This is a genomic window from Siculibacillus lacustris, from assembly GCF_004328075.1.
Classification (GTDB): domain Bacteria; phylum Pseudomonadota; class Alphaproteobacteria; order Rhizobiales; family Ancalomicrobiaceae; genus Siculibacillus; species Siculibacillus lacustris.
In genome coordinates, this window is the sequence record NZ_SJFN01000001.1 from 112,490 (window position 1) to 224,818 (window position 112,329).

Annotated in this window: 108 protein-coding genes, 1 tRNA gene and 2 pseudogenes (2 of these 111 only partly in view); 47 read left to right on the plus strand and 64 right to left on the minus strand. The window is 69.8% G+C overall.

Going from position 1 to position 112,329, the window contains the following annotated elements:
- On the minus strand, positions 1-952 hold the 5' portion of the coding sequence (locus tag EYW49_RS00535; RefSeq protein WP_131304833.1) for an ActS/PrrB/RegB family redox-sensitive histidine kinase. It extends 404 nt beyond the left edge of the window; the window shows 952 of its 1,356 coding nt (coding positions 1-952); it begins with the start codon at positions 950-952; its stop codon lies off the left edge, out of view.
- A 154-nt stretch (positions 953-1,106) separates the two neighbouring features.
- Here EYW49_RS00535 and EYW49_RS00540 point away from each other — a divergent pair, with 154 nt between their 5' ends.
- The 11 genes from EYW49_RS00540 (at position 1,107) to EYW49_RS00590 (ending at position 8,940) form a co-directional block, all read left to right on the plus strand.
- Positions 1,107-1,880 (plus strand): ABC transporter ATP-binding protein, encoded by a 774-nt coding sequence (locus tag EYW49_RS00540; protein WP_131304835.1) that lies wholly within the window; start codon positions 1,107-1,109, stop codon positions 1,878-1,880.
- A gap of 68 nt (positions 1,881-1,948) precedes the next feature.
- Complete coding sequence (locus tag EYW49_RS00545) at positions 1,949-2,716, plus strand: ABC transporter permease (protein ID WP_131305189.1); 768 nt, start codon at positions 1,949-1,951, stop codon at positions 2,714-2,716.
- Positions 2,717-2,864: 148 nt separating this feature from the next.
- A complete protein-coding gene (locus EYW49_RS00550) occupies positions 2,865-4,112 on the plus strand; it encodes a polyhydroxyalkanoate depolymerase (RefSeq protein WP_131304837.1) in 1,248 nt (415 codons plus the stop codon).
- Between the two features lie 132 nt (positions 4,113-4,244).
- On the plus strand, positions 4,245-4,667 hold the full coding sequence (locus EYW49_RS00555) for a DUF2852 domain-containing protein (RefSeq protein WP_131304839.1): 423 nt from the start codon (positions 4,245-4,247) through the stop codon (positions 4,665-4,667).
- A 7-nt stretch (positions 4,668-4,674) separates the two neighbouring features.
- Positions 4,675-5,478, plus strand: coding sequence for a M48 family metallopeptidase (locus EYW49_RS00560; protein ID WP_131304841.1), 804 nt, complete (start codon positions 4,675-4,677; stop codon positions 5,476-5,478).
- Positions 5,479-5,511: 33 nt separating this feature from the next.
- A complete protein-coding gene (gene hisB / locus EYW49_RS00565; protein WP_131304843.1) occupies positions 5,512-6,105 on the plus strand; it encodes an imidazoleglycerol-phosphate dehydratase HisB in 594 nt (197 codons plus the stop codon).
- A 4-nt stretch (positions 6,106-6,109) separates the two neighbouring features.
- Positions 6,110-6,604, plus strand: coding sequence for a DUF2628 domain-containing protein (locus tag EYW49_RS00570; protein WP_165498077.1), 495 nt, complete (start codon positions 6,110-6,112; stop codon positions 6,602-6,604).
- Positions 6,601-7,251 (plus strand): imidazole glycerol phosphate synthase subunit HisH, encoded by a 651-nt coding sequence (gene hisH, locus EYW49_RS00575; protein WP_131304847.1) that lies wholly within the window; start codon positions 6,601-6,603, stop codon positions 7,249-7,251. The genes EYW49_RS00570 and hisH overlap by 4 nt, the downstream gene beginning before the upstream one ends.
- Positions 7,252-7,300: 49 nt before the next feature.
- Positions 7,301-8,068: a 1-(5-phosphoribosyl)-5-[(5-phosphoribosylamino)methylideneamino]imidazole-4-carboxamide isomerase gene (gene hisA, locus EYW49_RS00580; protein WP_131304849.1), complete on the plus strand. Its 768-nt coding sequence runs from the start codon at positions 7,301-7,303 to the stop codon at positions 8,066-8,068.
- Between the two features lie 112 nt (positions 8,069-8,180).
- The gene (locus EYW49_RS00585) at positions 8,181-8,612 is read left to right on the plus strand and encodes an Hsp20 family protein (RefSeq protein ID WP_131304851.1); all 432 of its coding nucleotides are present in this window, start codon (positions 8,181-8,183) and stop codon (positions 8,610-8,612) included.
- A 73-nt stretch (positions 8,613-8,685) separates the two neighbouring features.
- The gene (locus EYW49_RS00590; RefSeq protein WP_131304853.1) at positions 8,686-8,940 is read left to right on the plus strand and encodes a BQ00720 family protein; all 255 of its coding nucleotides are present in this window, start codon (positions 8,686-8,688) and stop codon (positions 8,938-8,940) included.
- 126 nt (positions 8,941-9,066) lie between these two features.
- Here EYW49_RS00590 and EYW49_RS00595 read toward each other — a convergent pair whose 3' ends face one another.
- From EYW49_RS00595 to EYW49_RS00640, 10 genes are all read right to left on the minus strand, one after another.
- Positions 9,067-9,534, minus strand: a complete 468-nt coding sequence (locus EYW49_RS00595; RefSeq protein WP_131304855.1) for a PTS sugar transporter subunit IIA — start codon at positions 9,532-9,534, stop codon at positions 9,067-9,069.
- Positions 9,535-9,604: 70 nt separating this feature from the next.
- A complete protein-coding gene (gene hpf / locus EYW49_RS00600; protein ID WP_131304857.1) occupies positions 9,605-10,186 on the minus strand; it encodes a ribosome hibernation-promoting factor, HPF/YfiA family in 582 nt (193 codons plus the stop codon).
- Positions 10,187-10,381: 195 nt separating this feature from the next.
- Entirely contained in the window at positions 10,382-11,971 is a 1,590-nt protein-coding gene (rpoN, locus tag EYW49_RS00605; protein ID WP_131304859.1) for an RNA polymerase factor sigma-54, read from the minus strand.
- Positions 11,972-12,106: 135 nt separating this feature from the next.
- Complete coding sequence (lptB, locus tag EYW49_RS00610; protein ID WP_131305191.1) at positions 12,107-12,820, minus strand: LPS export ABC transporter ATP-binding protein; 714 nt, start codon at positions 12,818-12,820, stop codon at positions 12,107-12,109.
- 118 nt (positions 12,821-12,938) lie between these two features.
- Positions 12,939-13,511: an LptA/OstA family protein gene (locus tag EYW49_RS00615; RefSeq protein ID WP_206365337.1), complete on the minus strand. Its 573-nt coding sequence runs from the start codon at positions 13,509-13,511 to the stop codon at positions 12,939-12,941.
- An 11-nt stretch (positions 13,512-13,522) separates the two neighbouring features.
- The gene (gene lptC, locus EYW49_RS00620; RefSeq protein WP_131304861.1) at positions 13,523-14,245 is read right to left on the minus strand and encodes an LPS export ABC transporter periplasmic protein LptC; all 723 of its coding nucleotides are present in this window, start codon (positions 14,243-14,245) and stop codon (positions 13,523-13,525) included.
- Between the two features lie 45 nt (positions 14,246-14,290).
- Positions 14,291-14,905: a ribonuclease D gene (locus tag EYW49_RS00625; RefSeq protein ID WP_131304864.1), complete on the minus strand. Its 615-nt coding sequence runs from the start codon at positions 14,903-14,905 to the stop codon at positions 14,291-14,293.
- Between the two features lie 155 nt (positions 14,906-15,060).
- Positions 15,061-16,413 carry a sodium-dependent transporter gene (locus EYW49_RS00630; RefSeq protein ID WP_131304866.1) on the minus strand — a complete coding sequence of 451 codons (1,353 nt, stop codon included), beginning with the start codon at positions 16,411-16,413 and terminating at the stop codon, positions 15,061-15,063.
- Positions 16,414-16,564: 151 nt separating this feature from the next.
- Positions 16,565-16,966 carry a DUF1398 domain-containing protein gene (locus tag EYW49_RS00635; RefSeq protein ID WP_131304868.1) on the minus strand — a complete coding sequence of 134 codons (402 nt, stop codon included), beginning with the start codon at positions 16,964-16,966 and terminating at the stop codon, positions 16,565-16,567.
- Positions 16,967-17,008: 42 nt separating this feature from the next.
- A complete protein-coding gene (locus EYW49_RS00640; protein WP_228259355.1) occupies positions 17,009-17,464 on the minus strand; it encodes a MarR family winged helix-turn-helix transcriptional regulator in 456 nt (151 codons plus the stop codon).
- A gap of 261 nt (positions 17,465-17,725) precedes the next feature.
- On the opposite strand from EYW49_RS00640, the gene EYW49_RS00645 reads away from it, so the two are divergent.
- From EYW49_RS00645 to EYW49_RS00670, 6 genes and pseudogenes are all read left to right on the plus strand, one after another.
- Positions 17,726-18,040, plus strand: a complete 315-nt coding sequence (locus EYW49_RS00645; protein ID WP_131304870.1) for an MTH1187 family thiamine-binding protein — start codon at positions 17,726-17,728, stop codon at positions 18,038-18,040.
- A 197-nt stretch (positions 18,041-18,237) separates the two neighbouring features.
- On the plus strand, positions 18,238-19,014 hold the full coding sequence (hisF, locus tag EYW49_RS00650) for an imidazole glycerol phosphate synthase subunit HisF (protein WP_131304872.1): 777 nt from the start codon (positions 18,238-18,240) through the stop codon (positions 19,012-19,014).
- Positions 19,015-19,074: 60 nt separating this feature from the next.
- On the plus strand, positions 19,075-19,413 hold the full coding sequence (locus tag EYW49_RS00655; RefSeq protein ID WP_131304874.1) for a phosphoribosyl-ATP diphosphatase: 339 nt from the start codon (positions 19,075-19,077) through the stop codon (positions 19,411-19,413).
- A 98-nt stretch (positions 19,414-19,511) separates the two neighbouring features.
- Positions 19,512-20,483, plus strand: coding sequence for a type I pantothenate kinase (gene coaA, locus EYW49_RS00660; RefSeq protein ID WP_131305198.1), 972 nt, complete (start codon positions 19,512-19,514; stop codon positions 20,481-20,483).
- A 124-nt stretch (positions 20,484-20,607) separates the two neighbouring features.
- Positions 20,608-20,697: transfer RNA gene (locus tag EYW49_RS00665), tRNA-Ser, on the plus strand.
- A gap of 271 nt (positions 20,698-20,968) precedes the next feature.
- Positions 20,969-21,454: pseudogene (locus EYW49_RS00670) on the plus strand (IS630 family transposase); the annotation flags it as partial.
- On the opposite strand, the gene EYW49_RS23650 reads toward EYW49_RS00670, so the two are convergent.
- Positions 21,453-23,555, minus strand: coding sequence for a methyl-accepting chemotaxis protein (locus EYW49_RS23650; protein WP_131304878.1), 2,103 nt, complete (start codon positions 23,553-23,555; stop codon positions 21,453-21,455). The pseudogene EYW49_RS00670 and the gene EYW49_RS23650 overlap by 2 nt on opposite strands.
- Before the next feature lie 57 nt (positions 23,556-23,612).
- Between EYW49_RS23650 and EYW49_RS00680 the strand changes: the two genes are divergently transcribed.
- From EYW49_RS00680 to EYW49_RS00695, 4 genes are all read left to right on the plus strand, one after another.
- Positions 23,613-24,026 carry a hypothetical protein gene (locus tag EYW49_RS00680; protein ID WP_131304880.1) on the plus strand — a complete coding sequence of 138 codons (414 nt, stop codon included), beginning with the start codon at positions 23,613-23,615 and terminating at the stop codon, positions 24,024-24,026.
- 137 nt (positions 24,027-24,163) lie between these two features.
- The gene (locus EYW49_RS00685; RefSeq protein WP_131304882.1) at positions 24,164-25,132 is read left to right on the plus strand and encodes a LysR family transcriptional regulator; all 969 of its coding nucleotides are present in this window, start codon (positions 24,164-24,166) and stop codon (positions 25,130-25,132) included.
- A 200-nt stretch (positions 25,133-25,332) separates the two neighbouring features.
- Positions 25,333-25,575: a hypothetical protein gene (locus EYW49_RS00690; RefSeq protein WP_131304884.1), complete on the plus strand. Its 243-nt coding sequence runs from the start codon at positions 25,333-25,335 to the stop codon at positions 25,573-25,575.
- A 110-nt stretch (positions 25,576-25,685) separates the two neighbouring features.
- Complete coding sequence (locus EYW49_RS00695; RefSeq protein ID WP_131304886.1) at positions 25,686-26,249, plus strand: NADPH-dependent FMN reductase; 564 nt, start codon at positions 25,686-25,688, stop codon at positions 26,247-26,249.
- Positions 26,250-26,304: 55 nt separating this feature from the next.
- On the opposite strand, the gene EYW49_RS00700 is transcribed toward EYW49_RS00695, so the two are convergent.
- Genes EYW49_RS00700 through EYW49_RS00755 form a run of 12 tightly spaced genes read right to left on the minus strand, consistent with a single transcriptional unit; the run spans position 26,305 to position 38,844 of the window.
- Complete coding sequence (locus EYW49_RS00700; protein ID WP_131304888.1) at positions 26,305-27,036, minus strand: amino acid ABC transporter permease; 732 nt, start codon at positions 27,034-27,036, stop codon at positions 26,305-26,307.
- Entirely contained in the window at positions 27,033-29,393 is a 2,361-nt protein-coding gene (locus EYW49_RS00705; RefSeq protein WP_131304890.1) for a molybdopterin-dependent oxidoreductase, read from the minus strand. Before EYW49_RS00705 ends, EYW49_RS00700 begins: the two co-directional genes overlap by 4 nt.
- 20 nt (positions 29,394-29,413) lie before the next feature.
- Positions 29,414-30,793 carry an FAD-binding oxidoreductase gene (locus tag EYW49_RS00710; protein ID WP_131304892.1) on the minus strand — a complete coding sequence of 460 codons (1,380 nt, stop codon included), beginning with the start codon at positions 30,791-30,793 and terminating at the stop codon, positions 29,414-29,416.
- A 46-nt stretch (positions 30,794-30,839) separates the two neighbouring features.
- Positions 30,840-31,499 (minus strand): 4-carboxy-4-hydroxy-2-oxoadipate aldolase/oxaloacetate decarboxylase, encoded by a 660-nt coding sequence (locus EYW49_RS00715; protein WP_131304894.1) that lies wholly within the window; start codon positions 31,497-31,499, stop codon positions 30,840-30,842.
- Positions 31,500-31,521: 22 nt separating this feature from the next.
- Positions 31,522-32,712, minus strand: a complete 1,191-nt coding sequence (locus EYW49_RS00720) for a mandelate racemase/muconate lactonizing enzyme family protein (RefSeq protein WP_131304896.1) — start codon at positions 32,710-32,712, stop codon at positions 31,522-31,524.
- A 36-nt stretch (positions 32,713-32,748) separates the two neighbouring features.
- On the minus strand, positions 32,749-33,414 hold the full coding sequence (locus EYW49_RS00725) for a 4-carboxy-4-hydroxy-2-oxoadipate aldolase/oxaloacetate decarboxylase (protein ID WP_131304898.1): 666 nt from the start codon (positions 33,412-33,414) through the stop codon (positions 32,749-32,751).
- Entirely contained in the window at positions 33,411-34,358 is a 948-nt protein-coding gene (locus EYW49_RS00730; RefSeq protein WP_165498078.1) for an NAD(P)-dependent oxidoreductase, read from the minus strand. Before EYW49_RS00730 ends, EYW49_RS00725 begins: the two co-directional genes overlap by 4 nt.
- Positions 34,358-35,137, minus strand: a complete 780-nt coding sequence (locus tag EYW49_RS00735; RefSeq protein ID WP_131304902.1) for an RraA family protein — start codon at positions 35,135-35,137, stop codon at positions 34,358-34,360. Before EYW49_RS00735 ends, EYW49_RS00730 begins: the two co-directional genes overlap by 1 nt.
- 37 nt (positions 35,138-35,174) lie before the next feature.
- Positions 35,175-36,068, minus strand: a complete 894-nt coding sequence (locus tag EYW49_RS00740; protein WP_228259373.1) for a LysR family transcriptional regulator — start codon at positions 36,066-36,068, stop codon at positions 35,175-35,177.
- A gap of 37 nt (positions 36,069-36,105) precedes the next feature.
- The gene (locus tag EYW49_RS00745; protein WP_131304906.1) at positions 36,106-37,002 is read right to left on the minus strand and encodes an ABC transporter permease; all 897 of its coding nucleotides are present in this window, start codon (positions 37,000-37,002) and stop codon (positions 36,106-36,108) included.
- On the minus strand, positions 36,995-37,804 hold the full coding sequence (locus tag EYW49_RS00750) for an ABC transporter ATP-binding protein (protein WP_206365338.1): 810 nt from the start codon (positions 37,802-37,804) through the stop codon (positions 36,995-36,997). Before EYW49_RS00750 ends, EYW49_RS00745 begins: the two co-directional genes overlap by 8 nt.
- Positions 37,805-37,836: 32 nt before the next feature.
- Complete coding sequence (locus EYW49_RS00755; RefSeq protein ID WP_165498079.1) at positions 37,837-38,844, minus strand: ABC transporter substrate-binding protein; 1,008 nt, start codon at positions 38,842-38,844, stop codon at positions 37,837-37,839.
- 536 nt (positions 38,845-39,380) lie between these two features.
- On the opposite strand from EYW49_RS00755, the gene EYW49_RS00760 reads away from it, so the two are divergent.
- The 6 genes from EYW49_RS00760 (at position 39,381) to EYW49_RS00785 (ending at position 46,015) form a co-directional block, all read left to right on the plus strand.
- Positions 39,381-40,406, plus strand: coding sequence for an ABC transporter substrate-binding protein (locus EYW49_RS00760; protein WP_165498080.1), 1,026 nt, complete (start codon positions 39,381-39,383; stop codon positions 40,404-40,406).
- A gap of 51 nt (positions 40,407-40,457) precedes the next feature.
- Positions 40,458-41,750, plus strand: coding sequence for an NAD(P)/FAD-dependent oxidoreductase (locus tag EYW49_RS00765; protein WP_165498081.1), 1,293 nt, complete (start codon positions 40,458-40,460; stop codon positions 41,748-41,750).
- Positions 41,747-43,609 carry a Rid family hydrolase gene (locus tag EYW49_RS00770; protein WP_131304914.1) on the plus strand — a complete coding sequence of 621 codons (1,863 nt, stop codon included), beginning with the start codon at positions 41,747-41,749 and terminating at the stop codon, positions 43,607-43,609. The genes EYW49_RS00765 and EYW49_RS00770 overlap by 4 nt, the downstream gene beginning before the upstream one ends.
- Before the next feature lie 197 nt (positions 43,610-43,806).
- A complete protein-coding gene (locus EYW49_RS00775; RefSeq protein WP_131304915.1) occupies positions 43,807-44,628 on the plus strand; it encodes a transporter substrate-binding domain-containing protein in 822 nt (273 codons plus the stop codon).
- 29 nt (positions 44,629-44,657) lie between these two features.
- The gene (locus EYW49_RS00780) at positions 44,658-45,332 is read left to right on the plus strand and encodes an amino acid ABC transporter ATP-binding protein (RefSeq protein WP_131304917.1); all 675 of its coding nucleotides are present in this window, start codon (positions 44,658-44,660) and stop codon (positions 45,330-45,332) included.
- Positions 45,329-46,015 (plus strand): amino acid ABC transporter permease, encoded by a 687-nt coding sequence (locus tag EYW49_RS00785; protein WP_131304919.1) that lies wholly within the window; start codon positions 45,329-45,331, stop codon positions 46,013-46,015. Before EYW49_RS00780 ends, EYW49_RS00785 begins: the two co-directional genes overlap by 4 nt.
- Positions 46,016-46,131: 116 nt before the next feature.
- On the opposite strand, the gene mtnC is transcribed toward EYW49_RS00785, so the two are convergent.
- Genes mtnC through mtnB form a run of 3 tightly spaced genes read right to left on the minus strand, consistent with a single transcriptional unit; the run spans position 46,132 to position 48,121 of the window.
- On the minus strand, positions 46,132-46,830 hold the full coding sequence (gene mtnC, locus EYW49_RS00790) for an acireductone synthase (protein ID WP_131304921.1): 699 nt from the start codon (positions 46,828-46,830) through the stop codon (positions 46,132-46,134).
- 42 nt (positions 46,831-46,872) lie between these two features.
- A complete protein-coding gene (locus EYW49_RS00795; protein ID WP_131304923.1) occupies positions 46,873-47,421 on the minus strand; it encodes a cupin domain-containing protein in 549 nt (182 codons plus the stop codon).
- Between the two features lie 34 nt (positions 47,422-47,455).
- Positions 47,456-48,121, minus strand: a complete 666-nt coding sequence (gene mtnB, locus EYW49_RS00800; protein WP_131304925.1) for a methylthioribulose 1-phosphate dehydratase — start codon at positions 48,119-48,121, stop codon at positions 47,456-47,458.
- Between the two features lie 1,221 nt (positions 48,122-49,342).
- Between mtnB and EYW49_RS00805 the strand changes: the two genes are divergently transcribed.
- Positions 49,343-50,653 carry an O-acetylhomoserine aminocarboxypropyltransferase/cysteine synthase family protein gene (locus EYW49_RS00805; protein WP_131304927.1) on the plus strand — a complete coding sequence of 437 codons (1,311 nt, stop codon included), beginning with the start codon at positions 49,343-49,345 and terminating at the stop codon, positions 50,651-50,653.
- Positions 50,654-50,698: 45 nt separating this feature from the next.
- Here the strand turns inward: EYW49_RS00805 and EYW49_RS00810 are convergent, their stop codons facing one another.
- The 23 genes from EYW49_RS00810 to EYW49_RS00915 all read right to left on the minus strand — a co-directional run bounded on the left by EYW49_RS00810 (position 50,699) and on the right by EYW49_RS00915 (position 73,961).
- Entirely contained in the window at positions 50,699-51,727 is a 1,029-nt protein-coding gene (locus tag EYW49_RS00810) for an isopenicillin N synthase family dioxygenase (RefSeq protein ID WP_131304929.1), read from the minus strand.
- Positions 51,728-52,148: 421 nt separating this feature from the next.
- Positions 52,149-52,745 (minus strand): nitroreductase family protein, encoded by a 597-nt coding sequence (locus EYW49_RS00815; protein ID WP_131304931.1) that lies wholly within the window; start codon positions 52,743-52,745, stop codon positions 52,149-52,151.
- Between the two features lie 310 nt (positions 52,746-53,055).
- The gene (locus EYW49_RS00820) at positions 53,056-53,895 is read right to left on the minus strand and encodes a serine O-acetyltransferase (RefSeq protein ID WP_228259359.1); all 840 of its coding nucleotides are present in this window, start codon (positions 53,893-53,895) and stop codon (positions 53,056-53,058) included.
- A gap of 196 nt (positions 53,896-54,091) precedes the next feature.
- The gene (locus EYW49_RS00825) at positions 54,092-54,871 is read right to left on the minus strand and encodes a VOC family protein (protein ID WP_131304933.1); all 780 of its coding nucleotides are present in this window, start codon (positions 54,869-54,871) and stop codon (positions 54,092-54,094) included.
- 27 nt (positions 54,872-54,898) lie between these two features.
- On the minus strand, positions 54,899-56,539 hold the full coding sequence (locus EYW49_RS00830; RefSeq protein ID WP_131304935.1) for an ABC transporter ATP-binding protein: 1,641 nt from the start codon (positions 56,537-56,539) through the stop codon (positions 54,899-54,901).
- Positions 56,536-57,369 carry an ABC transporter permease gene (locus EYW49_RS00835; protein WP_131304937.1) on the minus strand — a complete coding sequence of 278 codons (834 nt, stop codon included), beginning with the start codon at positions 57,367-57,369 and terminating at the stop codon, positions 56,536-56,538. The genes EYW49_RS00830 and EYW49_RS00835 overlap by 4 nt, the downstream gene beginning before the upstream one ends.
- An 8-nt stretch (positions 57,370-57,377) precedes the next feature.
- A complete protein-coding gene (locus EYW49_RS00840; protein ID WP_131304939.1) occupies positions 57,378-58,349 on the minus strand; it encodes an ABC transporter permease in 972 nt (323 codons plus the stop codon).
- A gap of 123 nt (positions 58,350-58,472) precedes the next feature.
- Positions 58,473-60,071, minus strand: coding sequence for an ABC transporter substrate-binding protein (locus EYW49_RS00845; protein ID WP_131304941.1), 1,599 nt, complete (start codon positions 60,069-60,071; stop codon positions 58,473-58,475).
- A gap of 495 nt (positions 60,072-60,566) precedes the next feature.
- Positions 60,567-61,031, minus strand: coding sequence for a hypothetical protein (locus EYW49_RS23225; RefSeq protein WP_206365339.1), 465 nt, complete (start codon positions 61,029-61,031; stop codon positions 60,567-60,569).
- Positions 61,032-61,064: 33 nt separating this feature from the next.
- Entirely contained in the window at positions 61,065-61,667 is a 603-nt protein-coding gene (locus EYW49_RS00855) for a helix-turn-helix domain-containing protein (protein ID WP_228259361.1), read from the minus strand.
- Entirely contained in the window at positions 61,664-61,831 is a 168-nt protein-coding gene (locus tag EYW49_RS23335) for a hypothetical protein (RefSeq protein WP_228259363.1), read from the minus strand. Before EYW49_RS23335 ends, EYW49_RS00855 begins: the two co-directional genes overlap by 4 nt.
- Before the next feature lie 33 nt (positions 61,832-61,864).
- Positions 61,865-62,101, minus strand: coding sequence for a hypothetical protein (locus EYW49_RS00860; RefSeq protein ID WP_131304947.1), 237 nt, complete (start codon positions 62,099-62,101; stop codon positions 61,865-61,867).
- Positions 62,102-62,816: 715 nt separating this feature from the next.
- Positions 62,817-62,969, minus strand: a complete 153-nt coding sequence (locus EYW49_RS00865; protein ID WP_131304949.1) for a transposase — start codon at positions 62,967-62,969, stop codon at positions 62,817-62,819.
- Between the two features lie 162 nt (positions 62,970-63,131).
- A complete protein-coding gene (locus tag EYW49_RS00870) occupies positions 63,132-63,938 on the minus strand; it encodes an IclR family transcriptional regulator (protein WP_131304951.1) in 807 nt (268 codons plus the stop codon).
- A gap of 4 nt (positions 63,939-63,942) precedes the next feature.
- The gene (locus EYW49_RS00875) at positions 63,943-65,139 is read right to left on the minus strand and encodes an aminotransferase class V-fold PLP-dependent enzyme (RefSeq protein ID WP_131304953.1); all 1,197 of its coding nucleotides are present in this window, start codon (positions 65,137-65,139) and stop codon (positions 63,943-63,945) included.
- Positions 65,140-65,159: 20 nt separating this feature from the next.
- Positions 65,160-65,639, minus strand: coding sequence for a RidA family protein (locus tag EYW49_RS00880; protein WP_131304956.1), 480 nt, complete (start codon positions 65,637-65,639; stop codon positions 65,160-65,162).
- The gene (locus tag EYW49_RS00885; protein ID WP_206365340.1) at positions 65,636-66,631 is read right to left on the minus strand and encodes an ABC transporter ATP-binding protein; all 996 of its coding nucleotides are present in this window, start codon (positions 66,629-66,631) and stop codon (positions 65,636-65,638) included. The genes EYW49_RS00880 and EYW49_RS00885 overlap by 4 nt, the downstream gene beginning before the upstream one ends.
- Entirely contained in the window at positions 66,628-67,689 is a 1,062-nt protein-coding gene (locus EYW49_RS00890; RefSeq protein WP_407695455.1) for an ABC transporter ATP-binding protein, read from the minus strand. The genes EYW49_RS00885 and EYW49_RS00890 overlap by 4 nt, the downstream gene beginning before the upstream one ends.
- Positions 67,686-68,912, minus strand: coding sequence for an amidohydrolase/deacetylase family metallohydrolase (locus EYW49_RS00895; protein ID WP_131304960.1), 1,227 nt, complete (start codon positions 68,910-68,912; stop codon positions 67,686-67,688). The genes EYW49_RS00890 and EYW49_RS00895 overlap by 4 nt, the downstream gene beginning before the upstream one ends.
- Positions 68,912-69,772, minus strand: a complete 861-nt coding sequence (locus EYW49_RS00900; protein WP_131304962.1) for an ABC transporter permease — start codon at positions 69,770-69,772, stop codon at positions 68,912-68,914. Before EYW49_RS00900 ends, EYW49_RS00895 begins: the two co-directional genes overlap by 1 nt.
- Positions 69,772-70,713 carry an ABC transporter permease gene (locus EYW49_RS00905; protein WP_131304964.1) on the minus strand — a complete coding sequence of 314 codons (942 nt, stop codon included), beginning with the start codon at positions 70,711-70,713 and terminating at the stop codon, positions 69,772-69,774. The genes EYW49_RS00900 and EYW49_RS00905 overlap by 1 nt, the downstream gene beginning before the upstream one ends.
- 4 nt (positions 70,714-70,717) lie before the next feature.
- Positions 70,718-72,253: an ABC transporter substrate-binding protein gene (locus EYW49_RS00910; protein ID WP_131304966.1), complete on the minus strand. Its 1,536-nt coding sequence runs from the start codon at positions 72,251-72,253 to the stop codon at positions 70,718-70,720.
- 577 nt (positions 72,254-72,830) lie between these two features.
- Positions 72,831-73,961 (minus strand): iron-containing alcohol dehydrogenase, encoded by a 1,131-nt coding sequence (locus tag EYW49_RS00915; RefSeq protein ID WP_165498082.1) that lies wholly within the window; start codon positions 73,959-73,961, stop codon positions 72,831-72,833.
- A 335-nt stretch (positions 73,962-74,296) separates the two neighbouring features.
- Here EYW49_RS00915 and EYW49_RS00920 point away from each other — a divergent pair, with 335 nt between their 5' ends.
- From EYW49_RS00920 to EYW49_RS00945, 6 genes are all read left to right on the plus strand, one after another.
- On the plus strand, positions 74,297-75,055 hold the full coding sequence (locus EYW49_RS00920) for a GntR family transcriptional regulator (protein ID WP_131304970.1): 759 nt from the start codon (positions 74,297-74,299) through the stop codon (positions 75,053-75,055).
- Positions 75,056-75,414: 359 nt separating this feature from the next.
- A complete protein-coding gene (locus tag EYW49_RS00925) occupies positions 75,415-75,807 on the plus strand; it encodes a cupin domain-containing protein (protein ID WP_131304972.1) in 393 nt (130 codons plus the stop codon).
- 103 nt (positions 75,808-75,910) lie between these two features.
- Complete coding sequence (locus EYW49_RS00930) at positions 75,911-77,782, plus strand: TRAP transporter large permease (RefSeq protein WP_131304974.1); 1,872 nt, start codon at positions 75,911-75,913, stop codon at positions 77,780-77,782.
- A 33-nt stretch (positions 77,783-77,815) separates the two neighbouring features.
- Positions 77,816-78,829, plus strand: a complete 1,014-nt coding sequence (locus EYW49_RS00935) for a TRAP transporter substrate-binding protein (protein ID WP_131304976.1) — start codon at positions 77,816-77,818, stop codon at positions 78,827-78,829.
- Positions 78,830-79,141: 312 nt separating this feature from the next.
- The gene (gene kduI, locus EYW49_RS00940) at positions 79,142-79,990 is read left to right on the plus strand and encodes a 5-dehydro-4-deoxy-D-glucuronate isomerase (RefSeq protein WP_206365349.1); all 849 of its coding nucleotides are present in this window, start codon (positions 79,142-79,144) and stop codon (positions 79,988-79,990) included.
- 64 nt (positions 79,991-80,054) lie between these two features.
- Positions 80,055-80,840, plus strand: a complete 786-nt coding sequence (locus EYW49_RS00945; protein WP_131304980.1) for a gluconate 5-dehydrogenase — start codon at positions 80,055-80,057, stop codon at positions 80,838-80,840.
- Positions 80,841-80,864: 24 nt separating this feature from the next.
- Here EYW49_RS00945 and EYW49_RS00950 read toward each other — a convergent pair.
- From EYW49_RS00950 to EYW49_RS00965, 4 genes and pseudogenes are all read right to left on the minus strand, one after another.
- Positions 80,865-81,115: pseudogene (locus EYW49_RS00950) on the minus strand (IS3 family transposase); the annotation flags it as partial.
- Between the two features lie 34 nt (positions 81,116-81,149).
- A complete protein-coding gene (locus tag EYW49_RS00955; RefSeq protein ID WP_131304984.1) occupies positions 81,150-81,623 on the minus strand; it encodes a peptidoglycan-binding domain-containing protein in 474 nt (157 codons plus the stop codon).
- A 336-nt stretch (positions 81,624-81,959) separates the two neighbouring features.
- Positions 81,960-82,286: a nuclear transport factor 2 family protein gene (locus EYW49_RS00960; protein WP_131304985.1), complete on the minus strand. Its 327-nt coding sequence runs from the start codon at positions 82,284-82,286 to the stop codon at positions 81,960-81,962.
- A 113-nt stretch (positions 82,287-82,399) separates the two neighbouring features.
- Positions 82,400-83,143 (minus strand): SDR family NAD(P)-dependent oxidoreductase, encoded by a 744-nt coding sequence (locus tag EYW49_RS00965; RefSeq protein ID WP_131304987.1) that lies wholly within the window; start codon positions 83,141-83,143, stop codon positions 82,400-82,402.
- Between the two features lie 136 nt (positions 83,144-83,279).
- On the opposite strand from EYW49_RS00965, the gene EYW49_RS00970 reads away from it, so the two are divergent.
- Positions 83,280-84,170 (plus strand): AraC family transcriptional regulator, encoded by an 891-nt coding sequence (locus EYW49_RS00970; protein ID WP_131304989.1) that lies wholly within the window; start codon positions 83,280-83,282, stop codon positions 84,168-84,170.
- A 31-nt stretch (positions 84,171-84,201) separates the two neighbouring features.
- Here EYW49_RS00970 and EYW49_RS00975 read toward each other — a convergent pair whose 3' ends face one another.
- Positions 84,202-85,047 carry a LysR family transcriptional regulator gene (locus EYW49_RS00975; protein ID WP_206365341.1) on the minus strand — a complete coding sequence of 282 codons (846 nt, stop codon included), beginning with the start codon at positions 85,045-85,047 and terminating at the stop codon, positions 84,202-84,204.
- Positions 85,048-85,151: 104 nt separating this feature from the next.
- Here EYW49_RS00975 and EYW49_RS00980 point away from each other — a divergent pair, with 104 nt between their 5' ends.
- A complete protein-coding gene (locus tag EYW49_RS00980) occupies positions 85,152-86,150 on the plus strand; it encodes a zinc-dependent alcohol dehydrogenase family protein (protein ID WP_228259364.1) in 999 nt (332 codons plus the stop codon).
- 33 nt (positions 86,151-86,183) lie between these two features.
- Here the strand turns inward: EYW49_RS00980 and EYW49_RS00985 are convergent, their stop codons facing one another.
- From EYW49_RS00985 to EYW49_RS00995, 3 genes are all read right to left on the minus strand, one after another.
- Positions 86,184-89,708 (minus strand): PAS domain S-box protein, encoded by a 3,525-nt coding sequence (locus EYW49_RS00985; RefSeq protein ID WP_165498083.1) that lies wholly within the window; start codon positions 89,706-89,708, stop codon positions 86,184-86,186.
- 196 nt (positions 89,709-89,904) lie between these two features.
- Positions 89,905-92,643 carry an EAL domain-containing protein gene (locus EYW49_RS00990; protein ID WP_131304995.1) on the minus strand — a complete coding sequence of 913 codons (2,739 nt, stop codon included), beginning with the start codon at positions 92,641-92,643 and terminating at the stop codon, positions 89,905-89,907.
- A 45-nt stretch (positions 92,644-92,688) separates the two neighbouring features.
- Positions 92,689-93,711: a FecR family protein gene (locus EYW49_RS00995; RefSeq protein WP_165498084.1), complete on the minus strand. Its 1,023-nt coding sequence runs from the start codon at positions 93,709-93,711 to the stop codon at positions 92,689-92,691.
- Positions 93,712-93,945: 234 nt separating this feature from the next.
- Between EYW49_RS00995 and EYW49_RS01000 the strand changes: the two genes are divergently transcribed.
- From EYW49_RS01000 to EYW49_RS01010, 3 genes are read left to right on the plus strand one after another with little or no spacing between them, the layout of a single operon-like run.
- Positions 93,946-94,776, plus strand: coding sequence for an IclR family transcriptional regulator (locus tag EYW49_RS01000; RefSeq protein ID WP_206365342.1), 831 nt, complete (start codon positions 93,946-93,948; stop codon positions 94,774-94,776).
- Complete coding sequence (locus tag EYW49_RS01005) at positions 94,773-95,801, plus strand: 2-dehydro-3-deoxygalactonokinase (RefSeq protein ID WP_206365343.1); 1,029 nt, start codon at positions 94,773-94,775, stop codon at positions 95,799-95,801. The genes EYW49_RS01000 and EYW49_RS01005 overlap by 4 nt, the downstream gene beginning before the upstream one ends.
- Entirely contained in the window at positions 95,785-96,432 is a 648-nt protein-coding gene (locus EYW49_RS01010; RefSeq protein WP_131305001.1) for a 2-dehydro-3-deoxy-6-phosphogalactonate aldolase, read from the plus strand. Before EYW49_RS01005 ends, EYW49_RS01010 begins: the two co-directional genes overlap by 17 nt.
- 69 nt (positions 96,433-96,501) lie before the next feature.
- Here the strand turns inward: EYW49_RS01010 and EYW49_RS01015 are convergent, their stop codons facing one another.
- Together EYW49_RS01015 and EYW49_RS01020 are read right to left on the minus strand one after the other, a co-directional pair.
- Complete coding sequence (locus EYW49_RS01015; RefSeq protein WP_131305003.1) at positions 96,502-98,046, minus strand: GMC family oxidoreductase; 1,545 nt, start codon at positions 98,044-98,046, stop codon at positions 96,502-96,504.
- Between the two features lie 107 nt (positions 98,047-98,153).
- Complete coding sequence (locus EYW49_RS01020; protein ID WP_165498085.1) at positions 98,154-98,888, minus strand: FadR/GntR family transcriptional regulator; 735 nt, start codon at positions 98,886-98,888, stop codon at positions 98,154-98,156.
- Between the two features lie 374 nt (positions 98,889-99,262).
- Here EYW49_RS01020 and ppaT point away from each other — a divergent pair, with 374 nt between their 5' ends.
- Positions 99,263-100,450 (plus strand): pyridoxamine--pyruvate transaminase, encoded by a 1,188-nt coding sequence (gene ppaT, locus EYW49_RS01025; protein WP_131305007.1) that lies wholly within the window; start codon positions 99,263-99,265, stop codon positions 100,448-100,450.
- 8 nt (positions 100,451-100,458) lie between these two features.
- Here the strand turns inward: ppaT and EYW49_RS01030 are convergent, their stop codons facing one another.
- The 4 genes from EYW49_RS01030 to EYW49_RS01045 all read right to left on the minus strand — a co-directional run bounded on the left by EYW49_RS01030 (position 100,459) and on the right by EYW49_RS01045 (position 105,177).
- Positions 100,459-101,394, minus strand: a complete 936-nt coding sequence (locus tag EYW49_RS01030) for a putative B6 ABC transporter permease subunit 1 (RefSeq protein ID WP_131305009.1) — start codon at positions 101,392-101,394, stop codon at positions 100,459-100,461.
- A 3-nt stretch (positions 101,395-101,397) separates the two neighbouring features.
- Positions 101,398-102,483 carry a putative B6 ABC transporter permease subunit 2 gene (locus EYW49_RS01035; protein ID WP_131305011.1) on the minus strand — a complete coding sequence of 362 codons (1,086 nt, stop codon included), beginning with the start codon at positions 102,481-102,483 and terminating at the stop codon, positions 101,398-101,400.
- On the minus strand, positions 102,480-104,048 hold the full coding sequence (locus EYW49_RS01040; protein ID WP_131305013.1) for a putative B6 ABC transporter ATP-binding protein: 1,569 nt from the start codon (positions 104,046-104,048) through the stop codon (positions 102,480-102,482). Before EYW49_RS01040 ends, EYW49_RS01035 begins: the two co-directional genes overlap by 4 nt.
- 97 nt (positions 104,049-104,145) lie before the next feature.
- Positions 104,146-105,177 (minus strand): putative B6 ABC transporter substrate-binding protein, encoded by a 1,032-nt coding sequence (locus tag EYW49_RS01045; protein ID WP_131305015.1) that lies wholly within the window; start codon positions 105,175-105,177, stop codon positions 104,146-104,148.
- 43 nt (positions 105,178-105,220) lie between these two features.
- Here EYW49_RS01045 and EYW49_RS01050 point away from each other — a divergent pair, with 43 nt between their 5' ends.
- The 7 genes from EYW49_RS01050 to EYW49_RS01080 form a co-directional block, all read left to right on the plus strand.
- Entirely contained in the window at positions 105,221-105,748 is a 528-nt protein-coding gene (locus tag EYW49_RS01050) for a hypothetical protein (protein ID WP_131305017.1), read from the plus strand.
- Positions 105,749-106,241: 493 nt separating this feature from the next.
- A complete protein-coding gene (locus EYW49_RS01055; RefSeq protein WP_131305019.1) occupies positions 106,242-107,729 on the plus strand; it encodes a 4-hydroxyphenylacetate 3-hydroxylase N-terminal domain-containing protein in 1,488 nt (495 codons plus the stop codon).
- 85 nt (positions 107,730-107,814) lie between these two features.
- The gene (locus tag EYW49_RS01060) at positions 107,815-108,225 is read left to right on the plus strand and encodes a nuclear transport factor 2 family protein (RefSeq protein ID WP_131305021.1); all 411 of its coding nucleotides are present in this window, start codon (positions 107,815-107,817) and stop codon (positions 108,223-108,225) included.
- Positions 108,222-109,715 (plus strand): amidase, encoded by a 1,494-nt coding sequence (locus EYW49_RS01065; RefSeq protein ID WP_131305023.1) that lies wholly within the window; start codon positions 108,222-108,224, stop codon positions 109,713-109,715. Before EYW49_RS01060 ends, EYW49_RS01065 begins: the two co-directional genes overlap by 4 nt.
- Positions 109,712-111,028 (plus strand): amidase, encoded by a 1,317-nt coding sequence (locus EYW49_RS01070; RefSeq protein WP_131305025.1) that lies wholly within the window; start codon positions 109,712-109,714, stop codon positions 111,026-111,028. Before EYW49_RS01065 ends, EYW49_RS01070 begins: the two co-directional genes overlap by 4 nt.
- Before the next feature lie 94 nt (positions 111,029-111,122).
- On the plus strand, positions 111,123-111,641 hold the full coding sequence (locus tag EYW49_RS01075; protein ID WP_165498086.1) for a flavin reductase family protein: 519 nt from the start codon (positions 111,123-111,125) through the stop codon (positions 111,639-111,641).
- Positions 111,642-111,681: 40 nt separating this feature from the next.
- Positions 111,682-112,329: the 5' portion of a M29 family metallopeptidase gene (locus EYW49_RS01080; protein WP_131305029.1), read on the plus strand. Its footprint extends 399 nt past the window's final position; 648 of the gene's 1,047 nt are visible here — the first part of the coding sequence; it begins with the start codon at positions 111,682-111,684; its stop codon lies off the right edge, out of view.

Sequence of the window (112,329 nt, forward strand, 5' to 3'; positions counted from 1 at the left end):
CCGGATTGCGCCGGCCGATCGGCTCCGGGCCGTCGCCGGAGCAGGCCACGACGATCTCCGGCCCGAGGTCGCGGAACGGGGTGATCACCTCGTCGACGAGCGCAGAGATCGACAGGCGCACGTAATAGGCGTCGGCATCGCTGCCCATCGACGAGAGTTTGCGCAGGATCTCGCGGCAGCGGTCGGACTGGGCGCGCAGCAGCGCCACGTCGTCGGCCAAGGGCGAGCCGGGCGGCAGTTCGCGCTCCATCTCGCGGGTGACCAGGGCGATGGTGCCGAGCGGCGTGCCGAGCTCGTGGGCGGCGGCGGCGGCGAGACCGTCGAGCGCGGTCAGATGCTGTTCGCGCTGCAGGACCAGTTCGGTGGCGGCGAGCGCATCGGCGAGGCGCCGCGATTCGTCGGCGACGCGGAAGGCGTAGAGCGCCGAGAAGGACAGGGTCAGCAGGATCGCCAGCCAGATGCCGACGACATAGAGCGGCGGCAGCAGCGGCGCCTCGACCGCGCCCCAGGGCAGCGGCTGATGCCACACCGCCAGCACGGTCACCAGCACCGCCACGAACACCCCGAGCAGCGCCGTCGAGCGCGGCGGCAGCGAGGCGGAGGAGACCAGGACGGGCGCGAGCAGCAGGAAGGCGAAGGGATTCTCCAGGCCGCCGGTCAGCCACAGGAGGCCGGCCAGTTCGAGCACGTCCCAGCCGAGCAGCAGCGTCGCATGGACGCCGTCGAGGCGGTGGATGGTCGAGAAGTTCCAGCGCAGGAGCAGGTTGAGGGCGACCGAGGCGCCGATCAGCGCGAAGCAGCCGACCTGCGACAGTGGAAACCCGAGGCCCCAGCGCACGAACACCACGGACGCGGCCTGGCCGAGGATCGCCAGCCAGCGCAGACGCACCAGCGTCTCGAGCCGCAAGGACCGCGCCGACGTATCGCCGAAATCGGCCAGAACCCCCAACATGGCGACGTCTCCCCCCGTCTCGCGTGCGGTTCGTCGGGACGGCGGTCCGAGGTCGAGGCCCCGCCGCCGTCTTCCGCACGGCTCGTCGAGAGCCTATACAACGCAGTCTCGGCGGGGACCATGGCCCGGCCGCATCTTCTCGCCCGAGGACCCGATGATCGAAATCGCCGCCCCCGCCATCGCCGTGCGCGACCTCGGCAAGTCCTTCGGGGCGGTGCGGGCGGTCGACGGCCTGACCTTCGAGGTCGGGGCCGGCCGGGTGCTCGGCCTGCTCGGCGGCAACGGCGCCGGCAAGACCACCACCATCGGCATGTTGATGGGCCTGATCCTGCCCGACTCCGGCACGGTGACGATCCTCGGGCGCGACATGCCCGGCGAGCGGGCGGCGCTGCTCGAGGCGATGAACTTCGAGAGCCCCTATGTCGACATGCCCCATCGGCTGACGGTGCGCCAGAACCTGACGGTGTTCGGCCGTCTCTACCGGGTGCCGGCGCTCACCGAGCGAATCGCCCGGCTCGCCGCCGACTTCGAGCTCGGGGCCTTCCTCGACCGCAAGGCGGGGCAATTGTCGGCCGGGCAGAAGACCCGGGTGGCGCTGGCCAAGGCCCTGCTCAACCAGCCCAAGGTGCTGCTCCTCGACGAACCGACCGCCTCGCTCGATCCCGACACCGCCGACTGGGTGCGGACCCGGCTCGAAGACTTCCGCGCCACCACCGGCGCCACCATCCTGCTCGCCTCGCACAACATGCCCGAGGTCGAGCGGCTGTGCGACGACGTGGTGATCCTCGCTGGCGGCCGCATCGAGGACCACGGCGCCCCCGACGACCTGATCCGCCGCTACGGCCGCGACACGCTCGAGGAGGTGTTCCTCGACGTTGCCCGCCGCCGCCGCGCCCTCGCCGCCGCCGATGCGGAGACCCTGCCGTGACCAACGCGCCCGAACCGATCCGCGGCGCCCGCGCCGCCACCGCCTTCTCGCCGACCCGCGTCGGGGCGATGGTGCTGCGCTACTGGTATCTCCTGTCCAATTCCTGGCCGCGGGCGATCGAGCTGGTCTATTGGCCGACGGTGCAGATGCTGACCTGGGGCTTCGTCCAGCTCTACGTGGCGCAGAACTCCAGCTTCTTCGCCAATGCCGCCGGGCTGTTCGTCGGCGGGCTGCTGCTGTGGGACGTGCTCCTGCGCTCGCAACAGGGCTTCGCCTTCGCGTTTCTCGAGGAGCTATGGTCGCGCAATCTCGGCAATCTGCTGATGAGCCCGCTGCGGCCGTCGGAATTCATCGTCGCGCTGATGGCGATCAGTATGATCCGGCTGGCGATCGGGGTGATCCCGGTGACGCTGCTGGCGATCCCGATGTTCGGTTACAACATCTGGGGCCTCGGTCTGCCGCTGATCGCCTTCTTCGTCAATCTGGTGATGACCGGCTGGGCGATCGGCCTCGTCATCATCGGCATCCTGCTGCGCCAGGGCATGGGCGCGGAGGCGCTGGCCTGGTCGCTGATGTTCCTGATGATGCCGATCACCTGCGTCTACTATCCCGTCGCGACCTTGCCGGCGATCCTCCAGCCGCTCGCCTGGGCGCTGCCGCCGACCCATGTCTTCGAAGGCATGCGGGCGATCGTCATCGACCACAGCTTCCGCCTCGACCTGATGGCCGGCGCCTTCGCGATGAACGTGCTGTGGATGATCGGCGCGGTGGTGGCCTTCTACAAGCTGCTCGCCGGTGCCCGCCGCGCCGGTTCGCTGTTGCAGCAAGGCGAATGAGCGGACCTGCCGCAGCGCACCCCGACCCCCGGCCTAAGACCAATTGTCGACGCAACCGCCTTGGACTTGGCGGCGTTTCAAGAGAATAATCGATTTAATCGGCCGCATCCGACGCACCCTTGCGAGCCGGCGACGGGACAGAAGCGCCATGTTCTACCAGATGTACGAATGGAATCATGCTGCACTGCGGCCCCTGCGGGCCTTCGCCGACCTCGGGCGGGCGGGCTTGCGCAATCCCCTCAACCACTTCGGCCAGACTGCGCTCGGTCGCTCGATGGCGGCGAGCTTCGAGGTGTTCGAACGCACCACCCGGCGCTACGGCAAGCCGGACTTCGATCTGCCGACCACCGTGGTCGACGGCGAATCGGTGGCGGTCACCGCAGAAGTGGTGTGGGAGAAGCCGTTCTGCCGGATGCTGCATTTCGCCCGCGCCCTGCCGGAGGGCCGGCCCGCCGATCCGCGGGTGCTGCTGGTGGCGCCGATGTCGGGCCACTATGCGACGCTGTTGCGAGGCACGGTCGAGGCGATGCTGCCGGCCCACGAGGTCTACATCACCGACTGGATCGACGCCCGCATGGTGCCGCTGACCTCGGGCGGCTTCGATCTCGACGACTACGTCGACTACATCGCCGAGATGCTGCGCCACCTCGGGCCGGGCGCCAACATCGTCGCGGTGTGCCAGCCGTCGGTGCCGGTGCTGGCGGCGGTGTCCCTGATGGAGGAGGACGGCGATCCCTGTTCGCCGGCGACCATGACGCTGATGGGCGGGCCGATCGACACCCGGATCTCGCCGACCGCGGTCAACAAGGTGGCCCACGGCAAGGGCATCGGCTGGTTCGAGCGCAACGTCATCATGAAGGTGCCGTTCCCGCATCCGGGCTTCCTGCGCGACGTCTATCCGGGCTTCCTGCAGCTCGGCGGCTTCATGTCGATGAACCTCGACCGCCACGTCACCGCCCACAAGGACTTCTACCAGCACCTGATCGAGGGCGACGGCGATTCCGCCGAGAAGCACCGCGACTTCTACGACGAGTATCTGGCGGTGATGGACCTGACCAAGGAGTTCTATCTCCAGACCATCGAGACGGTGTTCCTCGATCACAAACTGCCGGAAGGCACCATGACCCATCGCGGGCGGCCGGTGCGGCCGGCGGCGATCCGCAACTGCGCGCTGCTGACGGTGGAAGGCGAGCTCGACGACATCACCGGCATGGGCCAGACCCAGGCCGCGCACACGCTGTGCCGCAACCTCGCGCCGGAGAAGCAGATGGACTGGGTCCAGCCCGGCGTCGGGCACTACGGCGTGTTCAACGGCTCGAAGTTCCGCCGGGACATCCAGCCGCGGCTCGCCGCCTTCATCCGCACCCACGCCCGCGGTGCGGTCGGGACGGCGTGAGGCTCCCCGCGATCGACCCTTGAAAGGGGGGGCAGGCGGGGCCATCTCGACGGAGGTCGGGACCGCCGACGCGCCCGGGAGGCACGCTCCCGAGCCGCGGCCGGCCCCCCTGCCCTGCGAGGAGGGTTCTCCATGCGTTGCTCCGCCGTGGTCCGCCCCGGATTCCACCCGCTGTCCATCGCCCTGATGGTCGGCGGCTTCATGATCGCCTGGCCGATCGGCCTGGCGATGCTCGGCTACATGCTGTGGGGGGACCGGCTCGCCGGCTTCGCCGACGGCCTGCGTCAGGGCTTCACCGGCGCCGCCGCCCGCCACGGCTTCACGCCCGGCGCCGGCTTCGGCTACAGCGCCACCGGCAATGCCGCGTTCGACGCCTATCGGGCGAGCGAACTCGAGCGGCTCGAAGCCGAACGTCGCCGTCTCGACGAGGAACGGCGCGAGTTCGAAGCCTACATGACCCATCTGCGCCGCGCCCGCGACCAGGAAGAGTTCGACCGCTTCAAGGCCGAACGCACCGCCTGGAAGCAGCGCTCCGGCGATCCGACCAAGCCTTGAGGCGCGGGTGTTCGGCTTCCCGCGTCCCCGGCACCGGCCGTCGCCCCCCGACCGGGTGACCCTGGCGATCGAAGGTCGCGAGGTGACGGTCGCGGTCAAGGTGTCGGCGCGGGCGGTGCGCTTCACCCTGCGCCTCTCGACCGGCACCGGCGAACCGGTGCTGACCCTCCCGGCGAGGGCGTCGTTCGGCGACGCCCTCGCCTTTCTCGACCGCCATCGCGGTTGGCTCGGCGAACGGCTGGCGCGACGCCCGCGCAGCGTCGCCTTCCGCCCCGGCGCGGTCCTGCCGTTGCGCGGCCGCCCCCATCGCGTAGTCCATCGCCCAGAGCGGCGCGGCACGGTGTGGGTCGAAGAGGCCGGCGACGAAGCTCTGCTGGTGGTCGCCGGCGGCATCGACCATCTGCCCCGGCGGATCCGCGACCATCTGATCCGCGCGGCGCGCGGCGATCTGGCGGCGGCGGTGGCGCGCCACGCCGAACGGTTGGGCGTCAAGATCGGGCGCATCCGCATCAAGGACACCCGCTCGCGCTGGGGCTCGTGCACCGCGGCGGGCGATCTCTCCTTCTCCTGGCGGGTGATCCTGGCGCCGCCCGAGGTGCTCGACTATCTCGCCGCCCACGAGGTGGCGCACCTGCGCGAGATGAACCATTCGGTGCGCTTCTGGCGGCTGGTGCGGGCGACCTGCCCGACCATGGACCAGGGCCGGCGCTGGCTGAAGGTCCACGGCGCGGCGCTGCACGGCTACGGCGGTGCCGAAGAGGGCGCGGGACACGACGCTTCCGCCTTTGCCGGAGAGCCGTTCGCCTGCTAAAAGCGGCTCCGTCCGAACCGGAAAGGGCCCCCGATGCGCAGCGCCACCGTCAGCCGCACCACCAAGGAGACGGCGATCACGGTCACCGTCGACCTCGACGGGACCGGGACCTACGACGTCGCCACCGGCATCGGCTTCTTCGACCACATGCTCGAGCAGCTGTCGCGGCATTCGATGATCGACCTGACGGTGCGGGCGACCGGCGATCTCCACATCGACCAGCACCACACCGTCGAGGACGTCGGCATCGCGCTCGGCCAGGCCGTCAAGCGGGCGCTCGGCGAGATGAAGGGCATCACCCGTTACGCCGACGTCCATCTGCCGATGGACGAGACGCTGACGCGCTGCGCCATCGACGTCTCCGGCCGGCCGTTCCTGGTGTTCGAGATCCCCTTCTCCAAGGCCAAGATCGGCGAGTTCGACACCGAACTGTTCGAAGAGTGGTTCCGCGCCTTCGCCTTCAACGCCGGGGTGACGCTGCATCTCACCACCCTCTACGGCGTCAACAACCATCACATGATCGAATCCGCCTTCAAGGCGTTGGCGCGGGCGCTGCGCGCCGCGGTCGCGGTCGATCCGCGCGCCGCCAATGCGGTGCCTTCGACCAAGGGCCGATTGGGGGACTGAGGCGATGGCGATCTGGACGGTTCACGCCCCCGATGGCGACCTCGCCGCCGCGAACGCCGCCGATCGGCTGGTGTTCGTGCGCGAGGGCTTCTCGTGGTGGGCTCTCGCCGTGCCCTTCCTGTGGACGTTGCGCCATCGGCTGTGGGCGGTGTTCGTCGGCTGGGCGCTCGTCGCCCTGGCGATCGAAGTCGTCGACCGCTTCGGCGACCCCACGGTCGCGACGGTGATCGGCGCGGCCTTCGCGCTGTGGTTCGCGGTGTCGGCCAACGATCTGCGGCGCTGGACGCTGGAACGCCGCGGCCTGAGGCTCGTCGCGCTCGCCCAAGGGGCGAACCGCGACGAGGCGGAGCTGCGGTTCTTCGCCGGGACGGCAGGCGAGACCCACCCATTCCCCTCCGCGACGCCGCCGGCCGCCGCCGCGCCGTCGGCGCCGAGCGCTCCCCGTCGCGACCTGCCGCCGATCGTCGGCTTCGCCGGCCTGACCCGAGGCACGCCATGACCATTGCCCTGATCGACTACGGTGCCGGCAATCTGCGCTCGGCCGAGAAGGGCCTGGAGCGCGTCGCCCGCGAGGCCGGGCGCGGCCAGACGGTGACGCTGACCCGCGACCCCGACGTGGTGCGCCGCGCCGACCGTGTGGTACTGCCCGGCGACGGCGCCTTCCCGTTCTGTCGCCGCGGCGTCGCGGCGATCGAAGGCATGGAAGAGGCGCTCGACGAATTCGTCACTCAGCGCGGCCGGCCGTTCCTCGGCATCTGCGTCGGCATGCAACTGCTCGCCACCCGCGGCCTCGAACACGAGCCGACCGACGGCTTCGGCTGGATCGACGGCGAAGTGCGGGCGCTGCAGCCGTCCGATCCGCATCTGAAAGTGCCGCACATGGGCTGGAACACCATGGAGCTGGTCAATCCCCATCCGGTGCTCGCCGGGATCCCGCTCGGGGCGACGGGGCTCCACGCTTATTTCCTGCATTCCTTCGCCTTCTTCCCCGAGCGGCGGGCCGACATGGTGGCGGTCGCCGAGCACGGCGGCGAGGTGACGGCGATCGTCGCCCGCGACAACGTCGTCGGCACCCAGTTCCATCCGGAGAAGAGCCAGACACTGGGTCTGGCGCTGCTCGCCAACTTCCTCGCCTGGGCGCCCTGACCGCCCCTCCCCACCCCGCGCCGCACGCTCGGCCGACCACGGACCGCCGATGATCCTCTTTCCCGCCATCGACCTGAAGGACGGACACTGCGTCCGCCTGAAGCTCGGCGCCATGGACTCCGCCACCGTCTACAACGACGACCCGGCCGCCCAGGCGACGAGCTTCGCCGACCTCGGCTTCCCGTGGCTGCACGTGGTCGATCTCAACGGCGCCTTCGCCGGGCGCAGCGTCAACGGCGCGGCGGTCGAGGCGATCCTGGCGGCGGTCGGCGGGCGGATGCGGGTGCAGCTCGGCGGGGGCCTGCGCGATCTCGCCGGGATCGCGGCGTGGCTCGACCGCGGTGTCACCCGGGTGATCCTCGGTACGGTGGCGGTGCGCGACCCCGAGCTGGTGCGCGAGGCCTGCCGGCGCCATCCCGGCCGGATCGTCGTCGGCATCGACGCCCGCGGCGGCCGCGTCGCGGTCGAGGGCTGGGCGGAAGGGTCCGAATTGTCGGCGATCGATCTCGCCCGCAAGTTCGAGGACGCCGGCGTGGCGGCGATCGTCTACACCGACATCGACCGCGACGGCATCCTCGAGGGGCTGAATTTGCCGGCGACGCTGGAACTCGCCCGCGCCGTGTCGATCCCCGTGATCGCCTCCGGGGGGCTCGCGGCGATGGCCGACGTCGAGGCGATGCTCGCGCCCGACGCGGCGATCCTGGAAGGCGCGATCACCGGCCGGGCGCTCTACGACGGCCGCCTCGATCCCCGCGCCGCCCTGGCGCGGATCGCCGCGGCGCGAGGCCCCGCCGCCCGGTCGACGCCGGACGCTTGAACCGACGCCGGGATCTCCCCATATCGGCAGAGACGGCAACGCCGTCCGGCCGCAGCCGCCGATTCGTCGGGGCTGCGGACGATCAGGGTCGCTTCCGCGAAAGGGCCTGACCATGTCGCGATTCCCGGGCTTCTCGAGCCCGTTTCTGCTCGGCTTCGACGAAATCGAACGCGTTCTCGACCGCGTCTCCAAGGCCGCCAACGACGGCTATCCGCCCTACAACATCGAGCGGGTGGACGCCGACGGCGGCAGCCGCGAAGTGCTGCGCATCACCCTGGCGGTGGCCGGCTTCACCCGCGCCCAGCTCGACGTGACCATCGAGGACAGCCAATTGGTGATCCGCGGGCGCCAGACCGACGACGATCGCGGCCGCCAATATCTCCATCGCGGCATCGCGGCGCGCCAGTTCCAGCGGGTCTTCGTCCTCGCCGAGGGCATCGAGGTGATCGGTGCCGAACTCAAGGACGGCCTTCTCGCCATCGATCTCGCCCGGCCGGAACCGGAACGGGTGATCCGACGTATCGAGATAGCCGACGGCGAATGACCGCCGCCCCGTCCCGTCCCCGAAACGACCCGCTCTCCCTCATCGGACGCGGTCAGACCCGGAGATCGCCGCCATGAACCGCTCGACCCATCCGCCACTGCCGATCGAAGACTTCGCCCAACTCGGTGAAGGCGCCATCGCCTATGTCCGCGAATTCCGCTCCGAAGAGATCGGCCGCCTCTATCCCGGCGCGCCGCCGCTGCCGGCCGGCCTGCGGCTGTGGGCGCTGATCGGCGCCGGCGGCACGCCGATCCTGATCTCCGACGATCGCGACGCCATCCTCGACGGCGCCCGCGAACAGGAACTGACCCCGGTGATGCGGCACTGAGGGGTCCCTCGGCGTCGAAGGGCATGGGGGGGCGACCGCGCTCAGGCGACGTCATCGTCGCCTGCGGCACTCAGCAAGCGTGATCGTGCCTGCGGCACTAAGCAAGCGTGATCGTGCCTGCGGCACTCAGGCGGCGTCGGACGAGTTCTCGGCGTGGGCGAGCAGCGCCCAGAGGGCGGCCGGATCGGACGTGGCGCGCAGTTTGGCGGTCAGGCGGACGTCCTGGAGGGCGCGCGCGATCATCGCCAGCGCCTTGAGGTGGTCGGCGCCGTAGCCGATCGGCGTCAACAGCACGAAGATCAGATCGACCGTCTGGTCGTCGGTCGCCCCGAAGTCGATCGGCCGCTCCATGCGGGCGAAGACGCCGATCATCTGCGTCAGCCCCGGCACCTCGGCGTGGGGGATGGCGATGCCGTGGCCGACGCCGGTGGTGCCGAGGCGTTCGCGCTGGACCAGGGCGTCGAAGATCGCCCGATCGGAGAGGCCGGTGACCGACCCGGCCCGCGCCGCGAGTTCCAACAAGACCTGCTTCTTCGAATTGGCCCGCAGCGAGGGAACGATCGCCTCGAGCGGGAAGAAATCTCCGAGTTCCATGAAATGGCCGATCCGATGGGGCGAACGGAGCCCGGCGGAGCCGGGGCTCCGCCGGGTCGAAGTGTGCGCGTCAGGCACCCGGCAAGGTCGGGTCGACCCAGCCGATGTTGCCGTCGCGGCGACGATAGACGACGTTGAGGCCGCCGTGCTTGGCGTTGCGGAAGAGGACGAACTCCGAGCCGGAGAGATCGAGCTCCTGCACCGCGGCACCGACCGAGAGGGACTTCAACGGCGTGGTCGATTCGGCGATCACCACCGGGTTGAAGTCGAGCGGCACCTCCTCGTCGTCGTCGGGCACCTCGAGCACCCTGACGGTGCCCTCCCAGGTGTCGTCGACGCGGGGTTCCGCCGCGACCGCGGCGTGCTCGCGCAGCCGCCGCTTGTAACGACGCAACTGCTTCTCGATGCGGTCGATCGCCTGCTCGACGCTCTGATAGGGATCCATCGCCGTACCGACCGCCTGGACGGTGATGCCGCTGCCCAGATGCAGAGCGCATTCGGTCCGGAACCCGCTGCCTTCCTTCTCGACGGTGGCGTGGCCCTTGAAGGAGCCCGCATAGAGCTTGGCCAGCGTTTCAGCGACGCGGGACTGCGCATGGGTGCGCAGGCTCTCGCCAATGTCGACATTCTTGCCGGAAACCCTGAGGGTCATGGATGTTCGACCTCCCGGTCGGTCGCCGTCTCCGGGAGGAGGCGGCGGCGCCTTGGCTCATTGGTCCGCTCCCGGGATCTCGGGCCGGAGCCGGACCAGGTCCGGACGGCGTCGAGGCGGGGCGGCTCGCGGGACGGTCCGCGGCGACCTTCGGCGGGTCTCTGGGCGAGAGCGCCGGGGCGGCCGCCGACCGCTTCACACCAGTGCCTGCTTCTCGCGGCGGCGCTGGACGGAAGAGGGTATGTTCATCGCCTCACGGTACTTTGCGACCGTTCGGCGGGCGATGTCTATGCCGGCCTCGCGCAGCATCTTCACGATCGTGTCGTCCGACAGGACGTCGTCGGCGGGCTCGCGTTCGATCATCTCACGGATCCGGTGGCGCACCGATTCCGACGAATGGGCCTCGCCGCCCTCCGACGAGGCGATCGACGAGGTGAAGAAGTATTTCAATTCGAAGATGCCGCGGGTGGTCGCCATGTACTTGTTGGAGGTGACGCGGCTGACCGTCGATTCGTGCATTCCGACCGCGTCGGCGATCATCCTGAGGTTGAGCGGCTTCAGGTGCTGAATGCCGTGGGTCAGGAAGGCGTCCTGTTGACGGACGATCTCGGTCGCCACCTTGAGGATCGTCTTGGCGCGTTGATCGAGACTCTTGACCAGCCAATTGGCGGTCTGCATGCACTCGGAGAGATAGAGCTTGTCCTTGTCGCCCTTGGCGTTCTTGGCGACCCGGGCGAAATAGGTCTGGTTGACCAGCACCTTGGGCAGGGTCTCGCTGTTCAGCTCGACCAGCCAGCCGCCGTCGGGGCCGGGGCGGACCACCACGTCGGGGACCACCGGCTGCACCAGTGTGGTGCCGAAGGCGTTGCCGGGCTTGGGGTTCAGCGCCCGGATCTCGGCGATCATGTCGGCGAGATCCTCGTCGTCGACCCGGGTCAGGCGGCGCAGGGCGGCGAAGTCGCGCTTGGCGAGCAGCGCCAGATTGTCGACCAGCGCCCGCATCGCCGGATCGAAGCGGTCGCGCTCCTCGAGCTGCAGACGCAGGCATTCGGCGAGGTCGCGGGCGCAGACCCCGGGCGGATCGAAGCCCTGGAGCAGAGCCAGCACCGCCTCGACCATCTCGAGCGGCGCGCCGAGCTTCTCGGCGACGCTCGCGGTGTCGGTGCGCAGGTAGCCGGCCTCGTCGACGGCGTCGATCAGGTAGCGGCCGATCAGCCGGCGCATCGGGTCGGTCACCGCCAGCGCCAACTGTTCGGCGAGATGATCGGCGAGCGAGATCTCCGCGGCGACGTAGGATTCGAGATTGTAGTCCTCGTCGCCGCCGGAGCCGCCGCGGTTGGAGGTCTGCGACCAGGTCTCGCCGACCAGCCGGGTCGGGTCCATCGGCTCGGGGGCGCCGTCGTCCTGGAAGACGTTGGAGAAGTCGGCGTCGAGCCGGTCGCCGATCTCGGGCGAGGCGCTCTCGAAGGCGGTGTCGAGGCCGATCTCGGGGGCGTCGGGGGCGAAGTCGCCGGCGGCGTCGGGCTCGACGGTCAGGCCGCCGTCGAAATCGGAGGCGGGGCCGGGCGCCGCCTCGCGCTCGGCGGCGAGCGTCGCGCCGTCGACGGCGACCGGGCGATCCTCGCCCTCGTCGCGCTCCAACAGCGGGTTGCGTTCCAGTTCGGCTTCGACATAGGCGACGAGATCGAGATTGCCCAGTTGCAGCAGCTTGATGGCCTGCATCAGCTGCGGCGTCATCACCAAGGACTGGCTCTGTCTGAGTTCCAGCTTCGGGGACAGCGCCATCTGTGTCTCGTCCACCTCTCGTTTGCCCGGGCCCCGACATGGTCCGGATCTTGCCTCACGACGCCGAGTGTAAGCGCAGGCGCCGTCCGCGGCAAAGCGATTTTCTCCGCCCCGCCCGGGATGGGGAAAACCGGTTCACAAGCTGAACTGTTCGCCCAGGTAGAGCCGCCGCACGTCGGGGTGCTCGACGATCTCGCGCGGATTGCCCTCGGTCAGCAGGTGGCCGCCGGCGATGATGAAGGCGCGGTCGATCAGGCCGAGGGTCTCGCGGACGTTGTGGTCGGTGATCAGCACGCCGATGCCGCGGCTGGTCAGGTGGCGCACCAGGGTCTGGATGTCGCCGACGGCGATCGGGTCGATGCCGGCGAAGGGCTCGTCGAGCAGCATGAACGACGGGCGCGAGGCCAGCGCCCGGGCGATCTCGCAGCGCCGCCGTTCGCCGCCGGACAGGGCGATCGCCGGCGACTTGCGCAGGTGACCGATGTGGAACTCGCCGAGCAGGTTCTCGAGGTCCTCGCGGCGGCGGGCGCGGTCGGGCTCGACCACCTCCAGCACCGCCGAGATGTTCTCCTCGACGGTCAGACCGCGGAAGATCGAGGCCTCCTGCGGCAGATAGCCGATGCCGAGGCGGGCGCGGCGGTACATCGGCAGCCGGGTGATGTCGTAGCCGTCGAGGCGGATCTCGCCGGCGTCGGGACGGATCAGGCCGGTGATCATGTAGAACACCGTGGTCTTGCCGGCACCGTTGGGGCCGAGCAGACCGACCGCCTCGCCGCGATGGACGTCGAGGCTGACGCTCTCGACCACCCGGCGCTTGCGATAGGCCTTGGCGACGGCGTGGACCACCAGCCCTTCCTCGGGCTGCGCGCCGGCGCCGGCATCGGACGGCGGCGCAAAGGCGGCAAGGCCGGGGAAGAGCGGAACGGCACTCAAGGGCGAACTCCGGAAAACGGGGGCGCGGACCGGCTCAACGGGCCGGCGGGGCGGCGTCGGGGCTCTTGGGCTCGAGAATCATGATCACACGCGAGCCTTCGAGGGTGTACTGGCCGGTCTTCAGATTGATCTTCAGGTGCTCGCCCTTGGCGACGCTCTTGCCCTGGGTCAGGACGACGTTGGTGTCGATCTGGGCGGTCTGCTTCTGCATGTCGAACCACCCGGTCTCGCCGGTGACGGTCTGATCCTTCTGGGTGATCAGCACCCGGCCCTCGGCTTCGAAGCGGCGGATCTGCTGGCTGCCGCCACCGGCGCTGGCCTGGGCCAGACCCTCGGCGGCCTTGCCCTCGTAGAACACCCGCAGGCGCTGGGTCTTCAGCACCGTGTCCTTCTGGCGGACGTTGACGTTGCCGGTGAACACCGCGGTGCGGTCCTTGTCCTGGACCTCGAGGCCGTTGGCTTCGATCTGGATCGGCTCCTTGGTGTTGGAGCCGAAGCCTTTGAACGCGTCGGACATGCCGGATTCGCCGGCGGCGAAGGCCGGGGCGGCGGCGCCGGCCAGCACGGCGGCGAGCAGGATGCGGCGCAGGATCGGGGACGAGGGCATCGCGGCGTCTCTCATCGCGGCGCGGGCGCGGGCGGGCCGGGAGGCGCCTCCGCGTCGGCCTGGGGTTGCACGGTCATTCGGACGTTGCCGGTGAACACGAGGTGGCGCCCCTCTTCGGAGGCCTGGAGGGCGTCGGAGTCGATCTGGGCGGCGCGTCCGGTGATGCGCACGTCGCGCTCGGCGTCGATCTTGCCGCTGACCAGGTCGACATGGGCCACCGCCGTGGTCGCCCGCCAACCGGCGGAGGTGACGACCGTGACGTCGCCGTCGAGATCGAGGGTCTCGCGCGTGCCGTCGTAGCGGCCGGCGGTCGATTCGATCTTGGCCCAGGTACCGTCGGCCATCTCGAGGTGGCCGTCGACCCCCTCGAGGGCGATCACCTTGGGATTGCGCACGTCCTGGAAGGCCTTCGCGGCGGTCACGTCGTAGCGACGATCGCCGGCGCGGCCGGTCAGACGCGGCTCGACCATGGTCAGGCCGTCCTTGGAGAACAGCACCTGGCGGACGCCGAGGCCGGCCATCAGATGGGACCGCACCCAGGTCACGCCGGCGATGGCCACCACCACCGCCACGCCGATCACCGGGATCGCCACCTTGAGGCGGCGGACGCGGCGGCTGTGGCGGTCGGCGGCGGAGCGCAGGGCGTCGCGATCGGGCGCCGGCGGCGGCACGCGCGGCGGCACGGCGCCGGAGCCGCCCACCGCTCGTCCTCCGATCTCACCCGTCTCGGCCATGATCCCCTCGCGCCGCATCCTCGGCTCCTCGTCCCGGTTCCCCGCTCAGGAATGGTCGAGGACGTCGCTCTCGGTCCAGCCCATCAGATCGAGGCGGGCGCGGGTCGGCAGATAGCGGAAACAGGCTTCGGCGATGTCGCGCCGGTTCTCGCGGTCGAGCAGGACGTCGAGCCTGGCGACCAGAGCGTGGAGGTGGAGGACGTCGGAGGCGGCATAGGTCAGCTGCGCTTCGCTGAGCTCGGCAGCGCCCCAATCGGAGGTCTGCTGCTGCTTCGACAGATCGACGCCGAGGAGCTCGCGGCAGAGGTCCTTGAGGCCGTGGCGATCGGTCGAGGTGCGCACCAGCTTGGAGGCGACCTTGGTGCAGAACACCGGCTGCGGCATCACCCCGAAGGCGTTGTAGAGCGCGGCGAGATCGAAGCGGGCGTAGTGGAAGATCTTGACCACCCCGGGATCGGCGAGCAGGCGCTGCAGATTGGGCGCCTCGGTCTGACCCTTGTCGATCTGCACCACGTCGACGGTGCCGTCGCCCGGCGACAGCTGGACGACGCAGAGCCGGTCGCGATGGGGCAGGAGACCCATGGTCTCGGTGTCGATGGCGACGCTGGCGCCGTAGTTGGAGAGATCGGGCAGGTCGCGGCGGTGATGGCGGATGGTCATGACGGACTTTCGGCGCGGGTTCGGCGGACGCCGCGCCTCGTGTCCGAGCCGCGACGGTCTTCGCATCGTCGCGCCGGTTTACCACGACCGCCGCGCCGAAACGATCCCCCCCGCCCGAGCTCCGCGCGGGGCGCAGAGCGGCCGGATTTCCCCGGTCAGACCACCCCGAGGCCGTGCAGCAGCACGACCGCGATGGCCAGCGGCGCGACGAAGCGGACGAGGACGAACACGGTGCGGATGGTCAGCCGCTCGATCAGCGAGCCTTCGGCCGCCATCCGCCGTTCCGGCGCCGCGAGGCCATAGACCCAGCCGACGAACAGGCAGATCAGGATGCCGCCGGCCGGCAGGAGGATGTTCGAGGAGAGGAAATCGAACAGGTCGAAGGCATTGAGGCCGAACAGCTTCAGATTCGCGGCGACGCCCTGCGACAGCGCCGCGGGCACGCCGAGGAGGCCGATCATGCCGATGGTGACGAGCGCCGCGAGCTTGCGGTTCAGGCCATATCGCTGCGACAGGACCGCGACCGGCACCTCGAGCAGCGACAGGATGGCGCCGACGCTGGCGATCGCCGTCAGCACGAAGAACAGGATCATGAACACCGTGCCACCGGGCATCGAGGTGAACACCGCCGGGATGGTCATGAACACCAGCGAGGGGCCGGCGGCCGGCTCGAAGCCGAAGGCGAACACCGCCGGGAAGATGGCGATGCCGGCGAGCAGCGACACCGAGAGATCGGCGAGCATCACCCGCGCGGCGGTCGCCGGGATGTTCTGATCGTCGCGGAAATAGCTGCCGTAGGTCAGCATGGTGCCCATGCCCAGCGACAGCTTGAAGAACGCGAGCCCGAGCGCGGTCAGCACCACCGCCGGGGTGATCTTGGAGAAGTCCGGATCGAACAGGAAGGCGAGGCCGCGCGAGGCGCCCGCCAGACTGAGGCTGCGCACGCACAGGACGATCAGCAGCACGAACAAGAGCGGCATCAGCCGCCGGGTCACCGCCTCGATGCCCTTGGAGACGCCGAAGGCGATGATCACGCCGGTGATCGCCAGCACCACCCACTGCCACAGCAGCGACGACCAGGGATCGGACACCAGCTTTCCGAAGACGCCGGCGGCGACCTTGGGGTCGATGGTGGCGATCTCGCCGGTCATCGACTTGAAGATATAGGCATAGACCCAGCCGGCGACCTCGGAATAGAAGGCCATGATCAGCAGGGCGGCGGCAAAGCCCATCCAGCCGATGCCCTTCCACCACCATTGGCCCTTCGGGGCCAGCCGATCGAAGCTCGACACGGCATCGGCGCGCGCGGTGCGGCCGAGCATGGTCTCGGCGATCATCACCGGCAGGCCGACCAGAAGCGTGGCGGCGAGATAGACCACGAGAAAGCCGGCGCCGCCGTTGGTCCCGGTCAGCGACGGAAACTTCCAGATGTTGCCGAGCCCGACAGCCGACCCGAGGGTGGCGACCAGCGCCCCGAAAGTGGTGGTGAATCCGTCGCGATCAGCCATGCCGTCCTGCCTCGTCTTCCGAGCCGATCCTCGCAGCGATGGTCGGTCGGGTTGTCGTCGGACAGGGCGGTATCAGCAAAGGCCTTGCGGGCCAACGGGGATTCCGCGGGGTGGTAGTCTCCGGTACGGGGGCGGGAGATCGCCCGGCGGGTCAATTCGGGATATGCTCGACGTGGGTCTCGGCGGTGCGGCCGAAATAGACCACACGGCGACCCAGGAACGAGACCAGATAGCCCGCGCAACCGGCGGCCTTCACCTTCTGCGAAAAGCCGACATAGCCGTAATCGGCAGGATTCGCCTGCGCCCACCGTACCAGACGCCCGACTTCGTCGGATTTGAAAGTCGCGGCGACACCCCCTGCGGGAAGGTGCGTCTCCAGCTCGAGACTGTCGCCGTCGGGCAGATAGAAGGTCTGGGTGTTGCGGCGATAGTCGACCGTATAGCCCTCGAAGCCGGCGGCGATCAGCCTTGCCACGATCTCGGGAAAGCCGAGGCCGTCGTCGTGCGCCGCGTTCAGGCAGGCTTCGGCAATGGCGATCCGTTCCGCGTCCATGGCAGTTCCTTTCATGTCGGTCGTTTCGGTGGTTCCGGCGGATCAGTCCGCCGGCGTCACGGTCAGTCCCCGCCGGTCGACGAGGGCTTTCAAGATCCGGTCGAGCGCTTCACGCTCATCCCCGGACAGCACGCCGAAATAGTCGAGGTCGTTGGCGTCGGCGAGCCGGGCCAGAATCGGCACCTCGGCCCGTCCGGCCGGCGTCAGCGACAGGATCTGCCCGCGCCCATCGGTCGCGCTCTCGTCACGGCGGATCAGCCCCTTGGCCGCCAGCCGATCGGCCAACTTGCTGATCGCCCCACGGGTCATGCCCATCCGATCGGCGAGCGCCGTAGGAGCCATTCCTTCGTCGTCGAACAGGGCGCGCATGAAGGTCCATTCGGCCACCGTCACGCCCTCGGCCGCGACCTTGCGGGCGAAGTTCTGCGACACGGCGTTCGACACCATGCGCATCCAGTAGCCGGTGTGATCGGTCAGGTCGGATACGACAGAGGGCACGACTCGTCTCCACAATGTTGACTAGGAAACTACACGCCCGATGTTTCCTAGTCAACAGATCACGGGAAAAGCACTGGAGATCCGAAGGACCGGCGGCCGACCGGGAGCCTCGCGGTCACTCGATCGCAGGCGTCGACGGGGCCCGCGTCCTTCGCCGCCTGCAGCGCCGGCCTGCGCCGACCGCCGATGCGTGCGCCGCCCCCGGGTGTAGGATCGCTCTCGGCCGCCGAATCCCCGGCCACGATCTGCGGAGAGCGTCCCATGGTCCTGCTGGAATTCGCGATGTATCCGGTCTCCAAGGGCGAGAGCCTGAGCGCCTACGTCGCCCGCTCGCTCGACATCATCGACAAGAGCGGCCTCGCCTATCAGCTCACCCCGATGGGGACGATCCTCGAGGGCGAGTGGGCAGAGGTGATGGCGGTGGTCACGCAGTGTTTCGAGGCGATGCGGGCCGATTGCCCGCGGGTCGAAGTGGCGCTGAAGGTCGACTATCGCCAGGGCTCGACCAGTCGGCTGACCTCCAAGGTCGCCGCCGTCGAGGACATCCTCGGCCGCAAGCTGAGCACCGGCGGCTGATCGGGCGCCGATCGCCGCCCCCGGCATCGGGCGCACCGGCCGCCGCCCGCACGCCCGGCGCATGGGCCGATGCTGCGACGGGAGACGCGAAATCCGGTGGCCGGCCTATGGCTTCGCGGGCCTCGTGCCTGTATGAGAAGGGCCGGACGCGGGCGGCTCCCGCCGGCGTCCGAGCGGTTCCACGGCAGAGCGACCCCATGCTCAAGTCTCGCGTCATTCCCTGCCTCGACGTCAAGGACGGGCGGGTCGTCAAAGGGGTCAACTTCGTCGACCTCGTCGACGCCGGCGATCCCGTCGCTGCCGCCGCCGCCTATGACGCGGCCGGCGCGGACGAACTGTGCTTCCTCGACATCACCGCCAGCCATGAGAACCGCGGCATCATCCTCGAGGTGGTGCGGCGCACGGCGGAAGTGTGTTTCATGCCGGTGACGGTCGGCGGCGGCATCCGCACCCTCGACGACATCCGTGCGCTGATGGAATCCGGCGCCGACAAGGTCTCGATCAATACCGCGGCGGTCAAGGATCGGCAGTTCGTCGCCGACGCGGTGCGCCAGGTCGGCGGCCAGTCGGTGGTGGTGGCGATCGACGCCAAGCGGGTGTCGAGCGCCGACGAACCGGCCAAGTTCGAGGTATTCACCCACGGCGGGCGGCATCGCACCGGCATCGACGCGATCGACTACGCCCGCGAGGTCACCGCGCTGGGGGCCGGCGAGATCCTGCTGACCTCGATGGACCGCGACGGCACCAAGATCGGCTTCGATCTCGAGTTGACCCGGATGGTCGCCGATGCGGTCGGCGTGCCGGTGATCGCCTCGGGCGGGGTCGGGACGCTCGATCATCTCGTGGACGGGGTGACGATCGGCGGCGCCAGCGCGGTGCTCGCCGCCTCGATCTTCCACTTCGGCACCTTCACGATCCGTCAGGCCAAGGACCACATGGCCCGCGCCGGCATCCCGATGCGGCTCGATTCCTGACGCCGACGCGCGCCCGGCCGCGGCCGCGGCCCTCCCCCAGACAGACGGGACTTACTCACAATGTCCGGCTTCACTCTCGACGATCTCGAAGCCATCATCGCGCGGCGAGCGGTCTCGGACGACGAGGCCTCCTACACGCGGCGTCTGGTCGGACGCGGCATGTCGGTGTGCGCCAAGAAGCTCGGCGAGGAAGCGGTGGAGACGGCGCTGGCGGCGGTGGCCGGCACGCGCGACGAGCTCGTCGCCGAAGCCGCCGACCTGCTCTACCATCTGTTGGTGGTGTTGAAGGTCGCCGAGGTGCCGTTGTCGACGGTGACGGCCGAACTTCACAGACGCACGGCGCAGACCGGCCTCGAAGAAAAGGCGGCGCGGCCGGCGGAGCGACGGGACGGGGCCTGAGGACGGATGGGCCCGGCGGCGACGAGCGACGGTCCGCGCGAACGGACCCGCGGAGGGAGAACGCCCTGGTGGATCAGCGTACCAACCCACGCGGCGGCGTGGACGGATCGTGGAGCGAGGCTGCGCGGTCCGTGAACGACGTGTCGCCCTATCGGCGCTTCGACCGGCAGGAATGGGCGCGGCTGCGCGCCGACACGCCGATGACCCTCGACGAGGACGATCTGGCGCGCCTGCGCGGCCTCAACGATCCGGTCAGTCTCGACGAGGTGGTGGAGATCTATCTGCCGCTGTCGCGCCTGTTGTCGCTCTATGTCGAGGCGACCCAGTCGCTGTTCCGGGTGACCAAGCGGTTCCTCGACGTGCAGGGCGCCAAGGTGCCCTTCGTGATCGGGCTGGCCGGCTCGGTGGCGGTCGGCAAGTCGACCACCGCGCGTATCCTCAAGGCGCTGTTGTCGCGCTGGGGGTCGAGCCCCAAGGTCGATCTGGTCACCACCGACGGCTTCCTCTACCCCAACGCCGTGCTCCAGCGCGAAGGCCTGATGCGGCGCAAGGGGTTCCCGGAGAGCTACGACCTGCCGGCGCTGCTCGAGTTCCTGGCGGCGATCAAGGCCGGCAAGGGCACGGTCGAGGCGCCGGTCTATTCGCATCTGGTCTATGACGTGGTGCCGGGCGAGACGATCACCATCGACCAGCCGGACATCCTGATCCTCGAGGGGCTCAACGTCCTGCAGACCTCGAAACTGCCGAAGAACGGCGCGGGCCTGCCCTTCGTCTCCGACTTCTTCGACTTCTCGATCTATCTCGACGCCGACGACGTGCTGCTGCACCAGTGGTACGTCAACCGCTTCATGCGCCTGCGCGAGACGGCGTTCCGCAATCCCGAGAGCTATTTCCATCGCTACGCCCAGATCTCGGCGGCGGAAGCGCTGAAGACCGCCGAGGATCTGTGGACCAACATCAACCTGGTCAACCTGCACGATTCGATCCGCCCGACCCGGCCGCGCGCCGATCTGGTCCTGACCAAGGGCGCCGACCACCGCATCGTCTCGGTCGATCTGCGCAAGCTGTGACGGACGGAGCGACGGTATCGCGGCGCGCCGGTGGAGGGGCGACGGCACGCCGGCGAAGCATTCGGCGTCTTGCGCCGCGGCGCGCCATCGCCTATGAAGTGCCCGCTCGCCTCCGGGGGAGCACGGAGAGGTGGCCGAGTGGTTGAAGGCGCACGCCTGGAAAGTGTGTATACGTGAAAGCGTATCAAGGGTTCGAATCCCTTTCTCTCCGCCAGAGCCCCAGCATCGTGTCGAGATGGCTGGGAAGTACATGAAGTCAAAGGGTTGAGAACCGGCTCTGCTACACGACGGCGCTACACGGGGCGACGAGCAGATGGCCAGGGTACCCGGACTTTCGCGGCGCGGAAGCGTCTGGCCGTTTCGCGTTCGCGTCCCGAAACAGCGGTAAGAGGCGATCGGCAAGGGCGAGATCGTCGAGTCGCCGGGGTCGGTCTCCCACGCCGAAGCGGCCCGGCTGGCCCGCCTCACCCATTCCGGCCTCGGTCGTCGCCCGGATCGTCGCGCTCACCTGCACCGAACCACCCGGGGCCGTCACCCTCTGAACCGGGCGTGCGATGGCCGAGGCCATCGGCGTCTCGCGCGTGTCCATCCAACGCCTCTGGGAGGCGCATCGGCTCCAGCCTCACCGACGGCGCATGTTCGAGAGGTCGAATGATCCGGCCTTCGCTGCCGAAGTCGACGACAGCGTCGGCCTCGATATGGAGCCGCCCGCTCCTGCCGTCGTCGTGGTGATCGACGAGAAGAGCCGGATCCGGGCCCTCGACCGCACCCTACCCGGATTGCCGCTGAAGCCGGGCAAGGGCGGAGCCCCGACGCACGACGACCAGTGCAACGGCACGACCGCTCTGTTCGCGGCCCCCGACGTTCTCCACGGCACCATCGTCGGCCGCGGCATGCCGAAGCACCGGCACCAGGTGCCCATCGCGTTCCTCGACGCCGTCGAGCGCGCGCTTCCTGCGGGCAAAGGGATCAGGCGGCGCGGATGCCGCCGAGGAAGCCGTCGACTTCTTTTTTCAGCTTCGACGCCATCTGAGCCAGATCGGTCGACGAGGTGAGCACCTGCGCCGCGGCGTCGCCTGTTTCGGCGATCGCGGCCGCAACCCCGGAGATGTTGGCGGTCACCTCTCGCGTCCCGACGGAAGCTTCGTGGATGCTGCCGACGATCTGCTGCGTCGCGGAGCCCTGCTGCTCTGCGGCCGTCGAGATCGCCGCCGTCATCTGATTGACGCCGTCGATCGCGCCGGAAATCGTCGACATCGCCGAAGACGCCTTCTGGGTCGATTCCTGGATGGCGCTGATCTGTTGGCTGATGTCGGCGGTCGCCTTGGCCGTCAAGTTTGCGAGGTTCTTCACTTCTCCCGCGACGACCGCGAAGCCTTTGCCGGCTTCGCCCGCCCTGGCCGCCTCGATGGTCGCATTGAGCGCCAGGAGGTTGGTCTGTCCGGCGATGGTGCTGATCATGCCGAGGATGTCACCGATCCGCCCGGTCGCCGCCGAAAGGTCTCGAACGAGACAGGAGGTTTCGGAACTCTGGGTCACGACGCCGCGAGTCATCACGGCCGCCTGCTCGACGCGCCTGACGATCTCGTTGATGGACGCCCCCATCTCTTCGGCAGCCGAAGCGACGTTGGCGACGTTGGAGCCCGCCTCTTCCGCTGCGGCGGCCACCGCTCCGGATTGGTTCGCGCTCTTTTCGGCCGAAGTGGAGAGCACGCGGGCGGCACCTTCGAGTGAATGCGCGGTGACGGCGACATGGTCGACGATTGCGCCGACGGAGCGTTCGAACATCGCCGCGAGGTCCTGCAAGGCGCGCTTGCGTTCCGTTTCGCCGCGCTCTCGCGACGCCACCGCCTCCGATTCGAGCGACTTGTTGCGGATCAATCCGGTCTTGAAGATCTCGACGGCCGCGGCCATGTCGCCGATCTCGTCGCGACGATCGATGCAGGGGACCGACACCGTGGTGTCGTCGCCGGCGAGGCGAGCCATGCAGTCGGTCATCGCCCTGATCGGACGGACCACTCTGTTGCGGACGATGAAGAAGCCACCGATCGCCAGCACCATCGCGAAGATCATGGCGCAGGCGTTGACGAAGAGAGCGAACCGCGCCCGGCCGTCGGCGGCGCCGGCGGTTTCGATCGCGGCATTCATCAGAGTGTTGGAGGTTTCGCCGAGGGTTCGCATCGAAGCGGACGTCAGCGCCTGGAATTCGGGCAGCTTGAAGATCGATTGGGGGCCGGCCGCCAATTGCTCGAGGGCGCGGGCGCGGCGTTCGGCATAGCTCCCGGCGAAATATCCGGCCCCGTCTTTCGCGATGGCCGCGCGAAGCGCGACGCCGTCGGCCGTCGCGGCGAGGGAGTCGTCGAGGAGCGACCAGAAGAGCTCCACCTTCGCGGTATGGCTCGCCATCATCCGCCGCTCATCGGCCGAGAACCCGCGATCGGCCCCGATCGCCGCCATCATCGTGAGAGCGCCGTTGCCCGCCGCAGATCTGGCGTTCCATGCCATCCGTTTGGCGAAGATCAGCTTTCCCGCGATCGGGTCGACCCGCTGGACTTCGCTTTCGAGCGCGTCGACGGCTCTCTCGATCAGGGAGAGGAACTCCAACGTCTTCGGACCGAACGTCTGCAGCACGGCCGAGTCGCGCGCCTCGAGGGGTTTGGCGAGATTGGCGTCCGCCGTCACACGCAGTCCCTTCACCTGCTCATAACCGGAAGCGAGTGCTCGTCGTGCCTCGGCCCATTGGGCGACATCGATCGTCGACCGGGCGAGAACCGACGACAGGGCCTTGTCCACCGAATCGCGATTGGCCTGCACCGCCTTGGTCGCCTCGACCACTTTGTCGGCGGGCAACGTGAGCCCGGTATTCGTATCGCCGCGCTCGAAGCGGAATGCCTGTAGAGCCACGAACAATTCTTTGTCGAGCGCCGTGACATCGGCGACCTTCTGAGCGGAACGCCACACCGTGTAGCGATCGAGCATCTGAACGCCACTGATCATCACCAGGACGCCACCAAGGACGGCGATCAGACCACCGATGATCGCACCGATACCAAGCCGACTCGATTTGCGCATAGATTCCGAGCTCCCCTAACGTAGGGTGATCATCGCTGCCGAATTCGATAAGATTTGGTGAATTCGGGTGGAATATTCCACCTCGAGCTCATGCAGGAATATCTGACTCATCGTAATCCGGGACGCCGACGTAACTTTCGTCTTCAAACACGATCTCGAACAACTGTCGATTGCGATCTCTTGCTGTGGTTGAACAACCATGCGGCGTGCCTGAAGGCCTGCACACCCCGCCACCCGACGATGGGGGCCAAGGCCGCTTCGGCAATTTCGCCCGGGAACGGCGTGCACGCGCCGCAACAGTCGCAAGGCGATGATCCGAACCCAGGCGGCACGAAACCGGTCTCGCCCATCCGGACCAACGACGGCGCGAAAGCCATGTTCGACGGCGCCCACCGCGCGGGTGGCTCGGAAACCGGTGCGGTCGCCTCATCGCTCTCACTCGGCGTCGTCGCCTCGTCCCGGATCGGGTGAGCGCGTGACGCTCCGATCACGGTGCCCATCCATGACGACGGCGAGGCTCATATTTTCAAGGCTTTGACTCGCCATCCGACTTCGGGCATCTCGGGAGCGTCGGTACGCCCGCCCGGCCCGCAGCTTCGGTCTCGATCATGAGCCTCATCAATCAACTCGATCTCAATCTGGTCCGGGTCTTCGTCGCGGTGATGGAGACGCGCAGCACGACGCGCGCCGGCGAGAAGCTCGGTCTGACACAGTCGGCGATCAGTCACGCGCTGAACAAGCTGCGCCGCATCTGCGGCGACGTCCTGTTCATCCGCACCCCCGGCGAGATGCATCCGACCCCGCGCGCGGAGGAGATGGCTCCGTCGTTGCAGGCGGCCCTCCACCACGTCGAGGCCGCCTTCGGCCCGCCCGACTTCGATCCGGCACAGAGCGACATGCGCTTTTCGATCGCCTTGACCGACTATGTCGCGGTGGCTCTTTTTCCAGCGCTCGCCGAGCGAATCCGCGACCGCGGCCTCACCGTCTCCTTCACCCTGCGATCCCTGAACGAGGTGAAGATCACCCAGGAACTCGACCTCGGCACGCTGCACGTCGCGATCGGGGTGTTCCGGCAGGTGCCGGCGCGTTTCGTCGTCGCCCCGCTCGCCCGCCTCGACAACGTCTGGGCGATGCGCGCCGATCATCCGGCGGCGGCTGGTCCGCTCGACCTCGCGACGCTCGCCGGCATTCCGCATCTCGACATCCGCCTCGCCGACCGGCCGGGCGAAGAAGACCTCATGCGCAACGTCGTCACGAGCAATCCGGATCGCCTCGACGCCCTCTTTGCCGAACAGGGTCTGACGCGTCGGATCGGCGCCGTCGTCGGGCATTTGTTGGCGGTGGCGCCGCTTCTCGCGCGCTCCGACATGATCGCCTTCGTCCCCGTCGGGATGGTTCGGCAGTTCGGACGATCTCACGGGATCGTCGGTTTCCCGCCCCCCTATCCGACCGAGCCGATGCAGCTGTCGCTGCTGTTCCATCGCACACTCGGTTCGCATCCCACGATCATCTGGCTGCGCGAGCAGCTCTACGACTTGGCGCGGCTCGAGGGATTCGAAACCGCCCCGGACGTCTGAGCCTGCCGAGCGAGCCCATCCTCCCACGATCTCCGTCCGATTCGTCGCCGCCCTGGTGCGTGGGCGTGTCGGCGATCGGCGCACGACATAATGAATTGTACTCATTTTACGAGTGCCATCGTTTCATTTCACTCATTCAACCGAATTGGGCATGGTCTCTTCATCGGAACACCGAAACCCGAACTCGAAAGGAACATCCCATGAAGATCCTCACCGCCTCCCTCGCCGCCGTCGTCCTCGCCACCTCCTTCGTCGCGGCCCGCGCCGAGGAACGCGACGTGGCCGCGGCCCCCGTGGCCGTCTACCTGCAGTCGATCGGCCGGGCTGCGGCCGCCGCCGCCCCGGTGATCGAGAGCCGTCAGGCGGCCCCGATCGTCTCCGGCAGCGCGCTCTCCGAGCGCGACCGGATCATGATCGAGCACACCTCCGGTGAAAGCCACTGATCGCGCCGTCGTCCGCGTCGCGCACGGTCCCCTCCGTTTCCGGAACCATGCGCGACACGGGCGGCTCGAAACCGGCCCTTCGTCCGACGTCACCCAGGAGATCTCCCAGCATGCCGTCCAAATTTCGTCTGCTCGGTCTCTCCGGCAGCTTGCGCCGCGGGTCCTATTCGACCGCCGTCCTGGAGACGCTGAGCGCCGCGGTGACGGCCCGGGCCGACACGACCGTCTTCGACATCGGCACGCTCCCCCACTACGACCAGGATCGGGACGGAGCGGTCCCGCCCGAAACGGTCGTCGAATTGCGCCGCCGCATCACCGAGGTCGACGGTCTCGTCGTGGTGTCGCCGGAGTTCAACTACGGCATTCCCGGCGTGCTCAAGAACGCGATCGACTGGGCGTCGCGGCCGGCCTTCGCCTCGCCGTTGAAAGGCAAACCGGTCCTGATCGTCACGTGCTCGCCGGCCTTCACCGGTGGCGTCCGCGCTCAGAGCCAGCTGCGCGAGACCTTCGCCGCCACCTTGTCGCGCCAAGTCGCTTCACCCGAGGTCGTCATCGGTCAGGTCCGCGACAAGATCGTCGACGGCCGCCTGATCGATCGCGCGGCGCTCAACTTCTCGCTCGGCGCCTACGAGGCGCTCTTTGCCGACATCGCCGCGATCCGCGCCGCGTCGTGAGCCGACCGTTCGCGCCGCCTCCCACCTCCCGCGGCCGGCGTCGAGGCGCGGCGGTTCACTTCGCGGTCGAGCGTCGGCGCCGCGATCGCCGACCGGCGGAACCGCCGAACCGCGCCTCGGTGAGGTTCACCAGACCGATCAGCCCGAGCGCCACCGCCATGTAGAGCGCCGTGGCGATGGCGAAGATCTGGAAGGTCAGGAAGGTCTCGTGGTTGATCTCCTGGGCGACGTGGGTCAGTTCCGCCACGCCGATCGCCGCGGCGAGACTGGTGCCCTTGAAGAACAACAGGATCTGGTTGCAGATCGCCGGCGTCGCGGCCCGCACCGCCTGGGGCAGCACGACGAAGACCATGCTCGCCACGAAGCCGAGGCCACTGGCACGGGCGGCGAGATATTGGCCGGGCGGCAGCGAGCGGATGCCCGAGCGCAGATCCTCCGACACATAGGCCGCGAAAGCCGAGGACAGCGCGAGCGCGGCGTAGACGAATTCCGAGGCCGAGGCATTGATCGGCCCGGTGATCCGATCGGGCAGGATCTGAGGCATGGCGAAGTACCAGAACAGCATCTGCACCACCATCGGGATGTTGCGATGGCAGGCGACCCAGGCGGCGAGGAGCGGCTCGAGCCAGCGCGGCAGCGCCGCCCGCAGGAGCGCCATCGCGAAGCCCGCCGTGCCGCCGACGATCACGAAGGTCACCGTCAGTTCCAGGGTGGTCAGCAGGCCGTGGCCGATCGCGCCGAGGTAGGGCGGTTGCAACAGCGTCGGCAGCCAATCGGCCGAGGTCATGGGGCCACGTCCCGCGGAGGCGGTGCGAGTTCGACGAAGTCCGGTGGGTCGAAGGCCCTGACCGGCGGCAGCGGCCCGTCGAACCGTTCGATCTCGACCAGACACGACTGGGCGCTCGGCCCTTGGGTCAGCCGCGACGTGCCGATGTCGGCGGTCAGCACATTGGGATTGCCGTGGCGGTCGAGCGGGCGATCGGAGCCGTCTTCGACCGGGTCCCACCACGCGCCGGTCGGCAGACAGGCGACGCCGGGCACCACGCCGTCGTCGAGTCCCGCCACCGCCAGACAGGCGCCGCGATCGTTGAAGAGGCGCACCGCGTCACCGTCGCCGATGCCGCGGGCGCCCGCATCGGCGGCGTGGAGGCGGACGACCTCGCGGCCGCGCCGCTTGCCCTCGGCCGAGCGACCGCCGTGGTCGTATTGGGAATGCAGCCGGTGTTCGGGTTGGTTCGACAACAGGTGGAGCGGATGGCGCGCGGCGAGCGGGCTGCCCCAGCCCTCGCGCGGCGGGATCCAGGCCGGATGGCCGGGGCAGTCGGCATAACCGAACCGCGCCACGGTCTCGGAATAGAGTTCGATGCGGCCGGAGGGCGTTCGCAAACGATTGGCCTCCGGATCGGCGCGGAATTCGGCGAGGAGATCGGTCTGTTCGGCCGGCGCCAGGGCCGGCCGCAGCACCGGCCCCTCGGCCCAGAAGCGGTCGAACTCGGGCAGGTCGCCCGCTTCCGGGGTGCGCACCCGGAATTCGTCCCAAAGCCGCCGCAGCCAACCGTCGGTGTCGAGCCCCTCGGTGAAGATCTCCGCCGCCCCGAGCCGTTCGGCCAGCGCCGAGAAGATCGCATAGTCGTCGCGCGCCTCACCGACCGGAGCGAGGACGCGGTGCGAGGGCGAGACGAAGCGGTCGCGCACCGACGCGGCGATGTCGTCGCGCTCGAGCGCCGTGGTCGCCGGCAGGACGATGTCGGCGTGGCGGGCGAGCGGGTTCCACCAGGACTCATTGACGATCACCGCCTCCGGCCGCTGCCAGGCCCGGCGCAGGCGGTTGAGGTCCTGATGGTGATGGAACGGATTGCCGCCGGCCCAATAGATCAGCCGCAGATCGGGATAGCGCCGGGATTCGCCGTCGAAGTCGTAAGTTTCTCCCGGCGACAGCAGCGCATCGGCGATGCGGGCGACGGGAATGAAGTCGGCGACCCGGTTGGTGCCCTGCGGCAGCACCGGCCAGCGCGTCGCCGGGACGGCGTTGCCGACGCCGTTGACCGAGGCATAACCGAAGCCGAAGCCGCCGCCGGGCAGGCCGATCTGGCCGAGTAGCGCGGCGAGCGCGATCGTCGCCCAATAGGGTTGCTCGCCGAAATCGGCCCGCTGCAGCGACCACGCGACCATCAGGAACGACCGCGTCGCCGCCAGCCCCCGCGCCAGCGCCCGGATGGTCGCGGCCGGCACGGTGGTGATCGCTTCGGCCCATTCGGGGGTCTTGGGGGTGCCGTCGCCGGCGCCCCGGACGTAGTCGACGAAGACGGCGTGGCCGGTGGTGAATCGCTCGAGGAAGGCCCGGTCGACGAGGTCCTCGGCGATCAGCACCTCGGCCAGCGCCAGGATCAGCGCGGTGTCGGTGCCCGGGCGGATCGGCAGCCATTCGACGTCTTCGCCGGCGCCGTCGGCGCGCAACGGCGAGACGCAGATCACCCGGGCGCCGTTCTCTCGCGCCCGCGCCACCGCCTCGCCGACGATGTGGCGGGCGATGCCGCCGGAGCTCACCTGCGCGTTCTTCAGCGGCGCACCGCCGAACATCACGATCAGCCCGGCATGATCGGCGATGCGGTCCCACGGGGTGTGACCGTCGATCAGCCCGCTGCGGTCGCCGATCACGTGCGGCAGGAGGTAGTCGGCGGTGGCGAAGCTGTAGTTCTGGACCGAGCGGGTATAGCCGCCGATCGCATTGAGGAAGCGGTGGACCTGACTCTGGGCATGGTGGAAACGGCCGGCCGAACTCCAGCCGTAGGAGCCACCGAAGATCGCGCCGTTGCCGTGGGTGTCGCGGACCCGCGCCAGTTCGGCGGCGGCGAGATCGAGCGCCTCGTCCCAGCCGATCTCGACGAAGGGCTCGCGTCCCCGGCCCTCGCCTTCGACCCGGCCGGTGCGACCGGCGCGGCGCGCCGCGAGGAACGACGCCCTGACCGCCGGCCGGCGGATCCGCGCCGGCGCGTCGTTGGCGGCGATCACCCCCTCGATCAGCCGCGACGGGTCGGGATCGGCCTCGAAGGGGTCGAAGCCGACGATCTGGTCCTCGGCCATGCGGGCGCGGTAGAGCCCCCAGTGGGTGGCGACGATCGGGTGGGGCGGGCGCGGCGGCATGGCGGGCGTCTCCTCGGGAGTCAGGTGGGGTGCGAGCCGAGCTTGCCCGGGTTCATGATGCCGCGCGGATCGAAGGCCGCCTTCAGGCTGCGCATCAGCCCGAGGGCGGGGCCGTGTTCGGCCTCGAGGAAGCGCAGTTTGCCGAGGCCCACGCCGTGTTCGCCGCTCGCCGTGCCGCCGCTCGCCAGCGCCCGCTCGACCACGCGGGCGGCGAGCCGCTCGGCCTCGCGGATCTCGTCCGCCGCCCCGGGCATCACCAGATAGCTGACGTGGAAATTGCCGTCGCCGACATGGCCGTTGATCTTGGCGCGCAGGAACGAGGCGTCGGCATCGGCGCGGGCGGCGAGGATGTTCTCGGTCAGCCGCGAGATCGGCACGCAGGCGTCGGTGGCGAAGGTCGCCGAGCCCGGGCGCAGCGCCCGCGTCGCCGGGTTGGAGTCGTAGCGCGCCCGCCACAGACGGTTGCGCTCCTCGGGATCGGTGGCGAAGCGGAAATGCCGACCGCCGAACTCGGCGGCGATTTCCTCGACCTGCGCCGCCTGTTCGGCCACCCCGGCCGGGGTGCCGTGGAACTCCAGGAACAGGGTCGGCGCGACCTCGAGCGCGAGATGCGAATAATTGTTGGCGGCCTCGATCGCCACTTCGTCGAGGAATTCGATGCGGGCGACCGGAATCGCCGACTGCATGGTGGCGATCACCGTGTCGACGGCCGCCGCCAGGGTCGGGAAGGTGCAGACCGCGGACGAGATCGCCGCCGGAATCGGATGCAGCCGCACCGTGACTTCGGTGATGATGCCGAGCGTGCCCTCGGCGCCGACGAAGACCCGGGTGAGGTCGTAGCCGGTCGAGGACTTGCGCGCCCGGGTGCCGGTGCGGATCACCTCGCCGTCGGGCAGCACCACTTCGAGCGCCAGGACGTTCTCGCGCATGGTGCCGTAGCGCACCGCGTTGGTGCCGCTCGCCCGGGTCGAGGCCATGCCGCCGATCGAGGCGTCGGCGCCGGGATCGACCGGGAAGGTCAGGCCGGTGTCGCGCAGATGGGCGTTGAGCTTTTCGCGGGTGACGCCGGGCTGGACCACCGCGTCGAAGTCTTCCGCATGGACCGCGAGCACCGCGTCGAGGCCGGAAAGATCGATCGACACCCCGCCCCGCGGCGCGTGGATCTGGCCTTCGATCGACGTGCCGACCCCGAACGGGACAACCGGCACGCCGTCGTCGTTGCAGATCGCCAGGGCGCGGGCGACGTCCTCGGTCGAGCGGGCGAAGAACACCGCATCGGGCAGCATCGCCGGCAGGTAGGAGAGATCGTCGCCGTGGCTGCGGCGCACGTCCTGCGACCGGCTCACGCGCTCGCCGAACAGCGCCGCGAGCCGATCGATGGTGGTCTCGATCCCGGTCATTGCCGCTCCCTTTCGCACCGGCGCCGCGCCGTCCGACCCGCGCCGCTCACAGGCGGAAGTCCGAGCCCTTCTGGGCCATCAGGGCGTTGAGGTTGAGCATTTCCCAGGTGGTGTCGCCGCGCAGCAGGGCGGCGCGGAAGCGGGCCTCCTTGGCCTCGCGCTCGGCGGAGGCGACGGCGATCGCCGGGATCGCGGCGGCCGGGATCACCACCACGCCGTCGTCGTCGCCGATCACCAGATCGCCCGGCGAGACCAATTCGCCGCCGACCACCACCGGCTTGCCGAGCTCGCCCAGCGTCTCCTTGATCGCCCCCTTGATCGACACCGCCCGGGCGAAGACCGGGAAGCCGAGCGCGTGGATCTGCGCCGAATCGCGCACCCCGCCGTCGACCACCAGACCGGCCAGCCCACGGGCCTTGGCGCTGCTCGCCATGACCTCGCCGAACAGGCCCTGTTCGGTGAAGCCGGCGGCCGCCACGACGATCACCTCGCCGGGCTTGGCGAGCTTCAGCGCGGCATGGAGGGTGAGGTTGTCGCCGGGCGGGCAGGAGCAGGTGAAGGCGCGGCCGAGCACCCGCATCCCCGAGCGGATCGGCTTGATGGCGGAATCCAGCGCCCCCTTGCGCCCCATCGCCTCGTGGGCGGTGGCAGCGGTCACGGTGCGATAGGCGACGGCGACGTCGATCGGTTCGGCAGCGGTGGTCATGAACGCGGGTCCTCGTGGATCTTCAGCGGGTGACGTCGGCGACGCCCCAGACGTAGTTCTTGCGCGGGAACTCTTCCCAGTACTGGCGGTAGTCCTTGTGCGGGAAGGCGCGGTAGGGCCGCTCGCGCAGCGCCTCGACGTCGATGTCGACCCCGAGCCCCGGCGCGGTCGGCAGGTCGACCCAGCCGGCCTCGGAGACGAGGCCCGGGGCGGCGATCTCGGCGCAGGCGGGCTCCAGATTGACGAAGCACTCGGCGATCAGGAAATTCGGGATCAGCGCCGAGACGTGCACCGTCGCGGCGAGACCGACGATCGGGCTGTTGTAGTTGTGGGGGCTGATCGCCACGGCATGGGGCTGGGCGGCGGAGGCGATGTCGAGCATCTGCAGGATGCCGCCGACCGCGCAGACGTCCGGGTTGAGGATGTCGGCGGCGCGCTTCTCGAAGACCTGGGCGAACTGTTCCTTGGTGTAGAGCGTCTCGCCGGTCACCACCGGGGTCGAGATCGCCCGGCGGACCTCGGCGACCAGATCGATGTTGTCGGAGAGGCAGGGCTCCTCGTAGCAGAAGATGCCGAACTCCTCGAGGCGGCGAGCGACGCGGATCGCATGATGCGGCGCGACGCGGCGGTGGGCGTCGATCAGCAGGTCGACGTCGGGACCGAGCGCCTCGCGCACCGCGCGGACGTTGGCGACCGCATAGTCCTCTTCGGCCGCCGAGATGAAGGTGCGCCAGGGGCCGGGGAACGGGTCCCACTTCAGCGCCGTGAAGCCGCGTGCCTTGATCTCCAGGGCGCGTTCGACGGTCTGATCGATGGTCGAGACGCCGTACCACCAGCCGTTGGCGTAGATCCGGACCTTTTCGCGCGAAGCACCGCCGAGCAGATCGTAGACCGGCAGGCCGGCGATCTTGCCGACGATGTCCCACAGGGCGATCTCGATGGCGCTCCAGGCGCACAGGAACTCGACCGAGGTCCGGCGGATGGCGAAGTCGTCGAACAGGATCTGCCCGGTGTGGCGGATGTTGAAGGGGCTGCGGCCGATCACGTGCGGCGCCATCGCCTTGATCCAGTCCTCGACGATCGTCTCCTTCTTGACCCCGACATAGGCCTCGCCCCAGCCGTGCACGCCTTCGTCGGTCTCGATCCGCACGAACAGCAGGTTCTTGCCGCTGCCGGGATGGAACAGGAAGGTCTCGATCCGTTCGATCTTCATCGGTGTGTCCGCTCTCCTCGCCCGCCGGGCGGTTGTTCAGAAGTCGACGACGATGCCGCGGGCGGCGAGCGCCACGCTGTGGCCGTTGAGGTCCCAGGGCGTGGCGCCGTCGGCGAGGGCGGCGATCAGCGCCGCCTCGCGCGCCGCCTTGTCGGCGCAGCGGGCGAGCACCGCTTCGGCCGCTTCCGGTGCGACGATCACCACGCCGTCGTCGTCGCCGATCACCAGATCGCCGGGCCGCACCGCGACGCCGCCGAGGACGATCGGCAGGTTGAGCGGGCCGAGCACTTCCTTGACCGTGCCCTTGATGCAGATGTTGCCGGCGAACACCGGAAAGCCGACCTCGGCGATGGTGGCGCTGTCGCGCACCCCGCCGTCGGTGACCAGCCCGCCGAGGCCGCGGCCCTTGCCGCAACTCGACATGACGTCGCCGAACATCCCCTGCTCGGTGGCGCCGCGGGCGTCGCAGACGATGACCTCGCCGGGCCGCGCCATCTTCAGCGCGGCGTGGAGCGACAGGTTGTCGCCGGGCTCGCACTGGCAGGTGAAGGCCGGGCCGGCGACGGTCCAGCCGGCGGCGAGCGGCTTGATCCGTGAGGCGAGCGCCCCGCGGCGGCCTTGGGCGTCGAAGACGGCGGCGGAGCCGTAGGCGAGCAGGCGGCGGGCCAGCGCCACCGGGTCGGTCGGATCGGATGCGGTCATCGGGAGCTCCTCGGGCCGTCGGGCGGCGGGATGGCGAGATCGTCGGATCGGGGGGCGCCGGCCTCGGCGAGGACGGCGAGCGCGGTGGCGAGATCGGCGGGCGGGCGGCCGGCGAGTTTGTCCGCGACGCCGGTGGCGGCGGTGGCTTCCAGGCGGGCGACGATCGCGTCGGTCAGGGTCGGGGCGATGCCGACGGCGAGGACGATGTCGCGGGAGAGCCGCACCTCGTCGGCGCGGCGGGCCGCATGGATCGGATGGGACTCGACCAGCAGCTCCGCCGTCGCCCGCGCCGGACGGGCGTCGAGGAAGCCGCAGAAGTCGTCGAGCACCGCGTCGAGCACGCCGGCGCCGCGCGCCACCAGCAGCGCCTCGACCCACAGCGCCTCGAGCCCCTTGGCGAGGATGCTGCGGACCAGTTTGACCCCGGCGGCGGTGCCGATCGGTCCCTCGACCGGCGCGATCGCCATGCCGAAGCGATTGAACGCCGCGGCGAAGTCGGCCGCTCCTTCGCCGCAGACGATCACCGGCACGCGGTGACCCGAGGTCGGGACCGAGCCGAGGATCGCCGCATCGAGATAGCGCCCGCCCGCGGCTGCGACGATCGCGGCGCAGGCCCGCTTGTCCTCGGGCGAGGTCGAGGAGAAGTCGACCCACAGGGCGCCGGGCGCGATGTGGGGCGCCGCGCTGCGCGTCGCCGCGCGGTCGACGGGCGCCGGAACCAGGCAGAAGACGACGGTCGCCGCGGCGAGACGGGACGCATCGGCAGCGAGATCGACCGTCGCCGCGCCGGCCCGTTCGAGCAGCCGCTGCCGCGCGGTGGAATCGGCCGCCGCCGGATCGACGGCGACGAGCGGCCCGATCCCGGCGGCGGCGAGCCCGGCGGCGAACAGTCCCGCGGCCTCGCCGAAGCCGACGAAGCCGAGCCGGATCGCGGTCGCGCCCATCACCATTTCTCCGGCGCGACGATCGCCGCGCTCTCGGCCGGCGAGGCGCCGGAGCGGAGCGCAGCGAGGAGGACGTCCTCCTTGCGGACGGCTTCTTCAGCCTCGCCGATCACCGCTTCGATCAGGGCGGCCGGCACGACGATGACGCCGTCGGTATCGCCGAGGATCAGATCGCCCGGGCGGATGCCGACCCCGGCGATGGTCACCGGGCCGTTGAACTCGACCAGTTCCATGCGGTGCTTGCCGGTGCGCGGGGTGGCGCCGCGCGCCCACACCGGCAGGCCGAGGCGGCGCATGGTCTCGACGTCGCGCACGCAGCCGTCGACGACGATGCCGGCGAACCCCTTCTCGGCGACCGCGGTGGCCATCAGGCCGCCGATGTTGGAGGCGAAGGGCACGCCGCTGCCGTCGATCACCATGACGTCGCCGGGCTCCGACAGCGTCACCTCGTCGAGCCCGCCGAGTTTCGGCGAGGTGCGATGGGCGACGTTGTGGCCGGCGTTGAGCGGCGCCGGTCCGTGGCGCACGGTGACCGCCGGCCCGACCATGCGCTGGCCCGGGGCGATCGGCGGCAACAGCGCCGCGGGAATCGCGCTGTCGACGCCGTGGCCGTCGAGCACGTCGGCGATCGACGAGGTCAGGTCGGGCAGGGCGCGATAGCGCGCCAGCAGCGCCGCCGCCGGTCGCGGGACGGCGACGGTGCGGATCCGCTCGGGCGGCACGAGGCCGAGGAGGCGTCCCTGGTAGGCGGCGAGGTCCCGTTCGACGGCGGATGTCATGCTCGGCTCCGAGGCGCGGCGGCGATCGCCGGCCGGTTCACTTGCGCGGATGGGAGAAGTCGCAGACCCGCCGGGCGAGTTCGGCGACGCTGCGGTCGATGAAGTCGTCCCGATAGATCGCCGCATATTCGAGCGGCGGGATCGGCACGTTGGTGGTCAGCACGGTCAGCCGGTCGCCGGCGTGGACCTGGAAATAGTCGCGCGGCAGGTAGGACACGCCGATGCCGTTCTCGGCGAGTTCGGCGAGCGCGATCATGCTGTTGCAGGTGATGGTGTGACGCGGGACGACGCCGCGCTCGGCGAGCGCCCGGGTCATCGACCCGTGCAGCAGCGAGCCTTCGGCGAAGGTCAGGAGCGGCAGTTCGGCGAGATCCTTGGCCGACAGCACGCCCTCGAAGCGGGCGGCGACGGACGGCGCGCACATCCAGGCGGATTCGAGCGCCCCCAGCCGCCGGCTCGGGAAATCCGCGGCCTCCTCGAGCGCCACCGACGGGCACAGCGCCAGATCGAGCCGGCAGGCGGCGAGGTCGCGCACCAGATTGCGGGTCAGATCGACCCGGGCGGTCAGCCGGGCTTCCGGAAAAGTCTCGGTGATCGAGCGGATCAGCGGCGACAGCCAGGTCAGCGCCACCATCTCGGTGACGCCGAGCCGGAATTGGCCGGAGAACGCCCGATCGTCGCCGGCCTGGCGCATGATGCCGTGGCGCAGGTCGAGCATCCGGGCGAAGTCGCCGAGGAGTTCGCGGCCGCGCAGCGTCGGCTGAGCGGTCTTGCTCGCGCGATCGAAAACGGAGAAGCCGAGGCAGGCCTCGATCTCCTGGATGCGCTTGGAGATGGTCGACTGGGTGGTGTTGAGGCGCTCGGCGGCGGCATGGAAGCTGCCGAGCTTCTCGACCCAATGGACCGCTTCGATCTGTTTGAGGGTCACCATCGCCGTCACGCCCTGCCCTCGCGGCCGCGGTCGTCGGTCATGCCTGCATCCCCCAGCGCCGGATGGTCGCGGATTCGATGGCGCGGAAGACCACGCCCTCGACCAGCAGGCCGATGACGATCACCGTCAGCAGACCGGCGAAGACGTTGGGCGTCTCCAGCGCGTTGCGGTTCTGGAAGATGTACCAGCCGAGCCCGGCGGCGCCACCCGAGACGCCGAACACCAGTTCGGCGGCGATCAGAGTCCGCCAGGAGAAGGCCCAGCCGATCTTCAGGCCCGACAGGATCGCCGGAAAGGCCGCCGGGATCAGGATCGCCCGGACGAAGGCGAAGCCCTTGAGGCCGTAGTTGCGGCCGACCATGCGCTGGGTGGCGCTGACCGACTGGAAGCCGGTCAGGGTGTTGAGCGACACCGCCCACAGCACCGAATGGACGATGACGAACACCACCGAGCCGACGCCGAGGCCGAACCACAGCATGGCCAGCGGCAGGATGGCGATCGCCGGCAAGGGGTTGAACATCGACGTCAGCGTCGAGAGCACGTCGGTGCCGATCCGCGTGCCGATCGCCAGCGCGGTGATCAGCGTCGACAGGACCACCGCCACGCCGTAGCCGACCAGCAGAATCCGCAGGCTGCCGGACACCGCCGAGACCAGGGCGCCCGAGCGCAGGCCGGCGACGAAGGCCTCGAGCGTCTCGGTCAGCGACGGGAACATCAGCGGATTGGCGAGCTGGCGGGCATAGACCTCCCAAATCACGCCGAGCACCACCACCACCGCGACCCGGCGCAGCCAGGTGGTCTCGGCGAGGCGGACGATCAGGCCGCGCTCGACCACCACGTCGGGCGCGAGATCGTCGATCGCCGGACGCAGGATGTCGGGGCGCGGCGCCGGCTCGCCGGGGCGGGCGGGGGAAAAGATCTCGGGCTCAGCCATGGGCGATCTCCTCGCCGGCGAACAACAGCCGGTTGATCCGCTCGGAAAAGGCCTCGAATTCGCTGCCGCCCGCCTGATCGTGGCCGAAGCGGGTGGCGTCGAACTCGGCGACGATGCGGCCGGGATGGGGGGTCATCACGACGATGCGGCTGGCCAGCACGATCGCCTCCTGGATCGAGTGGGTGACGAAGACCAGCGAGAAGCGGATGTCGTCCCACAATTCGAGCAGTTCGCGCTGCATCCGCCGGCGGGTGAGCGCGTCGAGGGCGGCGAAGGGTTCGTCCATCAGCAACACCTTGGGCTCCATGGCCAGCGCCCGGGCGATCGCCACGCGCTGCTTCATGCCGCCCGACAGGGTGTGCGGGAAGACGTCGGCGAAGCGGCCGAGGCCGACCTTCTCGACCGCGGCGCGGGCCCGGTCGCGCCATTCGGCGCGAGGGAAACGCTTCGTCGCGCGCATCGGGAAGACGACGTTGTCGACGACCGACAGCCACGGCAGCAGCTGGTCGAACTCCTGGAAGACGAACATCCGGTCGGCACCTGGTTCGCGGACCCGCTCGCCGGCCAGCCGGATCTCGCCTTCGGTCGGGGCGATGAAGCCGCCGATGCTCTTCAGCAGGGTCGACTTGCCGCAACCCGAGGGCCCGAGCAGGACGAAACGGTCCTGCGCCTGGAGGTCGAACGAGACCCGCCGGGTGGCGGTGACGATCCGCTCGGGCGTGACGTATTGCAGCGTCACCCGATCGACCTCGAGCAGCGGCTTCGCCACGACGCTGTGCGACGGCTCCCGACTCATGAACATGCCTCGTCCCCTCTCGACCCGACCGCCGGTCGTCAGCTGCCGGCGCCCTGATTGATCGGCGGGAAGAACACGTCCTGCCAGCGCGCCGGGACCTCGGCGAGTTGGCCGAGTTCCTTCATGAAGCGCGCCGTCTCGACCACGCCGTTGGGACGGGTGACGTATTCGGCGGCGTTGGCGCGGATCATCTCGATCTGCTGATCTTCGGTGAGCTTGGCGGGTTCGGCGCGGAAATAGATCTCGGCGGTGCGGCGCGGCTCGGCGGCGACGAAGGCATCGGCCTCGGCGAGGGCGTCGAGGAAGGCGCGGACCACCGCGGGCTTGGCTCTGACGAACTTCTCCAGCCCGGCGACGACGCCGTTGGTCATCTCGGGCGGGTTGAAGTCGTCGGAGGTGCCGATGACGTGGACGTTGGCCGTGCGGGCGAGCACCTCGTTGAACGGCGAGGTGGCGAAATAGACCTGGACCGCCTTGCCGCTCGCCAGAGCGGCGACCGCTTCCGGGTGCGGCAGGGTGACGATCTGATCGTCGAAGCGTTTGGCCTCGCTCGGCCCGAACAGCTTGGCGGCGGCGCGGCGCAGCACCAGGGCCTGCGAACTGGTCGGTCCCGGCAGAGCGATCTTGTCGGTCGGGCGGATGTCCTTCACCGAGCGGATCGCCGGATCGTTGGCGTAGATCGTGTAGGTGCCCTTCCAATAGGCGCTGATCCCGCCCATGGCGAAATTGCCGCGGGTCTTGGCGTAGCCGATCAACAGCGGCAGCATGCCGAGGGCGGCGATGTCGACGCTGCCGGCGAACAGGCCGTCGGTCAGCGCGCTCGGGCCGCCGAGCCGGCGAATGTCGAAGGTGACCTCGGCGCCTTGGGCCTTGGCGTGGCGGGCGAACAGGCCCTCCGCCTCGGCGACCAGGAAGGGCAGATAGGGCAATCCGAACTGAACGCCGATGGTGACGGTGTCGGCGGCGCGGGCCTTCCCGGACAGGAAGGGCGCGGCCAGACCGCCGGCCAACAGGCCCAGTCCGTGGCGTCGGGTGATGGGGTGCATCTGCGGTCTCCTCGTCGCCCGGCGAGCCCGATGGTGTGGGGCCCCTCCCCGCGCCACCGACCGTCGCCTGCCATTCCAAAATTTCATTATGACTATCTATTCAATAGAATTTGGCGTCCATCGGAGCGCGGGAAATATCCTTCGAAATTCCCGCTCACCCTGAGAACGTCGATCCACACCGGGCTCGATCGATCGAATTTCCGACTTGCGATGTCGAACGAGCGGCAAAGCGGTAGGGTCGCCGATCGCCGCGGAATGGGCATTTTCGTCGGGTGATGGCCGCCTCGGCCGGGTCCGGCCGATGAATGCCGCGATCGAAATGCATCGCATCGGTGTTTTTGATCGCTTTTCCGAATGATGCCGACAATTGGGCGATCCGCCCGGCCCCGCTTCGGGATCATTCCGAAAATCGATCGATCACGGTCGAATCTTTTCGCTTTCCCGCGACCCCGCGGCTGCGCCACGGTGAATTGACGAGTGATTATATCGACTATTCACCGAGCCTTCGGCCGGTGTGCAGCGAAAGGACGTCGACCATGAACGGAACCAGACGGGGCATCGACCGTCGACGGGTGCTCGGCCTGGCCGGGGCGATCGGCGGGCTCGCCGCCTTCGGCACCCCGGCGATCGCCGCCCGGCGGGAGATCCAGATCGGCACCAACTACGGCCTGCCGTTCCTGCCCTTCATCGTCGCCGAGAAGCTGCAGCTGTTCGACGCCGCCGCCCGCGACGCCGGGATCGGCGACGTCGCCTTCTCGGTGCGCCGCTTCGGCGTGGCGACGGCGCTGATCGACGCGATCCTCTCCGGCAACGTCCAGCTCGGCACGCTCGGCAGTCAGGCGCTGCTCAACGCCTATGAGAAGACCCGCACCAACGTCGGCTTCAAGGGCGTCTCGGCCTATTGGAAGGGCGTGTTCCCGATCTTCTCCAACGTGCCCGAGATCCGCTCGCTGAAGGACATCCGCCCGACCGACAAGATCGCCGTGCAGGGACCGAAGAGCGCCCAGGCGCTCTATCTGAAGCGCGCCGCCGAGGTCTATTTCGGCGAAGGCAACGCCGGCCGCTTCGACAACCAGATCGTCGTCATGGGCCATGCCGACGCGGTGCCGGCGCTGACCAAGTCCAAGGCGATCCAGGTCTATGTCAGCATCTCGCCCTTCGCCGAGATCGTCGCGGCCCAGGACGGCATCCACCGCATCGCCACCTCGCGCGATTTCGCCGATGCCTCGACCACCAACGCCTTCCTCGGCTCGATCGAGAGCTTCGTCGCCAAGAACCCCGACATCCACCCGGCGGTGATCGCCGCGCTCGACCGCGCCAACGCCTTCATCCTGGAAAATCCCGCCGACACCACCCGCTTCTATCTCGAGGCCGAACCGTCGGCGCTGCCGCTCGATCAGGTGCGGGCGATCGTCGAGGCCAACAAGGCGGAATACGCCACCCGCCCCGCCGGCCTGCTCGAAGCCTCGCGCTTCCTCAACCGGATCGGCGAGATGCAGCTGAAGCTCGACACCTGGCGCGAGGTGTTCTTCGCGCCGGTCCGCGACGGAGAGGGAAGTTGAGGACCGGGATGGTGTCGTCGCGACGCAATGCCGAGGACCCGGGAGAGCGCCATGTCGACTGAGACCATCGTGGTCCTCGGGGCCGGCGCGGTCGGGGTCTGCACCGCCTTCCAACTCGCGCGCGACGGCCATGCCGTCACGCTGATCGACCGGCTGGAGCCGGGCGGCGGCTGTTCGCGCGGCAACGCCGGGCTGATCCAGAGCGCCAGCGTCGTGCCGGTGGCCACCCCCGGCACGCTCGCCGCGGTGCCGCGGATGTTGCTCGATCCGGACCAGCCGCTGTTCGTGCGCTGGCGCCACCTGCCGACCCTCGCGCCCTATCTGCTGCGCTTCCTGCTCGCTGCCCGGCCGGCTCAGGTCGAGGCGAGTTCGCGGGCGCTGGCGACCATCGTGCCCCACGCCTATGAGGCCTGGCGCCCGGTACTCGCCGCCGCCGGCGCCGCCGATCTCGTGCGGCCGGCCGGCGAACTCCACGTCTACGAGACCGACGCCGCCCGGCGCGGCGCCGACTTCGCCATGGCGACGCGGCGGGCCCGCGGCGTCGAAGTCCGGGAGCTGACGGTCGCCGAGCTCGCCGAGCTCGAGCCGGCCCTGGCGCCGATCTTCCGCCATGCCGTCTATCTGCCGGCGGCCCATCAGACCGCCGATCCCTTCGTGGTGGTCGGGGCGGTGGCCCAGGCCTTCGCCGCCGCCGGCGGCCGGATCCTGCGCGCCGCCGCGACCGATCTGCGCTTCGTCGAGGGCCGCCCGACGGCGGTGGTCACCGAGGCCGGCGACGTCCCCTTCGATCGTCTGGTGATCGCCCTCGGCGCCCATTCCAAGCCCTGGGCACGACGGCTCGGCAGCCCGGTGCCGCTCGACGCCGAGCGCGGCTATCACCTGATGCTGCCCGAGCCGGGCGTGTCGCTGAACACCGCGGTGGTCTCCGGCGACTTCAAATTCGCCATGACCCGGCTCGCCGGCGGCCTTCGCCTCGCCGGTACCGCCGAGCTCGCCACCGTCGACGCCGCTCCCGACGAGCGTCGCGCCCGCCGCCTGCTGCCCCTCGCCCGGCGCCTGTTGCCCGGCCTCGACGGCCGCGGCGCGGTGCCGTGGATGGGGCCGCGGCCGTCGCTGCCCGACAGCCTGCCGGTGATCTCGCGCTCACCCCATCACCCGTCGGTGGTCTTCGCCTTCGGCCACGGCCATTCCGGGCTGTCGCTCGCCGCCCTGACCGGCGCCGCGGTCGCCGATCTGGTGGCCGGCCGGCCGCCGGCCCACGACCTCGCCCCCTTCGACATCCGCCGCTTCGACCGCCGCCTGCGGGCGGCCCGACCGACGGCTTCCGGGAGTTTCGCGCCATGACCGATCCCGTCGCCTCCCCGGCCGAGGCGATCTACCGACGGTTCGGCGTCGAACCGGTCGTCAACTGCGGCGGCTATCGCTCGTTCTACGGCAACAGCGCGCCGCCGGAAGCGGTGCGCCGCGCGATGTCCGACGCCGCCGGCGGCTTCGTGCTGATGACCGAGCTCGCCGAAGCCGCCGGGCGCCGGCTCGCCGAACTGACCGGCGCCGAATGGGGCTTGGTCACCGCCGGCTCGGCCGCCGCGCTGACGCTGGCCACCGCGGCCTGCGTCGCCGGCCGCGATCCCGACCGGATGCTGCGCCTGCCCCACGGCGCCGGCGACGCGGTGGTGCTGATGCCGGCCGGTCATCGCTTCGCCTATGATCAGGCGATCCGCCTGACCGGCTGCCGGATCGTCGAATTCGCCGATCGCGACGCTCTGGTCGCGGCCCTGGACCGCCACCGGGTGGTGATGGTCGCGCTGTTCGGCGAGCGCGAGACGCCGGCGTTGGCGCTCGAGCGCATCCTCGCCGAGACGCGCCCGCGCGGCATCCCGGTGCTGGTCGACGCCGCCTCGGAATTCCTCGAGGCCCCCGAGCGCTGGACGGCGCGCGGCGCCGATCTGGTGGTCTATTCGGTCGGCAAGGCGATGCGCGGCCCCTCGGCGACCGGGCTTTTGCTCGGACGCGCCGCGCTGGTGCGCGCCGCCTGGATCAACGGCCCGCCGCATCAGAGCTTCGGGCGACCGCTGAAGATCGCCAAGGAGCAGATCGTCGGCGCCCTGGTCGCCGTGGAGACCTGGCTCGCCCGCGACGCCGCCGCCGAACGGGCCGAATGGCTCGCCCGCCTCGACACGGTCGCCGCGGCCCTCGACGGGCTCGACGGCGTCACGACCGAACGCGACGATCGCCCCGGGATCGTCCCGCGCCTGCGCATCCACTGGTCGGTCGAGCGCACCGGCTTCGATTTCACCGCCTTGCGCGACCGCCTGCTCGCCGGCGGGCCGCGCATCCTTCTCGACGACTACGGCGGCGCGGCGGATGCGACGCTGGTCAGCCCGCTCGGGCTCGATGGGGACAGCGCAGCGTTGGTCGGCCGGGCGCTGCGGAGCGCCTTCGCCGCGGCGCCGGTCGCCGCGGTCGCACCGGCGGCGCCGATCGGCGGGCTGTCGGGATCGTGGCGGGTGGTGATCGACTTCGCCGATGCGCCGGTCGAGCACCATTTCGAACTGGTCCAGATCGACGGCCGGTTGACCGGCCTGCATCGGCTCGGCGACGGCGTCGCGGCGCTCGAAGGCCACGAGGCGGGCGGCGCGGTGGTGCTGGAATTGACCCACCGGGTCGAAGACAATTACGTCCGCCACACCTTCGAGGCTAGGCTCGGCGCCGACGGTCGGCTCGTCGGCCGGGTCACGACCGGCGCCGCCGCCTCGCACACCCGCGGCCCGACCACCTTCGGCCAGTTCGGTTCGGTGGCGTGGCAGGGCGAGCGGGTCGCGCCGGCCACGCCGATCCCGACGTCACCCGCGCCGGCGATCCACCGGATCAACCCGGACGGCCTGCGCCACCGCGCCGACGCGACGATCGCCGCGGGTCTGGTGTTCGTTTCGGGGGTGATGCCGAGCGACCCGACCCTCGACCTCGCCGAACAGGTCCGCGACGCCCTCGCCCAGATCGACGCGCGCCTCGCCGCCGCCGGCAGCGACCGCTCGCGCCTGCTGGCTGCCACCATCTGGCTCACCGACCTCGCCGACGTCGCGGTGTTCAACACCGTGTGGAACGCCTGGATCGTGCCGGGCGATGAACCGGCCCGCGCCTGCGTCCAAGCCGGCCTGCAGGGGGGAGGACGTCTGGAGATCGCCGTCACCGCGGCGGCGTGATGCGCGGCCCTGCCCCGATGCGCGGGCCGGTGATCGCGGTCGATGAAAAGAATTCCGCACTATAGTCGTGTTATTCAATGTACTATATCGGACTTTAACCAGGATCGGCCGTCGTGTCGGTGCACGGCGCCACGGCCGACCTCCCGACGAACCAGATCACCGCCGCTTCGCCGCGGCCGGATCGAGGATGCCCGCGCATGAAGACCTCTCTCGCCATCGCCGCCCTGTTTCTCGCCTTCCTGCCCGCCGCCGCCTCGGCCGATCAACTCGACGATGTCAAGGCGAAGGGCGAACTGGTCTGCGGCACCATCGGCACCGTTCCGATCTTCAGCTTCCAGTCGCCGACCGACCGTCAGACCGTCGGCTACGACATCGACATCTGCAACGCGGTGGCAGCCCAACTGAAGGTCAAGCCGTCGCTGAAGCTGGTGTCCGGGCCGGCGCGGATCCCCGAGCTGACCCAGAACCGCTACGACATCATCGTCTCGACGCTCGGTTGGACCAAGGAACGCGCCGCCCAGGTCGACTATTCCGACGTCTACTGGGTCTCCAATCAATATGTCGCGGTGCGCAGCGATTCCGGCGTCGGCACCCTCGCCGCCCTCTCGGGGCGCAAGCTCTCGGCCCAGTCGGCCTCGACCTCGGCGCTCGCCGCCAAGGCGGCACTGCCGGATTCCGAACTGCTGACCTTCGAAGACGTGCCGCAGTCGTTCCTCGCCGTGCAGCAGGGCAAGACGGTCGGCATCGTGCTGTCAGAACTGATGCTCGAGCGCTACCGCGCCGAGACCGCCGGCAAACCGGGGGCGATCACCATCCTGCGCGAGAAGCCGCTGATGATCGAATACGACGGCATCGGCGTGCGCAAGGGCGAGGTGCGCCTGCTCCAGGCGGTCAACGACGCGCTCCATGCCATCGAGGCCTCGGGCGAACTCGACCGCATCTTCGATCGCTGGCTCGGCAAGGACAGCGAGTTCAAGCTCACCCGCGGCTTCAAGGTCGCGCCGATCCCGCAGACCTGACGGCGGCTGAACCCAGACGAGGCGCGGCGATGATCCGGTTCGAGCAGGTCGGCAAGACATGGCGCGACGGCAGCGCCGCCCTCGAGGCGGTCGACGGCGAGGTGCGGCGCGGCGAAGTGGTCGCGCTTTGCGGGCCCTCGGGCGCCGGCAAGTCGACCTTGCTGCGCACCGTCAATCGCCTCGTCGAGGTCGATCGCGGCCGGGTGGTGCTCGACGGCACCGACGTGCGCCGGCTGCGGCTCGATCGGCTGCGGCGGCGTGTCGGCTTCGTGTTCCAGTCGATCGACCTGTTCCGCCATCTCTCGGCGGTCGACAACGTCGCGCTGATCCTGCGCCGGGCCGGCGGCCTTTCGCGCGGCGAATCCCGGCAACGGGCCGAGCTCTGGCTCGACCGGGTCGGCATGGCCGATCGCGCCGGATCGTTGCCTGCCGCGCTGTCCGGCGGCCAGCAGCAGCGCGTCGCCATCGCCCGGGCGATGTGCCTCGATCCGGAGGTGCTGCTCCTCGACGAGCCGACCAGCGCCCTCGACCCGGAACTGGTCACCGGCGTTAGGACCTTGCTGCGCGACCTCGCCGCCCGCGGCACGACGATGATCGTCGTCACCCACGAGGCCGGTTTCGCCCGGGGCGTGGCGGATCGCCTGTGGCAGGTGACGAATGGCCGCCTGGTCGCCGACCGGCCGGCCCGCGAGGCGGCGGCATGATCGACATCCTCAGCGATCATTGGCTGATTCTGCTGATCGGCCAGTATCCGCACGGGCCGCTCGGCGGTCTGGCGATGACCGTGATCATGGCGGTGACGTCGCTGGCGCTCGCCTTGCCGCTGGCCCTGGCGATCGCCGTGGCGCGCACCGAAGGGACGCCGCGGATCGCGCGGGCAGCGCAGATCTTCGTCGATCTGGTCCGGGCGATTCCGCTGCTGATGTTCGTGTTCTGGGTCTATTTCGCGGCGCCGGTGCTGCTCGGTCGGCCGATCGGCGGGGTGGCGACGATGATCGCCGCGCTGGTGATCTACGAGAGCAGCTATCTGTCGGAGATCGTCCGCGCCGGCATCGAGGCGATCCCCGACGGCCAGATCGAGGCGGCCCGTTCGCTCGGGCTGCGCCGCTGGCCGATCCTGTCGCGGGTGGTGTTGCCGCAAGCCCTCCAGGCCTCGGCGCCGAGCCTGATCGTCCAGCTCAATTCGACGGTGAAGGAGACGTCGCTGGCCTTCGTCATCAGCGCGCCCGAGCTGACCTTCTCGGCGACCCAGATCAACGCCGTGCTGATGACCCGCCCGCTCAAGGTCTTCGCGCTGCTCGCCGCGGTCTATTTCTGCCTGTGCGGCTCCCTGTCCCTGGCCGCCGGCCTGATGGAAACCCAATTTCGCCGGCGCCGGGCGAACTGAGACGAGCGTCGCTCTCGGATGGCCCGCGTACCCGCGCGGTTCGTCGGGTCGCGAGCGCCGGCAGGCTGTTCGACCGTCGCGGGCCTGCGGTCGCCGGCCCGGCGGCCGGTGCGAACTCAGCCCTTGCGGACGGCGACCGCGCCGAAGTCGGAGATTTCCGGGAAGCGTCCGTCGGGGGGTGTCGCCTCGCGCACCACGTGGACCACCGCCAGTCCTGCGGCCTGCGCGGCGATCAGCTCGCGCGGGTTGTCGGAGAAGAACAGGATCCGCGCCGGATCCCCACCGATCGCCGCGGCGATGCGCTCATAGGATTCGGGGTCGATCTTCGGTCCGATCTCGGTGTCCCAATGGCCGGAGAACAAGTGGCCGAGATCGCCGGCGGTGCTGAATTGGAAATAGAGGCGCTGGCAGAAGACCGAGCCCGACGAGTAGACGTAGAGGGGAATGCCCGCGCCGTTCCACGCCTCGAGCGCGATCCGGGCGTCGTCCCAGATGTGGCCGCGGAACACCCCGCCGCGATAGCCGCTCTCCCAGATCAGGCCCTGGATGGTCTTCAGCGGCGGCGCCTTGCGATCTTCGCCGATCCAGCCGCGCAGGATCGCGACCGGATCGCCGTCGTGGCCGGCGAGCGCCCGCGTCGCGTCGAGGATCTCCGCCACCTCCGGATCGTCGGCATGGGCCGCGACGAAGCCGGCCAAGTGGGCGGCGGAATAGGGAAAGAGGACGTCGGCGACGAAGGACTGCGACGCGATCGTCCCTTCGATGTCGAGGAGGACCGCCGCGACGTCGAAGCCGAGATCCGGGGTGTGCGTCATGCTCTGTGCTCCGTCGTCGCCGATGTCGCGGGCGACCCTCGCTCAGGCGACCAGCGCCGCCTCGACCGCCAGCGCGATCGCGTCGCCGGTATAGAGCGCTTCCCACTTCGGTTCGGCGGTGAAGATGCGCACCGCCGTGAAGTTCGGCTCGGTGCCGGCGTCGAACCAGTGCTTGACCCCCTTCGGCACCAACAGGAGATCGCCCTGCTCGCCGTCGATCTGGATCAATTGGTCGTCGATGTGCAGATAGAACACTCCGGTCCCCTCGGCGAAGAACCGCACTTCGTCGTCGGCGTGGGTATGTTCCTGCAGGAAGGCGGTGCGCAGCTTCTCCCGATCCGGGTGATCGGGGCGCAGGCGGACGACGTCGGCGCCCTGGTAGCCGCCGACCTCCTTCAGCCGCCCGATCCGCTCGCCGTAGAGCTCGAGCGCCACCGACGGATCGGCGTCGGCGGGGAGATCGCCGGCGACCTCCCAATGCTCGTAGAGCGCGCCGAGGTCGGCGAACGCCGCGGCGATCGCCGCGCGATCGGTGGTCTCGAAGCGGATTTCCGTCGGCCGGGCGGCCTCACGTACCACCAGTCTGGTCATGGCTCTGCTCTCTCCGATCGAGGGGTGGGACGGGTCACGCGGCGAATTGCTTCAGCGCGAGGATCTGGGCGAACAACACTTCCAGCGCCTCGAGATGGCGCTCCGCCTCGGCCGCCGTCGCGCCCCAGGCGTAGAGGCCATGGCCGGCGAGGAGATAACCCGGCGCGGCGACGACCCCGGCGACCGGCTGCGCCTGCCGCTCGGCGATCCGCTCGGCCAGCGCCGCGGTGTCCTGATCATTGGCGAAGATCGGCACCTCGACGGTCGCTTCGTGGGTCCGGACCGAGGCGAGCGCCTTCTGCAATTCCCAACCGGAGATCCGCACCGCCCCTTCGGCGAGCAGGCCGGCGCCGATCACCGAGGCCGCCGGCGAATGGGTGTGGAAGATCGCGCCGATCTCCGGCCGGGCGCGGTAGAGGCCGAGATGCAGCGGCGTCTCGGCGGAGGCCCGCGCCACCGGCGGCGCGTCGACCGGTTGGATCAGCACGTCGTCGGGGGTCAGCCGCCCCTTGTCGACTCCCGAGCGGGTCAGAGCCACGGTCTCGGCATCGATGCGCACCGAGAAATTGCCCGAGGTCGCCGGCACCCAGCCGCGCAGCGCGGCGGAACGCCCGGCGGCGACGACGGCAGCGACCGCGGTGGCGACCGCCGACGCGTCGGAAACCGGCGGGGCGGGCTGGACGGAAGACAGGGCATTCATCCGGCACCTCGGGGACGACGGGTCGATGGGACCCCAGGATCGACCGAGACCGCCGCCGCCGCGAGACACCGCCGTTGTCTTTGTCGTGCCGAAAGCGGAACGGCATTGCGCGAACCGTTCGCAAACCGGTCGGATCGACTTTTACCGCCGCGGCCGCGGCCGCGGCTCCGGCTCGGGGATCGCGCACCGCCGCCGGTCCGTTTCGCCGGCGAGAACGAGCGGCAGTGGACCGAACGGGTCGCGGGCGGGGAGTCCGCAGAACCGGGATCGGAAGAAACGGTTCGTCGCAACCCGGTCGAGATCGGTTCGACATTGTTCGGCCTGCGTATTTCCTCTCCTCGAGCAGATTCGCCGGGTGATCGACGAGACCCTCGCGGTGCCGATCTGCGACCAGACTCCGTTGCGGGACGGGCACGAGGCCTTCGGCCGCCGCTTCGACGGGGCGCTCGCCTGGACCGGCGGCCAAGGGCTCGAAGCCGGAGCCGGGCAGGTCTGTCCGCAGACCGAACACCCGGTGGTCGCCACCCACCCGCGCGCCGGACCGCGGTTCCTCCGTGTCGATCGGGCCTTCACGAGCCACTTCGTCCGACCGACCCCGGGTCGAGCACGACGCCGTCCTCGAATTGCCGTTCCGCCACGTCGAGACCGGGCTCGCCTTCCAGGCGCGGGTGCGCCGGCAGCCGAATTCGCTCGCGAGCTGAGACAGTCGGGCGGTCCAGCACCATGCGGTGTGGGACCCTTTCCCGTCCGAGCGGGCCGGCGAACGCGTCTCGGGGGTCTCGGGGCTCGCCCCGACCGCCTGACCTGCGGCGATCGCCGCGGCGACCCGCATCACCTCGGCCGGCGCGGCTCCCCGCCGCAGGCGACCGACCATGACGGCGAGACGGCGATCCATGTGGGCGAAGGCGACGCGCAAGGCCGGTCGTGCCGCCGCGCCCCGGATGCACACGGCGGCGACCTCGGCCCCTGCGAGCCCGACCCGATCGTCGCGCCGTCACGCGCCGCCGTCAGCGCCGGCGTCGATCGGACTGCGCCACGCTCCGCATGCCGGTTCTCCGCCGTCGACCGGAACGTCGTTTCGCGAGGACGGGTTCAGTTTGGCACGATCGGCCTGTTTAAATATTATTTGTTCGATAGAATTAATATACCTCAGCGAAACCACCGCTCGGCCTCGTCGGTGTGCCACCGCCGAACGACGCCACACCCGCACTCGGAGGCCCGATGACCATCCAGACCCCCACCGCCGATCGCCTCCACGCCGACACCCTGGTGCTGCACGGCGGCAGCTATCGCAGCGACCCGGCCACCGCCGCGGTGGCGGTACCGATCTATCAGACGACGTCGTTCCAGTTCGAGAGCACCGCCAAGGCGGCGCGCGTCGCCCGTCTGGAGGAGATCGCCTTCACCTATTCGCGGGTCGCCAACCCGACCGTCGACGCCTTCGAGCGGCGCCTCGCGGCGCTGGAGGGCGGCGTCGCGGCGCTCGCCCTCGGGTCCGGCCAGGCGGCGGTGGCCTTCGCCGTGCTGGCGCTGCTCGAAGCCGGCGACAACATCGTCACTTCCGACGCCCTCTACGGCGGCAGCGTCAATCTCTTCCGCTACCGGCTGGCGCAGTTCGGCATCGAGGCGCGCTTCGTCGATCCCACCGACCCGGACGCCTTCCGCCGCGCCACCGACGACCGCACCCGGCTCTATTTCGGCGAGGCCCTGGCCAACCCCAAGCTCACCGTGTTCCCGATCCGCGAGGTCGCCGAGATCGGCCGACCGCTCGGCATCCCGCTGATCATCGACAACACCGCGACGCCACTCACCGTGCGCCCCTTCGATCACGGCGCCGCCGTGGTGGTCTATTCGGCGACCAAGTACATCGGCGGCCACGGCACCACCATCGGCGGCGCGATCATCGATTCGGGCACCTTCCCCTGGTCCGACTTCCCCGAACGCCAACCGGCGATCAACCGGCCAGACCCGAGTTACGGCGATCGCAGCTGGAACGAGATCGCCGAGCGCTTCGGGCCGATCGCCTATGTGCTGCGGACCCGCGCCACGCTGTTGCGCGACTTCGGCGCCACGCTGGCGGCCCAGAGCGCCTTCCAGCTGATCCAGGGCCTGGAGACCTTGCCGCTGCGCATCGCCCGCCACAACGAGAACGCCATCCGCGTCGCCGATCACCTCGCCGCGCATCCGAAAGTGGCGCGGGTGGTGTTTCCCGGCCTGCAGCAGGGCGAGGAGCGGCGCCGCGCCGATACCTATCTCCAGGGCGGTTGGGGCGCGCTGATCGGCTTCGAGCACGTCGACGGGGCCGACGCCGCCAAACGCTTCATCGACGCGCTGGAGCTGATCTATCATCTCGCCAACATCGGCGACGCCCGCTCGCTGGCGGTCCACCCGGCCTCGACGATCCACGCCCAGTTGAGCGAGGCGGAGCAGCTCGCCGCCGGCGTGACCCCGGGCTTCGTCCGCCTGTCGATCGGCATCGAGAGGATCGACGACATCCTGCGCGACATCGACCGGGCGCTGGCCCGCAGCTGATCGTCCCCCGCGCAGCGCCCGGAAGCGGCGCCACGCCCGATCCCGTCACGCCGACGGCGGCGGCTCGAACAGCGCCGCGAGGTCGGCGTGATGGGCGCGCGCCACGTCCGGGTGCGAGCGCAGCCGCTGCTTCAACTGATTGAGCCCGGTGTCGCGGAACAGCGGATTGGCCGGATCGCTCGCCGGTCCGCGCGCCAGCCGCGCCAAGTCCGGCGGCAGGGTCAGGCGGGGGATTTCGACGCCGAGCCGGGCGGCGAAGAAGAAGGCGACCGACAGCCGGTCGACCTCGGCCGGCGGCGACACCACCCGGTGCACCGTGGCGCGCAGATAGCCGTCGGTGGCGAGTTCGAGCAACTCGCCGATGTTGACGACGAAACTGCCGGGGATCGGCGGGGCGGCGATCCAGCGCCCGTCGAGCGCCTCGACCTCGAGCCCGGCCTGGACGTCCTGGAGCAGCAGGGTCAGAAACCCGCCGTCCTTGTGCGGCCCGACGCCCTGATCGCCGTCGTCGCCGATGAGCCCGGGATAGCGGATGATCTTCAGCCGATGATTGGGCGCTTCCGCCCAGATCGGCGCCAGCGCGTCCGCCGGCAGGCCCAGCGCCTCGGCGAAGGCCGAAAACAATCGCCCGCCGACCGCCTCCAGCGCGCTCTGCCAGGCTTCGACCACCGGGCGCAACTCGGGCAGCGCCGCCGGCCACTGGTTCGGCCCCTGCAGCCGCGTCCAGGCCGGCTGCGTCCCGTCCTGGGCGACCGCCGGGCGCTCGACCGCGAAATCGATCTGCTCGCGGCGATCCGGCCGACCGCGGGTGTGTTCGTTGCCGACCGGGGTGTAGCCGCGGAAATGCGGCGAGCGGACGATGTCGATGGCGCGCTTGTCCGCCGCCGGCAGGGCGAAGAAGCGTCGCGCCAGGACCCGGATGTCGGTCGACAGCGCTTCCGGCACACCGTGGCCGACGAGGTAGAAGAAGCCGACGTCGCGCGCCGCGGCACCGAGCTCGGCGAGAAAGGCGGCACGGTCGTCGGTCGGACCGGACAGGCGACGGAGATCGAGGATGGGAAGGGTTTCGGTCATCGGCGGGTGATCCGGTCGGAGAGGGATGGGGGCGGACGGCGTCTCCCGACCCGCACGGGGCATGATCGGGGAGGAGGAACTCCGGTTCGGCGAAGGCCCCGGCGTCGGCGAGACTCCGGGCGATCGCCGCGCTCAGGATCGCCGAACCCGGCGCCGCGGGGAACCACGCGGCATCGCGACCGCGCAGCGACCGCCTCGCCCGAGCCCGTGCCCTCGGCCGGCCCGGGTCGACGCACCGGCGAGATCGTCCCGCAGGTCGTCGACCGCCGCCGATCGATGCGACCGCGGCCGCAGCCGTTGTCGGGATCGCCGGCTCAGGTGGTCGAGGGATCGATCGGCGGGATGATCGCCCCGGTCGCCCCGCCCTCGGGGGAAGGTCGGCGCGCGGCGGAAATCGACTCGCCGGCGCGCCGTCGTCGGTTCAGGCGGGATAGCGCCCGTGGAACGCCGTTTCGGTCACCGGCCGGCGGCCGTTGGGGGTTTCGCGAGCCCGCAGGGCATCGGGCAGGCTCGCCGGATCGCCGGCCCGGCCGATCACCACCACCGCCTGGGGGTGGACGTCGGCGGGAAGGGCGAACTCGCTTCGCGCCCGGTCGGCGTCGAAGCCGGCGGCGGCGTGGGCCGACCAGCCGAGCGCGTGGGCCTGCAGCGCCAGGCTGACCCAGGCGGCGCCGGTGTCGAAGGCGTGATGGCCGGCGGCCTGTTCCGGCGCATCGGGCGCCGCCCGGAAGGTCGACTTCGACAGGACCAGCACGATCGCCGAGGCGGAGCGCGCCCAGCCCTGGTTGAACTCGTTGAGCAGCCCGAACAGCGGACCCCACTCCGGCGTCCCGGCCTTGGCCCAGACGAAGCGCCAGGGCTGCGAATTATAGGCCGACGGCGCCCAGCGCGCCGCCTCGAACAGGCTCGCCAGGACGGTGTCGGGGATCGTCTCGCCGGTGAAGGCGCGGGGCGACCAGCGTTCGACGAACAGCGGGAGGATCGGATGATCGGTCTTGCGGGCGGAGGGGGCGGACATGGGAACTCCTGAGGTGGGATGCACGGACGGCGGCCGCAGAGGGCGACCGGGCCGCGCCGCGGCGGCGCCTCCCTCGTGCTCGACGGAGGCGCCGCGGCCGGTGTCGTCACCATCCCAGATGCGGGCCTCCCGCGGGAGGCCGGCGAGCGGCCGATCGGGGCGGGCGACGGACAAACTATGCTCCCGGGAACGGCGATCGGGAAATGCCCGTCCCCGCAACGGCGCCGCCCACCGCACGCATCGCCGCCCCGGCGCCGACCTTCGGTGCCGCCTGTCGGGTGGCGCTGGTGGTGACCGCGCTGGGCGCGGTTCAGATCATGTAGGTGAAGGACGCGTAGCCGCCGTCGGGCAGGTTCTGGTCCATGGTCTTCGACGGATCGTCGCTGCCGGCGCCGCCGACCACCCGCGCCGGAATGCCGGCGACCGTGGTGTGCGGCGCCACCGGCTTCAACACCACCGAGCCGGCCGCGACGCGCGCGCCGGGTCCGACGGTGATCGCCCCGAGGATCTTGGCGCCGGCGCCGATCAACGATCCATGCAGGATCTTGGGATGGCGATCGCCGGTCGCCTTGCCGGTGCCGCCCAGCGTCACGTCCTGGAGGAGCGAGATCTCGTCCTCCAGCACCGCGGTCTCGCCGACCACCAGACCGGTGGCGTGATCGAGAAAGATCCCCGTGCCGAACACCGCCGCCGGGTGGATGTCGGTCTGGAAGGTCTCGGAGGAGCGGCTCTGCAGGGTCAGGGCGAGGTCCAGGCGGCCGTCGAGCCACAGGCGATGGGCCAACCGATGGGTCTGAATCGCCGACCAGCCCTTGAAGAACAGGAAGGGCTCGATCAGCCGCTCGCAGGCCGGATCGCGGTCGACCACCGCGACGATGTCGGCGCGGAACCCGTCTTCGATCTCCGGATCGGAGGCCAGGGCGGCACGAAAGGCGTCGAGCAGCAGATCCATCGACAGGGCGTCGCGGGCCAGACGCATCGCCAGCCGATGCAGCACCGCATCGGCGAAGTCGACGCGATCGAGGATCGACGTCAGCACCAGCCCGCCGAGCGCCGGCTCCGTGGTCATCACCGCTCCGGCTTCCGACCGCAGCCGCCGCCAGATCTCGTCGCCCTCGGTGCGCCGCCCGTCCTCGGCGACGAGGGTCACGGCGCGAAACGTCGTTCGTGTCACCGACCCCTCCCCGGCTCGCCACGAGCCCACCGCCCGCGACGACGGCAGCTCACCATCCGAGCAGAGGACGGGCGCCGGATCAAAACATGGGCGACCCAATCGACGACGTCGGGAAGAACCACTTGCTCCGATCCCCGGGCTGCGTCGAAGCCCATACCCTTCGACGCGGACTCTAGGGCGGGGCTCCTCCCGCGCGAGCCGCTGCCGGCTCGATCGTCAAGGCGGCGCCGTGGCTCGCCGCGGGGTCGAGACGCTCGGCCCGAAGGCCTGCGAGCGCCACCCGCACCACGCCTTCGCCGCGCCCGGCGAGGTGTGCCGCGGCGCCGGCATCTCGGGCGTCGACCAGTTCGACCCGGGTGTCGGCGAGGTCGACGGCGACCAGCGCGCCGGCGACCCGCACCGCGCCGTCGCCGAGCAACCGCCGCCAGCGGGCGGCACTGGCGGCGAGATCGCGGACCGCGACGGTCACCCGGGCGATGCCGACCACGCCGTTGGCGTGGAGGCGCCCGTCGCCCTCGGGCACCCGCAGGGCGCGCGGCGTCACGTCGGCGCACCAGAACGGCAGATCGGCGGTCGCGGGACGGGCCACTTGCCAGTCGAGCCGGACGCCGTCGGGCCGCAGCCGGCCGCCCGGCGACGGGCCGACCAGATCGAGCCCGCGCGCCCGGGCCGCGTCGGCGTCGCGCGCGATCGAGGCGGGCAGCAGCGCGAAGTCGACGAAGCCCTCGCCGGATTCGGTCAGGCGACGCCACCAGCGGTTTTCGGGGACGGGCGCACGGTAGGCGATCAGTTCGAAATAGGTGCCGTCGGCGAAGACCACCAGGGCATTGTGAGAGACGCCGTTGGTGTGATCGCCGCCCGGCGTCACGGTGAAGCCGAGGTTGCGCCAATCGGCGATCGCCCGGTCGAGATCGGTGACCGCGACGACGACGTGGTCGAGGGTGAAGCTCATGGCTCTCTCCAGGCGCGCATCGCGCGATCAGGCGCCGACGATGCGGCGTTCGGGGACGGGCGGAATCCAGTGGCGGCCGGGGACTGCGGCGAGCAGCGCTCGGGTATAGGGATGCCGGGGGGCTGCGAAGAGATCGACGGTGTCGGCGATCTCGACCACTTCGCCGTTTCGCATCACCGCGATGCGGTCGCAGATCTGCGCCGCGACGCGCAGGTCGTGGGTGATGAACACCATCGACAGGCCGAGTTCGGTCTTGAGCCGGACCAGAAGGTCGAGCACCTGCGCCTGGACCGAGACGTCGAGCGCCGACACCGGCTCGTCGGCGATCAGCACCTCGGGGCCGACTGCCAGCGCCCGGGCGAGCCCGATGCGCTGACGCTGGCCGCCGGAGAATTCGTGCGGATAGCGGTCGACACCGGCGGGGTCGAGGCCGACCAGGGCGAAGAGTTCGGCGGCGCGGGCCAGCGCCGCCTTGCGCGGCGTGCCGTGGACGATCAGCCCCTGGGCGACCAGCTCGCCCGCCTTGTGGCGCGGATTGAGCGAGGCGTGCGGGTCCTGGAACACCATCTGGATGTGGCGGGTCTGGGCGCGCAGCGCACGCCGCGACAGGGCCGCGATGTCGACGTCGCCGAGCCGGATCGCACCGCGGTCGGGATCGAGCAGGCGGACGATCAGCCGGGCGAGCGTCGATTTGCCCGAGCCGCTCTCGCCGACGATGCCCAGCGTCGCGCCGCGCGGCAGGCTCAGCGACACGTCGCGGACCGCGTGCACCACCCGTTTCGACGCCCCGAACAGGCCGCGCCGGCCGTAGGTCTTGGAGACGTGGTCGATGGTCAGTGCCGCCTCGTGCGACGCGGCGAGGCGCGGCCGCGGCGGCGGCTCGAGCGACGGCACCGCGGCGATCAACGCCTTGGTATAGGGATGCTGCGGCCGGTCGAGCACGTCGTCGGCCGCACCCTGCTCGACCACCCGGCCGTTCTGCATCACCGTGACGCGGGTGGCGATCTCGGCGACCACGCCGAAGTCGTGGGTGATGAACAACACCGCCGTGCCCCGGCGCTCCTGCAACTCGCGGATCAGCGCCAGGATCTGGGCCTGGGTGGTGACGTCGAGGGCGGTGGTCGGCTCGTCGGCGATCAGGATCGCCGGTTCGAGCGCCAGCGCCATGGCGATCATCGCCCGCTGGCGCTGGCCCCCCGACAGTTCGTGCGGATAGGCGCGAGCGGCCGCCGCCGGATCGGGGATGTGGACGTCGGCGAGCAGGGCCGGCACCCGCTTGGCGATCTCCGGCCCCGACAGGTCGGTGTGGGCGCGGAACATCTCACCGATCTGATCGCCGATGGTGCGCAGCGGATTGAGCGCGGTCATCGGCTCCTGGAAGATCATACCGATCTCGCGGCCGCGCACCTTGCGCATCTCCGCTTCGTCGAGGCGCAGCAGGTCGCAACCGCGGAAGTCGATCCGCCCTTCGGTCGCTTCGACGCCCTCGGCGAGCAGCCCCATCACCGCCATCGCGGTCATCGACTTGCCCGAGCCGCTCTCGCCGACCACGCAGTGGATCTCGCCGGGGACGAGGTCGAGCGCCACTCGTTCGAGCGCGAAGGGGCGATCGGCGCCGCGCGGCAGCGCCACCGTGAGATCGCCGATCGACAGCAGCGGCGGGGTCATGGGCGGCCTTTCAGGCGAGGATTGAGCGCGTCGTTGAGGCCCTGGCCGACCAGCGACACCGCCAGCACGGTGATCAGGATCGCCACGCCGGGGATCGCCGAGACGTACCATTGGGTCCGGAGCACCGCCCGGCCGGTGCCGATCAGGTTGCCCCACGACGGCACGTTGGGGTCCGAGAGATTGAGGAAGGCGAGCGCGCTCTCCAGCAGGATCGCCACCGCCATCACCACGCTGGCGTAGACGATCACCGGCGGCAGGGCATTGGGCAGGATCTCGCGGAAGATGATCGGCAGATCGCGCATGCCCAAGACCCGCGCCGCCTGGACGAATTCGCGGCTGCGGAGCGTCAGGAACTCCGCCCGGGTCAGCCGCGCCGAGGCCGGCCACGAGACGACGCCGATCGCCAGGATCACCGTGGCGATGTCGGAGCCGAACACCGCGATGAACACCAGCAGCAACAGGAAGTTCGGCAAGGTCTGGAAGGCTTCGGTGAGCCGCATCAGGATCTCGTCGACCAGACCGCCGTGGTAGCCGGCGAGCGCGCCAACGGCGATACCGATGGTCATGGCGATCGCCGTCGCCGCGCCGCCGATCGCCAGAGTGACCCGCGCGCCGTGGAAGATCACCGCGGCGATGTCGCGGCCCTGGACGTCGGTGCCGAGCGGAAAGCGCGGATTCGTGAACGGCCATTGCAGCGGCCGCCCGGCGAGATCGAGCGGATCGCCGGGATAGGCGAGGTCGGCGCTCGCCGCCATCGCCACCACGACGAGGAACAGGGCGAAGCCGATCACCGCCGCCGGGCTCGACAGGAACAGGCGCAGGACCTTCATCGCGCGCCTCACGAGACGATGCGCGGGTCGAGCCGCGCATAGAGAAGATCGACGAGGAAGTTGACGACGATCACCAGCAGCGCCGACACGAAGACGATGCCGAGCAGGGTGTTGAGGTCGCGCTGGACCACCGATTCGTAGGCGAGCCGCCCGAGCCCCGGCAGCGCGAACACGCTCTCGACCACCACCGAGCCGCCGAGCATGGTGCCGGCCTGGAGGCCGATCAGCGTCACCATCGGCAGCAGCGCGTTCCTGAGCACGTGGCGGGTCAGCACCGCCATGCCCGAGAGCCCCTTGGCGCGCGCGGTGCGGACGAAGTCGAGGGTCATCACCTCCAGCATCGAAGCGCGCATGATGCGCAAATAGGTGGCGAGGAAGATCAGGGCCAAGGTCAGGGTCGGCAAGGCGAGGTGCCAGGCGACGTCGAGGACCCGCGCCAACCCGGTCTTGCCGCCGGCGATCTCCTCGTAGCCGCCGGCCGGTACCCAGCCGAGATCGACCGCGAACAGCACGATGCCCATCAGCCCGAACCAGAAGGACGGGGTCGCGTAGAAGATCAGGCCGAGGGTCGACAGCACGGTGTCGGGCCAGCGCCCGACCTTGCGCGCGGCGAAGACCCCGAGCACCAGCCCGCCGGCGAAGGCGAAGGCCAGCGACGCCCCCATCAGCAGCAAGGTCGGCGGCAGGCGCTCGACGATCACCTCGGCGACCGGCTTGCCGTAGATCGCCGAATAACCGAGATCGAGCTGCACCAGCCGCCACAGATAGTGCCCGAGCCGCACCGGCACCGACAGATCGAGCCCATAGAAGCGGCGCAGCTCGTCGGCCGCCGCCGGATCGCCACCGCCCATCTGGGCCATCAGTGCGTCGACGGTGTCGCCGGGCGCGAACTGCAGCAGCACGAACAGCCCGACCAGCAGCACCAGGAGCGTCGGCAGGCTGGCGGCGAGACGGCGGAGAGCGAGGAGAACGATGCGCATGGCGGTCGGATCCCGAAGGCGGCGATCGGCAACCATCGGCTGCCATCGAACGGGTCGAGGGGCACCCCCGATGTCGGCGATGCCCCTCTGTCTGTCGGCCCGAGAGGGTCGGTCTTCGACCGATCAGGCGTCGATCCACGTGTCGTGGGCGTCGCTCGAATCCCAGCGCGGCTGGTTGTGGTGGTTCTTCACCGTCTTCCAGGTGGCGCCGATGAACTGGCGTTCGGTGACCAGCCAGATCGGCAGCTCCTCGTTGACCTTCGCGACGAACTCGGCATAGAGCGCCTTGCGCTTGACCGGATCGAGCTCGGAGGCCGCGTCGTCGATCAGCTTGTCGACCACGTCGGACTGCCAGCCCCACTGGTTGGTCCAGGGCGAGCCCTTGGGCGAACCGGAGCGATACCAGACGGTGGTCGAGACCGCCGGATCGCCGCGGTACTGGTGCCAGCCGGTGGCGAGGTCGAAGTTCCAGTCCTTGTAGACCGTCGACAGCGCGCCGGCGATGTCGAGCAGCTGGATCTCGACCTTGATCCCGACCTTGGCCAGCGACTGCTGGATATAGGTGGCGAGCAGCGGCACGTCTTCGCCGTTCTGGATCGGCACCAGCTTCAGGGTGAAGCGCACGCCGCCGGCGCCGCGCTTATAGCCGGCCTCGTCGAGCAGGGCTTCCGACTTCTTGACGTCGAAAGGATAGGGCGGCGGGTTGCCGGGGAAGAAGGCGGCGGACGACGACGGGATCGGTCCGGTCGCCGGCTTGCCGCGGCCATAGAGGAAGTTCTCGATGAAGAACGGCACGTTGATCGCGTGGGCGATGGCCCGCCGCACCCGCACGTCGGCGAGTTCCTTGCGGCGGACGTTGAACTCCAGGGTGTTGTTGAAGGCATTGGCCTCGATGCCGCGGCTGGAGATCTCGAAGCGCGGATCCTTGGCCAGCCGGTCGTAGTCGGCCAGCGCCAGCGAAGAATAGGTCGAGATCTGGATCTGCCCGGTCTCGAGCGCCGCGGAGGCCGCCGACTTGTCGGTGATCACCCGCCAGACGATCTTGTCGAGGTAGGGGAAGCCCTTGCGCCAGTAGGCCGGATTGCGCTCGGCGACGATGAACTGACCGCGCTCGTACTGGACGAACTTGAACGGGCCGGTGCCGATCGGCGCGGTGTTGGCCGGATTCTCGAGGACGTTGGTGCCCTCGTAGAGATGCTTCGGCGCGATGTAGCCGAGATCGGCGAGGGCCCGCAGCAACAGCGCCGTCGGGATCGGCCGCGCATAGCGGAACACCGCGGTCAGCGGATCGGGCGTGTCGACCGCTTCGAGATACTGCTGCAGCTGGGTGCCGTAGTTGAGATACTTCTTCCACAGCTCGAGCGCGGTATAGGCGACGTCGGCCGAGGTGAAGGGCTTGCCGTCGTGCCAGGTGACGCCGTCGCGCAGCCGGAAGGTCACGGTCTTGCCGTCGGCCGCCGCCTCCCAGGAGGTCGCCAGGACGCCGACCGGCTTGCCCTCGGCGTCGAGATCGACCAGCGACTCGAAGATCTTGGAGGAGACGATGTAGACGCCGGTCGAGGCGCGCAGGGCCGGATTGAGGATGCGCTGTTCCGAGCCGAGGTGATAGGTCAGCGTCCCCCCGGTCTTGGGGGTTTCGGCGGCGCGACCGGCGGTCGGCAGAACCGCCGCCAGTGTGGTGGCGACCGAGGCCAGAAGGGCTTCGCGACGGGTGAGGGCCATGGAGAGGTCTCCGCATCGGAGGACGGGGCCGGCCGGAGAGCGGGCACGACGTCCGGGAACCAGGGGAATGGAAGAACAGGCTTCCAATCGGGACCGGTATTCTAGCGATTTCATGGAATAAATTTGCGCATCCTGGTTCCAAAGATGCCCGGGCCGCGGGGAATGGAATCCCGCCGCGGGCGGTTCCCCGGCAATCCTCGCCTCGAGCGGTCGGGTCGGCGGCGCGGCGTCGCGGGGGCACGGGCGCGCCCGGCGGCCCGCCGGCGTGACCTCACCGATCGGCGCCATCGGCGGATCCGAGCGGCGCGATGGGTGCGCTCCGGGTCCGGCGCGAGGGCGATCGTCGCGCGGGTCCGCGACCGGCGCCCGCCGTCATCACGGACGAACCGATGATATCGCCGACCACGCCGATGCTGGAAACAGATGCTCCTCCAATCCCGCGGAGGAAACGACGCATGGCCTCAAAACGGCGATTGGCAGAATTTCGTCCCGGGATTACCGCTGCGTCATCACATCGAGGCCGGCGCCACACCCGAGCGCCGCACTCCACCGAAGGACGACGCCGATGACCCCCGCCATGCAGATGCCGATGATGCCCATGATGCCGATGATGGGCATGCCGAACGCCATGAACCCGATGCCGATGCCGATGATGCCCGGCATGATGCCCAACATGATGATGCCCGGCATGATGATGCCGATGATGGGCGGCATGATGCCGATGCCGGTGATGATGGCCAAGATGACCTGCGAGACGACCGCCGACGGCATGACCATGACGATGGGCCCGATGGACGGCATGTCGATGGAGATGTTCATGGCCTGCGCCGAGCGCATGAAGGCGATGTGCGCCGCCGGGATGCCGATGATGATGAGCTGCGGCTCGATGCCGATGATGATGGCGACCCTGACCGCCTGATCCCGGTCTGCCTCACACTCGATACGGCAGAGGCGCCCCACCGGGCGCCTTTCGTCGTTCGGGGCGGCGATCGTTCAGCCGCCGATCGTCTCGACGTAGGTCATCACCAGATAGAGCACCGTCTCGCCGGCGGTCGGATTGCGATAGACGTGGTCGACGTCGGCATCGAAGACGATCGCGTCGCCCGCCTTCAGGCGGCGGATCGGCTCCTTGCCGACCGCCACGTCGAGCGCGCCGGCGACCACCACCAGATGTTCGACGGTGCCGGGCGCATGGGCGTCGGCCTCTTCCGCATGCAACGCGCCGACGCGGATCTCGTAGAACTCCACCCGCCGTTCGTCGTCGTGGGAGAACAGCGCGCGCGAGGTGAAGCGCCCCTGGCTCGACGACAGCACCTTGGCCGCGTCGGCGCGCATCACCCTGGTGCCGCGTCCCGATTCGGACGCCACCAGCGCCGCGAAGGGCACCTCGAGGGCGGTCGCCACCTTCCACAACAGGCCGATGGTCGGCACGCTCTTGGCGGTCTCGATCTGCCCGAGCATCGCCCGGCTGACCCCCGACAGGCGCGCCAGGCGCTCGAGGGAATGGCCGCGCCGGGTGCGCAGACGCCGCAGGTTGCGCCCGACCGCCGCGGCCAGTTCGATGGTCGGATCCGGAGCGGCCCGCGACGGGGTCAACGCCAGAACGGCATCATCGGCAGCGTCGTCAACATCGGCACCCAGACCATCACCATCGGTGCCGTCGGCGGCATCGGCACCGGCGGCGCGACCGGCTGTTCGCCGCCCTGGCGGCGGCGTCGATAGTCCGCCAAGTCGATCACCCGCGCGGTGTGGCTCGCCATTCCGATCTCCTCGTCGTTCCGGTTCGAGTTCGTTCATGAGCCTGTGTCCGAGCCGCGCAGCCCGGCGCGAGCGAGCCGAGGCTTGCGCGCCGGCCACCGTGCCGCGGCGACCCGCACCCCGCGCACCACGGCGAAGGGCGCCAGGAGCAGCAGCAGAATCAACGCGGAAAAGAGGTCGACGAGGGCCGCATGCGCCGATCGGCCGCCGCGCGCGCCTTCGCCCGTTCGATCACCGGCCTCGCTCTCTCGTCGTCCGTCGGTCGCACCCATCGCCCCGCTCCTTTGCCGTCGCTCCGCGAAACGAGGACCCGGGAGCACCGCTCCCGGGTCAGGTTGCCGCAATCACTCGATCGAAAGTCTCGTCGGTCCGTCGAATGCCCTCATTGAAGCAGTCCGGACCGGCAAGGTCGAAGAATGTTCTATTGTTTTGATGGGGTTTCGGAAAACGTCTTGTCGCGCCGCGTTCTCCGGCACATCGATCATCCCTGGCGCGGCCCCACGGAAGCGTCGCGCGGCGCGCCGATCGGGCTCACGGTGGCGCCGGGCTCGGGGGGCACCCTTGCGCCGCGGCGGCTGGGGCGCCCGACCGTTCGCAGAGCCGGGGCCACCACCCGATCGCCGGCCCACGGTCGTGTCCCATCGGATGGTGGTGGGCGCCGGGCGGGGACGCGTGAACTCACGAACTTCGCATGTCGTTCTCTGGTGGTGGTCCACCTGCGCAGCCAATCCTGTCTTCTTTCATCGATGGAACGCGAGACGGCTGATTTGACGGAGTTCCTCCTTTCGCTTGCGGGGATCGTCGCCTTCGGCGTCGACTTCCACAGCGTCTCGGCCCTGCAGCCCGGCGGGATCGGTGAACTGTTCGGCGTCACCGCCCTGCCTCGTCGGCGACGGCCCCACGGTGAACCCGGCGGCAGCATTCGACGGCGGCATGTCGGCGGTGGTGCTCGCGATCGTCGACGCGCGGGCGTGGGCGGCGAAGGTGCTACGGCATCGGGTCGGCGGACGTCTTTCGCCAGGCATGGAACGTCGCCTCGCCGATGCCGGCCTTGCGGCAGACCTCGCCGATCGCCGCGCCTTCTTCCGCCTGCCGCGGAACGAAGGCCACCTGCGCCTCCGTGAACCATGACTTCTTCATCCTCGTGCTCCGTCTTTCGGCCCGATCCCAAACCGGAAATTTCCAGCTCCGGATGGCGGGAAAGACCGGCAGCAGGTCACATCCGCGGCACCGGCGCCGGGCCGATGCGTTGCGACCCTCTTGCGGATCCGGACGGTGCGACGCGGACGGAGTCTCGCGGCATCAGCCGGATCGGCCGAGCCGATCCTCGATACGGGCTGCGGCGTCGCGCACGGCGGTGACGAGGTCGGGTTCGCTCTGCGACACCTTGAACTCCGGCACGACGATCGAGATCGTGCCGATACAGGCGCCGGCGTCGTCCCGGACGGGCGCGGCGATACAGGCGACCGAATAGTCGGACTCGCCCGACTGGATCGACAGACCGTCCGCCAGGCACCGTTCGGCCGATGCCGCCAACACCGCGGGGTCGGTCTCGGCGCAGCCGGTCGGCGAGGCGGAGGCCGAACGGCGGAAGATCGCCAGCCGCTCGTCGGCCGGGAGGTGACCGACCAACAGACGTCCCGAAGCGGTCCAGTTGAGCGGTACACGGGTGCCGACCCGTGACGTCACCTGAAAATGGCCGATCCCTTCGGCCATCGCCAAGACCACCATGTGGTCGCCGTCGCGGCCGCAGATCTGCACCGTCTCGCCGACCCGGCGCGACAGCTCGTTCATCTCGTGGCCGGCGACGGTGAGGAAATCGAGATTGCGGGCGTAGCTCAGACCGTAGCGGTAGAGCCGCGGCCCGAGCCACACCGCACCCGAGGCGGTGCGGTCGAGCAGGCGCTTCTCCACCATGTCGTCGACGATGACATAGACGGTGGAGAGCGGCGCGGCACAGGCTTTGGCGAGTTCATAGGAGGTCGCCGGGGTGCCGGTCTGCTGCAGGTGGTCGAGGATCTGCAGCATCCGGTCGATGCCGCTGACCCGCGAGGCGCGCCGCTTCGGCGGGCCGTCGTCGCCGTCGATCTCCGCTTCGGTCACCGTCATCGGTTCAATCCGGCCATGCGAGGATGCCGTCTTCCTGTCGCTGGACCCGGGTCGCAAAACAGGAGATCAGCGGTTCGTTGCGCCTCTGCGCCGCGTCGAGTTCCGCGGCGAGACGGTCACCGACCAGAAATTCCTCGCCCTCGTGGAGATTGCAAGGGTCGAGGTGGAAGAAGCCGTGTTCGACCTCGTGATCGCGGACGATCAACGGCGGGTCGCCGGCGGCCAGCGCGTCGACCAGATCCCAGGCCGAGATCCGCGCCTCGGCCGGGTCGATCCGCAGCTTCAGCCGGTCGAGCGGGTTGCCGGTCGGGTCGGGGTCGATCGTCGCGGTGACCCCCGGGCGGCCGTCGAGGACGCCGAGCCAGTGATCGAGCGCCGCCCGTTCGCGCCGCCGGACCGCTGCGTGATCGCGCCGGCCCCAGGCCTCGAGCGCCGCGACCGCGCCGAGGATGCTCTCCTTGCCGGTCTTCATGCCGCGACCGATGCCGCGGTTCTGCAGATAAGTGGCGCGCACCAGCGCCTTCGATCCGGCGACCAGGCCGGCGGTCGGCCCGCCGAGGAACTTGTGTGCCGAATAGATCGCGATGTCGGCGCCGGCGGCGAGAAAGCCGCGCAGATCGTATTCCGACGCCCCGTCGACGATCACCGGCACGCCCTTGGCGTGGGCGACCTCGATGAAGGTGGCGAGCGGAATCATGCCGTAATGGGCGACATGGTGCGACACGACGTAGAGCGCGGCGGCGGTATTTTCGCCGATCGCCCCGGCCAACTGGTAGGCGTGCGACGAGGTCGACTGGCCGACCAGGACCAGCTCCGCACCGGCGAGGCGGACCGACTGGTCGATCGGCGCCCCGTAGTCGACCATGTGGCCGGTCAGCATCACCACTTCGGTCTTCAGGCCGGTGGTGTCGGGCAGTTGCTCGATCGCCGCCAGATCGCTGCCGGTCATGGTCGCGGCGATCGCCAGGGTGATGCCGGCGGCGCAGGAGGCGGTGACGAAGCCGGCCTCGGCTCCGGTGGCGGCGGCGATCGCCCGGCTCGCCAGGCGATGCAGGTCGCCCATCTCGACGAACTGCGGCAGGATCCCGGTCATGGCGGCGATGGCGTCCGGCCCGACGATCGATGCGCCCAGCGACGTCATGGTACCGGACACGTTGATCACCGGGCGCAGGCCGAGGCGGTTGCGGATGTCTTCGGGCATGGATGCGGTCCTCGATGAAGTCAGTCGTCGACGGCGAAGATCGCCTCGATCTCGACGGTGATCTGGTTCGGCAACGATCCGACCCCGATCGCCGAACGGGCATGGCGGCCGGCGTCGCCGAGCACCGCCACCAACAGGTTCGAGCAGCCGTCGATCACCTCCGGGTGACGGGCGAAGTCCGGCGTGGCGTTGACCATGCCGAGCAGCTTGACCACCCCGCGCACGCGACCGAGATCGCCGAGCGCCGCCTGGGCCACGGCCAGCAGATTGAGCCCGGTCATCTCGGCGTCGGCGCGCGCCGTCTCGACCGACACGTCGGCGCCGACCTTGCCGGTGGACAGCCGGCCGTCGTGGCCGAGCGGCCCCTGACCCGACAGGAACAGAAGCCCGCCGTGGCGGACGTGGGTGACGAAATTGGCCACCGGCGCCGGCGGCGGCGGCAGGGTCAATCCGAGCGCGGCGAGGCGCGCTTCGGGCGTGGCCAGGGTCATGACGGTCATGCGTGGGCTTCCATTTCAAAAGGGGGATGGTCGGCGCCTTCGCCGACGCGGAGACAGGCGACGGAGCGACCGCCGCCGAGATCGCGGGTCGGCGGAATCCGGGTGGCGCAGGCGGCGATGGCGATCGGACAGCGGGTGCGGAAGACGCAACCCGAGGGCGGCGAGATCGGGCTCGGAATGTCGCCGGCGAGCGGCACATGGGTGCGGACGCGGGTGGGATCGGGCTGCGGCGCCGAGGCGAGCAGCGCCTTGGTGTAGGGATGCAGCGGATCGGCACGCAGGGCGCGGCTCGGTCCCTTCTCCATGATCCGCCCGAGATACATCACCACGATCTCGTCGCAGGCGTATTCGACCACCGACAGGTCGTGGCTGATGAACAGCATGGTCAGGTTCAAGCGCCGGCGGAGGTCCTCGAGCAGGTTGAGCACCTGGGCCTGGACCGAGACGTCGAGGGCCGAGACCGGTTCGTCGGCGACGATGAAGTCGGGCTCGACCGCCAGGGCGCGCGCGATGCCGATGCGTTGGCGCTGACCGCCGGAGAACTGGTGCGGATAGCGGGTGGCGTGATCGGCGGCGAGGCCGACCAGTTCGAGCAACTCGGCGATCCGATCGCGCCGCGCCCGGCCCTTGGGCAGCCCGCGCGTATCGAGCGCCTCGTCGATGATCGCGGCGATGGTCAGGCGCGGATCGAGGCTGGAATAGGGATCCTGGAAGATGATCTGCAGACGCCGGCGCCACACCCGCATGTCCCGCGCCGACAGCGCGAAGACGTCGGTACCGTCGAAGATCATCCGCCCGGCGGTCGGCTCGGTCAGGCGCAGCAGCGTGCGCCCGACGGTGGTCTTGCCGGAGCCGGATTCGCCGACCAGCCCGACGATGTGCCCGCGATCGATCGCGAGATTCACGTCCTCGACCGCATGGACGACGCGGCCACCGGGGAGATGGAAGTGCTTGGTCAGACCCTCGATCCGCAGCAGGGGCGCGTCGCTCACGGCAGGTCCCTCCGGATGCAGCGGGTGACGTGATCCGGCGCGATCGCCACCAACCCCGGCCGGCCCTCGCGGCAGGCATCGAGGACATGGGCGCAGCGCGGCGCGAAGGCGCAGCCGGGCGGCAGCGCGGTGATCGGCGGCACCGCTCCCGGGATCGCCGCGAGCGGTCGGCGACGGCCCTCGGCGTCGATGTCGCGGGCGATGTTCGGCGTCGAGGCGAGCAGAGCGCGGGTGTAGGGGTGCGAAGGCCGAGCGAACAGATCGCCGACCGGGGCCTGCTCGACCACGCGGCCCGCGTACATCACCACCACCTCGTGGGCGATTTCCGCGACCACGCCGAGATTGTGGGTGATGAACAGCACGCTCATGCCGAGGTCGGCCTGGAGCCGGCGCAACAGCGCCAGGATCTGCGCCTGGATGGTCACGTCGAGGGCGGTGGTCGGCTCGTCGGCGATCAGCAGGTTGGGCCGGCAGGCGAGCGCCATGGCGATCATCACCCGCTGCCGCATGCCGCCCGACATCTGGTGCGGATAGGCGTCGATCCGCGTCTCCGGCTCGGGGATTTCGACCAATTGCAGGAGCTCGATCACCCGGGCGCGCAAGGCCCGCCGCGAGATCCGTTCGTGCAGGGCGATCATCTCGCCGATCTGGTCGCCGACCCGCATCAACGGGTTGAGACTGGTCATCGGCTCCTGGAAGATCATCGCGATCTCCGGGCCGCGGATGTGGCGGAAGCCGGCGTTGGAGAGCTTGGCGAGGTCGCGCACTACCCCCTTGCGGTCGCGATGGAGGATGCGTCCGCCGGCGACATGCCCGGGCGGGGCGATCAGCCCCATGATCGACAGGCTGGTCACCGACTTGCCCGAGCCGGACTCGCCGACCACCGCCACGGTGCGCCCCCGTGGCAGGGTGAAGGTCACCCCGTCGACCGCCTTGGCGACGCCGCGCCGCGACGGGAAATGGGTCTCGAGATCCGTCACCGCCAGCACGACACCTTCGGCGAGACCGTCGATCTCGCCGCCGGAGGTCGGCATCGTGGCGGGGGCGGCGGCGCTCATACCAGCCATCCGCAGTTGGGGCAGGCGGCGCGGCCCTTGGGGCTTTCGGGCGGAACGTGGCGATGGGCCTCGATCAGCGACGACCCGATGATCGCCCGGCGCGGTTCGAACACCTTGGACAGCGTCGCCGGGAAGCCCTTGCTGTCGCGCACCGTCAGGGAGCCGTCGACGACGTCGAACAACGTGAAGTCGGCGCGGGTGCCGGCGGTGAGGAAACCGTCGGTCGGCTTGCGGATCGCTCCGCGCGGATGGATCGTCCCGGCCTTCACCACCGCGTCGAGCGGCATGCCGAGCGCCAGGAGCTTCGACAACGTGGTCGCGAGGTCCCACACCGCGCCGTCGAGCGACCAGGCGTGGAGATCGGTGGAGATGGTGGTGGGCATCAGCCCGCGGGCGATCGCCGCCTTGGCCACTTCGAACGAGAACGACGCGCCGCCGTGGCCGACGTCGAGGACGACGCCGCGCGCCGCCGCCTGTTCGGCCAGCCGGTAGAGCGACTCGTCCTCGAGGATCGAGCCGCCGACCTTGCCGTTGAAGCAATGGGTGACGATGTCGCCGGGGTCGAGCACCTCGAGGATGTCGTCGTAGAGCGGCGGCGGTTCGCCGACATGGACCATCAGCGGCAGCTTGGCGATGCGGGCGAGCTTCTTGGCGAGGCGCACCGGCTCCATGCCCCAGGTGCCGGTGATGACCGCGCTGGCGCGGCACTTCAGCCCGACGATCCGGTCGCGATTGGCCTCGACCACCGCCATGGTCCGGTCGATGTCGATCGAGCGCATGTCGATCAGCTCGCTGACCCGGTTGCAGGCGACCAGGCCGATCGAGCCGATGTTGAGGAAGGCGTAGATCGCCTCGCGCGCCGGCTCGATGATGAAGGCGCGAAGCCCATGGAAATTGGCCTCGCCGGCCGACCCGGCGTCGACCAGCGTGGTGACGCCGCGCGCCGCACCGCATTGCTCGGGGCGGATCGACACGTCGGTCCCGCCCCACCACACGTGGGTATGGAGATCGGTCCAGCCGGGCGACAGGAACGCACCGGCGGCATCGAAGATGCGGGTGTCGGCGGGGTTGCCGAGATCGGGTCCGGCGTCGAGCACCCGCCCGTCCGCGCCGATCAGCACGTCGAGCCGATCGTTGCCGGGCGCGAGATCGGTGAAGGCGATCGGCCGGGCGTTGCGGATCAGCACCGGGCCGGTGGCCGCGTCGAAGAGATGGTCGAGCATCAGGTCGTCCTCGCCAGTCGGGGGTCGAGAAGGTCGCGCAGGGCATCGCCCAGCACCTGGAGCGACATCACCGAGGCGACGATGGCGATGCCGGGAAACCACATGATCCAGCCGGCCTGATCCATGAACTGGCGGCCCATGGCGATCATCGTGCCCCAGGTCGGCACGTCGGGCGAAACGCCGACGCCGAGAAACGACAGACCGGCTTCGGCCAGGATGGCGTTGGCGAAGATGAAGGTGCCCTGGACCGTGATCGGCGAGGCGAGATTGCGCAGGATGTGGCGGGTCAGGATCACCGCGGTCGGCACGCCGAGCGCCTGCGCCGCCTCGACATAGGCGAGTTCGCGGATCACCAGCGTCGAGGCGCGGACCACGCGGGCGGCCCGCGGCGCATAGACGATGCCGAGCGCCAGCACCACGTTGAACGCCGACGGCCCCAGGGCGGCGACCAGCGCGATCGCCAGCAGGATGTCGGGAAAGGCCATCATCGCATCGATCAGCCGCGACAGCGGCCCATCGAGGCGGCGGAAATAGCCGGCCATCAGCCCCAGCGTCACGCCGATCAGCGCCGACACCAGCACCACCGCGCCGCCCACCGCGAGACTGATCCGCCCGGCCCAGATGGTGCGCGACAGCACGTCGCGACCGAACTCGTCGGTGCCGAACAGATGCAGCGCCGACGGCGCCTGCAGGCGATTGGCGATCGACAGTTTCGACGGCACGTAGGGGGCGAGAAAATCGGCGCCCGCCGCCAGCACGACCACGGCGATCAGCACGATCAGGGCGCCGACCGCCGGCGGCCGCCGCAACAGGCCGCGCCACACGCTGTCTTCGCCGAGGGGGGAGGTCACCGCCGTCATCAGTACCTCACGCGCGGATCGACCACGAGATAGAGCATGTCGATGATGAAGTTGATCAGCACATAGAGCCCAGCGACCACCAGCAGCGTGCCCTGGATCACCGGATAGTCGCGCCGCAGCACCGCCGAGACCACCAGCGAACCGACGCCGGGCAGGCCGAACACCGTCTCGGTGACGATCGCTCCGGAGATCAGCAGCGCCGCGGTCAGGCCGATCACCGTCAGGATCGGGATCAGCGCGTTCTTGAAGGCGTGGAGCAGCACCACCCGGATCTCGCTCATGCCCTTGGCTCGCGCGGTGCGCACATAGTCGTCGCCGAGGACGTCGAGCATGCTGGCGCGGGTGAAGCGGGCGATCAACGCCGAGGAGACGATGCCGAGCGCGCAGGCCGGCAGCACCAAGTGGTTCAACCGCTCGCCGAGGCTCGCGCCCGGGCCGCCGTAGCCCGAGGGTTGGAACCAGCCGAGTTTCACCGCGAAGAGCTGCATCAGCACCAGACCGAGCCAGAAGCTCGGGATCGAGGCGGCGAACATCGCCACCGTCGAGGTGATCTGGTCGAACACCGAGCCGTGCCGGTAGGCCGACAGGATCCCCACCGGCAGGGCGATGCCGCAGGCGATCAGGATCGAGAACAGGGTGAGGAAGAAGGTCGGCTCGGCCCGTTCCCACAGCGCCTGGGTGACGGGTCGCGCCAGGAAGATCGACTGGCCGAGATCGCCGTGCAGCAGGCCCCAGACGTAGCGGCCGTATTGGGCCGGCAGCGACTGATCGAGACCGAGCCGCGCCCGCAGATCCGCGACGTCCTTGGCCGTCGCGTCGGGTCCGAGCATCATCGCCGCCGGATCGCCCGGGGCGATGCGGACGATGACGAAGACGATGGTCACGACGATCGCCATGACCAACGCCATTTCCAACAATCGGCGGACGACGACGCGGGTCACGCGATCACTTCTCCAACCAGGCGTTCCAGAAGTAGGGCCACGGCGCCGCCGCGACACCCTCGAGCTTCGGCGACTTGGCCGCGAGCGCGTTGAAGTTGCCGACCTTGAAGGCCGGCGCTTCGGCGTAGATCACCTTCTGCACCTCGGCCCACAGCTTCAACCGCTTGGCCGGATCGGTCTCGGTGTTGAAGGCCCCGATCGCCGCGGTCTTGGCCGGGCTCGTCCACCAGCCCGGCGCCGCGTCGGACATGAAGCCGATCAGCGCCGGCTCGGGCAGGAACGGGCTGTGGGTGATGTAGATGTCCCACAGCGCCGGATCGGCGCGGCGCTGGATCAGCGTCGCCCATTCGACCACGTCGAGCTGCACCGCGAAGCCGGCGGCCTTCAGATACTCCTGGGCGACCAGCGCCATCTTGTAGTGGAACTCGTACTGGCGCGAGGTGAGGATGCGGATCGGCTTCGACGGATCGTAATTGGCCTTCTTGAGCAGCGCGCTCGCCGCCGCCGTATCGCCCTGCGGCTTGTAGGCGTCGGTCCCGGCGTCGGTCGCCCAGACGTAGTCCTTGGGGTACATCGAGCCCTCGACCGCGAAGAACTCCTTCGAGCCGAAGGCGGCGGTCAGCATGTCTTCCGGCGCCAGCGCGGCCTGGATCGCCTTGCGCAATCCGAGGTCGGCGAGCACGCCCTGCTTGGTGTTCATCACGAACATCGGCCAGCCGAACGGCTTCAGCATCATCGGCACGTCCTTGCCGGCCTTGACGCGGGCGAAGGATTCGATCGGCAGGCTGTCGACATAGCCGAACTGGCCGGCGACCGCGCCTTCGACCCGGGTGTTGGCGTCGGGCACCGGCACGAAGCGGATTTCGTCGAGATACTGCTTGCGGGCGCCGCCGTAGCCGTCGGGGTCGCCGGCGCGGCTGGCGTAGCCGGGGAAGCGCACCAGCTGGACATACTGGTCGGGCTTGCGCTCCTTCAGCATGTAGGGACCGGTGCCGACGAACTTGGTCAGCGTGTCTTCGTTGTTGGCGGCCGGAATGACGATCGCCGCCGAATTGTTGAAGGCGAGGAAGGCGGTCAGCGGCGCGTAGGCGCTCTTCAGGGTGATCTTCACCGCGAGATCGCCGGCCGGCTCGATCGACACCACGTTGGCGGCGACCTGCTTGCCGCGCGAACCGATCTTCAGCCAGCGCTGGAGCGAGGCGACCACGTCCTTCGAGGTCATCGCCGTGCCGTCGTGGAAGGTCACGCCCGGGCGCAGTTCGATGGTGTAGACGGTGCCGTCGGCGGAGACTTTCGGCATCGCGGCGGCGAGCAGCGGCGTCACCGCCCAATTCTTGTCGAAGGTGTAGAGCGTCTCGAACATGTGCTGCGAGATGATGCCGACCAGATCGGCGGTCGAGGAGACCGGATCCAGGGTCGGCGGCTCACCGATCGTCGCCACGTCGACGACGCCGCCGCGCATCGGGTCGGCGACCGCCGGACCGCCGATGCAGACCAGGGCCACGGCGGTCGACAGCAAAATTCGCACCGAGTTCTTCATGGTCGACTCCCAGTTTTATACTCCATAATTATGGAATATAGTCTGTTATTATGTGATATGCTGTCACCGGGTTCGAAAACTGTCAACGGTCGACTTTCGCGCGCTCGTCTTCGGACGGCAGCGCGTCAATCCGAGGGAGGATCGGGGGGGGGGCGATCGGCTCGCCGAACCATCCGTGCGGACGAAGGAGCGGGATCGCCGGTCGGCTCCGTCGATCGGGAAAGCCCGATCCCGCCGAAGCACCCGCTGCGGGCGTTCCGCGCAATCGACCGCGGCGAGTCGTCGCCCTCGTCGATCAACGCCCGATCGACGCACTGTCGATCGGCTTCGAGGCGCGCCCCCACCGAGACCGAAGCCGGGATCTTGAAAAATGGATTTTGGTGAAACCGCGGGGTCACGATCGGCGCCGATCACGACCCCGCACAGGCTCGAATATTCGACAACTCGATGGGATGGCGCATCGATCGGGGAGGCCGGCCGGGGGCGCCCGGTTCCACCGCGGTGAAACCGACGCCACCCTCGACGCCCCCCGCGCGGATCGCGCGACGGGGACGGGTCGGTCAAACGGGCCCGCCGTTCACAGCATGCCTTCGAGCACCTTCAGGATGTCGTCGGGGGTGAGGGGGCGCGGATTGGCGGCGGTCGATCCGCCGACGCCGGTCCGCACGATCTCCGGCAATTCCGCCCGAACGACGCCGATCTGCGACAGGCGGGTCGGCGCGCCGAGGCGCTCCATCTTGGCGGTGAGGGCATCGGCGAAATGCTCGGGACCGCTCACGCCCAGCACCGCGGCGAGATCGTCGAACCACGGTCCGAGCGCCGGGGCGTTGAAGCGCAGGAAGGCCGGCGCGTAGATGACGCAGGCGAGGCCGTGGCGCAGGCTGTGGCCGAGCGTCAGCGGATAGGACAGCGGATGCAGCGCGGTGTTGCCGATGATGCCCATCTGCGCCCCGCCGATGACGCTGCCGAGCGCGACCTGTTCGATCGCGGCGCGATCCCCGTCGAGGCAGGCCGCCTCGAGGTGGCGCCACAGCAGCACGATCGAGCGGAACGACATGGCGCGGGTCATCTCGGTGGCGCGGGTCGACCAGAAGCCCTCGAGCGACTGGGTGAAGGCGTCGAGGCCGGTCGAGACCGCGATCTCCCGGGGCATGCCGACCGTCAGTTCGGGGTCGACCAGCGCGTGGTCGGGAAAGCTCTGCGGGAAGGCGATGGCCGGCTTGGTGTTCTTTTCGGGATTGGTGATGACCGCGAAGGGCGTCACCTCCGAACCGGTCCCGGCGGTGGTCGGCACCGCGATCAGCGGCAGGCCGCGGCGCGTCGGCTTCTTGACCTGGTCGAGATAGTCGCGGATCGATCCGTCGTTGGTCTGCAACAGGGCGACGCCCTTGGCGGCATCGAGGACGCTGCCGCCGCCGATGGCGACGATCACGCCCGCGCCGCTGGCCCGGCACAGCGCGGCGGCGCCGTCGACCGTGGCGATCGACGGGTTCTCCTCGACCTCGGCGAAGATCGTCACCGCGAGCGGCGCCAACAGCTCGACGACGCCCGCCTCGCCGCCGACCCGGGCCAGGAAGCTGCGACCGACCATGGCGAACACGCGCGTCGCGCCGGTCTCGCGCGCCAGGCCACCGACCTCGGCGAGACGGTTCCATCCGAAATGGATGCGGGTCGGCAGGTGAAAGTTCCAAGAGGTCGTGGCGGGCATCTGGCGTCCTTCAAAATGTTCGCCGTCGGGGCGCGATGCGCGCCGGACGGCAGCGGGGTGTCGTCCACGCCGCGGTGTCGACCCCGCTCGACACCGCGCCCACGCGGACCCGAAGCGTGTCCGCGGACCGGCGGTGGCACGTCCGACCGGTCGGACATGACGTATATTAATATATCGACGTAATGGCCAGCGCCGATTCGGCTTGCTACCACCACCGGAGCCGGCGTCGGCGCCCCTCGGGGCGATGCGGCAGGCTTGACAGATCGCCGTCATATATTAGAGACAATTGCAGCGAGGCCGCGTGACGCGTGCCGCGCGAGTGCGACGGGAACGCCATGAAGTTGGACCAGCCCAAGGCACCCGAGGCCGGCCGCTCGGCGCAGGCAACCCGCGTCGCCGCCGGACGGACCGCCGTCCGCGACGGCTCGGAGTTGCGCGGAGCGAGCACCTCGGCGTTGATCTATCAGGCTCTGCGCACCGACATCGTGTCGCTGCGGCGGATGCCCGGCGATCCGATCGTCGAAAAGGACATCGGCGCGCAGTTCGGCGTCAGTCGCACCCCGGTGCGCGAGGCGATCCTCCGGCTCGCCGCCGAGAAACTGATCGAGATCGTCCCGCAGTTCGGGACCTTCGTGGCGCGCATTCCGCTCGACGTGCTGCCGGAGGCCCTGGTCATCCGCAAGGCGTTGGAAAACGTCACGGTTCGCGCCGCCGCCGAACGGGCCACCCGCGCCCAGATCACCGCCTTGCGCGCCAATCTCCACCAGCAGCGCGACGCCATCGCCGTCGGCGACCTGGATACCTTTCGCGGAGTCGACGATGCGTTCCACGCCGCGATCGCCGAGGCCGCCGGTTTTCCCGGCATCTGGCCGGTGGTGCAGAGCGTGAAGATCCAGGTCGATCGCTACTGCCACCTGACCTTGCCCAAGCCGGGACGGATGGCACGGCTGGTGCGCGAACACACGGCGATCTGCAAGGCGATCGCCGATCACGATCCGGATCGCGCGGCCGAGAAACTCGTCGAGCACGTCGACGGGATCATGACCGACGTCGACGTGCCCCAGAACATCGGCGAGCTCGTCCTGCCGCGCTGATCGGCACCCTGCCTCCTCCCCTCTCCATTCCGTTTCGTGCCGTCGCTGTGCGCCTTCGCGGATCGCGTCCGCGCGACGATTCGTCGTCGCCTGCACGGGCTGCCGGGACGCACAGGAGCCCCCCCCCGGCGCCTAAGCAACGATGCGGATCGGCTTCCAGCTTGTATGCCTCATATATTTGTATATGCTGCCCATCAGTTCCCGAACGGCGCGGTCCCAAGCCCGTCCGGTGCCGTCGGCAGAGGTCGGCTGCTTCGAACGCTCGCTGACGTGGTCACGCGGCCGCAGGATCTTCTCGCCGGGCGACGGCGGGCCCTCCGGGTCGTTCGACCTTCCCATTCCACCGCAAGGAGACAGCCATGGATTACGCGGCAAACAAGAAGTCGAAGTACTGCTATACGATCGCCGACATCCCGCTCGTGCCGTTGACCGCGCAGTCGTCGACCCGCTTCGTCGCGGCCGGCCCGGCTCTGCTCAGCTTCATCACCAATCCCCCGGGCTGCGTGTTCCCGATCCATTCGCACGAGGCGGTCCAGATCCTGGTCATCCTCGAGGGAACCGAAGAGCACATCTGCGGCGACGAGACCTTCCTGATGGAAGCCGGCGACGTCTGCGTCCATCCTTCGAACGTGCCGCACGGCGGCAAGACCAGCACCGGGTTCCGCGGTATCGACATCTTCGTCCCGCCGCGCGAGGACTACCTCAAGCTCATGGCCGACCACGGCCTGCCGATCACCGGCCCGAAGCCCTGACCGACGCCTTGGTACGGGACGATCGGGCGCGGAGCCGCAAGGCCGCGGATCGGTCGTCCCGTCGCCGACGAGACTACGCAGCAGGGTCGGGAGGAAGGGTTCGATGACGTCGACAACGGCCGACACGAGCCGACAGAACTACGATGCCAGAGCCAACTGGCTGATCGGCAAGATGAGCGACGGGGCGGATGCCGTGGTGGCATTCGCCATGATTCTCGAGTTGGCGCTGGTGCTGGCCAACATCTTCGCGCGCCACTACCTCGAACATTCCTACCTGTGGGCGGACGAAGTGGCGCGCATCGCGCTCACCGTGCTGGCCTTCGTCGGCGGCGCCGTCGCCTATCGCCGACGCGACCACGCCAGCGTGCACATCGTCCTCGATCTGCTGCCGGCACGCGCCGAACGAATCCTCGTGGTGCTGGCCGACGTGGTGGTGCTCGGCATCGCCGTGCTGGTCGGATGCGCCTCGATCGAGTTCATCGGCTCGAGTTGGTACGAGACCACCCCGATCCTCGAACTGCCGGCGGCCCTGATCGCCCTGCCGCTGCCGATCAGCATGATCCTGCTGGCGGTCTATGCCCTCGTCAATCTGCGGGCCCATGGCGCGATCTCGTTGGTCGTCGGTGGGGTTTGCGCGGCGGTCCTGCTCGTCGCCGTGCTCGCCGGGGACCTGTGGCTGCCCCTGACGGGCGAAGCCCCGCTGATCGTCGCGCTGGCTCTGTTCTTCGTCGCGATCCTCGCCGGCATCCCGGTCGGCTTCGTGTTGCTGCTCGCGACCTCGGCCTATCTGTGGTTCATCGATGCGCCGTCGATGGTGGTGGTGCCGCACAACATGGTCAACGGCACCGGCAACTTCATCCTGCTGGCGGTGCCGTTCTTCATCTTCGCCGGCCTGATCATGGAGCGCGGCGGCATCAGCGAACGCCTCGTCCATTTCATCCACACGCTGGTCGGCCACACCCGCGGCGGTCTGCTGCAGGTCACCGTCGCCAGCATGTACGTCGTCTCCGGCCTGTCCGGCTCGAAGCCGGCAGACGTCGCGGCGGTCGGCACGGTGATGCGCGACAAGATCACCGAACGCCACGGTGCCGCCGAAGGCGCCGCGGTGCTCGCCGCGACGGCGATCATGGGCGAGACCATCCCGCCCTCGATCGCCATGCTGATCGTCGGTTCGATCACCAATGTCTCGGTCGCCGCGATGTTCATCGGCGGCATGCTGCCGGCCGCGGTGATGGCGATCTGCCTGATGGCGATGATCTGGTACCGCGCACGTCGCGACGGCACGCCGACCACGCCGCGTCCGCCGGCGCGGGTGATCGCCAGGGCCTGTCTCCACTCGATTCTGCCGCTGACGATGCCCGGAATGCTGCTCGGCGGCATCCTGTTCGGCGTCGCGACGCCGACCGAAGTCGCCGCCGCCGCCGTTCTCTACGGTCTGGTGCTGAGCGTGTTCGTCTATCGCCGCATGAGCTGGGCGACGTTCAAGCGCACGATCATCGATGCCTCGGCCCTGACCGGCGTCCTGCTGTTCATCTTCGCCGCGGCGTCGGCGTTCTCGTGGACCCTGACCGTCGCCTCGCTGCCTCAGCGGCTGGTCGCGCTGCTGCACGCCACCGGCGGCGGCAACCAGGTGTTCATGATCGGCTCGATCCTGCTCCTGGTCGTGGTCGGCGTGCTGCTGGAGGGCTTGCCGTCGCTCAACGTGCTGGCCCCTCTGCTGATCCCGATCGCCGGCAGCCTCGGCATCAACGAGGTCCACTACGCCCTGGTGTTGATCATCACCATGGGGATCGGTGGCTTCATGCCGCTGGTGGGGGTCGGCTTCTATGTCTGCTGCGCGATCATGCGATGCGACATCGAATCCGCGTCGCGCGCCATGCTGCCCTACCTCACCGTGATCGTCGCGGGGTTGTTGATCGTCGCCTTCGTACCGTGGTTCTCGCTCGTACTGCCCAGACTGTTCGGCTTCATGTGACGCCGATCACAAGAAAAACTCAGGAGGAAACCCATGGATCTGAAATTGGACCGTCGCACCTTCTTCAAGACGGGTGTGGGCGCGGGTCTCGTTCTCGCGGCGCCCCACATCGCGCGCGCCGCCGGCCCGTTGACGCTGCGCTGGGGGCACTACGCCCAGGAAGACCACCCGGCCCACGTCGCCGCCAAGCAGTTCGCCGCCAACGTCGAACAGCGCACCGGCGGCGCCGTGAAGATCAACATCTTCCCGAACAACGTCCTCGGCGGCCCGCAGGAGCAGGCCCAGCAGGTCAAGCTCGGGACCATCGACATGGGCCTGCCGACGCAGGGCCAACTCGACAAGTTCGAGCGCGCCTTCGCGACGGTGATGCTGCCCTTCGTGTTCGACGGACCGGACCACGTCTTCCGCGTCCTCGACGGTCCCGCCCAGGAGTGGATGGCGCCGCTGGCCGAACGCCAGGGCTTCGTGGTCCTGCGCAGCTGGGACTACGGCTTCCGCAACGTGACCAACAGCATCCGGCCGATCAACACCCCGGACGACATGAAGGGCCTCAGCGTCCGCACGCCGCCGGAACTGCAGATCCAGGCGTCGATGGAAGCGCTCGGCGCGGTCGTCCACGCCATCGCCTTCCCCGAGCTCTATCTCGCGCTGTCGCAGAAGGTCGTCGACGGTCAGGAGAACCCGGTCGCCGTCACCTACTTCAACAAGTTCTACGAAGTGCAGAAGCACCTGGCGATCACCCGCCACGTCTACAACAGCATGGTCCACGTCATCAGCGCCGCCAGCTGGAAGCGCCTGACCCCCGACCAGCAGGCGATCTTCCGCGAGGAGAGTGCGTCATCGGCCAACCTGATGCGCAAGCAGATCGCCGCGGACGAGACCGGCCAGATCGAGAAGATCGCCGCGGCCGGCATCCAGGTGACCAAGCCGGACCTCGCGCCGTTCCGCGCCAAGATGGGTCCCGCCTATACGCGCATCGCCGCCTATTGCGGCGAGGCCAACGTCAAGAAGTTCCAGGAGATCGCCGATTCCTGCCGGACGTCGTGACATTCGGAATCGTACCGTTTCCGCGAGCCCCATCGGCCCGCGGACTGCGGTATCCTCACCGGCGGGCGCGTCGTCCTCGACGCGCCCGCCGTCCTTCGGCTCCGGCCGCAGAGCCGATCGGCGGGACGAGCGTCGCATCGATGCACCCGGACGCGGCGGGGTGACGTGAGAGCCTCTCGGGAGGCCCGATCGGTCCGCCTCCGCATCCGCCGTCGGCGCTCTGAAGAGGGCGACGACGCCCACTCTTCGATCGAAAGCGCCTAAGATCGGCCTTCGGACACGCGCCATCAACGTCGTACACAGCGAGAGAGGATCGACATGGACATTCGCTATTCGTGCAACCAGAGGGACTTCCGCCGCTACACGACGGAAGAGACCCGCGCGGAGTTCCTGGTCGACGGCCTCTACGTCGCCGACACGGTGCGGGCGGTCTACAGTCACGTCGACCGGATGGTGATCTTCGGCTGCATGCCGGTCGCCGAGGCGGTGCCGCTCGACAAGGGCATCGACTGCATGAAGAGCTTCGGCACGTCCTTCGTGCTGGAGCGGCGCGAACTCGGCATCTTCAACATCGGCGGCCCCGGCCGGATCGTCGTCGACGACGCGAGCTTCGCGCTCGGCTTCAAGGATTGCCTCTACGTCACCCAGGGCAGCCGCTCGGTCGTCCTGTCGAGCGACGATCCGGCTCACCCGGCGAAGTTCTACATGGTCTCGGCGCCGGCCCACCGCGCCTACGAGACGCGGTTCCTGTCGATCACCGACGCCAAGAAGAAGCCGATCGGCTCCGCCGCGACCGCCAACAAGCGGGTGATCAACCAGTTCATCCATCCCGACGTGCTGCAGACCTGCCAGCTGTCGATGGGGCTCACCGAACTCGAGACCGGCAGCGTCTGGAACACCATGCCGGCCCATACCCACGAGCGCCGGATGGAAATCTATACCTACTTCGGCATCGCCGCCGATCAGGCGGTCTTCCACATGATGGGCGAGGGAAAACAGACGCGCCACATCCTGGTCGGCAACGAAGAGGCGGTGATCTCGCCGTCCTGGTCGATCCACTCCGGCTGCGGCACCGCGGCCTATTCGTTCATCTGGGCGATGGGCGGCGAGAACCAGACCTTCGACGACATGGACCACATCGCCACGCCGGACCTTCGCTGATCCCGGACATCGCCCGGCCGGATCCCGGCCGGGCGCCCCTCACCTTTCCGACGGACATCCTCCCATGACACTCGCCAATCCGTTCTCGCTCGAGGGCAAGGTCGCCCTGGTCACCGGCGCCTCCTATGGCATCGGCTTCGCCATCGCCTCGGCTCTCGCCGAAGCCGGCGCCAAGATCGCCTTCAACGACATCAACGAAGCCGCGCTGGAGAAGGGCCTCGCCAACTATGCGGCGGCCGGCATTCCGGCCCGCGGCTACGTCTGCGACGTCACCGACGAGGCGGGCGTCAATGCGCTGATCGCGAAGATCGAGGCCGAACTCGGCGCGATCGACATCCTGGTCAACAACGCCGGGATCATCAGACGCGTCCCGATGATCGAGATGAGCGCCACCGACTTCCGGCAGGTGATCGACGTCGATCTCACCGCGCCGTTCATCGTCGCCAAGGCGGTCATTCCCGGGATGATCCGCAGGGGTGCGGGCAAGATCATCAACATCTGCTCGATGATGAGCGAGCTCGGTCGCGAGACCGTGTCGGCCTATGCGGCGGCGAAGGGCGGCCTGAAGATGTTGACCCGCAACATCGCCTCCGAGTACGGGTCGTTCAACATCCAGTGCAACGGTCTCGGACCGGGCTACATCGAGACGCCGCAGACGGCGCCTCTGCGCGAACCCGGCCACCCGTTCAACAGCTTCATCCTGGCCAAGACCCCGGCCAACCGCTGGGGGACGACCGAGGATCTGAAGGGGCCGGCGGTGTTCCTGGCCTCCGGCGCCTCCGACTTCGTCAACGGCCACATTCTCTACGTCGACGGCGGCATCCTCGCCTACATCGGCAAGCAGCCCTGAGCGCAGGCCGGCGCCCGAGGCGCCGGCGTCGTCGAGGCTCATGAACCAATGGCGTTCAGGCCCTCCGCCCGGAGCTTGCCGGGTCTGGAGACGTCGGGGACGACGTTTTTCTGTCTGGCCCACTGATCCGGGTCACGGGAGATGAACTCGCTGCCCTGGTCCTGCGGGTCGCCGACATCCCGGCAGATCCGCTCGATCGACTGGACGACGTCTTCGTCCCGGCGGCTGAACCGCGGATCCACCGTAGGCGAAGAGCGAGAAGAGGTGTCGACCACCGCATGATCCCGGGCCGACGGCAAACATCCGCCGTCAGACATTCACGCCGATCAGAGCCCGCCGCAGCGCAGCGGCGAGTGCCGGGGGGCAATAGCCATCATTCGGGATGCCGCGCATGACGGCGTTGACGCGCTCGTTCGAAAGCTGGTTGATACCAAACCCTGTGGCGCGTCGCGTGTAATTTTCCAACAATATGTCAAATTTGAAAGATTTATTGCTCGCCGTGTTGTGAACAAAGGGTTCCGGTATGGGGCTGATGTAGCCGTCACGAACCACTCTCCATCGCGTATTCTGCTCCATCGCCCGAACCACTGCGCTGGTTCGCCCACCCCAATACCCATCGACCTCGGAAATTTCATATCCGAGCTCGAATGTATAGGACCAATACACGAGGAGATATTGTGCAAACCGGACGTCTTCTCCATGCGAACCCGGACCTATTTGCCGGTCGATGTTCCAATAGAGCCAGGGATTTTTATCAGTGGTGAGCAGAATCAGCGCATGCATCTTTCGGCACTCCCACAATATGGGCCGCGGCGCACTCGGACTCGGATCCTACGCGGAAATACGCTGAATGGCGACCGCCGCCCTGCCGAGAGTCGACGGGTCTCGGCGATGAGGCGCGATGGGGGGTGTCAAGGACGTTGCGAACCCCGTCTCTCTTCCCACCGAGGCCCGAGTCCTGGGGTGAATTCGGCGCCGACACGCCTGCTCCCGGCGTCGCGGCGACACCGATCGCAAGGCCGCAGACCGGCTCGCCCCGAACCGACGACCGACCCGCTCCCGGGCGCCGATGCCGACGCGCGCGGACCGGCGACACCGGACGGCAGGCTCCGGAGTGTCTCAGTCGAGATCGGCGTCGATCCGCGCGATCCGGCCGTCGGCATCGATCCGCAACTTCAGAACTCCGGTCTCGTGCCCGAAGTCGCCGGCGAAGGCGACACGGGCCGCGGCCTGCCGGTCGTCGACGAGCTCCACCGCGATCAGCGTGGTGACCGTGTGGTAGCGCACGAAATAGGCCTCGAGATAGTCGCGGATCCGGGCTCGGCCGGCGAAGGCGTCGCCGACCGAAGCGTCCGCGATCACCGCATCGGCGGCGAACAGGGCCAGCGCCGCCTCGACGTCGAAGGCATTGGTCGCCTGGATGAAATCCTGAATGAGCGTGGTCACGGTCGTCTCCTCATGACGTTCGTCCGCCGGGGCGCTCGCCGTCGACGTGGCCGATCACGACTTCGGTCCCGGCAGGAACGACGCCGCCAGGACCCGGCCGCCGCCGCTGCGGGTCAGATCCTGTAGCCGCCGCCGACCTCGATGGTCTGGGCGTTGATCCAGCGGTTCTGCTCCGACAACAGGCCGGCGACGACGCCGCCGACGTCGTCGGGTTCGCCGACCCGGCCGAGCGCGGTCTGGCCGGCGAGCACCGCCTCGAATTCCGCGCTCAGGCCGCCGCCGAGTTCGGTGCGGATCGGGCCCGGGGCGATCGCATTGGCGCGGATGCGCCGGGGACCGAACTCCTCGGCCTGGTACCGTGTCAGCACCTCGAGGCCCGCCTTGAAGCCGGCATAGGGGGCGACCCCCGCCGTCGCCACGCGCGAGGTGGCGCTGACGATATTGACGATGTGCCCGTCGGCCGCGATCAGCGGCAGCAGCGTCTGGGTGAGAAAGAACGGGCCCTTGAGATGGACGCGGTAGAGCCCGTCGAATTCGGCCTCGGTCACCGCCTCGATCGGGCGGTAGAGCCCGTATCCGGCGTTGTTGACCAGGGCATCGAAAGCCGCGCGGCCCCAGGTGGCGGCCAAGGCGGCGGCGACTTCGGCGCGAAACGCCGGGAAGCCGGCGACGTCGGCGACATCGAGCGGGAGGGCGACCGCACGGCCGCCGCCGGCCTCGATGGCGCGCACGACCTCTGCGGCGCGCCCGGGATTGGCGTTGTAGGTCAGGATCACGCCCAGGCCGCTCGCGGCGCAGGCGATCGCCGTGGCCGCGCCGATGCCGCGGCTGCCGCCGGTGATGACGACGATCTTCATGAATCTCTCCTTCGCTCGAACCTCTTCCTCCAAATAGGGGCGAAGAGCGGCAGGCCGCCTGCCCGATCCTGCTCGAAGCTTGCCCATTTCGGCTTTTCGCTTGTCGGCGGTGCCGGGCTTCGGCACAGTTCGCGGGATGAACAGCACGCTCGACGAATTGCGCCGGCTCGCCTCCGGCGCCCGCAACCGACGCACCGAAACCGGCATCCCGCGGGTGGCCATGGTGCAGGGCAAGGTGCCCGAGCACGAGCTGTCGGCCGTCTACGAGCCGATGATCAACCTCATTCTGCGCGGTTCCAAGACCATGACGGTCGGCGATCGGGTGCTCCACTACGATGCGGCGACCTATTTCGTGATGTCGGTCGGCCTACCGGCAGTCGGGCAGGTTCGGCCTTCGGCGACCGGCGAACCCTATCTGGCGGTCGGCCTGACGCTCGAGCCGCGGATCATCGCAGACCTCCTGTCGGATCTGCCCGTTCCTGCCGGCGCGCGTCTTCCCGAGCGCGGATTTTCGGTCGCCCCGGTCACCGCGGACCTGCTCGACGCCTGGCGGCGGATGCTGCGGCTGATGGAACATCCCGATGAGATCCCCGCGCTCGCGCTCGTCTACGAACGCGAGATCCTGTTCCGGGTCCTGCAGGGGCCGCAGGGGGCGATGCTGCGCGCCATCGGCCTGCCCGATTCCGCTTCCGCCCGGATCGATGGGGCGATCCATTGGATCCGGCAGAACGTCACGGCGCCGCTGCGGATCGAGACCCTGGCGGAGCGGGTGGCGATGAGCCCGTCGGCGTTTCACCGCCACTTCAAGGCGGTGACCGCGCTGAGCCCGCTGCAGTACCAGAAACGCGTACGTCTGCTCGCCGCGCGCGCCCGACTGATCGCCGGCGAGGGCGGCGTCACGGCGATCGCCCACGACGTCGGCTACGAAAGCCCGACCCAGTTCAGCCGCGAATATGCCCGCGCCTTCGGCAAGCCGCCGTCCAAGGACGTCGCGGCGATCGTCGCCGGCTTCGACGCCGCCGCGTGAGGCGGTTCGTCGGCCCTGCCGGTGTCGCGGGTCAGAAAGCGTCGAGGACCGCCTCCAGAACGACGCGGAGGCGGCGCAGGCGGCGCAGATCGCGGTGATAACCGACCCAGACGTCGCGCCCCGGTGGCGGCGGGTCGATCTCGAACAGCACGAGTCCGGGCAGCCGATCCGCCAGCAGTCGCGGCAGCACCGCGAGGCCCGCCCCGGCGAGCACCGCGCCGGCCTGGGCCTCCCGGCTGTTGCTGCGAAACGCCACCGCGGCGTGGGGAAAGGTCTCGCGCATCCAGGCCGCGTCGGGGAACGTCGCGAAGCCGTGGTCCATCGTCACCAACTGCGTACCGCGGCCGGAGCCCGGCTCCGGGGACGCCGTGCCGGCGGTGCCGTAGAGCCCGTAGTCGAGATGGGTCAGCTTGCGCCGGATGACGCCGCTCTCGTCGAAGGGGGTGATGCGGAAGGCCAGATCGGCCTCGCGCCGCGCCAGGCTGTAGATCCGCGCGTCGGTCAGCAATTCGATGGTCAGATGCGGATGCGAGGCGGTCAGACCGGCGAGAATCGGCGTCAGGACATGGACGCCGAACCAGTCGGAGCTGGCGACCCGCAGCACACCGGCGAGGTGCCCGCCCTGCCCGGCCAGCTCGCGCTCGAAGGACAGCGCCTCCTCCTCCATCCGTTCGGCGTGGAGGAGCGCCGCCGTGCCTTCGTCGGTGAGAACGAAGCCGTCGCTGGTGCGCTGGAACAGGCTGTGGCCGACGGCGGCCTCGAGGGCGCGCAGCCGGCGGCCCATGGTCGGCTGGCTCTGCCCCGCCGCGCGCGCCGCCGCGCCCAGGGTGCCGTGGCGCGCGATCGCCAGGAAGATCTTCACGTCGCTCCAATCCATGGCGCGATCATTCATTCATGAATGGTTCCACGTCAATCTCGAGAGTTTCAAACAGGAATGTCCGCCCCCATTGTCGGTCCATCCTCGATGAACGGAGATGGAACATGACATTCACGACCATGCGTGCGGCAGTCCTCGAAACGCACGGCGGCCCGTTCCGCGTCACCCCGATCGCCCGTCCCGAGCCCGGCCCCGGGCAGGTGCTGGTGCGGATCGCGGCGAGCGGCGTCAATCCGCTCGACACCAAGATCCGTGCGGGCACCGCCGCCCATGCACAGCATCCGCTGCCGGCGATCCTCGGGATCGATCTCGCCGGCACCGTCGCGGCGGTCGGCTCCGGCGTCGACGGTCTTCGCCTCGGGGACGAGGTCTATGGGATGACCGGCGGGGTCGGCGGCCATCAGGGCTCGCTCGCCGACTATGCCGCGGTCGATGCCCGCCTGCTCGCCCGCAAGCCGTCGAATCTGTCGATGCGCGAAGCCGCCGCCCTTCCGCTCGTCGTCATCACCGCGTGGGAAGGTCTCGTCGACCGCGCCCACGTCGCGCCGGGGCAGAAGGTTCTGATTCAGGGCGGCGGCGGTGGCGTCGGCCATGTCGCGGTGCAGATCGCCCGGGCGTTCGGGGCCGAGGTCTACGCGACCGACGGCGCCGGCAAGAAGGCCCTGATCGAAAGTCTCGGCGCCGTCGCCATCGATTTCCGCGCGCAGTCGGTCGAGGACCATGTGGCGCAACATACCGGCGGCGAGGGCTACGACCTGGTCTACGACACCAACGGCGGCCCGGTGCTCGACGCGTCGTTCCGGGCGATCCGGCGGTTCGGCCACGTGGTCAGCAGCCTCGGATGGGGGACCCACGCGCTGGCGCCCCTGTCCTTCAAGGCCGGCAGCTACTCCGGCGTCTTCACCCTGCTGCCGCTCTTGACCGGCGTCGGCCTCGCGCATCACGGCGAGATCCTGACCGAAGCCGCGCGTCTGATCGAAGACGGCGAGCTGCGGCCGATCCTCGACCCGCGTCGGTTCTCGCTCGACGAGGTCGCCGACGCCCATGCGGCGATCGAAGGCGGACACGCGACCGGCAAGATCGTCGTCGACATCGCCGACTGACGGCGCGGCGGGCGCAGACCGATCTGCGCGATCTCACCGACCGTCGGCACCACCCGCGGACGGCCGCAAGAGCGCGGCGAGCGCCCGCGCCAACGCCGGAAGCGTGTAGGGCTTGGCGAGGAGCGGGAATTCCTCCGCGGTATCGGTGCCGCCGAAGGCGCTCTCCTGGATGTAGCCCGAGGCGAGGAGAATGCGACAGGCCGGGTCGCGATCGCGCAGCCGGCGCGCCAATTCGAGCCCGGTCATCCCGCCCGGCATCATGACGTCGGTGAGGACGACGTCGAACCAGGTGCCGGCTTCGACCAGGGAGATGGCCGCCCGCGCGTCGCGACAGGCGACCACCCGATAGCCGAGTTCGATCAACCGCTGCCGCGTCACCTCGGCGACGTCCGGGTCGTCCTCGACCAGCAGCACCATCTCGCCGTCGCCCCGGACCAATCCGCAGTCGCCCTGCGCGTCGGCGGCCCCGTGCGACAGGGCACGGGGAAAATTGAGCTCGACGGTGGTGCCGACGCCCGGTTCGCTGCCGAGGGTGACGAACCCGCCCGACTGTCGGACGAAACCGTGCAGCGTGGCGAGGCCGAGCCCGGTGCCGCCGCCGGACGTCTTGGTGGTGAAGAACGGTTCGAAGGCGCGGGCGCGGACGTCGGGGGTCATGCCGATGCCGTCGTCGGCGACCGAGAGACGGACCCAATCCCCCGGTCGCAGATCCGCCGCCGGCGGGAGGTCCGCCGCGGCGAGGACGACGTTGCGCGTCGCGATCCGGATGTGCCCGCCGCCGGGCATGGCGTCGCGGGCGTTGAACACGAGATTGAGAATGGCGTTCTCGATTTCCGAAGCGTCGACCCGGACCGGCCACAGCCCTGCGGTCAGATCGGACGTCACGGTGATGTCCGGTCCGATCGAGCGCAGCAGCAGGGCGATCAATCCGTCGACGCTGGCGTTGAGGTCGGCCGCGGCGGACGTCAGACGGCGCCGGCTGGCGAAGCCGGTCAGGCGGCGGTTGAGGTTGGCGCCGTTCTCCGTGGCGCGGAGCGCCTCTTCGATGTAGCGCGCTTCGGTCTCGCCGTGCGGACGCATCTCCAAGAGCTGCAGATTGCCCGAGATCACCGTCAGAAGATTGTTGAAGTCGTGAGCGATCCCGCCGGTCATCCGTCCCAGCGCCTCCAGTCGACGCGACGCCTCCAACTGGCGGATGGCATCCTCCGCGATGTGGCGCTCGGTCACGTCCTGGGCGGTGCCCCAGATCTCGGTCATCCGGTCCTCGGTCGTCCGGAGGCGGGCCGTCAGGGCGACCCATCCGGGCTTGCCGCCGGTCGACTTCACGCGCAGGACCCGGGTCCCGCCGCCCGAGCCGGCCTCGACCTCGGCGATGATCCGCTCGAACGACGCGTCGCCGTCGGCGAGGAACCGCCCGGCGACTTCGGCGATCGGAGCGACCTCGTCGGTCGCGAACAATTGTCGGCTGCGAGGATCGCAATAGACCAGCCCGCCGGCCACGTCGACCCACCACACCCCGAGGCCGGCGCCGTCCAGCGTCTGCCGCAGTTCCTCGTCGCGCTCCCGCAACCGGCGCTCGTTGCGGCGCCGCTCGGAGATGTCGCTCATGATCGTCACGGTGGCGGTGATGCGCCCTTCGGCGTCGCGGATCGGCGCGGCCGAAAACGCCACATCGATCGCCGAACCGTCGGCGCGGCGGCGGACGGTCTCGCCACGGATCGCCTCGCCGATCCGGACCCGCGCGAGGTAATAGTCCCCGTCGTCGGACTGGTCGGGGAACGAAAAGGTTGCGACCGGCCGGCCGATCGCCGCCTCGGGCGGGCAACCGAAGAGTTCGGCCGCGCCCGGATTCCAGGTTTCGACCTTGCCGTCGAGCGAGGCGGTGACGATCGCCACGGGGGCGAAGGTGACGACCGCGGCGAGATAGGCGTTGGCGCGTTCGGCGTCGAGGCGCGGCGTGATGTCCTCCACGACGGCGACGACGTAACGGGCGTCCGCCTCGCCGACCGCCGAGGCGGTGAGGGCCACGTGGGCGAGCCGACCGTCGGCCCGCTGGATCTTGCGCTCGGACGACAGGGTCTCGACCTCGCCGTCGCGCATGCGGCGCAGGGAGGTGGCGACGCCGGCGCGCTCGTCGGGCGCGAAGAAATCGGCGATGGAGGCCGTGGCGAGATGGTCCGCGGAATAGCCCGACAGCGCGATGAAGGCGGGATTGGTCCGCAGCCAGCGCCCATCGAAGGTCACGTGGACGATGCCGACCCCGACCTTCTCGAAGGTGGTGCGATAGAGATCCTCGGCCGATTGGACGCGACGACGCTGCGCCAGTTCGACGAGCGCCGCTCGGACGCGTTGGCGCCGCCACAGGAAGATCGTCAGGGCGATGCAGGCCGCGAAGGCCACGGCCAGCGAAGCCCCGGTCATGGTGGCCAGCCGACGCAGCCCACCGAGCGCTTCGTCCTCGTCGGCGGCGACGATGAGCGTCAGACCGGTGCCGGAAATCGGCGCGGTCGCCACCAGCGCGGGACGGTCACGAAAGGTCGGCGTCGCCTGCGGTTCCTCACCCGGCTCGATCCTCAGGCCGAAGTCCGACGGCGCTCGGAGCCTATCGAGAGGCGCCGGCGGTCCGGTGTGATCGAACACCAGCAGGACCTCGGCGGCCGGCGTCTGGACCAGCACCGAGGCACCGATCCGTTGCTGTCGGCCCGCCGATGCGAGATAGGGAAGGAACTGGTCCTTGAGTCGCAGGTCCGAGACGACGACGGCCGAGATGCGGTCTTGGTCGGGTCCCGGCTCGGCGACCGGCACCAGCTGCGTCATGTGCAGATCGCCATCCGGCCGCGGATGGGGATCGAGCCACACGATCTCCCCGCGCCGCGCGCGCTCCAGCGCGGCCGTGAAGGTCGGATCGTCCCATCGCGCGGCGGCGTCGCCGCCCAACACCGCGCCTCGGGCATCCAACAGGGCGACGGCGGCGAAACCATAGTGCTCGCGCAGGCGCGTCAAATGGCGTTCGAGCCGGCGGCGGTCCGCGAGGTCGGCGCTCTCTCGCCGGTGCGCGATCATCTCGCGGGTGGCGAGGTCCGTGGCGAAGAACAGAGCGCCGTCGCGGCGCGTCGCCAGCCAGGACGAGGCGGCGGTCGCCTCCAGAAAGGCGATCGTCTCGAGCCTGCCGGCGATCCGGCCGCGGGCCGCCAGCGTCTCGGCGCGGTAGACGACGTGCGCGATGAATGTGACGACGACCATCACCGCCAGAACGATGATCAACGAGGCCCATGCTTTCGGACCCTGCACGGTCGGGGAAGGATCGCCGGCACCGGCGACACCCCGCAGGGCGAAGAACAACAAGGGCGCGGTGAGGCCGATGAAGAGAAGGCCCTTGTACGTCGCGAGCACGGTGACTTCCGCGACGTCGCTGAATTGCGACAACATGCGGTCGGAAAAGAAGATCCACGCGCTGGCACCGGCGACATAGGCGAAAACGATCAGAATCACTCTGTGACGCTTCCAATCGAACTCGAAATTCGGAAACGTCTTCATCGACTTCGTCATGACGGCCATTTCGTCGCTCTCGGCGCTTCGGAGCGTACATTTTCGCCGTTCGGCGGTCGATCGATTTTCCCGAATCGCGACCATGGTATCGGGACCGGCGACGCGCCGGCGGTCGTCGGGCGCCCGTCGGCGACCCGTATCGGGAGGGCGCGCAGCGCCGCTGCATCGCTTCGGTGGTGCGATCGATGACCTTCGGAGCGGGGGCTCAGGCGACGGCCGCCGCGGGCTCGGGGCGCATCAGGGCGGCGATCGCCGGCGCCGCGACGCCGCGCGAGAACAGGAAGCCCTGACCCTGGCGGCAGCCGAGATCGGTCAGGACCCGGGCCTGGACCTCGGTCTCGATGCCCTCGGCGATGGTCTCGGCGCCGAGCCCCTCGGCGAGCGCCATCACCGATCGCAGCACCGCCATCGAGGTCTCGTCGGCGGGCACGTCGGTGACGAAGGCGCGATCGATCTTGATCTTGGAGATCGGGAAGCGGGTCAGGTGGCTCAGCGACGAATAGCCGGTGCCGAAATCGTCGAGAGCGAAGGTGATGCCGCGCCCGGTCAGGGTGTCGAACGAGGCGCGCAGCGTGTCGCCGTCGTGGACGAAGGCCGATTCGGTCATCTCGAGCTGGAGGCGGGTCGGAGCGAGACCGGACACCGCCAGCGCGCGCTCGACGATCGCCACCAGATCCCCGGTCTGGAACTGGATCGGCGAGACGTTGACGGCGACGGTGATCGGCCGCGGCCAGGTCATGGCGTCGCGGCAGGCGCGCTCCAGGACGAAGGCGCCGAGGCGATGGATCATGCCGGTCTCTTCGGCCACCGCGACGAACAGGGCCGGCGAGATCGGCCCTTCGGTCGGATGGGTCCAGCGCACCAACGCCTCGACGCCGATCAGTTGCCGCGTCGCCAGCGACACCTGCGGTTGATAGACGACCTCGAAGGCCCCGGCGTCGAGGGCGGCGGCGAAACCGAATTCGATCGCCAGACGCTTGCGCCGCAACGTGTCCATCGCCGCGTCGAAACAGGCGATCGATCCGGCGCCGCTGCGTTTGGCGTCGCGCAGCGCGCTCTCGGCGCGGCTCAGGCGCGCCGTCGCCGGCAATGCGGGATCGATCGCCGCAACCCCGGCACTCGCCGACAGCACCAGACGATGGTCGGCGATCGCCATCGGCCGGGCGATCTCCAGGGTCAGCCGGCGGGCGAGCTCGGACCCGGCGGCGGCATCGCCGGGGACGACCACCGCGAATTCGTCGGCGCCGAGCCGGGCGACGAAGCCGTCGGCCCCGACCGTGGCGACGAGACGGCCGGCGACCTCGTTCAGGACGCGGTCGCCGATCCCGTGACCGAGGCGTTCGTTGATCTTGCGGAAGCGGTCGAGGCCGAGCAGGACCAGAGCCCCACCGGCGCCGGCCTCCGGGCGCGCCAGCCGGGCCTCGACGGCGTTGCGGTTCGGCAGTCCGGTCGCCTGATCTTCGAGCGCCAGTTGGCGAATGCGCGCGTAGGCCTGTTCGCGTTCGGTGACGTCGCGCAGCGTGACGCAGACGAAGGTCGCCGGCGTGCCGAGGCCAGCCCGATCGGTGGCGCGGCGCACGTCGAAGGCCGAGATGCCGGCATCGACGATGCGACGATCGCCGGCCCGCTCGACCGTGAGCTGGGTCTCGGTACGGGCGTGGCGATCGGCGGTGCCGCCGAGGACGGCGCCGACCGCGTCGGCGAGGCTCGGCGGCAATTGCCCGACGGTGCCGTCGACGGCGAGGCCGAGAAGGGCGACGGCGCGATGATTGATCCGCCGGATGCGCCCGCCGTCGTCGAACACCAGAACGGCGTCGAAACCTTCGTCGACCAGCCGATCGATCATCGCCTCGCCGTTGCGCACCTCGAGGCTGCGCACCCACAACAGCAGGCGGCGGAGGCCGAATTCGCGTTGGATCGCCGAGACCGCGACGACCGCGATCAGCAGATGCGCCCCGGCGGTGGCGAGCATCACATGGAGCCCTTGCGCCAGGGCGAAGGCGCCGACCTCGAGCCCCAGATCGAGCCCGAGCAGCAGCGCCAACGATCCGGCGAGGCGGCGCCGCGGCACGACGGCGAAGGCGAGGAGCGCGGCAATCGCGATCTCCAGCGCCGGCGGCGGCGTCAGGGCCGTGAGCTCGCGACCCTGCAGCAGGGTTTCGGTGGCCAGCGCCAGGATGGTCGAGCCGAAGACGATGCCGCCGCCGGGGGCGGGGAAGAAATCGTGGAGTTCGATCGCCGTGGCGGCGACGATCAGCGTCTTGCCGGCGATCGCCGCGGGGGCGACCCGCCCCTCCAGGAGATCGACGTAGGAGATGCGGGGAAAGCGGGTGCGATCGATGGTGTAGTCGATGCCGAAGGTGCCGGCGGCGGTGCGGCCGGCGAGCAGGGCCGGCAGGGAGGTCACGGTCTCCGCACCGATGCGCATCGTGTAGGGAAAGCGGCGGACCGCCCCGTCGGGATCGGTCGGCGCGTTGACCGCCACCGGCCAGGCATGGTCGAGCAGGGCGGCGATCGGCAGCGACGCCTGGAGGTCGCCGGTGCCGGCGCTGGCCGGTTGGGTGAAGGCGGCGAGCAGGGTCTCGACCGGGGTCGCGGCGAGCGCCGCCGCGAAGGCCGCGTCGTCGGCGGGATCGGCGGCGCGACTGGAGAAATCGACGTCGAAGGCGATCCGCCGCGCCCCGAGGCGGGCGGCGGCCTCGACCAGGGCCCCGTGCAACCGACGCGGCCAGGGCCAGACTCCGATCGACGACAGGCTGCGGGCATCGATGTCGACGAGGACGACATCGCCGACGACCTCGTGCAGCGCCACGCTCGACCGCCGATCGGCGAGGGCGCGGTCGAACGACGCGAGGAGACCGAAACGCTCGGCGGTCGGCACGGTCGCGATCAGAGCCAGAGCGAGGATCGCCGATCTCGCCCAACGCCGCCGGAGATTTTCCATGCACGGTTCCCCCCGGGGTTCGACGGTCGGCGGACAGTCCGGAGATCAGCTCCGACCGTTCCCGTTGCCGTTCCCCTTGTTGCCGTTACCGTTCCCACCCCCATTCCCGTTGCCGTTGCCGTTGTTCCCGTTGCCGTTCCCGCCCCCGTTCCCGTTGTTGCCGTTCCCGTTGCCGCCGCCGTTCCCGTTACCGTTGCCGTTGTTGCCGTTACCGTTCCCGCCGCCGTTCCCGTTGTTGCCGTTGCCGCCGCCGTTTCCGTTGTTGCCGTTGCCGTTATTGCCGTTTCCGTTCCCGTTCCCTTCGCCGGACGTGCCGCTGTTCTTCGCTGAATTTCCGGTTCCTTCCGAAGACGAGGAGCCCCCGGAACTCGCCGTGCTCCCCTTGGCTTCGGCGGCGGCGGCCGCGGCGACTTCGGCGCGGAAGGCGGTGAGATCGACGGCGGCGGGCGCGACGCTCGGGACGCCGGGGGGGCCCGGTCGGATCGTCGGCGGCCGCGGCCCGATCGCCTGGAGGCCGCGGATCTGCAGCCCGGCGGTGACACCCTGGCCCGGCGCGACGTCGGCGTTCGCTCCGGTCTTGTATTCGCGGACCCCGACCAGCCCTCGACCGACGGCCACCGCAGTGGTGCGACGATCGGCGGCGACGCTGAACTGCGTCCCCTTGACGACCACCGCCACATAAGGCGTCTCGACCGTGAAGTGCGGCGCGTCGCGGTGCTCGACGTCGTAGTCGATCTTGCCGCTCTGCTGCAGGACGATCGTCTCTTCGCCGGCGAGGAACGACCGACGGGCGCCGATGCGGGTGGTCGAGCCGGGTTGAACGGTGATGACGGTGCCGCCGGCGACGAGGCGCACGCGGCTGCCCGCGCCGGTCGCGACCGTGTAGCCCTCGGGCACGATCGTGCCCGCCGACACCCGCACCGGCTGGAGCCCGGGCGCCACCATCCAGACTTCGCCCGACAGGCGTTCGGCGAGCCAATCGGCGGCAACCGTCGGACTCGTGACCATCGTCGCCGCGAGGAGAGCACCGAGACCGAGGCGGGAAAGCATGATCTTCACCCAATGCACGAGGATCCCTCTGGTCTCCCACAGGGAACTTAAGGGCCGATGAAGAGCCGGAGCCGAAATCATCGCATCGAATACTTCGGATCGGCGGTTCGACCGAGGTCGAGGGCCGGCACGGATTCACCGCGCGCCCGTCGAAATTGTCTCACTATGTGAACAACCATCTATCTATTTGACACGATTCCGATCCGCTCCTAGCATCGCGGGCAGGCGTCGGATCACGCCTGGGGAAACGCCGTGAGCGAGCGAAGAGCCGAAGTCGCGACCGCGCCCTCCGGCGTGCCGCGCGGACGCAAGGACCCGCCGAAACCCGCAGGGACGCAGACGCTGATGCGCGGTCTGGCGCTGCTGGAGTTCGTCGCCGAAGGCGTCACCGATCTCCGCGGGATCGTCGAACGCCTGGGCACCCGGCGCTCGACCACCCACCGGATGCTCGGCACCCTGGTGGCCGAAGGCTATCTCCATCACCTGCCCTACAAGGGCTATACGCTCGGGCCCAAGCTGATCCGACTCGGGGCGCGGGCGATCGAACAGCGCCCGATCGTGGCGATCGCCCGGCCGCGCCTCGAGGCGCTGGCGCAGGAGACCGGCGACACCGTCCATCTCGGCGTCGCCGACGGGCCGGAAGTGTTCTATCTCGACAAGATCTCCGGCACCCGCGGCCTCGAGATGCGCTCGCGCATCGGCCAGCGCATGCCGCTGGCCCTGACCGGGGTCGGGAAGGCGCTTATGTTCGGCGTGGCGCCGGCCGCCTGGCGCGGGCTCTACGACGACGCCCTCGACCGGCTGGCCCGCGCTTCGCGCGCGGCGCGGCCGATCGCTTGGGACCCCTACCGCGACCGCCTCGCGGCGGCGCTGTCCCGCGGTTGGGTCTACGACTTCGAAGAAAACGAGATCGGCATCCGCTGCGTCGCGGCGCCGATCCGCGACGTCACCGGCGGCGTGGTGGCGGCGATCAGCGTCGCCGGCGCCGTCTCGCACCTGTCGGAAGAGCGCATGACCGAACTCGGGCCGATCGTCCGCGATCGCGCCGCGGCGATCTCCGGCGACCTGGGATGGACTCCATGACCACAGCACCGGCCTTCCCCCCGCCCGATCGCGCCGCGACGGCACTGGTGGCGCTCGACTGGGGCACTTCGTCGCTGCGCGCCTTCGCGATGAGCGCCGACGGTCGGGTGCTCGAGCAACGCGACAGCGCCCACGGCATTCTGAATCTGCCGGCACCCGGCGGCATCGCCGGCTTCGAACGGGCCTTCGCCGAGGCCTGCGGTGACTGGTTGGCGCGCCGGCCCGGGCTGCCGGTGGTGGCCGGCGGCATGGTCGGCAGCGCCCAGGGGTGGAAGGAGGCGCCCTACGTCGCCACCCCCGCCGACACCGCGACGCTGGCGACCCGGGCGGCCGCGGTGACCACCGCCGAGGGCGTGCGGATCCTGATCGCCCCCGGCGTGCTGCACGATCCCGCCGACGGCGTGCCCGACGTGATGCGCGGCGAAGAGATCCAGATCGCCGGAGCGTTGGTGCGGGCGCCACGGGCGCTGCGCCGCTCGCGGTTGGTGCTGCCCGGCACCCACTCCAAATGGGTCGAGGTGGTCGACGGCCGCATCGTGCGCTTCGCCACCTTCATGACCGGCGAACTCTTCGCGATCCTGCGGCGCCATTCGATCCTCGGCCGTCTGATGCCGGAGGCGGCGGCGCCGGAGCCGGACGCGGCCGCGGCGGCCTTCGCGGCGGGACTGCGCGCGGCGGACGGCCGGGTGCTCGCCCATGATCTCTTCGCGGTGCGCACCCTCGGCCTGATGCGCAGGCTTTCGGGCGACGTGCTCGAGGATTATCTCTCGGGCTTGCTGATCGGCCACGAACTGGCCGGCGCCCGGGCGTTGGGGGCGGCGGAACCGGACGTGCCGGTGGTGTTGATCGGCGAGGGGCGGCTCAGTCGGCGCTACGCCGAGGCGCTGCGTCTCACCGGAATCCCGGTCACCGCCGAACTCGGCAATACCGCCCCGGACGGGCTGTTCCGCTTCGCGGTGGCGGCCGGTCTGGTGGACGAACCGCAGGGGCGGCAACAGGAGACGATCGATGTCCGACCGGCGTGAGGCGCTTTTCGCGGAAATCTGTGACGAACTGCCGCTGGTGGCGATCCTGCGCGGCCTGACCCCGCCCGACGCGGTGGCGGTGGCGCGGCGGCTCTGGGAAGCCGGCTTCCGGCTGATCGAGGTGCCGCTCAATTCGCCCGATCCCTTCGCTTCGATCGAAGCGATCCGCGCCGATCTCGGCGACGACACGCTGGTCGGCGCGGGAACCGTGACCAATGTCGCGGCGGTGGCGCGGCTGGCGGCGATCGGCGCCGATCTGGTGGTGATGCCGCACGCCGACGTCGCGGTGATCGCCGCCGCCAAGGCCGCCGGTCTCGTCTGTGTGCCGGGCATCGCCACCGCGACCGAAGCCTTCGCGGCGCTGGCCGCCGGGGCCGACGCGTTGAAACTGTTCCCGGCGGAGTTGCTGACCCCGAGCGTGCTGAAGGCGCTGCGGTCGGTGTTGCCCGGGGGAACCCGCCTGATGCCGGTCGGCGGCATCACGCCCGACAGTTTCGCGCCCTACCGCACGGCCGGTGCCGCTGGTTTCGGCCTCGGCGGGGCGCTCTATCGGCCCGGCGCCTCGGTCGACGAGGTCGGGGTCGCCGCAGACCGGTTCGTCGCCGCCTGGGCGAGGAGCCGGCGCCACTGAATCGATCGTCCGATCGGTCCGGGAAACGATGCGGCTCGGGATCTCCGTTTCCCCGATCGGCCCCGCCGATCAGCCGAGCAGCGCCGCGACCTCGGTCGTCGCGGCGAAGGTCTCGGCGATCGCCAGCACCGCGGCGTGGATCGGACCCGACGTGATGGTCGGGATCACCGAGGCGTCGACCACGAAGGCGCCGTCGCAGCCGCACAGCCGCAGATCGGCGTCGACCACCGCGTCGGCGTCGGCGCCCATCCGGCAGGTGCCGACCGGATGGTGGTGGGTGATCACCGCGCGTTGCAGGAAGTCGTCGACAGCCGCCGGCGAGCGGACGTCGAGGCCGGGCAGGATCTCCTCGGCCCGCCAGCCGGCGAGCGCCGCGCCGGCGCCGACCTCGCGGGCGAGCTCCAGGGCGCGCCGCATCAGGCGGCGGTCGTGGTCGGTGGAGAGATAGGCCGGATCGATCAGCGGCGCGTCGCCGACCGACGGGCCGGTGACGGTCAGGCGGCCGCGGCTGGTCGGGTGGGTGACCCCGGAGAGCAGCGTATAGGCGGTGCCGTAGGCCGGCGCGGCGAAGCCCTCCGACACGCTCGGCGCCACCACGCAGCCGAGCACGACGTCCGGCGGGCCGCCGGCGCGGGTCGGATCGTCGGCGTCGAGATACATCAGTGATTCGGAATGCTGCAGCCGCGACGGCGGGACCGGGCGCGCGGCGCGGTAGACGTTGCCGGCGGTGAGCAGGTGATCGTGGAGGTTGGCGCCGACATCGGGGCGATCGAGGCGGCAGGTGATCCCGGCCGCCGCGAGGTCGCCGGCCGGGCCGATGCCGGAGCGCATCAGGAGCAGCGGCGAGGCGACCGCCCCGGCGGCGATCAGGGTGACACCCGCGGAAATCGTCGCCGCGCGCCCGTCGATCTCGACCTCGGCGCCGGTCACCCGATCGCCGGCGAAGGCCAGGCGATGGACCACCGCGCCGGTGATCAGGGTGAGATTCGGGCGAGCGATCGCCGGGGTCAGCCAGGCGTCGGCGGCGCTGACCCGGCGGCCGTCGCGGATGGTCAGGGAATTCGGGGCGACGCCGCAGAGCGGGCCGGCGTTGTGATCGCCGATCACCGGAACGCCGAGGTCGGCGCCGGCCTGCATGTAGGCGCGCACCAGCGGACTGACCTCCGCGTCGGGCAGCCACACCGGCAGCGGCCCGGCGTCGCCGTGGGCGCCATCGGCGGCGCCCGAGAAGCGCTCCATCCGACGGAAGGCCGGCAGCAGGCCGGCGTGCGACCATTTCGCCGAGCCGGTGGCGGCGGCCCAGGGCGCGAAGTCGTCGGCATGGCCGCGGACATGGGCCATGGCATGGAGGCAGCTCGACCCGCCGACGACCCGGCCGCGCGGCCAGTCGTGGCGGCGGCCGGCGGTGCCGGCCTGCGGCACGGTGCGATAGGCCCAGTCGAAGGCCCGCCCGGGCAGGCTCGGCCATTTCTGCGGGGTCGCGATGTCGGGATCGCTCGGGCGATCGCCGGCTTCGAGCAGACCGACGCGGAGATCGGGATTTTCCGAAAGCCGCGCCGCCAGGACGCATCCGGCCGAGCCGGCACCGATGATCAGGACGTCGAAGGGGGTCACGGGGCAGGGTCCTCGCGTCGAAGGCTGGGCACGGATCGGCGATCGCCACGGCGGGGCCGGGCGCGACGGGCGGGGTGACGGGTTGCGATGAGCGGCGGGCGGGCGGCCTAGAAGAGGCCGCCCGGAGCCAGACGTCCGATGATCTTCTGCTGGATGGCGGCGAGATGTTGCCACATCGCCCGCTCGGCGACCTCCGGGTCGCGCGAGGCGATGGCGTCGGCGATCACCCGATGTTCGGCGTCGCGTTCCTTGACCCGTTCCGGGATCAGATCGGCGTCGCTGTCGGTGAAGCGCAGGCGGCCGTCGCTCGCCACCCGATGGAGGATGATGTAGAGCTCGGAGGCCAGCACGTTGCGCGACCCGGCGGCGATCGCCTTGTGGAAGGCCATGTCGGCGGCGGTCGGATCGCTGCCGGTCCCGGTGGTGGCGGCGCGGCGGATGCGTTCGATCTCGGCCGGCGAAGCGCGCAGCGCCGCCAGCCGGGCGAGCGCCGGCTCGAGCACCATGCGCAGTTCCATCACCTCGAACGGATTGGTCGATTCGATCAGACCGCGCCCCTTTTCCAACGGGCTGGCGGCGCGGCGGCCGGCGCGGGCCGGTTCCAATTCGCCGGCGGCGCGCAACCGCCCCAGCGCCCGGCGCAGGGTGTGACGCTTCACACTCAACTCTTCGGCCACCATCCGCTCGGGCGGCATCGACCCGGTCTTGGCGATGATCGCCCGGATCGATTCGAGCAGCTCGGCGAATTCGGTGTCGTCCTTGCGGCCGATCGAATCGTCGGAGTCGCCCACCGGCGATCCGTTGCGGTCGGCCTCGTCCCTCAGCGTTTCGATCGAGGTCACCTGGGTTCTCCGGTTAGAGCCGTCGGTCCGACAGGGGTCGGCGGAAGATCGCTCCGCCGACAGCCGTTGGATGAACATGGGCCGTGCGACGCCGCAATACAACATTGGTTGAGGGATGGTCGAGCCCCCGGCAGAAACTTTCGACAGATCGCTCGCTGCCCCGGCGTCACCCGCGCGACCGGGCCGGCAGCGCCGAAATCCGTAGTATTCCGCAGATTCGAGCCGGGCTGTCGCCGGAGTTGGGGCTGCGAGATTCCGGTTGCATCGGCGCTTCCGCGGTGCGAGGTTCGAACCATTGAAGCGATAATGGTCTGGTTATTGGTTGTACGCAACCCGACCCGGCCGTCCGGCGATCCCGAAGCGAAAGGTGCCCGATGCGTTACGCGCCGTCCGATTCCCCCGTCCTGACGCTGACCACCGGTCCCGTCGACGCCTATCCCGCGGTGCTGCGCGGGCTCGCCTCGCCGGTGCTCTACGACTACGATCCGCTGTTCCTGGCGACCTACCAACGCGTCTGCGAGAAGCTCGCGCCGCTGGTCAAGTCCCAGACCGTCCCCGTCCTGCTGCACGGCGAGCCGGTGCTGGCGCTCGAAGCGGCGGCGGCGTCGCTGATCGGCCGCGACGACGTGGTGCTGAATCTGGTCTCCGGCGTCTACGCCAAGGGCTTCGAAGGCCGGGCCGGCCGCTCCAGCGCCGAAATCGTCGAACTCGCCGTGCCCTATGACCAGGTGATCGATCCCGCCGCGGTCGCCGAGGCGCTGGCCGCGCGGCCCGACGTCACCGTCGTCGCCGCCTGCCATCACGACACGCCGTCGGGGACGATCAACCCGATCGCCGAGATCGGCGCGGTCGTCGCCCGTCACGGCGCGCTGTTCCTGGTCGACACGGTGTCGTCCTTCGGCGGCATGGCGATCGACGCCGAGAGCGCCCACGCCGATCTGTTCGTCACCGGGCCCAACAAGTGCCTCGGCTGCCCGCCGGGCCTGTCGATCCTCGGCGTCTCCGAGCGGGCCTGGGCCAAGATGGAAGCCAATCCGAGTGCGCCCCGCGCCTCGATCCTCAGCATCCTCGACTGGCGCGACGCTTGGCGCGCCGACCGGCCGTTCCCGTTCACGCCGTCGGTGGCCGAGGTCAACGGCCTGGAGGCGGCGATCGATCTCTACGTCACCGAGGGGCCGGAAAAGGTGTGGGCGCGCCACGCGCTCACCGCCCGGGCCTGCCGGGCCGGCATCCTGGCGATGGGGCTCGCCCTGTGGCCGGCCGACGTCGCCTTCGCTTCGCCGACCACCACCGCGGTGCGCACCCCCGAGGGCATCGACGAGGCGGCGCTGCGCGGCGAGGTCCGGGCGCGCTACGGCGTGGTGCTGTCGTCGGGGCGCGGCGCCACCGCCGGCCGCCTGACCCGTATCGGCCACATGGGACCGACCGCCCAACCGATCCACGCGGTGGTCGCGGTGGCGGCCTTCGGCGGCGCCCTGACCGCCCTCGGCCACCGGGTCGACGTCGGCGCCGGCGTGGCGGCGGCACTGGCGGTGATCGACGCCGATCGCGACGGGGACTGAGCGATCGGTCATCGCGCGCCCCGCACATAGTGGACGCCGAGCGCCGGCGGCAGCGCCGCCCGGCGTCCGAACAGGATCAGGATCAGCAGCACGGTGGCGAAGGGCAGCATCTGGATGACGTCGGTCGGGATGTCGACGCCGGCGACCTGCAGGGCGGTGGTGATCGACAGGCAGGCGCCGAACAGCACCGCCCCACACAGCAGCCACAGCGGATGCCCGCGCGCCAGCATCGCCAGGACGATGCCGATGAAGCCGGCGCCGTTGGTCATGAAGGGCACGAAGATCCCGGCGCCGACCTCGGACATGAAGGCGCCGCCGAGACCGGCGAGCGCCCCGGCGGTGAGCACCGCGGCCGAGCGGATGGCGACCACCCCGACCCCGGCGGCATCGAGCGCCGCCGGCTTGTCGCCGGCCGCCTGGAGCGCCAGTCCGAGATGGGTCCGGCGGAACACCCAGCTGGTCACGGCCACCGCGGCGACCGCGAGATAGACGATCGCCGGGCGATCGAACAGCGCCGGACCGATCACCGGCAGGCTCGACAGGCCGGGAATCGGCAAGGTCGGGACCGCCGGCAGGCGCGGATAGCTCTGGGCGAACTGGAAGTGATGCTGGAGGGCGGTCATGCCTTCGGCGCCGAGGGTCAGCGCGATGCCGATGACGATCTGGTTGAGGCCGAGGCCGACGCACAGCACCGCCATCACCGCCGCGACCGCGGCGCCGCCGACCGCGCCGGCGAGGAAGCCGAGCCAGATCGAGCCGGAGCCATAGGCGACCAGGAAGCCGCCGTAGGCGCCGATCAGCATCATGCCTTCGAGGCCGATGTTGAGCACCCCGGCCTTTTCCGAGATCTGCTCACCGAGGCCGGCGAGCATCAGCGGCAGGCCGGCGGTGACGGCGCCGAGGATCAGGGCGGTGAGAAAGGCTTCGGTGAACAGAGCCGACATGTGTCACCTCCCCGCCGCGCGGCGGCGTTGATCGAGATGTTCGGTGATGCCGAGCATGATCAGCAGGATCGCGACCACCACCAGGGTGAAATGGTTGGGCACGCCGAGCCGCCGGGCGGCGCTCTCGCCGCCGATCGACAGGACCGAGAACAGGAAGACGAAGGCGATCGAGGCGAAGCCGTTGAAGCGCGCCAGGAACACCAGCGGCACCACGGTGAGGCCATAGGCCGGGTTCCAGTCGGCCCGCACGTTGCCCTGGACGCCGACGATCTCGACCGCGCCGGCCAATCCTGCGAGCGCCGCGGAGATGGCGAAGACCGCGACGGTCAGGCGCGGCACCGGCAGGCCGGCGTGCAGCGCGGCGCGGGGATTGGCGCCGACGATGCGCAGCTTCAGGCCGAAGGCGGTGCGGGTCATGATCAGATGAACCAGGACGATCGCCACCAGCCCGATCAGCAGGCCGCTCGACACCGTGGTCTCGAACAGGCGCGGCAGGCGATCGGCGACGGCGAGCGTGCGGGTCTGCGGCACGGTTGTGCGCGGATCGAGGAAGGCGAGCTTGACCAGGACGTTGGCGAGCGAGACGCCGAGGAAGGTCATCATCAGCGTGGTGATGATCTCGTTGACGTTCTGCCAGGCCTTGAGCAGGGCCGGCACCACCGACCACGCCGCGCCGACCGCCGCGCCGAGGATCAGGCAACAGCTCAGCACCGCCCAGTTGGGCAGATGGCCGCTGAGCGCCGGCGCCGCCGCCGCGACGATCACCGCGGCGAGCAGGAACTGGCCGTCGCCGCCGAGGTTCCAGATGCCGGCGCGAAAGGCGACGATCAGGCTGGCGGCGATCAGCAGCAAGGGCGCCATGCGGGTGGCGGTGGCCTCCAGCCCCGACGGCGACAGCAGGCCGCGCTGCACCACCCAGCCGTAATAGGCGAGCGGATCGACGCCGAGCAACGCCAGGATCAGGCCCGACAGCGCCAGCGCGGCGACCAGCGGCACCACCGTGGTGGCGATCAGATGGAGGTGGCGGCGCAGCGCCGGGCGCAGCGCGGTCGGGGAGATCGGGGGGCTGTCCGCGGTTTCCAGGGTCATGTCGCTACGCCGCTCATCAGTTCGCCGACCCGCAGCCGGGCCGATCGGTCGTTGGCTACCATCCCGACGATCCGTCCCTGGGACATCACGGCGATGCGGTCGGAGAGTTCGAGGACCTCCTCGAGATCGGTCGAGATCAGGATCACCGCCAGACCGCGATCGGCGGCCTCGCGGATGCGCCGCCGCGACGCCCGGATGTTCTGGACGTCGAGGCCGTAGGTCGGCTTGGCGAAGATCACCGCGCGCGCCTCGCCGGACAGTTCGCGGGCGAGCAGCGCCTTCTGGATGTTGCCGCCGGAGAGTTTGCCGATCGGCGTCTCGACGCCCGGGGTGCGCACGTCGTATTCGGCGACCAGCCGGCGGGCGTGATCGGCGATCGGGCCGCTGCGCTCCAGGCCGCCGGCCCAGAACAGATCGTCGCCGACCCGCTTCAGGAGCAGGTTGAGCGACACCGGAAAGGCCGCCACGGTGCCTTCGCCGAGCCGGTCGTCGGTGACGTAGCGCAGGCCGCGGCGATGGCGTTCGCCGATCGCCAGCGCGGCGATCGGCCGGCCGTCGAGATCGATCCGCCCCTGGCGCAGCGGCCGCTGGCCGGCCACCGCCTCGGCGAACTGCTTCTGGCCGTTGCCGTCGATGCCGGCGATGCCGACGATCTCGCCGGCGGCGACGGTGAGGTCGACGTCGGCGAGCGGCACCGCCTCGTCGTCGACGGCGAGGCCGGAGATCTCCAGGACCGGGGCGCCGCCGGCGAAGGGTTGCCGCTCGGGTCCGCTCGCCGTGCCGGCCGAGGCGGCATCGGAGCCGAACATCAGGCGGACCACTTCGGCGGTGACCACCTGCGGCGTCAGCGCGGTCAGGCGGTCGGGGGTGATCTCGCCGACCTTGCGGCCGAGGCGGAGCACCGAGATGCGGTGACCGAAGGCCAGCGCCTCGTTGAGCTTGTGGGTGATGAACACCACCGCGAGGCCGCGGGCGACCAGCCGCCGCATCAGGGCGCCGAGCTCCTCCGAGCCCTTCGGCGTGAGCATCGCGGTGGCCTCGTCGAGCACCAGCACGCGGCTGCCGCGCATCAGGGCCCGGACGATCTCGACCTGCTGCTGTTCGCCGAGCGACAGCGAGCCGACCGGAGCATGGGGGTCGACGCGGACGCCGATGCCGGCGCAGACCTCGGCCATGCGGGCGGCAATGCCGCGCTTGTCGGGGCGCGACCACGCCGGGCCGCCGAGGGCGATGTTCTCGACGACGGTCAGCGACGGCACCAGCATGGCGTGCTGGAACACCGTGCCGATGCCGAGCTCGAGGGCGCGGGCCGGCGTGTCGATCACCTGTTCGCGGCCGTCGACCAGGATCGCGCCGGAATCGGGGGTCTGGATCCCCGACAGCATGCCGATCAGCGTCGACTTGCCGGCGCCGTTCTCGCCGAGCAGCACGTGGACTTCGCCCGGCCACAGATCGAGCGAGACGGAATCGTTGGCGACGACGCCGGGAAACCGCTTGGTCACTTCGAACAGCGACACGATCGGTTCGTCGGTGCGGAAGGCGGCGGGATGGCCTGGTTGGGTCATGGTCCGGCATCACGGGTGGTCGAGGGGCACGGCTGCGCCGGTCGACGAGGACGACGAAGGCCGGTCGCGACGGGGGTCCGCCGCGACCGGAGGCGGCTCACTGCGCGGCGACGGTCAACGGCGACACGATCTTGTGGACGGCGTCGGCATCGAAGTGCGGCGTCAGCTTGATCTTGCCGTCGACGATGTCCTTGCGGATCGCCTGGATCTCGCCCCAGACCTTGTCGGGGATCGACTTGGTCTTGAGCAGCGTCACCGAATCGTCGGCGAGCTGGATGCCGTAGTTGCGGCTGCCGTATTTGCCGGCCTTGGCGTCGGCGATCATCGCGGCGTAGACCGGCTGCAGGTTCCACACCACCGAGCTCAAGAGGTTGCCCTTGTCGATCGGGGTCTTGTCACCGATCACGTCGATGAAGAAGACCTTGCCGCCGTCGGTGGCCTTGCCGGTCTCGACCGCCTGCAACATGCCGAAGCTCGAGCCGTTGCCCTGACCGAAGACGATGTCGGCCCCCGCGGCGATCAGCGCCTCGGTGACGCGCTTGCCGCCGGCGGCATCCGAATAAGCGGCCGGGCCGATCACCGCGTAACGCACGGCGATCGCCGGCTTCTCGGCCTTGGCGCCCTCGGCGAAGGCGACCGACTGGGAATTCCACGACGGCGGTTCACCGGACACGACGATGCCGACGGTGCCGGTGCGGTTCATCTTGGCGGCGAGGCGGCCGGCGAGATAGGCGCCCTCGTGGCCGCTGGCGGTGTAGTCGGCGACCTTGCCGGCGGCGCGGGCGTCGGGGCTGTCGACGATCGCCACTGGGATCTTCTTCTCGGCGCCGATCTCGGGTGCGGCGGTGTTGTAGCCGCTGGCGTGGGCGATCAGCAGACCGACGCCGTCCTCGGCGAGTTCGCGCAAGGTCGGGCGGACGTCGCCGTAGCCGAGGTTCTCGGCGACGATCACCTTGACGCCGGCGGCGGCGCCGGCGGCCTTGGCGGCGACGATGCCCTGCTGGTTCCAACCGTAGTCGGTGCCGGCCTCCGGAGTCAGAATGGCGATGGACTTCAACTCGGCGGCCTGGGCGATCGAGCAAACACCGATGAAGATCGCAGCAACACCACCAAAGAGCGTCGTTTTCATGGAATCATACCCCCGATTTTTGAGTTGACCGATCACGGATCGGTTGTTGTTCATGATTTTGACGAGTATGGTACTTCCAACGCCTCGAATTCGATTGGAGAGTCAAGGGATGTTCGGTCGTTCTTTTCTTTTTGTTCTTGCAACTCTTACCGCGGTGGTCGGCGTTGCGGCGCCGGTCGTGGCCGAAGAGGTCGTGGTCGTCGAACGCGGAACCGACGGCCTGATCGCCGTGCCGTTCCGCGCCCTCGACCGCTCCGCCGGGCCGATGGTCTGCTCGGCGGCGATCGCGCACTGGTATTCCGTCGAGATCGGCCGCGCCGAACCCGGCGCGGCGGTGACGGCCACGCTATGGTCGAACCCGGCGACCGGCGCGATCCATCTGCTCAATGACCACCAGGACCGCATGCCGATCCAGACGCTGTGGTGCGGTGTCGCCGGCCGGGACGCCTCGACGCGCAGCGACGTGCCCCTGGCACGGCGACGCGGCGGAGCAGAGAGCCCGATCGACCTGGTGTGTACGGAGGCTTCCGCGGGCGATCGGCTCGCCTGCCGCCCGCGGGGCGTCGACTGAGCGATCGTGGCTTCGTCCGGCGATCATCCTGGTGACCTCGCTGGCGATCGGCGCCGTCCCGTTCGGCGTCTCCGTGTCAACCAGAGAGACAGACCGTTTGGTTTTGGTCAACATGGTTCGGACTGAAATTGCTCAACCAAGCGGTATTGGTTGAGGCCCGAAATCGGTTCCGGGTTAAACTTTGGGCGGAGAAATCCCGCCGCGGATCGGCGATTTGCCCGGAATTTTACCGATTTAGGCCGATTCTGCATAAGTATTTTGCCGGGCTTCGGGGTGTGATCAAATTGGCGCCACCGACCGGGCCAAACTTATCGGTTGAGGCATCTTGACCAATTATCCCGATTAATGGTTGGATCAATCCCGCCGAGCCGACCGCGTCGCCCGCCGAATCTCCGCTACCTCCGGCGTGACCCGTCTGCGAACCCGACCGAGGGCGGCCGCGTGGTCGTGCCGATGGCCGAACCGGTGACAGGGCTTCCGAGGAGAGCGAACGATGAACGCGCAGACGCAGCAACGGGATCTGCCGGTCGGCCACAAGCTGAGGACCGGAGCCGAGTTCAAACGGTCGCTCGACGACGGCCGGGCGATCTGGGTCAACGGCGTGAAACTCGCCAAGGTGTTCGACGACCCGTCCCTGTCGGCCGGCGTCGATCTGATCGCCTCGATGTTCGACGATCAGTTCAGCCTCGAACACGCCGACGCCACCACCTACACCGATCCCGACAGCGGCGCCGTGGCGAGCCGCGCCTGGCAGGTGCCGCGCACCATCGCCGACCTCGCCGACCGCCGAAAGATGATCGAATACACCAGCCTGAAGACCGGCGGCACCTTCGGCCGGCCGCCGGATCTGGCGCCGGCGATCGCCGTCGGCCTGCTCGCCCACCTGCCGACCTTCAAGGCCAAGAAGTCGCTGATCGAAGGCTGCAATCCGGACTTCGCCGAGAACATCGAGCGCTACGTCCAGTTCGGCCGCGACACCAACCTGACCGCCTCCGAGAGCCTGACCGGACCGCAGAACGACCGCTCCTCGGCCAAGGGCACCGAGGCCTCGCTGCTCCGCGTCAAGCGCGTCGAGAAGGGCGGCATCCGCGTCTCCGGCTGCAAGACCGTCGGCTCGATCGCCGCCCAGGCCAACGACATCTTCTTCACCAATCTCGGCGGCATCCGCGACACGCCGGCCGAAGCCTGCATCTGGGCCTCGGTGCCGATCGCCTCCGACGGCATCCGCATGGTGTCGCGCGAGATGGTGTCGCAGCCCGGGGCCGATCCGTTCGATCATCCGATCACCCGGCTCGGCGAGGAAGCCGATCAGCTGATCATCTTCGACGACGTGTTCGTGCCGACCGACCGGATCTTCAACCTCGGCGACCCGACGGCGATGCAATATTACGGGCCGGTGTGCGTCTTCGCCCATTGGCACGTGCTGACCCGTCTGGCGGTCAAGGCCGAGTTGTTCGTCGGCGCCGGCCAGATGGTTCTCGACGTGCTCGGCACCGGCCACATCCCGGCGGTCCAGGGCATGCTCGGCGAGATCATCGAATATGCCACCACGCTCCGCGCCTTCATCTATGCCGCCGAGGCCAAGGCGACGCTGACCGACGGGGGCGTGATGGCCCCGGACGTCGGCATGCTGACCGCCGGGCGCCTGTATTCGATCCAGCACTATCCGCGCATCATCCACACGCTGCAGGAACTGTGCGGCCAAGGGCTGGTGATGCGCTTCGGGCGGGCGGCCTTCGACAATCCCGAGATCGGCCACTACCTGCAGGAGCTGCTGCCGGGCAAGGGCGTCAGCGCCCAGACCAAGGAACTCTTGATGAACTTCGTCTGGGACATGACCTGCAGCTCGCTCGCCGGTCGGGTCGCGTTGTTCGAGAACGTCAACGCCAGCCCGGCGCCGCGGCTGCGCGAACGCCTGTTCAACGAGGTCAAGCGCGACGGTTTCGTCGCCCAGGTGAAGAAGCTGGCCGGCATGGCCTGAGGCGCCCCGCGCCGCGGGTCCCCGAACTCCCCCGACGTGGCGGCTCGCCACGTCGGTCCCCTTCGCCGACCGCGGAGCCCTGCCGATGCGCGCCGATCCGGACCTCGTCGAAGCCTTCTACGCCGCCTACAACGCCCACGACGCCGCCGCCGCGGTGGCGCTCTATGCCGAGGACGGGCGCCATCGCGAACAGGCCGGCGGCCAGACCCGGCAAGGGGCGGAGGCGCTCGCCACCGGCTTGACGCGCTTCTTCGGCCTGATGCCCGACGCCCACTGGGATTTGCGCGAACGGATCGAAGCCGGCGCTTCGGTCGCGGTCGTCTACACCCTGACCGGACACCTGGCCTTCGATCTCGGCGGCGCCCCGACCCGCGGGTTGGCGATCGAACTGCCCGGGGTGTTCGTGTTCGAGATCGCCGACGAGCGGATCGCCGCGACCACCGACTTCTGGAACCCGGCCGACTTCCAACGCCAATTGAAGGCCGTCGCCTCATGAGCGTCCAGCCCACAGTGCCGCCGGTCGGGGGATTTGCCGACTACGAGGCCCACGACGCCCTCGGGCTCGCCGCCCTGGTGCGGGCCGGCGAGGTCACCGCGAGCGAACTCCTCGACGCCGCCCTGGTGCGCATCGAGGCGCATGAACCGACCCTCAACGCGGTGGTCCATCGCTTCGAAGATCTCGGCCGCCGGGCGATCGCCGCCGGCCTGCCCGACGGGCCGTTCACCGGGGTGCCGTTCCTGGTCAAGAACACCGGCCTCGAAGTCGCCGGGACGATCCTGTCGACGGGATCGCGGCTGTTCGCCGACGTGGTCTCGCCCAGCGATTCGACCCTGGCGGCGCGCCAGAAGGCCGCCGGTCTGGTGCTGATCGGCAAGACCAACACCCCGGAATTCGCGCTGAGCTTCACCACCGAACCGGAAGCCTTCGGCGTCACCCGCAACCCCTGGGACCTCGGACGCACGCCCGGCGGCTCGTCGGGCGGCTCGGCCGCGGCGGTCGCCGCCGGCTACGTGCCGATGGCCCATGCCTCGGACGGCGCCGGATCGACCCGAGTGCCGGCGGCGCACTGCGGCCTGTTCGGCTTCAAGCCGAGCCGCATGCTCAATCCACTCGGACCGGTGGCTGTCGAAGGCATCGCCGGCATGTCGACGCCGCACGCGGTCAGCCGCAGCGTGCGCGACAGTGCCGCCCTGCTCGACGCCACCGCCGGCCCCGACGTCGGCGACCCCTACGCCGTGCCGCTCGGGGACGGCCCCTATCTCGCCGAGGTCGGCCGCGATCCGGGGATCCTGCGCATCGGCTACACCCCGGTGTCGCCGCTCGGCACGCCGATCGATCCCGACTGCGCCGCCGCCGCCCATGCCGCCGCGCTGTTTTGCGCCGATCTCGGTCACGTCGTCGAGGCCTGTCCCGCCGGTTACGACGCCGCCGCCCTCAAGGCGGCGTGGCGGGTGATCGCCGGCGTCAACGTGCTGGCGGCGGTCGAGGCGCGGGCCGCGGCGCTCGGGCTCGCCGATCCGACCTCGATGATGGAAGCGGTCGACGCGGCGTGGATCGAGGAAGCGCGGCGGTTGCCGGCGACCGCCTATCTCGCCGCCATCTCCACCCTGCACCGCACCGCCCGGGCGCTCGGGCGATTCTTCGTCGACTACGACGTGCTGCTGTCGCCGGTCACCGCCGAGCCGGCGCCGCCGCTCGGCCGCCTCGCCGGGGCGGGCAAGACCCTCGACGCCTTCTACGACGATTTCTGGCGCCATGCGCCGTTCACCTGCGTGTTCAACGCCGCCGGCTTCCCGGCGATGAGCGTGCCGCTCGGCACCTCGGCCGGCGGCCTGCCGATCGGCGTCCAGTTCGGCGCCGGCCTCGGCCGCGACGCCACGCTGTTCCGGCTCGCCGGTCAGCTCGAACGGGCGCGGCCGTGGTTCGATCGCCGCCCGGCGCCCCTCTCGGCGCGCCGTCCCGCTCCTGCGGAGTTGCAGCCATGAATGCCGTCGTACCGCCCCCCAACGACGCCCTCGCCGCCCTGTCGGCGCGCGAGACCGCCCGCCGCGTGGCGGCCGGCGACCTCGCCGCCGAAGCGGTGTGCCGGGCCTTCGTCCAGCGCATCGCCGACGGCGACGCCGCGCTCGGCGCCTGGGCCCATGTCGACGCCGAGCGGGCGCTCGAGGCGGCGCGCGCCGTCGACCGCAGCGGCCCGCTCGCCGGCGTGACCTTCGGCGTCAAGGACGTGATCGACACTGCCGACATGCCGACCGAATACGGGTCGGCGGCTTACGCCGGCGTCCGGCCGGTCTGGGATGCGCCGATCGTCGCGCTGACGCGGCGGTTCGGCGGCGTGGTGCTGGGCAAGACGGTGACCACCGAATTCGCCATGGCCAGCCCCGGCCCGACCCGCAACCCGGTCGATCCCGCCCATACGCCAGGCGGATCGTCGAGCGGCTCCTGCGCCGCCGTCGCCGCCGGCATGGTCCACGCCGCCTTCGGCACTCAGACCTCGGGATCCCTGATCCGCCCGGCGAGCTATTGCGGCGTGGTCGGCTACAAGCCGACCTTCGGCGTCCTCAACCGCACCGCGGTCAAGGTCCTGTCCGACAGTCTCGACACGCTCGGGGTGGTCACCCGCGACGTCCGCGACGCCGCCTTCGTCACCGCCGCCCTCGCCGAACGGCCGGGGCTGGCGGTCGCCGAACGGGTCGCGCCGCCGCGGGTCGGGCTGTTCCGCACCTCGCGCTGGGCGCTCGCCGAACCGGCGACCCGGGCGGCGCTCGACCGCACCGTGGCGGCGTTGGCCGCCGCCGGGGTCGAGGTGCGCGACGTGGCGGTGCCGGAGTGGTTCGAGGGCTTATGGGCCGCCCACGACGCGGTGATGGGCTGGGAGACGCCGCGGTCGCTGGCCTACGAGCGCGATCGCCTGGGCGACCGGCTGACCGCGGTGACGCGGCGCTTTCTCGACACGCTCGCGGCCACCACCTTCGCGGACTACACCGCCGCGCGGGACGTGGCGCGCGGCCGCCGCGATCTCCTCGACGAGCTTCTGTCCGGCTGCGACGTGCTGATCACCCCGGCGGCGCCGGGCGAAGCGCCGCTCGGCCTCGGCGCGACCGGTGATCCGGTGTTCAACAAGGTGTGGACCCTGCTGCACGGCCCCTGCCTGTCGCTGCCGGCCGGCCGCGGACCCGCCGGCCTGCCGGTCGGGGTGCAGATCGTCGGACGCATCGGTGCCGATGCCGATCTGCTCGCCGCCGCCGCCTTCATCGAACAGGCCCTCGCCGCAGTGCCCCCGGTCGCCCGAGGGTGACCGACACCGGACCTTCGAACCCGCCGGCGATCGGCCGGTTCGCCCCGAAACACCATCCGGCCCGACCCGAGCGGCGGCTGGACAGGAGACCGGAATGTCGCTTCTCGCCACACCCCACACCCTCGACCCGGTGGTCGGGATCGACGCCTTCAAGGGCGCCATGGGCCGGCTCGCCGGCGCCGTGACGGTGATCACCGCCGGGCGCGGTCCCGAGGCGCGCGGCCTGACCGCGACCGCGGTGTGCTCGGTCGCGGCCTCGCCGCCGACGCTGCTGATCTGCGTCAACCGATCCGGCGAAGCGCACGATGCGATCGCCCGCACCGAGGCCTTCTGCGTCAACGTCCTCGCCGACCGCAGCCGCACCGTCGCCGATCGCTTCGCCGGTCGCTTCGGCAACCTCGGGGCCGAGAAATTCGCCGACGCCGCGTGGTCGAGCCTGGTCACCGGCGCGCCGGCCCTCGACGAAGCCCTGGTCGCCATCGATTGCCGGCTCGCCGAGACGGTCGAGGCCCACAGCCACACGGTGTTCTTCGGCACCGTGGTCGGGGTCCGCCTGGGCGCGGCGCTGCCTCCCTTGCTCCATTTCGATCGCGCCTATCGCACGCTGAGTTGAGCCGCCGTCCGGCGGGATCTGCGAACACGAGGGTTTCCCCATGGCAATCAGCGATTCGGCACTGGTCGAGGCCTGGAAGGACGTTCTCGCCCTGTCCAGGCTGGTCCCCGGTGAACAGGTCACCCTGCTCGCCAGCGACGACAGCAACCCCCAACTGATCGCCACGGCGCGGATCGCGGTGGCCCAGCTCGGGGCGATCCTGACCATCGTCACCCTGCCGCCGATGAACGGCGACGTCGCGCTCAGCCGCGACAAGTCGGGCTTCGTCGGCCGCACCGCGCTGGAGGGCAACCGCCCGGCGCTGGAGGCGATGAAACATTCCGATCTGGTGATCGACACCATGCTGCTGTTGTTCTCGCCGGAGCAGGAGCAGGTGCTGAAGGGTGGCGCCCGCATGCTGCTGGCGGTCGAGCCGGCCGAGATCCTGCTGCGGATGAAACCCGACGCCAGCGACTCGCGCCGGGCCGGCGCCGCCGCGGCGCGGCTGGCGCGGGCCAAGGTGATGACCGTCACCTCCAAGGCCGGGACCGAATTCCGCTGCGAGCTCGGGCAGTATCCGGTGCTGAAGCAACAGGGCTATCCCGATGCGCCGGGCGCCTGGGACCACTGGCCGAGCTGTCTGGTCGCAACCTGGCCGAACGAGGGCAGCGCCGAGGGCACGCTGGTGATCGACACCGGCGACATCCTG

What these genes read in the sequence shown, in the direction of transcription:
- ppaT (WP_131305007.1), top strand. Translation starts at nt 99,263, where the DNA reads ATGCGTTACGCGCCGTCCGATTCCCCCGTCCTGACGCTGACCACCGGT.
- EYW49_RS23650 (WP_131304878.1), bottom strand. Translation starts at nt 23,555, where the DNA reads ATGCGCAAATCGAGTCGGCTTGGTATCGGTGCGATCATCGGTGGTCTG.
- EYW49_RS00805 (WP_131304927.1), top strand. Translation starts at nt 49,343, where the DNA reads ATGACCATCCAGACCCCCACCGCCGATCGCCTCCACGCCGACACCCTG.
- EYW49_RS01035 (WP_131305011.1), bottom strand. Translation starts at nt 102,483, where the DNA reads ATGACCCTGGAAACCGCGGACAGCCCCCCGATCTCCCCGACCGCGCTG.
- EYW49_RS00930 (WP_131304974.1), top strand. Translation starts at nt 75,911, where the DNA reads ATGACGTCGACAACGGCCGACACGAGCCGACAGAACTACGATGCCAGA.
- hisH (WP_131304847.1), top strand. Translation starts at nt 6,601, where the DNA reads ATGACCATTGCCCTGATCGACTACGGTGCCGGCAATCTGCGCTCGGCC.
- EYW49_RS00935 (WP_131304976.1), top strand. Translation starts at nt 77,816, where the DNA reads ATGGATCTGAAATTGGACCGTCGCACCTTCTTCAAGACGGGTGTGGGC.
- EYW49_RS00910 (WP_131304966.1), bottom strand. Translation starts at nt 72,253, where the DNA reads ATGAAGAACTCGGTGCGAATTTTGCTGTCGACCGCCGTGGCCCTGGTC.
- EYW49_RS00890 (WP_407695455.1), bottom strand. Translation starts at nt 67,689, where the DNA reads ATGAGCGCCGCCGCCCCCGCCACGATGCCGACCTCCGGCGGCGAGATC.
- EYW49_RS00880 (WP_131304956.1), bottom strand. Translation starts at nt 65,639, where the DNA reads ATGACCGTCATGACCCTGGCCACGCCCGAAGCGCGCCTCGCCGCGCTC.
- EYW49_RS00780 (WP_131304917.1), top strand. Translation starts at nt 44,658, where the DNA reads ATGATCCGGTTCGAGCAGGTCGGCAAGACATGGCGCGACGGCAGCGCC.
- EYW49_RS00570 (WP_165498077.1), top strand. Translation starts at nt 6,110, where the DNA reads ATGGCGATCTGGACGGTTCACGCCCCCGATGGCGACCTCGCCGCCGCG.
- EYW49_RS00835 (WP_131304937.1), bottom strand. Translation starts at nt 57,369, where the DNA reads ATGAAGGTCCTGCGCCTGTTCCTGTCGAGCCCGGCGGCGGTGATCGGC.
- EYW49_RS01065 (WP_131305023.1), top strand. Translation starts at nt 108,222, where the DNA reads ATGAGCGTCCAGCCCACAGTGCCGCCGGTCGGGGGATTTGCCGACTAC.
- EYW49_RS00725 (WP_131304898.1), bottom strand. Translation starts at nt 33,414, where the DNA reads ATGACCGCATCCGATCCGACCGACCCGGTGGCGCTGGCCCGCCGCCTG.
- mtnB (WP_131304925.1), bottom strand. Translation starts at nt 48,121, where the DNA reads ATGAATGCCCTGTCTTCCGTCCAGCCCGCCCCGCCGGTTTCCGACGCG.
- EYW49_RS00655 (WP_131304874.1), top strand. Translation starts at nt 19,075, where the DNA reads ATGTCCGGCTTCACTCTCGACGATCTCGAAGCCATCATCGCGCGGCGA.
- EYW49_RS00945 (WP_131304980.1), top strand. Translation starts at nt 80,055, where the DNA reads ATGACACTCGCCAATCCGTTCTCGCTCGAGGGCAAGGTCGCCCTGGTC.
- EYW49_RS00695 (WP_131304886.1), top strand. Translation starts at nt 25,686, where the DNA reads ATGCCGTCCAAATTTCGTCTGCTCGGTCTCTCCGGCAGCTTGCGCCGC.
- EYW49_RS00685 (WP_131304882.1), top strand. Translation starts at nt 24,164, where the DNA reads ATGAGCCTCATCAATCAACTCGATCTCAATCTGGTCCGGGTCTTCGTC.
- EYW49_RS00795 (WP_131304923.1), bottom strand. Translation starts at nt 47,421, where the DNA reads ATGACCAGACTGGTGGTACGTGAGGCCGCCCGGCCGACGGAAATCCGC.
- EYW49_RS00745 (WP_131304906.1), bottom strand. Translation starts at nt 37,002, where the DNA reads ATGGCTGAGCCCGAGATCTTTTCCCCCGCCCGCCCCGGCGAGCCGGCG.
- EYW49_RS00625 (WP_131304864.1), bottom strand. Translation starts at nt 14,905, where the DNA reads ATGACCATCCGCCATCACCGCCGCGACCTGCCCGATCTCTCCAACTAC.
- EYW49_RS00735 (WP_131304902.1), bottom strand. Translation starts at nt 35,137, where the DNA reads ATGACATCCGCCGTCGAACGGGACCTCGCCGCCTACCAGGGACGCCTC.
- EYW49_RS00645 (WP_131304870.1), top strand. Translation starts at nt 17,726, where the DNA reads ATGGTCCTGCTGGAATTCGCGATGTATCCGGTCTCCAAGGGCGAGAGC.
- EYW49_RS00980 (WP_228259364.1), top strand. Translation starts at nt 85,152, where the DNA reads ATGACATTCACGACCATGCGTGCGGCAGTCCTCGAAACGCACGGCGGC.
- EYW49_RS00810 (WP_131304929.1), bottom strand. Translation starts at nt 51,727, where the DNA reads ATGACCGAAACCCTTCCCATCCTCGATCTCCGTCGCCTGTCCGGTCCG.
- EYW49_RS00550 (WP_131304837.1), top strand. Translation starts at nt 2,865, where the DNA reads ATGTTCTACCAGATGTACGAATGGAATCATGCTGCACTGCGGCCCCTG.
- lptC (WP_131304861.1), bottom strand. Translation starts at nt 14,245, where the DNA reads ATGGCCGAGACGGGTGAGATCGGAGGACGAGCGGTGGGCGGCTCCGGC.
- EYW49_RS23335 (WP_228259363.1), bottom strand. Translation starts at nt 61,831, where the DNA reads ATGGCGAGCCACACCGCGCGGGTGATCGACTTGGCGGACTATCGACGC.
- EYW49_RS00630 (WP_131304866.1), bottom strand. Translation starts at nt 16,413, where the DNA reads ATGGCTGATCGCGACGGATTCACCACCACTTTCGGGGCGCTGGTCGCC.
- EYW49_RS00990 (WP_131304995.1), bottom strand. Translation starts at nt 92,643, where the DNA reads ATGGAAAATCTCCGGCGGCGTTGGGCGAGATCGGCGATCCTCGCTCTG.
- EYW49_RS00865 (WP_131304949.1), bottom strand. Translation starts at nt 62,969, where the DNA reads ATGAAGAAGTCATGGTTCACGGAGGCGCAGGTGGCCTTCGTTCCGCGG.
- EYW49_RS00775 (WP_131304915.1), top strand. Translation starts at nt 43,807, where the DNA reads ATGAAGACCTCTCTCGCCATCGCCGCCCTGTTTCTCGCCTTCCTGCCC.
- EYW49_RS00690 (WP_131304884.1), top strand. Translation starts at nt 25,333, where the DNA reads ATGAAGATCCTCACCGCCTCCCTCGCCGCCGTCGTCCTCGCCACCTCC.
- EYW49_RS00765 (WP_165498081.1), top strand. Translation starts at nt 40,458, where the DNA reads ATGTCGACTGAGACCATCGTGGTCCTCGGGGCCGGCGCGGTCGGGGTC.
- EYW49_RS00585 (WP_131304851.1), top strand. Translation starts at nt 8,181, where the DNA reads ATGTCGCGATTCCCGGGCTTCTCGAGCCCGTTTCTGCTCGGCTTCGAC.
- EYW49_RS00920 (WP_131304970.1), top strand. Translation starts at nt 74,297, where the DNA reads ATGAAGTTGGACCAGCCCAAGGCACCCGAGGCCGGCCGCTCGGCGCAG.
- EYW49_RS00755 (WP_165498079.1), bottom strand. Translation starts at nt 38,844, where the DNA reads ATGCACCCCATCACCCGACGCCACGGACTGGGCCTGTTGGCCGGCGGT.
- hisF (WP_131304872.1), top strand. Translation starts at nt 18,238, where the DNA reads ATGCTCAAGTCTCGCGTCATTCCCTGCCTCGACGTCAAGGACGGGCGG.
- EYW49_RS00760 (WP_165498080.1), top strand. Translation starts at nt 39,381, where the DNA reads ATGAACGGAACCAGACGGGGCATCGACCGTCGACGGGTGCTCGGCCTG.
- EYW49_RS01060 (WP_131305021.1), top strand. Translation starts at nt 107,815, where the DNA reads ATGCGCGCCGATCCGGACCTCGTCGAAGCCTTCTACGCCGCCTACAAC.
- EYW49_RS00740 (WP_228259373.1), bottom strand. Translation starts at nt 36,068, where the DNA reads ATGGTGACCCTCAAACAGATCGAAGCGGTCCATTGGGTCGAGAAGCTC.
- EYW49_RS00970 (WP_131304989.1), top strand. Translation starts at nt 83,280, where the DNA reads ATGAACAGCACGCTCGACGAATTGCGCCGGCTCGCCTCCGGCGCCCGC.
- EYW49_RS00875 (WP_131304953.1), bottom strand. Translation starts at nt 65,139, where the DNA reads ATGCCCGAAGACATCCGCAACCGCCTCGGCCTGCGCCCGGTGATCAAC.
- EYW49_RS01030 (WP_131305009.1), bottom strand. Translation starts at nt 101,394, where the DNA reads ATGTCGGCTCTGTTCACCGAAGCCTTTCTCACCGCCCTGATCCTCGGC.
- EYW49_RS01040 (WP_131305013.1), bottom strand. Translation starts at nt 104,048, where the DNA reads ATGACCCAACCAGGCCATCCCGCCGCCTTCCGCACCGACGAACCGATC.
- EYW49_RS00555 (WP_131304839.1), top strand. Translation starts at nt 4,245, where the DNA reads ATGCGTTGCTCCGCCGTGGTCCGCCCCGGATTCCACCCGCTGTCCATC.
- EYW49_RS00540 (WP_131304835.1), top strand. Translation starts at nt 1,107, where the DNA reads ATGATCGAAATCGCCGCCCCCGCCATCGCCGTGCGCGACCTCGGCAAG.
- EYW49_RS00545 (WP_131305189.1), top strand. Translation starts at nt 1,949, where the DNA reads ATGGTGCTGCGCTACTGGTATCTCCTGTCCAATTCCTGGCCGCGGGCG.
- EYW49_RS00975 (WP_206365341.1), bottom strand. Translation starts at nt 85,047, where the DNA reads ATGGATTGGAGCGACGTGAAGATCTTCCTGGCGATCGCGCGCCACGGC.
- EYW49_RS00770 (WP_131304914.1), top strand. Translation starts at nt 41,747, where the DNA reads ATGACCGATCCCGTCGCCTCCCCGGCCGAGGCGATCTACCGACGGTTC.
- EYW49_RS00830 (WP_131304935.1), bottom strand. Translation starts at nt 56,539, where the DNA reads ATGACCCCGCCGCTGCTGTCGATCGGCGATCTCACGGTGGCGCTGCCG.
- EYW49_RS01075 (WP_165498086.1), top strand. Translation starts at nt 111,123, where the DNA reads ATGTCGCTTCTCGCCACACCCCACACCCTCGACCCGGTGGTCGGGATC.
- EYW49_RS00750 (WP_206365338.1), bottom strand. Translation starts at nt 37,804, where the DNA reads ATGTTCATGAGTCGGGAGCCGTCGCACAGCGTCGTGGCGAAGCCGCTG.
- EYW49_RS01045 (WP_131305015.1), bottom strand. Translation starts at nt 105,177, where the DNA reads ATGAAAACGACGCTCTTTGGTGGTGTTGCTGCGATCTTCATCGGTGTT.
- mtnC (WP_131304921.1), bottom strand. Translation starts at nt 46,830, where the DNA reads ATGACGCACACCCCGGATCTCGGCTTCGACGTCGCGGCGGTCCTCCTC.
- EYW49_RS00590 (WP_131304853.1), top strand. Translation starts at nt 8,686, where the DNA reads ATGAACCGCTCGACCCATCCGCCACTGCCGATCGAAGACTTCGCCCAA.
- EYW49_RS00985 (WP_165498083.1), bottom strand. Translation starts at nt 89,708, where the DNA reads ATGGCCGTCATGACGAAGTCGATGAAGACGTTTCCGAATTTCGAGTTC.
- EYW49_RS00720 (WP_131304896.1), bottom strand. Translation starts at nt 32,712, where the DNA reads ATGAAGATCGAACGGATCGAGACCTTCCTGTTCCATCCCGGCAGCGGC.
- EYW49_RS01070 (WP_131305025.1), top strand. Translation starts at nt 109,712, where the DNA reads ATGAATGCCGTCGTACCGCCCCCCAACGACGCCCTCGCCGCCCTGTCG.
- EYW49_RS01005 (WP_206365343.1), top strand. Translation starts at nt 94,773, where the DNA reads ATGACCACAGCACCGGCCTTCCCCCCGCCCGATCGCGCCGCGACGGCA.
- EYW49_RS00860 (WP_131304947.1), bottom strand. Translation starts at nt 62,101, where the DNA reads ATGGGTGCGACCGACGGACGACGAGAGAGCGAGGCCGGTGATCGAACG.
- rpoN (WP_131304859.1), bottom strand. Translation starts at nt 11,971, where the DNA reads ATGGCGCTGTCCCCGAAGCTGGAACTCAGACAGAGCCAGTCCTTGGTG.
- EYW49_RS00900 (WP_131304962.1), bottom strand. Translation starts at nt 69,772, where the DNA reads ATGACGGCGGTGACCTCCCCCCTCGGCGAAGACAGCGTGTGGCGCGGC.
- EYW49_RS00710 (WP_131304892.1), bottom strand. Translation starts at nt 30,793, where the DNA reads ATGACCGGGATCGAGACCACCATCGATCGGCTCGCGGCGCTGTTCGGC.
- EYW49_RS00915 (WP_165498082.1), bottom strand. Translation starts at nt 73,961, where the DNA reads ATGCCCGCCACGACCTCTTGGAACTTTCACCTGCCGACCCGCATCCAT.
- hisB (WP_131304843.1), top strand. Translation starts at nt 5,512, where the DNA reads ATGCGCAGCGCCACCGTCAGCCGCACCACCAAGGAGACGGCGATCACG.
- EYW49_RS01055 (WP_131305019.1), top strand. Translation starts at nt 106,242, where the DNA reads ATGAACGCGCAGACGCAGCAACGGGATCTGCCGGTCGGCCACAAGCTG.
- EYW49_RS00705 (WP_131304890.1), bottom strand. Translation starts at nt 29,393, where the DNA reads ATGCCGCCGCGCCCGCCCCACCCGATCGTCGCCACCCACTGGGGGCTC.
- EYW49_RS00955 (WP_131304984.1), bottom strand. Translation starts at nt 81,623, where the DNA reads ATGCATGCGCTGATTCTGCTCACCACTGATAAAAATCCCTGGCTCTAT.
- EYW49_RS00730 (WP_165498078.1), bottom strand. Translation starts at nt 34,358, where the DNA reads ATGGGCGCGACCGCGATCCGGCTCGGCTTCGTCGGCTTCGGCGAGGCC.
- EYW49_RS00815 (WP_131304931.1), bottom strand. Translation starts at nt 52,745, where the DNA reads ATGTCCGCCCCCTCCGCCCGCAAGACCGATCATCCGATCCTCCCGCTG.
- EYW49_RS01010 (WP_131305001.1), top strand. Translation starts at nt 95,785, where the DNA reads ATGTCCGACCGGCGTGAGGCGCTTTTCGCGGAAATCTGTGACGAACTG.
- EYW49_RS00785 (WP_131304919.1), top strand. Translation starts at nt 45,329, where the DNA reads ATGATCGACATCCTCAGCGATCATTGGCTGATTCTGCTGATCGGCCAG.
- EYW49_RS00965 (WP_131304987.1), bottom strand. Translation starts at nt 83,143, where the DNA reads ATGAAGATCGTCGTCATCACCGGCGGCAGCCGCGGCATCGGCGCGGCC.
- EYW49_RS00925 (WP_131304972.1), top strand. Translation starts at nt 75,415, where the DNA reads ATGGATTACGCGGCAAACAAGAAGTCGAAGTACTGCTATACGATCGCC.
- EYW49_RS00700 (WP_131304888.1), bottom strand. Translation starts at nt 27,036, where the DNA reads ATGACCTCGGCCGATTGGCTGCCGACGCTGTTGCAACCGCCCTACCTC.
- EYW49_RS00715 (WP_131304894.1), bottom strand. Translation starts at nt 31,499, where the DNA reads ATGACCACCGCTGCCGAACCGATCGACGTCGCCGTCGCCTATCGCACC.
- EYW49_RS00895 (WP_131304960.1), bottom strand. Translation starts at nt 68,912, where the DNA reads ATGCTCGACCATCTCTTCGACGCGGCCACCGGCCCGGTGCTGATCCGC.
- hpf (WP_131304857.1), bottom strand. Translation starts at nt 10,186, where the DNA reads ATGACCCTCAGGGTTTCCGGCAAGAATGTCGACATTGGCGAGAGCCTG.
- EYW49_RS00870 (WP_131304951.1), bottom strand. Translation starts at nt 63,938, where the DNA reads ATGACGGTGACCGAAGCGGAGATCGACGGCGACGACGGCCCGCCGAAG.
- EYW49_RS00615 (WP_206365337.1), bottom strand. Translation starts at nt 13,511, where the DNA reads ATGCCCTCGTCCCCGATCCTGCGCCGCATCCTGCTCGCCGCCGTGCTG.
- EYW49_RS00840 (WP_131304939.1), bottom strand. Translation starts at nt 58,349, where the DNA reads ATGCGCATCGTTCTCCTCGCTCTCCGCCGTCTCGCCGCCAGCCTGCCG.
- EYW49_RS00635 (WP_131304868.1), bottom strand. Translation starts at nt 16,966, where the DNA reads ATGGACGCGGAACGGATCGCCATTGCCGAAGCCTGCCTGAACGCGGCG.
- hisA (WP_131304849.1), top strand. Translation starts at nt 7,301, where the DNA reads ATGATCCTCTTTCCCGCCATCGACCTGAAGGACGGACACTGCGTCCGC.
- EYW49_RS00595 (WP_131304855.1), bottom strand. Translation starts at nt 9,534, where the DNA reads ATGGAACTCGGAGATTTCTTCCCGCTCGAGGCGATCGTTCCCTCGCTG.
- EYW49_RS00845 (WP_131304941.1), bottom strand. Translation starts at nt 60,071, where the DNA reads ATGGCCCTCACCCGTCGCGAAGCCCTTCTGGCCTCGGTCGCCACCACA.
- EYW49_RS00825 (WP_131304933.1), bottom strand. Translation starts at nt 54,871, where the DNA reads ATGAGCTTCACCCTCGACCACGTCGTCGTCGCGGTCACCGATCTCGAC.